Genomic DNA, 111,751 nt, shown 5'->3' with positions numbered 1-111,751 from the left:
CATCATCCTCGACCTGGGCCTGCCCAAGGTGGACGGCGTCTCGGTGCTGGAACGCTGGCGGCGGGAGAGCATGGCGACGCCCGTGCTGATCCTCACCGCCCGTGGCGCCTGGAGCGAGAAGGTGGCCGGCTTCGACGCCGGGGCCGACGACTACCTGACCAAGCCGTTCCACACCGAGGAGCTGCTGGCCCGCCTGCGCGCCCTGCTGCGCCGCTCGGCCGGCCACGCCACCCCGAACCTGTCCTGCGGCGGCCTTCGGCTCGATCCGCGCGCGGCCCGCGCCAGCGTCAACGGCGAGCCGCTGCGGCTCACCTCTCTGGAGTACCGGCTGCTGCACTACCTGATGATGCACCAGGGCCGGGTGATCAGCCGCACCGAGCTGGTCGAGCACCTCTACGACCAGGACTTCGACCGCGACTCCAACACCATCGAGGTGTTCATCGGCCGGGTGCGCAAGAAGATCGGCGCCGACCGGATCGAGACCGTCCGCGGCCTCGGCTACCGCCTGACCTGCCCCGAGGAAGAGGCGGGCCAGGCCGCCAACCCGTGACGCCGCGCCCGTGAAGCTGCTGGGGGCGCTCGGCCGGCCGTCGCTTGCGCGCCGGCTCGTGCTCCTGGCGGTCGGCTGGAGCCTGGCGGCCCTGGTGGTCTCGGCCGCCGTCCTGGCGCTGCTCTTCCAGCAGGCGGCCCTGCAGCGGGTCGACCAGACACTCGGCGAGCTGATCGACAACCTGCTGTCCAACTCCACGGTCGACCGCGGCCAGGTGTTCGCCCCGGCGCTCACCGATGAGCGCGCCCTGCGCGCCTTCTCCGGCCGCTACTGGACCATCGCCGCGCCCACCGCTGACGGGAAGGTCCGGCCGCTGGTGCGCTCCTACTCCCTGTTCGACTCCGTCCTGCCGACGCCGCCGGACCTCGTCGCCCACTTCAAGGCCAATCCGGGCAAGCCCGTCGCCTACGACACCCGCGGACCGCTGGACGAGCCGCTCAGGGCCCGGGCGGTCTACGCCGAGCTGCAGGGCGTGCCGGTGATCTTCCTCGCCGCCGAGGAGCGCTCGACCATCAACCGGGCGGTGCGCAACTTCATCGCCTGGACCGCCGGCGCCTTCGCCCTGCTGGGCGCGGGCCTGGTGGCGGCGATCATCATCCAGGTGCGGGTGGGGCTGCGGCCCGTCTACGACCTGCAGCGGGAGGTGGCGGCCGTGCGTCGGGGCAAGGCCGAGCGCCTGCAGGAGGCCTATCCCACCGAACTCACCCCGCTCGCCGACGAACTCAATGCGCTGCTGGCCCACAACCAGGAGGTCGTGGAGCGCCAGCGCACCCACGTGGGCAACCTGGCGCATGCGCTGAAGACCCCGATCTCGGTCATGCTCACCGAGGCGGGCCAGCGGCCCGGCCCGCTCGCCGAGGTGGTCAGCCGCCAGGCCGAGACCATGCGCCAGCAGGTGGACCACCACCTGCGCCGGGCCCGCGCCGCGGCGCGCACTCAGGGGCAGGGGGAGCGCACCTCCGTGGCCGAGATCCTCGACGAGCTGGCCCGCACGCTCGAGCGCATCTTCCGCGACAAGGGCATCGAGATCGACTGGGACGCGGCCGACGACCTGTTCTTCCTTGGGGAGCGCCAGGACCTGCTTGAGATCGCCGGCAACGCCATGGAGAACGCCTGCAAATGGGGCAAGAGCCGGGTGCGGGTGCGCGCCGCCGCCACGGCGCCCGACCGCTTCCGCCTCACCGTCGAGGACGACGGGCCCGGCCTGCCGCCGGACCGTCGGGACGAGGTGGTGCGCCGCGGCGCGCGCCTGGACGAGAACGCCCCGGGCTCGGGGCTGGGGCTTTCCATCATCGACGAGCTGGCCCGAGCCTACGGCGGGGCCCTGAAGCTCGACGACTCCGCGCTCGGCGGACTGCGCCTGGAGATCGACCTGCCGCAGGCGGCCGCCTGAATTCCCTAACCTTTGGAAAACCTTAACCCGCGGTTGGGCAAGTTGCGGACCGTGCGGGCCTGCGCCCGCCCGTGGAGTTTCGCATGCCCGCTCTTTCGGAGCGCAAGATCCAGATCGTGAAGGCGCTCGTCGCGGCCGCCCCCGACAAGGTCGTGGGCGGGCTGCAGGCGGCCCTGGCCGAGGCCCAGGGCGACTCCGCCCTGGCCAGCGTCCGGCGGCTGGTGGAGGCCGAGGCCGGCGAGCGTCGCCTGCGCAACATCATCCTGCAGCCGATCGCCCCCATGTGCGTGGGCGACGGCCGCGACCCGCACAGCCTGGTGTTTCCCTCCTTCGCCCTGGGCTACCTCTGGAAGGGGCTGAAGGCGCTGGATCCGCAGGGGATCAAGGCCGCGTCCCTGGCGCTCTACGACTATCGCCCCGGCGAGAGCTCGCCGGCCCCGTTCGACGCCCTGGTCAAGCGCGCCGCCGACGCGGTGCGCGCCGGCGAGCCGCGCGAGTTCGCCACCGTGACCATGCTGTGCGAGCAGGCGCGTCCCGGCGGCGGGGCGGCCTTCCAGCTGTGCCTGGACCTGGCTCCCATCGTCCGGCGCGCCGCCTACCGCCTGCCGGAATGGACCGCCCACTTCGGCGACGACACCACGGCGGCCGCGCGACTGGTCTACCGCGACGCCTGTTCGGTCGCCGACGACGCCGGGCCGACCTTCTTCGAGATGATCGCCGCCCAGCTGCCGCACCCCTGGATGGTCCTGCGGATCATCTCGGCGGTGATGGACAAGCCCAGCGAGCGCTACCTGCGGGATTCCGAACTCGGCGGCTTCGCCGAGCGGGTGATGGACGACATCGACGCGGCCCTGAAGTCGATCCAGACGCTGGACGTGGACGGCGGCGAGGAGACCGCGCGCGCCGCCGCCAAGCTCGTGGAGCTGGTCACCCTGCAGGTGGCCGAGATCGAGGCCTGCATCGCGCTCGAGCGCGAGCACAGCTGGGGTCACCGGCTGCTGAAGCAGAAGAACGCCCTGGCCAGCGTCGTGGAGGGCCGCATCCGCGAGGCGGAGAAGTACGCCAACCTGGCCCTGCCCATGCAGCCGGCCAGGCTGCGCCGCATCCGCCGGATGATCCCGCGCCACACCCTGCCGCCGGACCCCCGCGCCGTGCGCCGCGCGCTGACCCTGTTCCACTTCGCCCGCGAGATCCGCTCCAGCGCCAACTACGGCGGCTTCGCCTCGGCGCGCTCCAAGATGCTGGAGAAGGTCGGCGACATGCTCGACCACTACGTCGAGGAGACCCTCGACCTGATCAAGACCGGCGACTGCGAGAATGAGCCCGTGGCGCGCGAGCATCTGGCGGTGGTCGTGGAGTTCAGTCGGCTGGTGCGCGACGAGAAGGCCGCCGACCTCGTGCGCCGCCGCGCCGCCGCCTGCAGGGCCGAGCCGCCGCCGATGGCCGCAGGCGCCTGAGCGCCCCCTCGCGCTGACCCGCGCTTTCGGCTAAACGGCCGCCCATGATCGTGTTCTGGGCGGTCGCCGGCGTCCTTTCCGCCGCAGCGGCCGGCCTCATCCTTTTCCGGGCCGCACAGGCCGCCTCGCAGGGCGAGGCGCCGGACCCGACGCCCATCCTCTATCGCCGGCAGCTGTCCGAGATCGACGACCTGGCCGAACGCGGCCTGATCGGCGAGAGCGAGCGCCGGGTGGCCCATGCCGAGGCCGCGCGGCGCCTGCTGGCCGCCACCGAGAAGCCGGGCGAGGCCTGGCGCGCCGACCGCGGGGCCCGGATGCCGGTGCTGGCCGCGGTGGTGCTCGCCCCCATGCTGGCGCTCGGCCTCTACCTGGGGATCGGCGCGCCGGGCATGCCCGACCAGCCCTTCGCGCAGCGGCTGGAGACCTGGCGGACCAGCGACCTGGCCACCCTGCAGCCGGCTGAGATCGCCGCGGTGCTGAACCGCCTGACGCGCGAGCGGAAGGACGATCCCGAGCTCTACCGCTTCCTTGCCATGGCGGAGGCCAGCGCCAACAACCCCACCGCCGCCGTGCGCGCCCTGCGCCGCGCCGTGGCGCTGGCGCCGGAGCGGGCGGACCTCTGGACCCTGCTCGGCGAGGCCTACGCCAGCCAGGCGGGCGAGGTGGACGACGCCGCCCAGGAGGCCTTCCGCGAGGCGCTGAAGCGCGATCCGAAGGCCGTCGAGCCGCGCTTCTACCTCGGCCGCCAGCGCATCCTGTCGGGCGACCGGGCCGGCGGCGTTTCGGACTGGCGCGCCCTGCTGGCCGAGCTGCCGCCCGGCGATCCGCGGGCCGAGGTGGTCCGCCGCGCCATCGCCGAGGCCGAGTCCATGCCGACCCAGCCGGGCTTCAGCGGCGACCAGATGGCCGCCATCCGCGGCATGGTCGAGGGGCTGGCCGCCCGGCTGAAGACCAATCCCGACGATCCGGAGGGCTGGGTGCGCCTGGTCCGCGCCTACGCCGTCCTGGGCGAGACGGCCCAGCGGGATGCGGCGCTGGCCACCGCCCGCGGCCGCTACGCCGGCAAGCCCGAGATCCTGAACCAGCTCGCGCAGGCCGCGCGGGCGGAGCCGATGCGATGAGTTTCCTGCCGAAATCCCCCAAGGCGCGCCGCCGCCTGACCCTGATCCTCGCCATCGCGCCGGTCCTGGCGCTGGCGGCGGGCCTGACCCTCTGGGGCCTCAGGGATTCGATCTCGTTCTTCTACACGCCGTCCCAGGCCGACGCGGCCAAGCCGCCGCCCGGGCGCTCCATCCAGCTCGGCGGCCTGGTCGCCGAGGGCTCGGTGGTCAAGCATCCCGACGGCCGGGTGGAGTTCACCGTCCAGGACCAGACGGCGACGGACAAGGTGGTCTTCTCCGGCGACCTGCCGGACCTGTTCCGCGAAGGGCAGGGGATCGTGGCCGTGGGCTCGTTCCGCGACGACGGAGTCTTCGAGGCCAAGCGCGTGCTCGCCAAGCACGACGAGCGCTACATGCCCCGCGAGGTGTCCAAGGCGCTGAAGGAGCAGGGGGAATGGTACGGCGAGGGCGGCAAGCCCATGCGTGAGGCCGAACCGGCCGGCCCGAAGAGCAGCGCCCTGTGATCGCAGAGGTCGGCTCCTTCGCCCTGATCCTGGCGCTCGCCGTCTCGGTCGCGCAGATCGGCCTGTCGGCGATGGCGCGCGTGCGCCGCTCGTCCGTGCTGGCCGCGGGCGGGGAGGGGGCGGCGCTCGTCGCCTTCCTCGGCGTGCTGGTGGCCTTCGCGGCCCTGATGCACGCCTTCGTGGTGTCCGACTTCTCGGTGGCCAACGTCGCGGCCAACTCGCACAGCGACAAGCCGCTGCTCTACCGCGTCGCCGGGACCTGGGGCAGCCACGAGGGGTCCATGCTGCTCTGGTGCCTGGCCCTGACCGGCTACGGGGCCATGGCCGCGCTCGCCGGCCGCGGGCTTCCGCGCGGGCTGAAGGCGCTCACCGTCGCGGTCCAGGGCGTGCTGGGCGTGGTCTTCCTGGCCTACACCGTCTTCGCCTCCAACCCGCTGGCCAGGCTGGATCCCGCGCCGGTCGAGGGGCGCTCGCTGAACCCCCTGCTGCAGGACCCGGCGCTCGCCTTCCACCCGCCGTTCCTCTACGCCGGCTACGTCGGCCTCTCCGTGGTCTTTTCGCTGGCCGTGGCGGCCCTGATCGAGGGCAGGGTGGAGGCCGCCTGGGCGCGCTGGGTGCGCCCCTGGACGCTGGCCGCCTGGAGCATGCTGACCATCGGCATCACGCTCGGCGCCTTCTGGGCCTACTACGAACTCGGCTGGGGCGGCTGGTGGTTCTGGGACCCGGTGGAGAACGCCTCCTTCATGCCCTGGCTGGTGGCCGCGGCCCTGCTGCACTCGGCGATCGTCACCGAGAAGCGCGGCGCGCTCTCCGGCTGGACCGTCTTCCTGGCTCTGGCGGCCTTCTCCTTCTCCATGCTGGGCGCCTTCCTGGTGCGCTCGGGCGTGCTTACCTCGGTGCACGCCTTCGCGGTGGACCCGACCCGCGGCGTGCTGCTGCTGATCATCCTGGGCGTCACCGCCGGCGCCGGCTTCGGCCTCTTCGCCTGGCGCGCGCCCGGTCTCGCCCAGGGCGGGGTCTTCGCGCCCGTGAGCCGCGAGAGCGCGCTGGTGCTCAACAACATCCTGCTGGCCGCGGCCACCGCCACCGTCCTCCTGGGCACGCTCTTCCCGCTGATCCGCGAGGCGGCGACGGGCGAGGCGATCTCGGTGGGGCCGCCCTACTTCAACCTGACCTTCACGCCGCTGATGGCCGCCCTGCTGATCCTGCTGCCGGCCGGGCCGCTGCTCGCCTGGAAGCGCGGCGACGCGCGCGGCGTGCTGCAGCGGCTGTGGGCGGCCGCCCTGATCTCGGTGGCCGTGGGCTTCGCCACCCTGCTGCTGGTCAGCCCGCGCCACGGCTGGGGCGCGGCGGGCGTGGCGCTGGGCGCCTGGCTGATCGTGGGAGCCCTGGCCGAGATCCTGGAGCGGGTCCGCGCCTTCCGCGCGCCGGCCGCGGAGAGCTGGCGGCGCCTCACGCGCCTGCCGCGCGGCGCCTGGGGCATGACGCTCGCCCACCTGGGCCTCGGCGTCTTCGTCCTCGGCGCGGTGTTCGAGACCAGCTGGAAGGTGGAGGCCGCCGAGGCTCTGCCGATCGGCGGCGCGCTCGACGCGGGCGCCTATCACGTGGTGCTGCAGGACGTGGTCGGGGTGGAAGGCCCCAACTACGACGCCGAGCGGGCGCAGCTCTCCGTCACCCGCAACGGCCGGCCGATCTGCGCGCCGAGCCCTGAGCGGCGCTTCTACCCGGCCGGCGGCCAGAGCACGTCCGAAGTGGGCATCTGCTACCAGGGCCTGAGCCACGTCTATGTCGTGCTGGGCGAGCGCCGCGGCGGCGGCGAGGCGCCCGTCTGGCTGGTCCGCGCCTACTGGAACCCCTGGGCGACCCTGATCTTCCTGGGCCCTGCGATCATGGCCCTGGGCGGCCTCGTCTCCCTCTCCGACCGTCGCCTGCGGCTCGGCGTCGCCCGCCGCAAGGAGCAGCCGGCATGAGGCTCCGCGCCGTCCTCGCCGCCGTCGCCGCCGTGTTCTGCATGGCCGCCGCGTCGGATCCCGCCGAGCGCCTGCCGGACCCGGCCCAGGAAGCCCGCGCCCGGGAGATATTCCGCGATGTCCGCTGCCTGGTCTGCCAGAACGAGTCCATCGACGACTCCGAGGCCGAGCTCGCCCAGGACCTGCGCAAGCTGGTCCGCGAGCAGGTCTCCGCCGGCCGCTCGGACGCCCAGATCAAGGCCTACCTGACCGAGCGCTACGGCGAGTTCGTACTGCTCACCCCCTCGTTTTCCGCCGGCAACCTGGCGCTCTGGATCGGCCCGTTCATCGTGGTCGTGCTGGGCGCGGGCCTGCTGTTCCTGCGGCTCAGGAACCGATCGCCGGAGGCGGAGCTTTCGCAGGAGGAGAGCGAGCGGCTCAGGCGGCTGTCGGAGGGCGACGCCCCCTGACAAGATGGCGCCCAACAATGGACGCGAAGCCGCGCGTAGGGTGACCTGAATGTAACTTGAGAGCCGTTGCACTCTCGTGCATCGAACCTAGGTTTTTCGGGCGGACAGCGGATCTCGCGGACCGCCTACAGGGAACAGAAGGCTGATGACCTCGAAGAAGACCGGTTACCTCCTGGGCGCCGTCGCCGGCGCCGGTGTCATGGCCGCGGCGGTTGCGGGCGCGGGCATGCGGCTTCCCATGGCCCATGCCGAGCAGCCCCAGCTGATCCGCGCCTCGACCGCGCCGATCTTCGCCCCGCCGCCGGGCGCGCCGATGTCCTACGCCGACATCTTCGAGCGCGTGTCCCCGGCCGTCGTGTCGATCAACGTCACCAGCCGCATGGACGCCAACGCGCTGCGCCGGGCGATCCCGGGCCTGCCGTTCCTGCTGCCGCAGCCCGAGGAGGAGGGGGAAGATCCCACCGCCCCGCCGCAGGGCGGCCAGACCGAGCGCGGCCAGCCCCGGCTGCCCAGCCAGCAGTCCTCCGGCTCCGGCTTCTTCATCTCGGCCGACGGCTACATCGTCACCAACAACCACGTGGTCGAGAACGCCGAGAAGATCACGGTGGTCATGAAGGACGAGACCGAACTCGAGGCCGAGATCGTCGGCCGCGACGAGGGCACCGATCTCGCCGTCCTGAAGGTGAAGGGCCGCAGCGGCCCGTTCCCGTTCGTCAACTTCGAGGATTCCGCCAAGCCGCGCGTCGGCGACTGGGTCATCGCGGTGGGCAACCCCTTCGGCCTGGGCGGCACCGCCACGGCCGGGATCATCTCCGCCTACGGCCGCGACATCGGCGAGACCTTCGTCGACTACATCCAGATCGACGCGCCCATCAACCGGGGCAACTCGGGCGGCCCGACCTTCGACATCTACGGCCGGGTGATCGGCGTGAACACGGCGATCTTCTCGCCGTCCGGCGGCTCGGTGGGCATCGGGTTCGCCATCCCCGCCGAGGTGGCCGACACCGTGACCAAGCAGCTGATCCGCGGCGGCAAGATCGAGCGCGGCTACATCGGCGCCTCGATCCAGAACTTCACCAGCGAGATGGCCGAGGCCCAGGGCATGGGCGACCAGCGCGGCGCGATCGTCGCCGACCTCGTCGCCGGCGGTCCCTCCGCCCGCGCCGGCCTGGTGGTCGGCGACGTGGTGGTGGCGATCAACGGCCAGTCGGTGAAGAACTCGTCCGAACTCACCCGCCGGGTGGCCCAGGCGCGTCCGGGCGACGCCCTGCGGCTCGACATCATCCGCAACGGCCGCCGCCAGCAGGTGACGGTCCGCTCCGGCACCCGGCCCTCCGAGCGCGAGCTCGCCGCCAACGACAACACGCCGGGCGGCCGCGCGCCGGGCGCGCCTGCGCCGCCGACCCAGGCGCCGCCGGTGATCGGCCTGGCGCTGGCGCCGCTCGACGACGCCTCCCGCCGGCAGCTCAACGTCCCCGCGGACGTGCGCGGCGCCCTGGTGACCAGCGTGGACCAGTCCTCCGACGCCGCCGAGAAGGGCCTGCGCCGGGGCGACCTGATCACCCGCGCCGGCGACCGGGCGGTGACCACCGCGGCCGATCTCGCCGCGGTGGTGGACGCCGCCAAGCGGGCCAACCGCACCAGCGTGCTGGTGGGCGTCTACCGCAACGGCCGCACCTCCTTCCTGCCACTGAACATTTCAGGCTAGGCTTGGCTCTGCGGGGGGCGGAATCATGCGGATCCTGATCGTCGAAGACGACCTTGAGGCGGCCGAGGCCATGGAGCGTGGCCTCACCGAGGCCGGACACGCCTGCGTGCGGGCGGCCGACGGCGAGGAGGGCCTCGCCGCCGCCCGGGGCGGCGAGTTCGACGTGATGATCGTCGACCGGATGATGCCGAAGATGGACGGCGTCACCCTGATCACCACGCTCCGCCGCGAGGGCGACCAGACGCCTGTCCTGTTCCTCTCGGCCCTGGGCGAGGTGGGCGACCGGGTCGCGGGCCTGCAGGCCGGCGGCGACGACTATCTCGTGAAGCCCTACGCCTTCGCCGAGCTCACCGCCCGGGTGGACGCGCTCGCCCGCCGTCGCGAGACGGGCTCGGTGCAGACCCTGCTGCGCGTCGGCGACCTGGAGATGGACCTGATCGCCCGCACCGTGCACCGCCAGGGCAAGGAGATCGACCTGCAGCCCCGGGAGTTCCAGCTCCTGGAGTTCATGATGCGCCACGCCGGCCAGTCCGTGACCCGCACCATGCTGCTGGAGAAGGTCTGGGAGTACCACTTCGACCCGCAGACCAACGTGATCGACGTCCACATCTCGCGGCTGCGCTCGAAGATCGACAAGGGCTTTGACCGCCCGATGCTGCAGACCGTCCGCGGGGCGGGCTACCGCCTGGACGCCTAAGAAGAGGCGGCGGAACCCATGCGCCTGCCGCGCATCTTCCGCACCACGCCGTTCCGGCTGACGCTGCTGTTCCTGGCGCTGTTCGCCAGCGCCGCCTCGGCCTTCCTGGCCTACATCTACGTGGCCACAGCCGGCGAGGCGACGCGCCGGACCGACCAGGAGATCACCCGCGAGATGCGCTCGCTGGTGGCCGCCTACGACCGGGCCGGCGTGGCGGCGGTCAACCAGTCCCTGATCGAGCGGGCGGCCAGCGAGCGGCCCTTCCTCTACCTGCTCATGGACCAGGACGGGGACACCATCTCCGGCTCCATCGAGGAGAGCCCGGTCGACGAGTTCAACGGCGGCCCCACCTGGACCAGCTTCCAGGTCACCGACGAGACGCAGGGGCGCACCGTGCGCCGCCCAGCCCGCGGCCTGCAGGAGCGGCTGTCCGGCGGGGAGATCCTGTTCGTCGGCGCCGACGTGGGCGAGGACGAGGCCTATGTCCTGAAGATCATCAACGCCCTGTGGGGCGCCGGCGCCCTGGTGGTGATCCTGGGGCTGGCGGGCGGCGTGCTGGTCAGCCGCAACGTCAGCCGCAGCATGGCCGGGCTGACCTCCGTGGTCGACGCCGTGCGCAACGGGGACCTCGGCGCTCGGGCCCATGTCCGCGGCGCCCGGGACGAGTTCGACGAACTGGCCCAGGGCCTCAACGAGATGCTGGACCGGCTGGAGCGGTCCATGGCCGGCCACAAGCACGCCGGCGACGCCATCGCCCACGACCTGCGCTCGCCGCTCACCCGCCTGCGCGCCCGGCTGGAGGCCGCCTACCTCGACGTCGAGGCCGGCAAGGGCGACCCGCAGGAGGCGCTGGCCCAGGCGCTGACCGACACCGACGGGGTGCTCAAGACCTTCGGCGCGGTGCTCTCCATCGCCCGGCTGCAGGCCGCCGGGACCGCGCCCGACCCGGTCGTCTTCGATCCCGCCGAACTCGCGGCCGACATCGCCGAGCTCTACGAGCCGCTCTGCGAGGACAAGGGCATCGACTTCGCCGCCGAGTTCGCCAAGGACCTGCAGGTGCGCGGCAACCGCGAGTTCCTGGCCCAGGCGCTGGCCAACATCCTCGACAACGCCATCAAGTACACGCCCGCGGGCGGGGCCATCATGCTGCGCGTCCGCCGGCGCTCCTCCGGCGAGGTGGAGTTCTCGGTGACCGACACCGGCCCGGGCGTGCCCGAGCAGGACCGCGCCCGGGTGGTCGAGCGCTTCGTGCGCCTGGAGAACAGCCGCAACGAGCCCGGCGCGGGCCTGGGTCTCTCCCTGGTCGCCGCCGTCGCCGAGGCCCACGGCGGCCGCCTGGACCTGGCCGAAGGCCCTGGAAAGGTCGGCGAGATGGGGCCGGGCCTGCGGGTCGCCCTGGTCCTGCCGCGCGCCTAGAGCCGGCGGGCGAAGCCGCGGTCCTCGCGGAACAGCAGCCGGTCGAGCGCGAAGGCCCCCGGTCCGCGCGTCGCCAGGTAGAGTCCGATCAGCACCAGGCACATGGACCCGAACGAGCCCCGCCAGCCGGCGTGATGGTCCACCATGGCGATGGCGACGAGGAAATTCACCGCGCAGAGCAGCCCGGCCCAGCGGGTCATCAGGCCCAGGACGAAGGCCAGGCCGATCGCGAACTGGACCCACACGTCGAAGGGCGCGAGAAGGTGCGGATAGGGGAAGCCGAACCGCGCCAGGAAACTCACGAACTCCGCCATGTGCTCTGCGCTCGTCACATTGTCCCAGACACCGAAGACCAGGAACGATCCGACCCCCACACGCAGGGCGAGCAGGGCGGCGTCCGCGCCGCGCTCGAGCGGCGAGAGGGTGAGCAGGGTCCTGGCGCGCGTCATCGGATGTCCCCCATCGGTCGCGCGGCATGGTGCGCGCGTCCGAACCGGCGCGGCCAGTTAAATGGGCGTAATCGCGGAGCGGCTCGCGCCGTGCGGCCCGGTCGTCGACGCCAAGGCGGCGGAGCGGGCGCGCGAGATCATCGCCGACACCTGGGCCGGGCCGGCGCTGGATCAGGCCTGGCCGGCGCTGGCGCCGGTGTTCGGGGCTTCCGGCTACCTGGCCAGCCTGGCGCGCCGCGACCCGCGGATGCTGGGCCGCATCCTGGAGTCGGACCCCGACCAGCGCCTGGCCGACGTGCTCGCCCGCACCGCCGCGGCCGCGGCCCTCGACACCGAGGCCGCCACCGTCGAGCTCCGCAAGCTGAAGGCCGAGCTGCACCTGCTCACCGCGCTCGCCGACCTCGGCGGGGTCTGGGATCTCGACCAGGTGACCGGCGCGCTCACCCGCTTCGCCGATGCGGCGGTCGCCTCCGCCCTGACGGTCGCGGCCCGCGGGGAGGTGGAGGCCGGCCGCCTGGTGCGGCTGGGCGGGGGTGCGGAGGGCCCGGTCCCCGGCTGGTTCTGCATCGCCATGGGCAAGCAGGGCGCCTACGAACTCAACTATTCCAGCGACATCGACGTCTCGGTCTTCTTCGATCCCGACAGGATGCCGCTCGCCGAGGGCGTCGAGCCGCAGGCCTTCGCCGTGCGCCTCACCCACCGCCTCTCGGACCTGATGCAGGCCAAGACCAGCGACGGCTACGTCTTCCGAATGGACCTTCGCCTTCGTCCCGATCCATCGTCCACCCAGGCGGCGGTGCCCGTGCCCGCGGCCCTCGACTACTACGAGAGCGTCGGCCAGAACTGGGAGCGGGCGGCCTTCATCAAGGCCCGCCCCTGCGCCGGCGACATCCCCGCGGCGCAGGCCTTCCTCGGCGAGCTGCAGCCCTTCGTCTGGCGGCGCAACCTCGACTTCGCCGCCATCGCCGACATCCATTCCATCAAGCGCCAGATCCACGCCCACAAGGTGGACGAGCGGGTCTCGGCCAAGGGCGTGGACCTCAAGCTCGGCCGCGGCGGCATCCGCGAGATCGAATTCTACGTCCAGACCCAGCAGCTCATCCTCGGCGGCCGCAATCCGGAGCTGCGCAGCAACCGCACGCTCGACGCGCTCGCCGCCCTGCGCGACGCCGGCCACGTTGAGCCGGACACCTGCGCCGAGCTCACCGACGCCTACCGGGTCCTGAGGGCGGTCGAGCACCGCATCCAGATGCTGGCCGACGAGCAGACCCACCGCCTGCCGGAATCGGACGCCGACCGGCGGCGCGTGGCGGCGCTCTGGGGCTACGACCGGCTGCGCAGCTTCGACGCCGCCATCACCCGCATCCTGAAGCTGGTCAACGGCCGCTACGCCGAGCTCTTCCCGGAGGAGGAGCCGCTGTCCTCGCGCTTCGGCAGCCTGGTGTTCACCGGCGTGGACGACGACCCCGAGACGCTGGCGACCCTCACCCGCATGGGGTTCTCGAACCCGGCGCGCGTCTCCCAGACCATCCGCAGCTGGCACCACGGCCACATCCCCGCCACCCGCACCGAGCGCGGCCGCGAGCTGTTCACGAGGCTCGCGCCGCGCATGCTCGACGCCTTCCAGGCCACGGGCGCGGCGGACGTGGCGTTCAACCGCTTCTCCGACTTCTTCGCCCGGCTGTCGTCCGGGGTGCAGCTGCAGTCGCTGTTCCTGGCCCAGCCGAAGCTGTTCGAGCTGGTGGTGCAGGTGATGGCCTATGCGCCCAGGCTCGCCGCCACCCTGGCGCGCCGGCCCGCGGCCATCGACGCCATGCTCGACGGGGATTTCTTCCAGCCGATCGACATCGCCGAGGACCGGGCGATGATGGCCGCCGCCGTGGCCCGCGCCGACGGCTTCGAGGCGGCCATGGACGTGGTCCGCCGCGTCCACCGCGAGCAGGCCTTCCGGGTCGGCGTGCAGGTGATGAGCGGGGCGGCCACGGCCGAGGTCGCCGGCAAGGCGTTCGCCGACCTCGCCGACGTGGTGATCGGGGCGCTCGGCCCGGTGGCGCTGGCCGAGACCGTGCGGCTCGGCGGCGGGTTCGAGGGCGACGTGGCCGTGGTGGCGCTGGGCAAGTGCGGCTCGCGCGAGATGAGCGCCGGCTCCGACCTCGACCTGATGACCCTCTACCGGGCCGCCGACCCGACCGCCGTCTCGACGGTGAAGGGCTGGGACGCCTCCACCTTCTACGGCCGCTTCACCCAGCGGCTGATCGCGGCGCTCTCCAGCCAGACGGCGGAGGGCGGCCTCTACGAGGTGGACATGCAGCTGCGCCCGTCCGGCACCAAGGGGCCGGTGGCGGTGAGCGCGACCGCCTTCGACGCCTACTACCAGGGCGAGGCCGAGACCTGGGAGCTCCTGGCGCTGACCCGCGCCCGGGTGGTCTGGGCGACCTCCGACGACTTCGCCCGGGCGGCCGGGGAGGCCATCGAGACGGCGCTGCGGCGCCCGCGCGACCGCGCCCGCACCGCCGCCGACGTCCGCGACATGCGCCAGCTCCTGGAGGACGAGCGGCCGCCGAAGGGCGACTGGGACCTCAAGCTCTCGCCGGGCGGCCTGGTGGACATCGAGTTCGCCGCCCAGTTCCTGCAGCTCGCCCACGCCGCCGACGGCGGGCCCCTGAACCCCAACACCGCCCGGGCGCTGGCCGCCTTCCGGGAGGCGGGGCTGGCGCCGCCCGCCCCGCTGGCCGACCTCGAGAAGGCCTGGCGGCTGCAGCAGGACCTCACCCAGCTTCTGAAGGTCGCGCTGGAGGACAACCCAGATCCCGCGGCCGAGCCCAAGGCGTTCCGCGCGCTGCTGGCCCGGGCCGGCGGGGCCCGCGACCTCAAGGGACTTTACGCCAAACTTGTGGCGGCCCGCGTCGCGGCCCGGAAAGCTTACGAAATCGTCGTGCAACCCTGAGCGGCTGTGCTGTAGGCGGCGACGTTCGGACGGGAGCGCCTGCCAGACCTGTGCATCCCGAAGGAAACCCGATGAAACGTCTTCTCCTCTCCGCCGCGGCGCTCGCCGCGCTCGCTGGCGCGGCCATCGCCCAGCCGCAGGGCCAGCCCCAGCAACGCCCGAGCCCCGACGCCAACGCCGACGGCCGCGTCACCCTCTCCGAGTTCCAGGCCATGCACGCCCAGCGGGGCGCGCGCATGTTCGAGCGCCTGGACGCCGACAAGGACGGCCGGATCACCACCGCCGAGATGCAGGCGGCCCGCCCGCAGAAGCCGGAGGGCGAGCGTGGGCGCCGCGGCGCCGGCGGCCACGCCGGCGGCGGGCGGATGGTGGCAATGATGGACGCCGACAAGGACGGCGCCGTCACCCGCGCCGAGATGGACGCCGCGGCCCGCAGCCGCTTCGAGGCCGCCGACGCGAACAAGGACGGCGCGCTGTCCGGCGACGAGCTGCAGAAGATGAAGCGCGGCCGCGGTCCCCACGGCCATCACGGCGGCCACGGCGAGCACAAGCCCGCCTAGGCGACATCCCTCCCCTTCGGGGGAGGGATCCTCACGCCATCGCCGGCTGGCCCCGCGCCGGCTCCGGCTGGGTCTGGCGCACCGGCAGCAGGAAGCTCGCCTCGGTGCCCTGGCCGGGGGCGCTCTGGAGGTCGAGCAGGCCGCCGTGCATCTCCACCAGGGCCTTGGTCAGCGCCAGCCCGAGCCCCGTCCCCTGCTGGGTCTTGGAGTGCTGGCTCTCGATCTGCTCGAACGGCCGGGCGAGGCGGGTGAGGTCCTCGCGCGCGATGCCGATGCCGGTGTCGTGCACGCTCACCCGCACCCGCTCGCCCAGGTGCTCGGCGCGCAGCTCCGCGCGGATCGTGACCTTCCCGCCCCGCGGCGTGAACTTGATGGCGTTGGAGAGCAGGTTCAGCAGCACCTGCTTCACCGCGCGGTAGTCGGCCTCGACCTCGGGCAGGTTCGGGAATTCCACCGTCAGCGTCAGGCCCGCGCTTTCTGCCCTGTTGCGCACCAGCCGGGCGGCGTCCTCGGCCACCTCCTCCAGCGACACCGGCTCGAAGCGCAGGCTCATCTTGCCGGCCTCGATCTTCGACATGTCGAGGATGTCGTTGATCAGCGCCAGCAGGTGCTGGCCGGAATGCAGGATGTCGCGGCAGTAGTCCTTGTAGCGCCGGTCGCCGAGCGGCCCGTACATCTCGCCCAGCATGATCTCGGAGAAGCCGTTGATGGCGTTCAGCGGCGTCCTGAGCTCGTGGGACATGTTGGCCAGGAACTCGCTCTTGGCCTGGTTGGCGCTCTCGGCGCGGACCTTCTCGGCCTCGTACTTGCGGGCGAGGTCGGAGAGCTCGGTCTGGCTGGCCTCGAGGTTGGCCACCGCCTTGCGCAGGGCCTCCTCGTTGCGCCGCCGGGCCTCCTCCTGGGCCTTCAGGGCCGTGATGTCGGCGGCGGTGACGACGAGGCCGCCCTCGGCCGTGGCGCGCTCGGAGATCTGCACCCAGCGCCCGTCCACCAGCTCGGCCTCGCGCACCCCGCGCGCGCCGCCCTGGGTGGGCAGCTCCTGGCGCACCGCCAGCTGGGCGAAGCGGTCCACCTGCTCGCGCTGCACGCCCGGCTTCAGGAGCTGCGGGTCGAGCCGGAAGAAGCTGCGGTAGTTCTTGTTGCACATCAGGAGCCGGCCGTGCCGGTCCCACAGCACGAAGGCCTCCGAGACGCTCTCGATGGCGTCGCGCAGGCGGGTCTCGGCGGTCTGGGCGCGGGCCTGCGCCAGCCGCTCCTCCGTGACGTCCAGCGCCACCCCGATGATCCGCGCGTAGCCGCCCTCCGCCGCGTGGCCGAAGCCCTGGCCGCGGGCGTCGATCCACACCGGCCGGCCGCCGATCGGCGACGGCACCTGGAAGGAGACGTCGAAGCCGCCGTAGATGGCGGCGTTGGCCAGCGCGTCGCGCAGGCCGTCGCGGTGTCCGGGCGAGACGCGGTCCAGCACCTGCTGGCCGTCGACCACCCCGCCGCGCCAGCCGAACAGGGCGCCGGTGACGTCGGACATGAAGATCCGGTCGGTGGTGAGGTCCCACTCCCAGATGCCGCAGCGCGCGGCCTCCACGGCCAGGCGGAAGCGGTGCTCGGAATCCGAATAGGCCGCGTGCGCCCGCTCCACCCGCCGCCACTCCAGCAGGAGGATCAGGCCGAGTCCGAAGGCGGCGGCCAGCGGCGCCGTCAGCCAGACGATTTGCTCCTGCGGCGCGGGCGATCCGGCCTGCAGGCGGGCCACCGCCACCGCGGCGTAGACCGCCATGAGCAGCAGGGCGGCGAGGATGGCGATGCGGCCGAACCGGTAGGACGGCGGGCCGGGCACGGCGGGGCGATCGGACGGCCGATCCTGCCGCGCCGCGTCAGCCACGTCATCGCCGCCGCGCCTGGCCAACGCCTGCCGCCCCCCTCCGAGCCGAGTCACCCACTCGGAGCCCGAGTCTACGGTGCGTCGCGGAATCCGTCACCGGTCCGCGGCGCGGCGTTTCAGCCGCCGCCGTCCTCGCCCAGCGCCCGGCTGGTCAGCTCGTAGACGTTCTTCGACAGGCCCTGGGTCGCCAGGATCCGCTGCAGCTCGGCCTTCATCAGCGCGCCCAGCTCCGGCGTGTAGCGCCGCCAGCCGCCGAGCGGGTCGACGAGCCGGGCGGCGATCATCGGATTGAAGCCGTCCACCGCCAGGATCTGGTCGGCCAGGAAGCGGTAGCCCGCCCCGCTGGGCTCGTGGAAGCGCACGGGGTTGAAGTTGGCGAAGCTGGAGACCAGCGCCCGCAGCCGGTTCGGGTTCTTGGCGTCGAAGGCGGGGTGGGCGGTGAGGCCCATGACCCGGCCGAGCGCCGTCTCCGATGGGTCGCGCGCCTGAATGGCGAACCACTTGTCGATGACCAGGGGCTCGCCCTTCCAGCGTTCGTAGAAGTCCTCGAGCGCCGCCTCGTAGGCCTGGCCGCCGATCAGCATCAGGGCGGCGAGCCCGCCCATGGCGTCGGTCATGTTGGCGGCCGCGCGATAGTGACCCTCGGCGATGTCGGCGATGTCGCTGCGCGGGTTGGCGGCCATCAGCTCCAGGGCGGCGTTGCGCAGCGCCCGGCGGCCCGCGCCGGCGGCGTCCGGCGAGAACTCGCCCAGATCCTGCAGGCCCGTGTGCAGATGCCGCAGCTCCCCGTTCAGGTGCAGGGCGAGCCGCAGCCGAAGGGCCTCGCGGGCCTCGTGCAGGGCCGCGGGGTCGGCCGGCTTCATGGCCAGGGCCAGGTCGGACTCCGACGGCAGGGTCAGCAGCAGGGCCTTGAACGCCGGATCGGCGGCCTGGTCCGCCAGCGCCCGGCCCACGGCCTCGGCGTAGCGCTCCTCGTTGACCTCGTCGGGCCGCCCGCCGGCCCGCGACAGGATCAGCGCCCGGGCCAGGTCCTGGCCGGCCTCCCACCGGTTGAACAGGTCAGGGTCGCTGGCCAGCTGGACGTAGCGGTCCTTGGAGGGCGCATCGGTCTCCAGCAGCACGGGCGCCGAGAAGCCCCGGAGCGCCGAGACCACCGGGCGGGAGTCCACGCCGGTCAGCGTCACCTTCGCCCGGGCGGCGTCCAGCACGACCACCGTCTCGTCCACCGCCCGGCCGTCGCGCTCGAAGGCCAGGGTGCGGCCGTCGTGGTCCAGCAGGCCCACGGTCACCGGGATCGGCAGCGGCTTCTTGGTGGGCTGCCCCGGCGTCGGCGGGGTCTCCTGGGCCAGCTCCAGGTCGAGGGTGCGGGCGTCCTCGTCGTAGCGGCTCTTCAGCGTCACCCTGGGCGTGCCCGCCTGCTCGTACCAGGCGAAGAAGTCGGAGAGGTCGCGGCCCGACGCCTCCTCGAAGCAGGCGATGAACGCCTCGACCGTGGTGGCCTGGCCGTCCCATCGCTCGAAGTAGGTGTCCATCCCCTGCCGGAACGCCTCCGGCCCGATCAGGGTCTTGAGCATCCGGATGACCTCGGAGCCCTTCTCGTAGATGGTCGCGGTGTAGAAGTTGTCGATCTTCAGATAGCTGTTCGGCCGCACCGGGTGGGCCAGCGGCCCCTGGTCCTCGGCGAACTGGCGGGCGCGCAGCGCCTTCACGTCCTTGATCCGCTGCACGGCGTGGCCGCGCATGTCGCCGGAGAAGCTCTGGTCGCGGAAGACCGTCAGGCCCTCCTTGAGGCAGAGCTGGAACCAGTCGCGGCAGGTGATCCGGTCGCCGGTCCAGTTGTGGAAGTACTCGTGGGCGACGACGCTCTCGATGCGCTCGTAGTCCATGTCGGTGGCCGTCGCCGGGTCGGCCAGCAGGAGCGAGGAGTTGAAGATGTTCAGCCCCTTGTTCTCCATGGCCCCGAAGTTGAAGTCGCGGACCGCGACGATCATGAACAGGTCGAGGTCGTACTCGCGGCCGAAGGCCTCCTCGTCCCACTTCATCGAGCGCTTCAGGGCGTCCATGGCGTAGGCGGCGCGCGGCGCCATGCCGGGGTCGACGAAGATCTTCAGCTCCACCGTCCGGCCGCTCATGGTGACGAGCCGGTCCTCAAGCACGTCGAGCTCGCCGGCCACCAGCGCGAACAGGTAGCAGGGCTTGGGGAAGGGGTCGTTCCAGACCGCGTAGTGGCGCCCGCCCGGCAGCTCGCCGGTCTCCATCAGGTTGCCGTTGGAGAGCAGGTGCTGGAACTTCCGGTCGGCCTCGATCCGCACCGTGAAGCGCGAGAGCACGTCCGGCCGGTCGGGCCAGAAGGTGATCTTGCGGAAGCCCTCCGCCTCGCACTGGGTGCAGAACCGGCCCCCGGACATGTAGAGGCCTTCGAGCGCCTTGTTGTTCTCCGGGTCGATCTCGACCTCGGTCTCCAGCACGAACTGGGCGGGGACGTCCGGGATGGTCAGGAACTCGTCGTCGATGGTCCGTTCGGCCTCGGCCAGGACGCGGCCGTCGATAGCCACCGAGACGGGTTTCAGCCGCTCCCCGTTGAATCTCAGCGGCTCGGCGTGGTCGCCGTTGCGGCGGACCTGCAGGCGGGCCGTCACGCGCGTGGCGTTGGGCTGCAGGTCGAAGGCCAGATGGACCTCGTCCACGAGGTACGCAGGCGGACGGTAGTCGGAGAGCCGGATCGGCTGGGGGGTCTCTGTGCGCATCCCAGGGATTTAGACGCACCGGGCGCGGCTCGCCACCCGCCACGGGCCGATCCGGCGTCCTGAAGCAAACTAAGGATTGAGCCCGATCAAGGCGACGCTTGCGCCCCGGGCGCAGTTACGCGCCGCGGCTCAGCCGCCAAAGAAGGGGATAGCCATGAACACCATCCGTCTCGCGCTGGCCGCGGGCGCAGCGCTCGCTTTCGCGGGCGCCGCCCAGGCCCAGGACTTCCAGCCCAAGCAGGCCGGCACGATCATGCTGAACGTCCGCGTGACCGACGTCGCGCCCGACGCCGGCGACCCGATCACCACCCTGGCCGGCGCGCCTACGGGCCTGAAGGCCGACGTGGGCGACAGCATCATGCCGACCATCGGCCTCAGCTACTTCGTGACCGACAACGTGGCCGTCGAGGTGATCGCCGGCTCCACCAAGCACACCGTGCGCGCCAAGGGCACGGGCGTCGACGTGAAGTTGAAGGAGACCTGGGTGCTGCCGCCGACGGTCAGCGTCCAGTACCACTTCGCCCCGGCCGCGAAGGTCAGCCCCTACGTGGGCGCGGGCGTGAACTACATGCTGTTCTACGCCGACAAGGACTACAACGGCTTCGGCCTCGACATCGACAATGGCTTCGGCCTGGCCCTGCAGGCCGGCGCCGACGTGGCCATCCAGGGCCCCTGGAGCGCCAATGTCGACGTGAAGAAGATCTTCTTCGAGACCGACGCCACGGACCGCTACAACGGCGTGAAGTCCAAGGTGAACCTCGACCCGTGGGTCGTCTCCGCGGGTGTGGGCTACAAGTTCTAGCCCCGGCGGCCGGGGCTCTCCCTCAGCCCTGGCTCTCCGCCCTCGGCGGGGAAGGGCGGCGGCGTTCCTCCCCGCCGCCGTCCTTCTCCCGGAGGCGCGCGCAGCGGTCGATCGCAAGCGTGATCGCCCCTGCGGAAGCCTGACGCGAGGTCACGCTTTTCAGCCCGCCGCCCCGGCGTATGGTGCCTCGGAGGAAAGACTCCGGGGCCGGCCAACGGCGGGAAGCAGGGCATGAATTTCGACTTCTCAGACGACCAGAAGTTCCTGAAATCGGAGGCGCGCAAGTTCCTGGAGGCCAACAGCTCCACGGCCCAGGTGCGCAAGGTGCTGGACGAGGACGCCAGGTCCCATGACGAGGCCCTCTGGAAGGCCGTGGCCGCCCAGGGCTGGCTCGGCGCGGCGATCCCCGAGGAATACGGCGGCCTGGGCCTCGGCCACCTCGAGCTCTGCGTGATCGCCGAGGAGCTGGGCCGCGCGGTCGCGCCCATTCCGTTCGCCTCCACGGTCTACATGCTGGCCGAGGCGATCATGCTGGCCGGTGACGAGGCGCAGAAGGCCGAGCTGCTGCCGAAGATCGCGGCGGGCGAGGTGATCGGCGCACTGGCCACCTCCGAGGGCCCCGGCCCGGTCAGCCCCGGCTCGATCCAGGCCACCGTCACCGGCGGCAAGCTCACCGGGACCAAGCTGCCCGTGACCGATGGCGACGTCGCCACGCTCGCCCTGGTGCTCGCCAAGGAGAACGGGCAGGCCGGGCTCTACCTCGTGGACCTCGCGGCTGAGGGCGTGGCGCGCGAGGCGCTGCAGACCCTCGATCCCACCCGTGACGCGGCCAAGCTGTCCTTCAACGGCGCGGCCGCCCGGCGGCTCGGCGGAGCCGGTGAGGGGTTCAGCCTGCTCGAACAGGTGCTCGACCGCGCCGCTGTGCTGCTGGCCTTCGAGCAGGTGGGCGGCGCCGACCGCTGCCTGGAGATGGCCAAGGCCTATGCGCTCGAGCGCTACGCCTTCGGCCGGGTGATCGCCTCCTACCAGGCGATCAAGCACAAGCTGGCCGACATGTACGTGAAGAACGAGCTGGCCCGCTCCAACGCCTACTACGGGGCCTGGGCGCTCAACACGGGCGCCGCCGAGCTGCCGGTAGCGGCCAGCGCCGCGCGGATCTCGGGGTCGGAGGCCTACTGGTTCGCCGCCAAGGAGAACATCCAGACCCACGGCGGCATCGGCTTCACCTGGGAGATGGACTGCCACCTGTTCTACCGGCGCTCGCGCCAGCTGGCCCTGGTGGCCGGCGCCCCGCGCGTCTGGAAGGAACGGCTGGTGAGCCAGCTCGAGCGTCGCAACGCGGCCTGAGGATCAGATCATGGACTTCAACGACTCCCCCGAAGAAGCCGCCTACCGCGCGGAGGTCCGCGCCTGGCTGGAGGCCAACGCCCCGAAGAAGCCGGTCAGCGGCAACGACCTCGAAGGCGGCGGCGACACCATGCCGGCGTCCAAGGCCTGGCAGGCGAAGAAGGCCGCCGCCGGCTATGCGCAGATCACCTGGCCCAGGGAGTGGGGCGGCCCCGGCGGCACGCCGATCCAGCAGGTGATCTTCAACCAGGAAGAGGCGAAGTATCCGATCCCGCCGAACCCCTTCCAGATCGGCCTGGGCATGTGCGTGCCCACGGTGATGACCTTCGGCGACGAGGAGACCAAGAAGCGGTTCGTGGGTCCCGCCCTGCGTGGCGAGGAGATCTGGTGCCAGCTGTTCTCCGAGCCCTCCGGCGGCTCCGACGTCGCCGCGTCCCGGACCCGCGCCGTCCGCGAGGGCGACGAGTGGGTGATCAACGGGCAGAAGGTGTGGACGACCGGGGCCCAGTTCTCCGACTTCGGGATCGTCATCACGCGGACGAATCCCGACGCGCCCAAGCACAAGGGCCTCACCATGTTCTGGGTCGACATGAAGGATCCAGGAATCGAGGTGCGGCCGATTCACCAGATGTCGGGCGGCTCGGGCTTCAACGAGGTGTTCTTCACCAACGTCCGGGTGAAGGACAGCCAGCGGCTGGGCGCGGTAGACGACGGCTGGCGGGTCGGCCTGGTCACCCTGATGAACGAGCGGCTGGCCGTGGGCGGGCCCTCGGGGGCGGGCCCCTCGGAGTTCATGGAGGCGGCGCGGCATATCCCGGGCCTCGACGGCGGCCCGGCCCTGAAGGACCAGGCGCTGCGCGAGAAGATCGCCGACTGGTACGTCGCGACGGAGGGGCTGAAGCACACCCGCAACCGGACGCTGACGGCCCTGTCCCGCGGCCAGACGCCGGGACCGGAGAGCTCGATCGGCAAGGTGGTCTCGGCCCTGCAGATGCAGGACCTGGCCAACACCGCGGTGGAGATGCTGGACCAGTACGGGATCATCAACGACCCGGCGCTGGCGCCCCTGCGCGGCGGCTTCCACGGCTCGCTCATGGGCGCGGCCGGCCTGCGCATCGCCGGCGGCACCGACGAGATCCTCAAGAACATCATCGCCGAGCGCGTGCTGGGCCTGCCCGGCGACATCCGCGTCGACAAGGACGTGCCCTTCAAGGACATGCCCACGGGGCGGTAGGCGCAGCCCTCTCCCGCTTGCGGGAGAGGGTTGGGTGAGGGCGGGTCCGATCAGGCGGCTGATCAAGCGGTGGACCCGGGTCCCACCGGAGCGGACGTGCTCTTCCTCCTCCGCCGCCCTCACCCTGACCCTCTCCCCCGCGTAGCGCGGGAGAGGGAGGCTCAGGCGCTGAGCGCCAGCGGGCTCCTGCGGGTGTTGGTCCCGAGCAGCTGGGCGTAGAGGCGGGTGAGGCCCTCGAAGGTGGTGTCCCAGCCGTGGCGGGTTTCGGCGCGGCGGCGGGCGGCGGCCTTCAGGGCGTCGAGGTCGCGGGCGAACAGGGCCTCGATGGCCTCGGCCAGGCCCGCGGGCTCGACGTTGCGGGCGCGCTGGCCGACGGTCTCGTCGATCAGCTCGGCCACGCCGCCCTTGCCGGCGCCGACCACCGGCAGGCCGGCGGCCATGGCCTCCAGCACCACCAGGCCGAAGATCTCGTTCTCGTTGGCGTGCAGGCAGGCGTCGCAGGAGGCGATCATGCCGGCCAGCTTCACCGGGTCGCGTTCGTAGCCGAGGCAGATGACGTTGGGCGAATAGCCCACGTCCTTGCCGGCCCCGATCAGCAGCAGCTTGTAGGGCGCGCCCAGCCGCTCCACCGCCGCCACCATGGAATCGATGTTCTTCTCCCGCGCCGGGCGGCCGGCGAACACCAGCAGGCGGGTGTCGGCGGCAAGCCCCAGCCGCTTCAGCAGCTTGCCGCGGTCGCCGCGGGCGGGGTGGAACAGGTCGGTGTCGACGCCGAGCTGCTGGACGGTCAGGCGTTCCACGCCGGCCTCGCGCAGGCGGTTGGCCATGTGCTGGCTGGGGGCCACCACGTGGTCGAAGCGCTGGTAGGCCTGGGCCCAGAAGTTGAAGGTCGGCGCCTCGGCCCATTCGCCGAAGTGCAGGGCCGCGAGCGTCGCGGCGTCAGTGTGGCAGAAGCCCACCACCGGCACGCCCAGCGCCTCGCCGGCCTCGAGCGCGGCGTGGCCCGGCACGAAGACGTCGCCGGCCTCGACGATGTCCGGCTCGAGCATCCGGATCACCGTCTCCCACTTGGTCAGGCTGGCCGGCATCCGGTAGCCGTCGCCGAACGGCAGACGCGTGGCGGCGATGGTCACCAGGCCGTCGCCGTCGGCCTGGGTGCGGGCGCCCGGCACCACCAGGGTGTGGCGCACGTCCGGCCGCCGCTTCTCCAGCCAGGCGCGCTTGGCCATCAGGTAGCGTTTCACGCCGCCCGACTTGGGCGCGTACATCATGGTCGTGTCGATGAGATGGAAGCCCTGGGCGTCGCCCGGGAAGGCAGGCGCTTCGGCGGGGTCCAGCCGGATGAGGTTCTCGTGCTCCGGCGCGACGACGTCGAACATTCGGCGTGCCCTCGGTCTCTCGATGATGCTCGTTGAAGCGGCAACGAACAGCGCGGCCGAACGATCCCGGCCGCGCTGCTTCAACGCCCGCAGCTTAGACGTGGCGGTTCGGCTCGCTGATCTCTTCCAGAGTCTGGCCAGTGGTCTTGTCCTTCGCCTGCCTTGCGATGTCGCCCAGCGCGACGATCCCGACCAGGCGCTTGTCCCGGTCGACGACCGCGAGCCGGCGGACCTGGAGCTCGGCCATCCGGTCGGCGGCCTCGCCGATGTCGTCGTCTTCGTAGCAGCACTCGACGTCGGGCGTCATCACCTCGGAAACCGGGGTCTGGAAGCTGCGGCCCTCGCTGACCGCGCGCACGACGATGTCCCGGTCGGTGACCATGCCCTGCAGGCGGTCGCCGTCGCACACCGGCATGACCCCCGCGTCGATCTCGACCATACGCCGGGCGACGTCCTGGATGGTGTCCTGCGGTCGCGCGACCTTCACGTCACGCGACATGATCTCGCTGATCCTCATGGGAAGCTCCGTTCGATGGGGAGGGGCCGGCGGCCCCGGCGCCCCATGAACCCCCGGCGGGCGAACGAGGTTGCACGACGTCCCACCTTCCGCGGGGCCTCCCATCTCACGTTCCGCGGCGAGCTGCGCGCCACGCTGAAGCTTCGCTCCCAGATTGGGGCGGAAGGCGGGCCCGACAAGGGCCTCAGCGGGGATCGTATGCCCGCGCCACGTCCGGCCGCGCATTGACCGAAGGCAAGAACTCCGGCGGCCGGCGGGCCTCGGTGGCCAGCTCGAAGGCGTGGCCGAGCGACAGCAGCCGGGCCTCGGACCAGGCCGGCCCGATGAAGGAGATCCCCACCGGCAGGCCGCGGACATAGCCCATGGGCACGGTCAGGTGCGGATAGCCCGAGACCGCCGGCAGGCTGGACGGCGAGCCGAAGAAGCGGCTGCCGTTCACCGGGTCGACGATGGAGGGCGGGCCGCCGCTGGGCGAGACCAGGACGTCCACCTTGGCCTCGCGCATCAGCCGGTCGAGCGTGTCCGTGGCGAGCTTCTTGGCGTCCGCGCGCTTCTTCTTGTAGCCGGGGTCGGTCAGCGCCGGGGCCTTGGCCGACTGCTCGAAGATCTCCTGGCCGAACAGCGGCGTCTCGCGCGGCTCGGCGGCGTTGAAGGCGATCAGGGCGTCCAGGCTGCGGGTCCTCACCGCCGGCGGCGTCGAGGCGAGGTAGGCGTCCAGCGCCGCCCTGAACTCCGCCCGCAGGGTGTCGCCCTCGGCGGAGCCCACCTGGGCGAGCACGGAGTCCTCCGGGCCCTTCACGTCCACCAGCACCGCACCGGCCTCGCGCAGGGCGTCCAGGGCCTTCTCATAGACCTCGTCGGTCTCGGGATGACGGCCGGCCAGGTTGCGCAGCACGCCGATGCGCGCGCCCTTCAGCGACCGGGCGTCCAGAGCGGCCACATAGTCGGTGCGCCGCCGGTCCGCCTCGGCGGTGGCCGGATCGGCGGGGTCGCTCCCGGCGATGACGGTGAGCACGGCGGCGGCGTCGGCGACGGTGCGGGTCATGGGACCTGCGGTGTCCTGCTCCGGCGAGATCGGCACGATGAAGGTCCGCGAGACCAGCCCGACGGTGGGCTTCAGGCCCACCACCCCGTTCATCGCCGCCGGGCAGGTGACCGAGCCGTCGGTCTCGGTGCCGATGGCGATCGCCGCCAGCCCCGCCGCCACCGCCACGCCCGATCCGGAGGATGAGCCGCAGGCGGTGCGGTCCAGTGAGTAGGGGTTGCGCACCAGCCCGCCCACCGCGCTCCAGCCGCTGATCGAGCGGGTGGACCGGAAGTTGGCCCATTCCGACAGGTTGGTCTTGCCGAGGATCACCGCCCCGGCGTCGGTCAGCCGCCGCACGATCGGGGCCTCGCGTTCCGGGACGTTGTCGAGCAGGGCCAGGGAGCCGGCGGTGGTCGCCGTCCCGTCCCGGCTCTCGATATTGTCCTTCAGGAGCACCGGCACGCCGTGCAGCGGCCCGCGCACCCGGCCGGCCCGGCGCTCCTCGTCCGCCCGGCGGGCGTCGGCCATGGCGCGCGGGTTGATCGTCAGCACGCTGTTGAGCCTCGGCCCCGCCTTGTCGATCCGGGCGATCCGGTCGAGCGAGAGCCGCACCAGTTCCTCGGAGGTCACGGCGCCGGTCCGCATGGCCTGCTGCTGCGCCACGGCCGAGGAATAGGGCGTCACCGGCTGCGCGTGCGCCGCGCCGGCGAGCGCCGCGGCGGCGGCGAAGGTTGCGAACTTCAGCATGCGGAGAGCCCCCAAAGACTGTCCAGCCCAGCCTAGCGGGAGAGGGCCCCGCCGCGCCAGCGCTCAGGGCTCCTCTTCGGCCCTCAGGCGGTAGCCCACGCCGGGCTCGGTGAGCACCAGCCTGGGCGCCGACGGCTCGGCCTCCAGCTTCTGGCGGAGCTGGCCGATCAGCACCCGGACGAACTGGGCGTCGACCTGGGCGCTGGCGCCCCAGACCGCGGTGATCACCTGGCGGTGGGTGCACACCCGGCCGGCGTGGCGGGCCAGGATGCGCAGCAGGTCGTACTCCCGCGGCGTCAGCTTGACCTCCTCGTCCTGCACCCGGACGCGGCGCAGGGCGAAGTCGATCTGCAGGTCGCCGGACCGGAACCGCGCCTGGGAGGCGAAGCGGCGCTCCCGCCCGCGCAGCGAGGCGCGCACCCGCGCCAGCAGCTCGCCCACCCCCACGGGCTTGTTGACGAAGTCGTCGGCGCCCAGGTCGAGGGCGGCGATCTTCTCCGCCTCCAGGTCGCGGGCCGAGAGCACGATGATCGGGGCGTCGGTCCACTCGCGCAGCCGCTCGATCACCGCCTTGCCGTCCATGTCGGGCAGGCCGAGGTCGAGGATCACCACGTCGCAGGGCTCCGCCGCCATTCGCATGAGCGCCGTCTCCCCGTCCTCCGCCGTCTCCACGACGTAGCCGGCGGCGGCCAGGGCGGGCGTGAGCGCGCGCACGATCTGCGGCTCGTCGTCGACCAGCAGGAGGCGTCCGGCGGCGGGGGTCATGCGGCCGCCGGCAGGGTCATGGTCACCGCGAGGCCCGCCACGCCGTCGGCGCGGTTGCGGGCCGACACGGCCCCGCCCATGCCCTCCATCAGGCCGCGGGTGATCGAAAGACCCAGGCCCGCGCCCGGCCGGCGGGCGGCCTCGGGGGCGCGGAAGAACTTCTCGAAGATGCGCTCCAGGTTCTGCTCGGCCACGCCGGCGCCCTCGTCGCGGACCTCCACCTCCAGCCGATCGGCCGCGGCGCGGGCGGAGATCTCCACCGCCGCGCCCTGGGCGGCGTAGCGCAGGGCGTTCTCCACCACGTTGCCCAGCGCCTGCTCGAACAGCATCGGGTCGCCCAGCGCCTCCGGCAGGTCGCCGGGCACGCGCACCGACACCCGGGCCGGCGTCGCGCCGTGGCGGGCGAGGATCCGCTCCACCACCTCCGGCACGCTGAAGGGAATCCGCTGGGCGGCGAGGGCGCCGGCCTCCAGACGGGTCATGTTGAGCAGGTTTGCGACGAAGGCGTCGAGCCGCACGGCCTCCTCCTGGATGGTGGCGGCGAGGTCGTTGCGCACGGCCGGCGTGAAGGTCTCGCCGAACTCCTGCAGGCTGCTGGCCGAGGCCATGATCGCCGCAAGCGGCGTGCGCAGGTCGTGGGAGACGGAGGAGAGCAGGGCGTTGCGTAGCGCTTCGGTGCGGGCCCGCGTCTCGGCGTCGGCCTTGGCGGCCGCCAGGCGCGCGCGGGCGATGGCGGCCGCGGCGGTGTCCACCAGGATGTCCAGCAGGGCGTGCTCGTCGGGGCCCAGCGACTGGTCGGCGTCGCTGCGCCAGGCCGCGACGCCCTGCGGCGCGCCGTCGGCCCACAGCGGGCGCAGCGCCCAGCCTTCGGCCCGGGTGGTGGCGAGCGCGCCGGCGCGGGCCAGGGCGAAGGCCTCCATCACCGCCGCCTGTCCGGGGCCCTCGTCGCCGGGCAGGGTCTCCGGGTCGCGGACCACCGCCTCGCCCTTGGCCGCCTCGCCCAGGCGGCGGGCCAGCCGCTCGCGGACCACGGCCTCGTCGTCGCTCGCCGAGAAGTCGCGCGTGGCGTCGAGCAGCACCTGGGTGGTCCGCGCCCGGGCCTTGGCCCGCTTGGCCTCGTCGCGGATCCGGCCGGTGAGGTGGCCGGTCAGCATGGCCACGGCCAGGAAGATGGCCAGGGTGGCCGCGTCCTCCGCCTCGAAGGAGAAGGTGAACCGCGGCTCCACCAGGTAGAAGTTGTAGACCAGGAAGGCGGCGCCGGCGGCGAAGTAGGCCGGGCCGGAGCCGAACAGGAAGGCGGTCACCAGCACCCCGGCCAGGAAGACCATGGACAGCCGGGTGTTCTCCGTCACGCGGTAGAGGACCTCGGCGGCGGCCGCCGACACCGCCACGATCGCGAGGGCCGCGGGGTATCTCCAGAGGCTGGTCGAGGTCGAGGTCGGGGGCGTTAGCGGCATGTCGCCTTCTGGGAAGGGGTGCGCCGGCGAGCATAGCGCCGTTGGGACCGGGCGGTGCGCATCGCCGGCGCGGATCCGCAGGGGGAGCGGACCGGCCCCACAGTGGGCAACTGGGCGGGCAGGTCAATTATGGGGCCCTTATGGCCACCTAAGTCACTGAACTTATAAATTTCTTATGCTTGGCTCTGCAGCCGCGCGGCCGCATCAGTCGGGCGACCCCGGGCGTGGCGCCGGAGCACATCCGGCCCGAAGGCCGGAGGACCGCGTCCGGGGCGTTGGAGACGCCGATGTCCGCCGCCCCGCTGATCACCTTCGCCACTCTCGCCGCCGCGGCCTGCGCCTGGCTGGTCTGGCGAACCGGCGTCGGCCTGGCCGGCCTGCTTCGCCGGGCCCTGCGGCCGTGAGCCGGTTCCGCGTCGGCGAGCCCGCGCCCTGGTTCACGGCGCCGACCCCGTCCAATCCGCGCTTCCACTTCTCCAGCGTCGCGGGCCGCTACATCCTGCTGGGGTTCCTGCCGGCCGGGGGCGAGGCGCAGGCGGCGGCGCTGACGGCGCTGCACGCCAGGCGGGCGCTGCTGGACGACGACACGGTCTCGGCCTTCGTGGTGCTGCGCGACCCCCACGCCATCGGCCGGGCCCGCGACGGGCGCGGACTGCGCTGGTTCCTCGACGCGGACGGCGCGATCTCGCGGCTGTGGGGCGCGCTCGACGAGGCCGGCGCCGAGCGGCCCATGTGGGTCCTGCTCGACCCGGCCCTTCGGGTGCTGGCCCTCGCGCCGCTTGAGGCCACGGACGCCATGCTGGCGCGGCTGGCGACGCTCCCCAGGGTCGAGGACCACGCCGGGGTCACGCTGCACGCCCCGGTGCTGGTCGTGCCGCGGGTGCTGGAACCCGAGCTCTGCCGGAGGCTGATCGACCTCTACGAGGCGGAGGGCGGCCAGCCGTCCGGCGTCATGCGCGAGGTCGACGGCCGCACGGTGGGCGTGCTCGACGACTTCAAGAAGCGGCGCGACGTCTTCATCCGCGATCCGGCCCTGCAGGCGGAGTTGCGGACCCGCCTCGGCCGCCGGCTGCTGCCGGAGATCGCCAAGGCCTTCCAGTTCGAGGCCACCCGCATCGAGCGCTACATCGTCGCCAGCTACGACGCCGAGGAGGGCGGCTATTTCCGCCCGCACCGCGACAACACCACCAAGGGCACCGCGCACCGCAAGTTCGCGGTCTCCATCAACCTGAACGCCGAGGAGTTCGAGGGCGGCGACCTGCGCTTCCCGGAATTCGGGCCGCGCACCTACCGCCCGCCGACCGGCGGGGCGGTGGTGTTCTCCTGCACCCTGCTACACGAGGCGACGCCGGTGACCCGGGGCCGCCGCTACGCCTACCTGCCGTTCCTCTACGACGAGGCCGGCGCCCGCATCCGGGCCGAGAACCAGCCGTTCCTGCAGCCCGAACCCGCCGCCACCGACGACGCGCCGGCCTAGCGGGCGCCCAGCACTTTCTTCAGGAACACCACCTCGGTGGCCCGGACGGCTTCCTGGTTGGCCTTCTTCTGGATGCCGTGGCCCTCGTCCTTGGCGACCACGTACCAGACCTCGGTGCCCTGGGCGCGCAGCTTCGCGACCATCTGGTCGGACTCGCTCTTCGGCACCCGCGGGTCGTTGGCCCCCTGGAAGACCATCATCGGCTTCTTCATCCGGTCGCTCATCCGGATCGGCGCGATGCGGTCGAAGACGGCGCGCATCTTCGGGATCCGCTCGTCGCCGTACTCGGCCCGGCGCAGGTCGCGGCGGTAGCCCTCGGTGTTCTGCAGGAAGGTGACCCAGTCGGAGATGCCGTAGAGGTCGATCGCGCCGGCGATGCGGTCGTTGTAGTGCCCGGCGACCGCCAGGACCATGTAGCCGCCGTACGACTGGCCGACGACGGCGACGCGGGAGGCGTCGAGGTCAGGCTGCTTGGCCACCCAGTCCAGCAGGGCGCCGATGTCCTTCACCGAGTCCTCGCGCTTCTCGGCGTTGTCGAGGTTGATGTAGGTCTTGCCGTAGCCCGACGAGCCGCGGACGTTGGGGATGATCACCGCGGCGCCGAGTTCGTTGACCCAGGACTGCCGGCGCGGATTGAAGTTCGGCTGCTCCTGGCCCTCCGGCCCGCCGTGGATCTGGATCACCACCGGCAGCTTACCGGTCGCGCCTCCAGCCCGGTTGTTTGGCGGCCGGTAGATGAAGGCGGGGATCGAGCGGCCGTCGAAGCTCGGGTAGCGGAACAGCGTCGGCTCCACGAGCTTCGCCGGATCCAGCCCGCCCAGCTCGCTCTCCGTCCAGCGGGTGAGCGCCCCGCTCCCGGAGTCCCAGCTCCAGACGTCGCCCGAGGCCGTGGAGGTGGAGAGGCTGAAGCCCAGCTTCTTGCCATCCGGCGAGAAGCCCATGCCAGTCAGCACGCCCATGGGCAGCTTCGGGCCCGGCAGCTCGCGGCCGCTCTCGAGGTCGCGCAGCACGATCCGGGAATAGCCCTCCTCGTTCACCGCATAGGCCAGGGTGCGGCCGTCCGGCGCCACGTCGAGGGCCTCGGCGCCCCACTTCGCGCCCGGCTCCAGGTCGCGCATGCGGCCCGAGGCGAGGTCGAAGACCACCGGCCGGGCGAACTCCGCCCCGTCGTCGGACAGCGCCACCACGGCCGCGCCGCCCAGGGCGAAGGCGGCGTCCGCATAGCCGATCTTCCGCTTCGTGGGCCCCACCGGCGTCAGGGCGCCGGAGGCCACGTCCAGCACGAACAGCTCCACGTGCGGCTGGGCGTTGTAGCGCTGGACGAGGATGCGCCGGCCGTCGGGCGAGATGTCGAGCGGCGACATGGCGCCCTCGCCCTCGTGCACCACCCGGCGCCCGGCCGGGTTGGCGGGATCGGCCAGCACGATGTCGTAGTTGGGGTCGCCCGGCGTCACCTGGCTCCAGGCCACCAGCCGGCCGTCCTTGGAGAACTTGAAGCCCTGGTTGCGGGTGTTGGGCGCGGTGAGCTGGACCTCGTTTCCGGCCAGGTCGCGCAGGTAGGCCTGGTAGTATTCCGCCCCGCCCACGTCCCGCGGATAGAGGAAGCGCGAGGTCCCGGGCTGCGCCTGGGCGGTGTTCACCGGCTCGTCGAAGAAGGTGAGCTGGGTGCGCGCGGCGCCCGGCTGGGCGACGCGGTGGATCTGGTTGACGTTGCCGAACCGGGTGGCGATCAGCAGGGAGCCGTCCGGCAGCCAGTCCTCGAACACCGCCGAGCGGGCGTTGTAGTAGGGCGCGAGCGCCGCCTGCAGCTCGGCGGGAGTCGCCGGGACGCCGTCGTAGACGATGGCGCCCACCTCGCGGACCTGCGCGGGCGCTGCGGCCTGCGGCGCCTGGGCGGCGGTGGCGGTGACGACGGAAAGCGCCAGGGCGGACCCCAGCAGGACGGCGCGCGACAGCATCGGAAGAAGGCCCCTGAACAGCTCGAGGGCGTGACCGAAGCGCGGGCGGCGCGCGGCGTCAACGCATGGCGGTCGAACGCCGGTCGGCGGGGCGGCCGGCAAGCTCGGCTGTAAGGTTCCATCGCGGCCCGAGCGGGTGCAGGATGGCGGCAAAAGTCGGGGGGAACGACGATGTCGAAGACGGAACGGCCGCGCCGGGGCGCGGGCGGCTGGGCGGCGCTCGTGGGCGCGCTCTTCGTGGCGCTGATCGGCGCGGCGCTGACCGCGGGGGGCGTGCAGCTCGTCCTGCTGAAGGGCTCGCCCTACTACCTGCTGGCGGGGCTCGGCGTGCTGGGCGCAGGCGTGCTGCTGGCCCTGCGCCGGCCGGCAGGCGGGACGGTCTATGGCGCGGTGCTGCTGGCGACGCTCGTCTGGGCGCTGTGGGAGGCGGGCTTCGTCTTCTGGCCGCTGATGCCCCGGCTGTTCGCCCCGGCGGTGCTGGGCCTGCTCGTGCTGCTGATCCTGCTCGCCGCCCCGAAGGACCGGCGCCGGCTGCCCATGGGCCTCACGGCCGCGGGCGTGGTCCTGGCGCTCGGCGTCCTGGCCGCGGCCCTGCCGGCGACCTTCCGCCAGGGGCAGGCGACGTCCGCCGCGCCGGTGACGGCGGAGGCCGGGCCGGCGACCGGCGACTGGCGGTTCTACGGCCGCGATCCCGGCGGCCAGCGGTTCGCGCCGTTCGACCAGATCAGCGCGGCGAACGTCGGCAAGCTGGAGGTCGCCTGGACCTTCCGCACCGGGCATCCGGACCTGCGCGGCTCGGAGGACCAGAACACCCCGCTGCAGGTGGGCGACGCCCTCTATGTCTGCACGCCCACCAACGTGGTCATCGCGGTGGACGCCGACACGGGGAAGGAGCGCTGGCGTCATGATCCGAAGGTGAAGCCGCACTTCTGGAACCGCTGCCGGGGCGTCGGCTACTGGGCCCGGCCGCAGCCGACGGGCCAGCCCTGCGACCAGCGGATCGTCACCAGCACCATCAACGCCCAGCTCCTGGCGCTCGACGCCGTCACCGGCCGCCGCTGCCCGGGCTTCGGCCGGGACGGCGCGGTGGAGCTCACCCAGGGCATCGGGCCGGTGAAGCCCGGCTACTACTTCCAGACCTCGACGCCGACGGTGGCCGGCGACCGGATCATCCTGGGCGGCTGGGTGGTGGACAACCAGGAGCTGGGCGAGCCCTCCGGCGTGGTCCGCGCCTTCTCGGCCGAGACCGGCGAGCTGGTCTGGGCCTGGGACCTGGGCGACCCTGCGATCACCCGCCTGCCGCCGGAGGGCCGGACCTACACCCGCGGCACGCCCAACGTCTGGTCGACCCCGGCCTTCGACCCGGCGCTGGGGCTCGTCTACCTGCCCACCGGCAACGCCACGCCGGACTACTGGGGCTCGCACCGCTCGCAGGCCTCGGAGCGCTACGCCTCCTCGGTGGTCGCCCTCGATATCGCCACGGGGCGGGAGCGCTGGCGCTTCCAGACCGTTCACCACGACCTCTGGGACTACGACGTGCCCTCGCAGCCGATGCTGGTCGACGTGCCCGTGCCCGGCGGGACGGCGCCGGCGCTGGTCCAGCTCACCAAGCGCGGCGAGATCTTCGCGCTCGACCGGCGGACCGGCGTTCCGATCGTGCCGGTGACCGAACGGCCCGTGCCGCAGGGCGCGGCCAAGGGCGAATGGACCAGCCCGACCCAGCCCTATTCGGCCATGCCGCGCATCGGCCCGGCGCGGCTGACCGAATCCATGATGTGGGGCGCGACGCCGCTGGACCAGCTCGCCTGCCGGATCAGCTTCCGCAAGATGCGCTACGAGGGCGACTTCACTCCGCCGGGGCCGGACGGGCGACCCAGCCTGCAGAACCCCGGCAACGGCGGCGGCATGAACTGGGGCTCGGGCGCCTACGACCGGCGGCGCAACCTGCTGATCGTGACGGACATCCGCATGCCGCAGGGGGTGCAGCTCAAGCCGGTGAAGAAGCCCATCGGGACGCCGGCCGCCGACCGTCCGGCGCAGAGCCGCGGCGCGGTGCTCTACGAGGCCGACAACGTCTGGCTGCTGGGGCCGCTGTTCACCCCCTGCGTCCAGCCGCCCAACGCCACCATGACGGCGGTGGACATGGCGAGCCGCCGGATCGTCTGGCAGGTGCCGCTGGGCACGGCGGAGGCGAGCGGGCCGCTCGGCATCGGGTCCGGCCTGCCGATCCCTCTGGGGACCTTCGGCCTGGGCGGGCCGGTGACCACGGCCGGCGGCGTCACCTTCCATGCCGCCACCACCGACCCCTACCTGCGGGCCTACGACAACGGCACGGGCCGGATGCTGTGGCAGGCGAAGCTGCCGGCGGGCGTCGGCGGCACGCCGATGACCTATGTCTCGCCCAGGACCGGGCGCCAGTACGTGGTGGTCTCGGCGGGCGGCGCCCGGCTCGCCCGCAAGAAGGGCGACTACGTGATCGCCTACGCCCTGCCGGCGGCGCGGTAGCCCCGACGCGACGAGGGCCGCGCCAGCGCGGCGCGGCCCTCGGCCTCGATACGGCGGCGCCCGCAGGGGGGATTGGCGGTCCGTTGGGGACGCTCGTCCTCCGCTCGGGGATGCGGGCCCCGCGTCGAGCTCGGCAGTCCTAGTGCTTCAGGATGTCCCGGGCGGCTTCCTTCACATTGCCGACCGCCTTCTGGCCCTTGCCGGCCACCTTGTCGGCGGTCCCTTCGGCTTCCAGGCGCTCGTCGCCGGTCGCGCGGCCGACGGACTCCTTCACCGAACCCTTGGCGTCCTTCGCGGCGCCCTTCATCTCGTCCTTGTGCATGGTCGTGGTCCTTTCGCGTGTTCGCGTCGGGACCTGTACGCGGAAGGACGGCGGATGTTCCGCTAGGCGGCGCCCTTCTCGGCCCGCTCGAGCAGGGCGTGGAAGGCGGCGCGCGCCGAGCGGCGGGCGTCGGGGTCGCCCATCAGCCGGCGGGCCTCGGAGTGGCCCAGCACGAAGCTCTTCATCTGGAAGTAGCCGGACTGCGCCTCGGGTTCGCTGAGCGGCGGGTCGCGCATGGCCATGAACTCGCGCACCAGGGTGCGCCGCCACTGCATCATCCCCTTCTGCAGCTGGTCGCGCAGCGGGCCGGGCTGGTCGTCCAGCTCCACCGACAGCGAGACGATCGGGCAGCCATGCTCGGACCACTCGCTCTCCGACCAGTCCAGCCAGCGGTCGAACACCGCCTCCAGCCGCGGGCGGCCGTGCGGCAGGTCGAGGGTCGGCGTCCAGATGAAGTCGGTGAAGCGCTGCTGCACCTGCTCGACGACGGCGAGCTGCATCGCCTCCTTGGAGTCGAAGTGCTTGAAGAGGCCGCTCTTGGACAGGCCCACGGCCACGGCCACGTCGCCCAGGCTGGCGGCCGTCAGCCCGCGGGCGGCCACCTGGCGGGCCGCCTCGTCGAGGATTCGGGCGCGCGTCACGTCGCCTTTGCGCAAAGGCCAAGCCTCCCTGCTTGACAATAAGTGACCGATCGTGCTCTTTCCGGCGTTAGCGACCGGTCGTGCTCTTTTCCCTAACGGAAGGATCACGAAAATGCAAAACCTCAGTGTGTTCGGGGCGATCGCCGCAGCCGCGGTGTTCGTCTCCGGGGCGGCTTACGCCCAGGGCTACTCCAGCGAGGCCAAGCTGGCCCAGCCCGCCGCCGCCCCGCAGGCGGCCACCATCGCCGGCGTCGCCTGGCGCTGCGAGGGCGACGCCTGCAAGGGCGCGGCCGAGCGGAAGGCCAACGTCGACGGGCTCGTGCGCGAGTGCCGCAAGGTGGTGGCCGTCATCGGGCCCGTCTCCTCCTACCGCAGCCAGGGCCGCGAGCTCTCGGCCGGCCAGGTCCGCGCCTGCAACAAGGGCGCGATCCAGATCCAGACCGCGAGGAACTGAGCCCGACTCTTTCCCTCCCCCGATGCGCAACGCGTCGGGGGAGAGGAGGGGGAACGTTGCGCCCCCGGCCCCGCGCCGCTATCTGCTCGCCCGACTTCCCCATTCCCATCGAAGCGAGCGCGGACGCCCCATGGCGCAGCAGTACATTTTCCAGATGCAGGGCCTGACCAAGGGCTATCCTGGGAACCCCAAGAAGACCTTCGAGAACATCTGGCTCTCCTTCTATCCGGACGCGAAGATCGGCGTCGTCGGGGTCAACGGCTCCGGTAAGTCGACGCTCCTGAAGATCATGGCCGGGCTCGACAAGGAGTTCACCGGCGAGGCCTTCGCGGCCGAGGGCGTGAAGCGCGGCTACCTCGAGCAGGAGCCGCAGCTCGACGAGCAGCTCGACGTGTGGGGCAACGTCATCGCCTGGTGCGAGGAAAAGCGGATCTTCGACCGCTACAACGCCGTCGCCGCCCAGATGGGCGAGGAATACACCGACGAGCTGATGGAGGAGATGACCACCCTCCAGGAGCAGCTCGACGCCCACGACCTGTGGGACATCGACAGCCGCATCGAGATGGCGATGGACGCCCTCCGCTGCCCGCCGAACGACTGGCCCGTGGACAAGCTGTCGGGCGGCGAGAAGCGCCGCGTGGCGCTGGCCCGCCTGCTGCTCTCCAAGCCCGACATGCTGCTGCTCGACGAGCCCACCAACCACCTCGACGCCGAGAGCGTGGCGTGGCTGCAGCACCACCTGGAGGCCTTCCCGGGCTGCGTGATCCTGGTCACCCACGACCGCTACTTCCTGGACCAGGTCACCAAGTGGACGCTCGAGCTCGACCGCGGCAAGGGCCTGCCGCACGAGGGCAACTACTCGTCCTGGCTGGAGGCCAAGACCAAGCGCCTGGCCCAGGAAGAGCGCGAGGAGGCCGGCAAGAAGCGCACGATCGAGCGCGAGCTGGCCTGGGTCCGCTCCTCGCCCTCGGCCCGCCGCACCAAGTCCAAGGCCCGCCTGGCCGCCTTCGACCAGCTGCAGGCCGCCGCCGACAACGCCAAGCAGACCTTCGCCCAGATCCAGATCCCGCCGGGCCCCCGCCTGGGCCAGGTGGTCATCGAGGTGGAGGGCCTGGAGAAGGAGTACGGCGATAAGCTGCTGTTCAAGGACCTCTCGTTCAAGCTGCCGCCGGGCGGCATCGTCGGCGTCATCGGCCCGAACGGGGCCGGCAAGTCGACGCTGTTCAAGATCATCACCGGCCAGGAGACCCCCGACGCCGGGACCGTGCGCCTCGGCGAGACGGTGAAGCTCTCCTACGTCGACCAGAGCCGCGACACGCTGGATCCCAACAAGAACGTCTGGGAGGAGATCTCCGGCGGCCTCGACATCATGAAGGTGGGCGGTCGCGAGATCCCCAGCCGCGCCTACGTCGGCTCCTTCAACTTCAAGGGCGCCGACCAGCAGAAGAAGGTCGGCCTGCTCTCGGGCGGTGAGCGCAACCGGGTCCACCTGGCCAAGACGCTCGCCAACGGCGGCAACGTCCTGATGCTCGACGAACCGACCAACGACCTCGATGTGGAGACCCTGGGCGCCCTGGAAAGCGCGCTGGAGGATTTCCCGGGCTGCGCCGTGGTCATCAGCCACGACCGCTTCTTCCTGGACCGGCTGGCCACCCACATCCTGGCCTTCGAGGGCGACAGCAAGGTCGAGTGGTTCGAGGGCAACTTCGAGGCCTACGAGGAGGACAAGATGCGCCGCCTCGGCTCCGACAGCATCATCCCCCACCGCATCAAGTTCCAGAAGTTCACCCGCTAGCCGGCGGACCCTCGGCGACTCCCTGGGTTGCGGCGCCGCCGAGCTTCGCCATAAGGTAGCCCCTCGCGAAGCTGGGGGGCGCGTGGTGTACGGAAGATCGTGGGCAGGTAGTCGGCGGCCGTCCCGCCCCGCGGCGCTGCGGACGTGAGCGACGTCGTCGGGACGAGCGGCCCGGACACCCTGGCCGGCTCCGCGGCGGCCGAGAGCCTCTCCGGCCTGGCCGGCGACGACCTCATCCGGCCCGGCGGCGGAAACGACACCGTCGACGGCGGCGCGGGCGTCGACGTCATCTCCTATGACAACGCTACCGGCGGCGTCGCCGTCTCGCTGTTCCCCTCGCCAGGCGGACCGCAGATCTCCAACGCCGAGCATCTGTCCGGCGGTTCGTTCGGCGACACCCTCACCGGCGCGGCGGGCGACAACAGCCTCCGGGGCGGGGCGGGTGCGGACAGCCTGGATGGCGGCTTCGGCGCCGACACCCTGGTGGGCGGCGCGGGTGCGGACACCCTGCGCGGCGGCGAGGGGGCGGACCGGTTCGTCGTCGACGGGAGCGACTCCGCGGTGGAGGCGCCCGACGTCATCCTCGACTGGTCGAGCGACGACCGTCTCGCCCTGATCCTGAGCGGCGCCTACCAGGAGGCTTCGGCGCCCGACGCCGGCCGCGCCTACGCCGAAAGGCTGATCGCCGGCGGCGCACAGGTCGTCGCCATGGAGACGCCGGCCGGGGTCATCGTCTACTTCGATTCCGCCTATGACGGCGGCGGCGCGGAGAGCGCGATGCTGCTCGCGGGGCGCACGCTCGCCGACATCGACGGGGCCAACGTGGGCGCGCTCACCGTCCTGCCGACCATGCCCATGGGTCCGGCCGAGCCGACGCCCCCGCCCCCGCCGCCGCCGCCGCCCTCGGCGACCGCCGGCTCCGACACCCTGGCGGGGGGCGACGCCGCCGACGTCGTGGACGGGCTGGGCGGCGCGGATTCGCTGAGCGGCGGCGCGGGCGAGGACACCCTCAACGGCGGCGACGGGGACGACACCCTCGACGGCGGCGCAGGCGCTGACCGGCTGGCGGGAGGCGCCGGGGCGGACCGCTTCGTGGTCGGCGTCGGCCAGTCGGCGCCGGTCGCAGGCGAGTTCGACACCATCGCCGACATCGGGAGCAGCGACCGGCTCGTGTTCGCGGGCGGGCGGCTGACCGGCAGCCTGGTCGCCGGCCTGGACGCCAGGGACTTCGCGGAGGCGTTGACCCGCGCCAACACCTACATCGGGACCGGCCAGGCCAACTTCGTCTTCGTTCGGGTGTCCAGCAACGAGGCCTACATCTTCGTCGACAGCCGCAACGACGATGGCCAGGCCGACGACGTCGTGCGGACCGCGAGTCTCGAAGAGAGCGCCTTGCGGTCTCTCCTCGTCGGGGCGCTGGCGGTCGTGGACCCGGAGCGACCCGCCATTCCCGGTCCGGGCGCGCTGAATACGCGGACGACGGTCATCGGCAACATGGACGCCGCGCACCTGTCGGGCCTGCTCGAGGCGATCATCCTGCAGGCGGACGCCAACGCCTTCGTCGCCGACGACGGCGCCGGCCACCGGATCAGGATCGACGGTCTCGGGCTCGACTACGAGGGGCCGGAGCTCATCTCCGGCCAGATGACCGGCCTGCACTTCCGGACGCCCGGGTTCGAGTTCGACGTCCGGATGACCACGCCCGTCTCGCCGGCGCCGCTGGGCGGCTGGCTCCTGTACGACGCCGTGGGCGAGGCCTTCGCGACCCTGCTGCGCGGCGCCGACGGCATCGCCGCGGGGCTCGGCGCCGATCTGGTGCGCGGTTTCGACGGCGCGGACTACATCGAAGGCCGAGGCGGCTCCGACACCATCTTCGGCGGAGCCGGGAACGACCGCATCTTCGCCACCGCCGGCCTCGTCAGCCCGCAGGTGAACTCCGGCGGCTCCACCTATCTGCGCGGCGACGACGGCGCCGACACCATCTTCGGCGCGGCCGGCTTCGACGACATCAACGGCAACGCCGGCCACGACGTGGCGGTGGGCGGCGACGGCGACGACTGGGTCGTCGGCGGCAAGGACAACGACAGCCTGTTCGGCGACGCCGGCGCCGACCTCGTCTACGGGAACCTCGGCGACGACACCGGCGTCGGCGGCGACGGCAACGACATCGTCCGCGGCGGCCAGGGCGCGGACCGGCTCTACGGCGGCGCGGGGGCCGACTGGGTCTCGGGCGACCGGGGCGACGACACGGTCGCCGGCGGCGCGGGCGCCGACATCTTCCACGGCTCCCAGGACGCGGGCATCGACCGGGTGCTGGATTTCTCCGTCTCGCAGGGCGACCGGGTCCAGCTCGATCCCGGCACCACCTATACGCTGCGGGAGGTGGGATCCGACACGATCATCGACATGGGCGCCGGCCACCAGATGATCCTGCTGAACGTCGAGCTCGCGTCCCTGCCACCCGGCTGGATCTTCGGGGCCTGATCCCGGCCGGCGGGCGCGGAAGTCGAGCGACTACAGGGGCTTAAGGCGACGCTTCGCCGTCATTCGGCCACGGTCCTCGGAGACACGCGAGGTTTGCCCGCCGTGCAGCGACCGATCGCCTGCGCGCGGCTTCACGCGAGCTGAGTGACACCATGGCCGAGTTTGTGGGCACGCCCGAGAGCGACACCCTGACCGGGGGCGCGGAAGACGACGTCCTGCGCGGCCTGGGGGCCGGCGACCGGCTGCTGGGCGGCGCCGGCGCCGACACCCTGGAGGGCGGCGAGGGCGGCGACTTCCTGGTCGGCGGCGCAGGCGACGACCGCTACGACGGCGGCGCCGGCGTGGCCGAAGACCGGCAGTGGAACCCGCAGAACGCCTTCGACACCTGGAACGACCCGTTCAACGCCAGCGACGCCGTGAGCTTCGAGGGCGCTACGACCGCGATCGTGGCCTCGCTGATGATCACCGGGCCGCAGTCCACGGGGGAGGGCCTCGACACCTTCGTGGGCGTGGAGCAGCTCTGGGGCTCGCCGTTCGGCGACATCCTGGCCGGCGACAACGGCCGCAACCGCCTCTACGGCTTCGACGGGAACGACACGCTCTCGGGCATGGGCGGCGACGACGTCCTGGCCGCCCAGGCGGGCGACGACGTGCTGGACGGCGGCGACGGCCACGACTGGCTGTTCGGCGGCTTCCTCAGCGACGTCACCCGCGAAGGGGCCGGCGACAACACCCTGCGGGGCGGGACCGGCGACGACAGCCTGATCGGCGGCGACGGCGCGGACCGGCTCGAGGGCGGGGCCGGCAATGACATGCTGCACGACTACGGCGGCATGCGGCAGTACGCCAACTTCGTCGCGCCGCCGGACCGCTTCCTGGGCGGCGAGGGCGCCGACACCATCAGCGCCGACGTGTTCGACGCCGAGGTGGACGGCGGCGACGGCGCGGACCGGATATCGATCTCCACCATGCCCGAGCTCCTGCAGGAGCCGAAGGTGCTGCGCTCGGTGACCGGCGGGGCGGGCGACGACTTCATCTCGCTCAACGTGCCCGGCATCGGCGACCGGTTCACGGTCGACGGCGGGGCCGGATCCGACACCCTGGAGATCTGGGGCTGGGATATCTCCGACGTCTACCTGAACCAGGCCCACGCCGGCGCGGGCGTGGTCGCCCTGGGCGTCGAGACGGTGACCTCCGACCAGGCCTGGCTGCGGGTCCACGGCGGCGAGGTGGCCGAGCGGATCCTGAACCACAACGGCAACGACTGGACCGACGGCGGTGGCGGCGGCGACGTCATCCTGGGCGACAGCGAGTTCGTCTCGGTGATCCCGATGGCGGGCCGTGACACCCTGTTCGGCGGGGCCGGCGACGACACCGTCCAGGGCATGGGCGAGGCGGACTACCTGCGCGGCGGCGCGGGGAACGACTCGGTCTCCGGCGGCGCGGCCTTCGACGACGCCCACGGCAACGAGGGCGACGACACCGTGGCCGGCGGCGACGGCGACGACTGGGTCGTGGGCGGCAAGGACCAGGACCTGCTGTCGGGCGACGCCGGCGGCGACATCGTCTACGGCAACCTCGGCGACGACACCCTGGATGGCGGCGAGGGCGCCGACATCGTCCGCGGCGGCCAGGGCGACGACCTGGTGCGGGCCGGCGCCGGCGACGACTGGATATCCGGCGACCGCGGAAGCGACACCCTCACGGGCGGCGCGGGCGCGGACATCTTCCACGGCTTCGCGGAGGCCGGGCTCGACCGGGTGACCGACTTCAACGCCGCCGAGGGCGACCGCGTCCAGCTCCTGCCGGGCGCGACCTATACGGCCAGCCAGGTGGGCGCCGACGTGGTGGTGGAGACCGGGCCGGGGGCCCAGCTCGTGCTCGTGGGCGTCACACTGTCGTCGCTTCCGAGCGGCTGGATCTTCGGGGCTTAGGGAGAGCGGATCATGGCGACGCGCACGGGCACGGCCGGCAACGACACCATCTTCGGCAACGACGAGAACGACCTCATCGACGCGCTGGGCGGCAACGACACGCTCGGCGGCGGCGGCGGCGACGACACCATCCAGGCCGGGCTCGGCGTGGACATCGTCTGGGGCGGCGCGGGCAGCGACGTGATCTACGGCGGGGCCGCCAACGACTCGATCCGCGCCGGCGACCGCGATTTCGACGACACCACCTCCGGGTCCGACGCCATGTACGGCGAGGGCGGCGACGACTGGATCTGGGGCCACAACGGCGTCGACACCCTGGTGGGCGGCGACGGCCATGACGTGCTGCAGGGCGGCCGCGGCGCCGACCGCTACGAGGGCGGGGCCGGCGACGACAGCCTGAACCTGACGCTCGGCGTGGCCTATGCCGACGGCGGCGACGGGCGCGACGTCATCACCATCGCGCGCGTGCAGCCGGGCGACACGCGGCAGCTGCACTCGGTCACCGGCGGGGCGGGGAACGACTGGATCATCACCGACGCCCTGCACGAGACCCGCTTCGTGGTCGACGGCGGGACGGGCGTGGACTGGCTGGAGCTGAACGACTGGCCCTATCCGGCCGCCGGCGCGCCGCCCTACCAGATCTGGCTGAACCAGGACGCCGCCGGCGAGGTGATCATCGCCCGCGACATCGAGAAGCTGATCCTGCGCACCCACGCCGGCGAGGTCCACGGCTCGGACCTGGCCGAGACGATCACCGCCTCTGACGGCGCCGACACCGTCCTGGGCGGCGGCGGGGGCGACCGGATCTGGGGCGACTGGAGCTATGCCGAGCAGTCGAACGACCTGCCGAGCTATGCGACCGGCGGGAACGACACCCTGATGGGCGGGGCGGGCGACGACACCCTCACCGAGATCGCCGGGTCCAACCTCGTCCGCGGCGAGGAGGGCAACGACGTCCTGCGGGGCGGCCTCGGCTTCGACGACCTGCACGGCAACATGGGCGACGACACCGTCTCCGGCGGGGCCGGCGACGACTGGGTGGTCGGCGGCAAGGACCAGGACGTGCTGTCCGGCCAGGCCGGCGGCGACATCGTCTACGGCAACCTCGGCGACGACACCCTCGACGGCGGCGAGGGGGCGGACATCGTCCGCGGCGGCCAGGGTCAGGACTCGGTGGTCGGCGGCGCGGGCGCCGACTGGATCTCCGGCGACCTGGGGCTGGACACCCTGACCGGCGGCGCGGGCGCGGACACCTTCCACATCTTCGCCGAGGCGGGCTGGGACCGGGTCACCGACTTCAACGCCGCCGAGGGCGACCGCGTCCAGCTCCTGCCGGGCGCATCCTATACGGTCAGCCAGATGGGCGCCGACGTGCTGGTGGAGGTCGGGCCCGGGCAGCTCCTGCTGGTCGGCGTGCAGCTCTCCGCCCTGCCCAGCGGCTGGATCTTCGGGGCCTGAGGCTTGCGCGGGGGCCCGGCCGGGCTAAGGGGGGACATGCTGATCCGTCCTGCCCGCGCCGAAGACGCCGCCGCCATCTGGTCGATCATCGGGCCGACCATCCGGGCCGGGGAAACCTATGCGCTCGACCCGGACATGAGCGAAGGCGAGGCGCTGGCCTACTGGCTCGCGCCGGAGAAGGAGACCTTCGTGGCCGAGGACGACGAGGGCCGGATCGTTGGGACCTACTTCATGCGGCCCAACCATGCCGGCGGGGGCGCCCACGTCTGCAACTGCGGCTACATGACCGGCGCCGCGGCCACCGGGCGCGGCGTCGCGCGCACCATGTGCGAGCATTCGCTTCGGCACGGCCGGGCCCGCGGCTACCGCGCCATGCAGTTCAACTTCGTGGTGAGCACCAACACGCGCGCGGTGCGCCTCTGGCAGTCGCTCGGGTTCGACATCGCCGGGCGGCTACCACTTGCCTTCAGACACCCGACGCAAGGCTATGTGGATGTGCTGGTGATGTTCCAGCCGCTCTGAGCGTCCGGCGTCGTCACAGCCGCACGATTGACGAGCCGGCGCCTTTTCCCCTCAACTGACGGTTGGGGGGCTATCCATGACGACCATCACCTTTCTGCGGCCGTTGCCGTTCAACGGCGACCCGGCCGCGCCAACTGGCGACTGGCTGCGCGCCATCCTGGGTGGCGCCGGACGCTACACCGTCACCTCCGTCACGCCCGAGAAGGTGATCCTGACCGGCGCCGCGGAATCCGGCATGGCCGGCTGGCGGATCGAGCTGACCCCGGTCGGCGCCTTCGCGCCGGGCCCGGCCGGCGGCGAGCCGTTCACCGGGGCCATCGCCGAGGTGGAGCTCTACGACGCGGCCGGCGCCCTGGTCAGCGTCATCACCGAGCTGCCGGCGACGGTCACCCTCGCGGCCATGGCCGCCGGTTTCCCGGGTCTGGTGGTGGAGTTCGTGGGCGCCTCGGGCGCCGACACCCTGACCGGTTTCGCGGGTGAGACCGTCATCGACGGCGGCGCGGGCGATGACGTGCTGCATGGCGGTCCCGGCGTGGCCGCCGACCTGCTGATCGGGGGGGCGGGCGCCGACACCCTGTCCGGCGGAGCCGGCAACGACCTGTTTCTGGCGGGCGACGGCGTCGACCGCATCGACGGCGGGGAGGGGGAGGACCTGGCCTTCCTCAACGAGGTCGAGCGCTTCGTCGAGGTCTGGATGGACCAGCCGGCGCCGGCCGGCGACCTGCGGCTCGACGGCGTCGAGCTGGTCGTTGTGGGCGAGCAGGGCTCGCGGATCCACGGCGGCGACCGCGCCGAGACCATGCTGGGGGGCGACGGCGTCGACCAGATGGCGGGGAACGGCGGCGATGACCTGATCGGCGGCCTTGCCGGCAACGACGTGCTGACCGGCGGCGCCGGCGACGACGTGCTGGAGGGCGGCTATGGGGCGGATCTGCTCGACGGCGGCGAAGGCTTCGACCTGGCCGACTATTACTTCTTCGCGGACGGCGGCCTGACCATCGACCTGCGGCTGACGACGGCCCAGCAGACCGGCCTCGGCCTCGACACCCTGCTGAACATCGAGGCGCTGTGGGGCTCGGACCACGGCGACAGCCTGACCGGCTCGGCCGTGGCCAATGTGCTGTACGGCGAGGGCGGCGACGACCGGATCGAGGGGCTGGAGGGCGACGACGAGCTCTGGGGCGACGCTGGCGCGGACCGGATCATGGGGGGCGACGGGAACGACCTCATCCTGGACACCTCCGGGGCCAACTTCCTGCGCGGCGGCGCGGGGAACGACTCCATCGCCGGCGGCTCGGGCTTCGACGACGCGCACGGCAACGAGGGGGACGACACCGTCCGCGGCGGGGCCGGCGACGACTGGGTGGTGGGCGGCAAGGACCGCGACGAGCTCCTCGGCGAGGCCGGCGCCGACATTGTCTACGGCAACCTCGGCGACGACTTCGTCCAGGGCGGGGACGGCGCCGACGTCGTGCGCGGCGGCCAGGGCCATGACATCGTCACCGGCGGGGCCGGCGACGACTGGCTCTCCGGCGACCGCGGCGACGACACGATCACGGGCGGGGCGGGGAACGACATCTTCCACGGCTCGCAGGACGCCGGCATCGACCGGGTCACCGACTTCCAGGCCGGCGACCGGGTGCAGCTCGATCCGGGCGCCACCTACGCCGTGCGCCAGGAGGGGCTGGACACCGTCATCGACATGGGCGGCGGGCACCAGATGGTGCTCGTGGGCGTCACCCTCAGCGGGCTGCCGGCCGGCTGGATCTTCGGGGCGTGAGGGGGCAAAGGTGGCTGGGGGACTAGGGGTGGCAAGCAGCGTGTTCGGAACAGCCAACGGCCCGTTCGCCGCGCCCGGCGAGACCACCGCCGGCGGCGCGGGCGCCGACACGATCACGGGGACTGGAGACGACGACTCGATCCAGGGCCGCGATGGCGACGACCTGCTGTCGGGCGGCGGCGGGGCCGACAGGCTGGAAGGCGGCAATGGGGCCGACACCCTCGCAGGCGGCGCGGGAGCCGATCAGGCCTATGGCGGAGACGGCGCCGACCTGTTCAGCGTCTCCCGGGGCGACGCGCCTCTCGATGGAGCCCGGAACTACATTCTCGACTGGAGCGCGGACGACCGGCTGCGCTTCGCCGGTCCGTCGGCGACCCTCGGCGACTATGTCGAGGGCGCTGCCGCCTCGGTCGACGAAGCTTACGCGCTTGCCAACCGCCTGATCGCCACCGGCGGCGTCAACTATGTCGCCGTGGCCGTGCAGTCCTCGGCCTGGGTGCTGGTGTTCGCCGACAGCGGCGATGACGACGGCGTTGCGGATGACGTCGTGATCCTTCCCTTCAGGACCCTGGCGGACATTCACTACGCGATGATCGTCTCCGGCGGCGCGACCCCGGTCGCCCGCCCCGGACAGGGCGCGCCGACGGCGGCGACGGGCCTGGCCACCCTGGCGGCGGACGCGCTGGCGGGTTCGGGCGGCGCAGATTCCCTCGACGGTCTGAGCGGCGACGACGTGATCCTCGGGGCGGCCGGCGCGGACACCCTTCTGGGCGGAGCCGGCTCCGATGTGCTGGCGGGCGGGGCCGGCGACGATCAGCTCGACGGCGGCTTCGACGGCGGCGACCTCGCGAGCTACGCGGATGCGACCGGCGGAGTGGTGGTGGACCTGCGCCTCACCACCTTCCAGGCGGTCGGCGGTGGCCTGGGTGTGGACCGCCTGGTCAGCGTTGAAGGGCTGGCGGGGGGCGCCTTCGCCGACACCCTGACGGGCAATGCGTTCGGGAACCTGCTGGACGGAGGCGATGGAGACGACCGCCTGGTGGGGGAGGAAGGCAATGACGACCTGCGCGGCGGAGCAGGGGCCGACACCCTGTCGGCGGGCGATGGCGACGACACTGTGTCGGGCGGCGACGGCGACGATTCCCTCGACGGCGGCGCCGGGGTGGATGTGCTCAGTTTCCGCCTCGCCGTCGAAGGCGTCAGGGTGGACCTCGAAAGCGGGCACGGGCGGGCCAGTCGTGTGGACGGAACCGACCGTTTCACCGGGTTTGAAAACCTCGAAGGCTCCGCCCATGGGGACACGCTCACCGGCGATGCGTTCGGCAACCTGGTCTCGGGCCTGGGGGGCGGCGACAGCCTCGATGGCGGCGGCGGCGGCGACACCCTTGACGGCGGCGATGGCGGCGACGTCCTGGCCGGCGCGGCGGGCGACGACCGGCTGATCGGCGGCTCCGGCGCAGACACGCTCAGCGGTGGAGCAGGCTTCGACACCTTCTGGCGCCTTCAGATCGGCCTCGTCCAACCGCCCACCTCGCCCGCCCAGGACGTCGTCCTCGACTGGTCTTCGGACGACCGCCTGGTGTTCGACACTGTCGCTGGCGGCGGCTACCTGGAAGCGACGCAGGCCACCTACGCGGAGGCCTACGCCTGGGCCAACCAGACGATCGCCGCCGGCAGCGCCCGCTATGTCGCCGTGCAGGTGGGTGCGGATGTGGTTGTATTCGCCGACGGCCTCAGCCGAGGAGGCGCCAGCGACGCCGTCATCCTAGCGAACCGCACGCTCTCGGACATCTCGTCGGATAACGTCCAGGGGGTGACCGGCTCGGTCGGCGGCTGGCCCGGCCCCGAGTCGATCTCCCTGGGGTCTGGGCCCGACACCTACAGCGGGGGCGCGGGCGCGGACACCATCCAGGGGCTGGCGGGCGCCGACAGCCTCGCCGGCGACGACGGCGGTGACCGTGTGCTCGGCGGGGCCGGCGACGATGACATCACCGGCGGCGCAGGCCTCGACTACCTGCGGGGCGAGGACGGTCATGACAGCCTCGAAGGCGGAGCGGACTTCGACGACATCCATGGCAACGCCGGCGACGACACCGCGTCGGGTGGCGACGGTGACGACTGGGTCGTGGGCGGCAAGGACCAGGACCGGCTGAATGGCGACGATGGATCTGACCTGGTCTACGGCAACCTCGGCGACGATACGTTGAACGGCGGCGTCGGTGCGGACGTGGTGCGTGGCGGCCAGGGCAATGACGTGCTGTTTGGCGGCGCGGGCGACGACTGGCTTTCCGGGGACCGCGGCGACGACACGATCACCGGCGGCGGCGGGGCGGACATCTTCCACGGCTCGCAGGACGCGGGCGTCGACCGCATCCTCGACTTCAACGCCGCCGAGGGGGACCGCGTGCAGCTGGATCCGGGCACGACCTACGAACTGCGCCAGATCCTCGACGATCTCTGGGTCTACATGGGTGGCAACCACCAGATGATCCTGGTCGGCGTGCAGGGCTCCAGCCTCCCCGCCGGGTGGCTTTTCGGTGTGTGACGCTGCCCGGCCCGAGCGTGTTGGCCACTTGACTTAAAGACATAAAGATATCTTTATATGGCCTATGACGCTCTCGGCGGGCCAGGCTGTTGACGTGCTGCGCGCGGCAGGCGAGCCGACGCGCCTGCGCATCCTGGCCCTGCTCGCCCGCGAGGAGCTGGCGGTGCTCGAGCTCTGCCGCGTCCTCGACCAGAGCCAGCCGCGCGTCTCGCGCCACCTGAAGCTGCTCGCCGAGGCCGGCCTGGTGGAGCGCTTCCCGGACGGGGCCTGGGTCTTCTACCGCCTTACCGGCGGCGGGCAAGCCGGCGAGCTGATCTCCGAGATGCTGGGCCGCATTGATCCGGCCGATCCGGTGCTGGCCCGCGACGCCGAGCGGCTGATCGCCGTGCGCGCCGAGCGCGCCGACGCGGCCTCCGAATACTTCGCCCGCAACGCCGCCCGCTGGGACGAGATCCGCTCGCTCTACGTCTCCGAGACCGCCGTCGAGGCCGCCATCCTGAAGGCCGCCGGCCGGGGCCCGTTCCGCCGGCTGGTGGACCTGGGGACCGGCGCCGGCCGCATGCTGACCCTGCTGGGGCCCCACGCCGAGCACGCGCTCGGCCTCGACCTCTCCCAGCAGATGCTGAACATCGCCCGCAACCAGGTGGCCGAGGCCGGCCTCGAGCGCTGCGAGCTGCGCCACGGCGACATCTTCGGCACCCGCCTGCCGGACGCCAGCGCCGACCTCGTGGTAGTCCACCAGGTGCTGCACTACCTGGCCGACCCCGCCGCGGCGGTCCGCGAGGCCGCCCGCCTCGTGGAGCCGGGCGGCAAGCTGATCATCGTCGACTTCGCGCCGCACAACCTGGAGTACCTGCGGGAGCAACACCAACACCGCAGGTTGGGCTTCTCCGACGCCGAGATGACCCGCTGGCTCGCCGAAAGCTCCCTCGTCCATGTCGACGTCGAAGCCCTCGCTCCCGCCCGCGACGGGGGCCTGACCGTGAAGATCTGGGTCGCCGAACGCGCCCGACAGCCGCAGAGGACTGCTGCATGACCGCCCTGGGTCCCATCGCCCGCGCCGGGGTCGGCGGCCGCCCGCGCCCGAACGTCTCCTTCGAGTTCTCCCCGCCGAAGACGCCCGAGGCCGAGGAGAGCCTGTGGGAGGCGATCCGCAGGCTCGAGCCGCTCGCCCCGTCCTTCGTCTCGGTGACCTACGGCGCCGGCGGCTCCACCCGCGACCGCACGCACCGCACCGTGCTGCGGATGCTGAAGGAGACGACGCTGAAGCCCGCCGCGCACCTGACATGCGTGGAGGCGAGCCGCGCAGAGGTGGACGAGGTGATCCGCGACTACTGGGAGGCCGGCATCCGCCACATCGTGGCGCTGCGCGGCGACCCGCCCGGCCAGATCGGCGGCGCCTACACGCCCCGCGCCGACGGTTACCGCAACGCCACCGAGCTCACCGCCGGCATCAAGGCGGTGGGCGACTTCGAGGTCAGCGTAGGCCTCTATCCGCAGGTCCATCCCGAGAGCAGCGGCATCGACCACGACATCGACGTCCTGAAGGCCAAGGTGGATGCCGGCGCGACCCGAGCGATCACCCAGTTCTTCTTCGATATCGACGGCTTCCTGCGGTTCATGGACCGGGTCAGGAAGGCCGGCGTCACCATTCCGATCTCGCCCGGCATCATGCCGGTGACCAACTACAAGGGCCTGAAGAAGATGGCCGGGCCGATCGGCATCGAGCTGCCGCAGTGGCTGGCCAACCTGTTCGACGGCCTGGACAAGGATCCGGAGACCCGCCGGCTGATCGCCGCCTCCGTGGCCACGGAGATGTGCGCCCGGCTCGCGGAGGAAGGCTTCGCCGACTTCCACTTCTACACCCTCAACCGCGCCGACCTGACCTACGCCATCTGCCGGGTCCTGGGCGTGCGCGAGACCGAACCCGAACCCCAGGAGGCGGCGGCATGACGAGGCAGGAGCGCATTGCGGCGCTGAAGGCCGCGGCCAAGGAACGGATCCTCATCCTCGACGGCTCGTGGGGGGTGATGATCCAGAAGCGCGGCCTCGACGAGGCGGACTACCGCGGCGACCGGTTCGCAGACGCGCCGGGCCAGCTGAAGGGCAACAACGACCTGCTGTGCCTGACGCGCCCGGACATCATCGCCGACCTGCACGACCAGTACTTCGCCGCCGGCGCGGACATCTCCGAGACCAACACCTTCTCGGCCACCTCGATCGGCCAGGCGGAGTACGGCCTGGAAGCCGCGGTCCGGGACATCAACCTGCACGGCGCGCGGATCGCCCGCGAGGCGGCCGACCGCTGGACGGCCAAGGAGCCGGGCAAGCCGCGGTTCGTGGCCGGCTCCATCGGGCCGCTGCCGGTGATGCTGTCCATGAGCTCGGACGTGAACGATCCCGGCGCGCGCAAGGTGACCTTCGAGCAGGTCTACGCCGCCTATTCGGAACAGGTGCGGGCGCTGCACGAGGGCGGCGTGGACCTGTTCCTGGTGGAGACCATCACCGACACCCTGAACTGCAAGGCGGCGATCAAGGCCATCCTCGACCTCGAGGACGAGGGCTACGAGCCGCTGCCGATCTGGATTTCGGGCACCATCACCGACCGCTCCGGCCGCACCCTGTCGGGCCAGACGGTGGAGGCCTTCTGGAATTCGGTCCGTCACGCCAAGCCCTTCGCGGTGGGGCTGAACTGCGCCCTGGGCGCCGAGCTGATGCGGCCGCACATCGCCGAACTGGCGCGGATCGCCGACACGCTTGTGTCGGCCTATCCGAACGCCGGCCTCCCCAACGCCATGGGCGAGTACGACGAGACCCCCGACGAGACCGGCCACGCCCTGCACCAGTGGGCCGAGGACGGGATCGTCAACATCCTGGGCGGCTGCTGCGGGACGACGCCCGACCACATCCGGCACGTCGCCGACGAGGTGCGTGGCCTGAAGCCGCGGCAGGTCCCCGAGCGGCCGACCGCCATGCGGCTGGCGGGCCTCGAGCCGTTCGAGCTCGCCTGATGCGGGCGCCGGACTGGTACGAGGCCTGGTGCGACGAGGCGTTCGACGCCTTCATGGCCAAGCAGAAGCGCGCGACGGAGACCTACCGGCTCGGCGAGTGGGCGCGGTACGACTACGACACCGACGCCGGCGTCCTGACCTTCTCCGACGCGAACGGCCCGCGGGTCGTGGCCGACATCCAGGTGCTCGGCACGACCGCCCCGTCCGACTGGCTCTGGGGCTGGGCCAACTCCATCTGGCCGCCGGCTACGGTGGCCGACGCGGAGCGGGTCCGCGCCTTCGGCGCCGAGCACGGCATCGAGGAGCTGACCACCGAGTCCCTCGTCAGCGACGACCTGGACGGCCTCGGCTGGATGCTGGCGGCGATCGCCACGCGCATCCTCGACGCCGAGGGGGCGTACCGCGCGCCCACCGAAAACGGCGGCCTCTACCTCGTGATGCGTACCCTGAGATCTGTGAGCTGATGCGACCCATCTTCATCAACGTCGGCGAGCGGACCAACGTCACCGGTTCGGCCAAGTTCAGGAAGCTGATCGCGGAGGGGAACTACCCCGAGGCGCTCAGCGTGGCGCGCCAGCAGGTGGAGGCGGGGGCGCAGGTCATCGATGTCAACATGGACGAGGGGCTGCTGGACTCGGTCGGGGCCATGCGGACCTTCCTCAACCTCGTGGCGGCCGAGCCGGACATCGCGCGGACGCCGGTGATGATCGACTCGTCCAAGTGGGAGGTCATCGAGGCCGGGCTGCAGTGCGTGCAGGGCAAGTCGATCGTCAACTCGATCAGCCTGAAGGAAGGCGAGGCCAAGTTCATCGAGCAGGCGAAGAAGTGCCTGCGCTACGGGGCCGCGGTGGTGGTCATGGCCTTCGACGAGGTGGGCCAGGCCGACACGGCGGACCGCAAGGTCGAGATCTGCAAGCGGGCGTACCGTATACTGACAAATGAGGTCGGCTTCCCGGCCGAGGACATCATCTTCGACCCCAACATCTTCGCCGTGGCGACGGGGATCGAGGAGCACGACAACTACGCCGTCGACTTCATCGAGGCGACCCGGCGGATCAAGGCCGAGCTGCCGCACGCGCGGGTCTCGGGCGGCGTCTCGAACGTCAGCTTCTCGTTCCGCGGCAACGAGCCGGTGCGGCGGGCCATCCACTCGGTGTTCCTGTACCACGCGATCGCCGCGGGCATGGACATGGGCATCGTCAACGCCGGCGACCTGCCGGTCTACGACGACATCGAGCCGGAGCTGCGCGAGGCGGTGGAGGACGTGATCCTCAACCGGCCGCAGCGCCACCCGGAGATGAGCAACACCGAGCGGCTGGTGGAGCTGGCGCCGAAGTACAAGGGCCAGAAGGGCGAGGCCAAGGGCCCGTCGCTGGAGTGGCGCAACACCACCGTCGCCGAGCGGCTGAAGCACGCCCTGGTCCACGGCGTCACGGAGTTCATCGAGGCCGACACGGAAGAGGCGCGCCAGCAGGCCGAGCGGCCGCTGCACGTCATCGAGGGCCCCTTGATGGACGGCATGAACGTGGTCGGCGACCTGTTCGGCGCGGGCAAGATGTTCCTGCCGCAGGTGGTCAAGTCGGCCCGGGTGATGAAGCAGGCGGTGGCCTACCTGATGCCGTTCATGGAGGCCGAGAAGGAAGGCAAGCCGCGCGAGCACGCCGGCCGGATCCTGATGGCCACCGTCAAGGGCGACGTCCACGACATCGGCAAGAACATCGTGGGCGTGGTCCTGCAGTGCAACAACTACGAGGTCATCGACCTGGGCGTCATGGTCCCGGCCGACCGGATCCTCGACGAGGCCGAGAAGCAGAAGGTCGACATGGTCGGCCTCTCGGGCCTGATCACGCCCAGCCTCGACGAGATGGCCTTCGTGGCCGGCGAGATGGAGCGGCGGGGCTTCAAGATCCCGCTGCTGATCGGCGGGGCGACGACCTCGAAGACCCACACGGCGGTGAAGATCGCGCCGAAGTACAAGTCCGGCCCGACCACCTATGTGCTGGACGCCAGCCGGGCGGTGGGCGTGGTCTCCAACCTGCTCTCGCCCACCGAGCGCGACCGGGTGATCGCCGAGACCGCGGTCGAGTACCAGAAGGTGCGCGAGCAGTACGCGCGCGGCCAGGGCAACCGGGCGCGGGCCACGCTGAAGGAGGCGCGCGACAACGCCTTCACGCCGGACTGGACGGCCTACGACCCGCCGAAGCCGTCGTTCCTCGGGACCCGGGCGTTCGGGCCCTACGACCTGAACGAGCTGCGCCGGCACATCGACTGGAGCCCGTTCTTCGCCAGCTGGGAGCTGGTCGGCCGGTTCCCGCAGATCCTCGAGGACGACGTGGTCGGCAAGGCCGCCACCGACCTCTACGAGGACGCCCAGCGGATGCTGGACCGGATCATCCAGGAGGGCCTGCTGGAGGCGCGCGGGGTGGTGGGCTTCTGGCCGGCCAACGCCGACGGCGACGACGTGGTGCTCTACGCCGACGAGGACCGGACGACGGAGCTCGCCCGGCTGCACACCCTTCGCCAGCAGATGCTGAAGTCGGGCGACGGGGCCAATGTGGCGCTGGCCGACTTCGTGGCTCCGGTGGGGACCAAGCCCGACTGGGTGGGCGGCTTCGCGGTCACCGCCGGCCATGGTGAGCTGGAGATGGCGGCGGAGTTCCGCGCCAAGGGCGACGACTATTCGGCGATCCTGTCGACGGCGCTGGCCGACCGGCTGGCCGAGGCCTTCGCCGAGGCGCTGCACCGGAAAGTGCGCACCGAACTCTGGGGCTACGCGCCCGACGAGGCCTTCGACCTCGACCTGATGATCGGCGAGAAGTACCGCGGCATCCGGCCGGCCCCGGGCTACCCGGCGCAGCCCGACCATACCGAGAAGACCACCCTGTTCCGCATCCTCGACGCCACGGCCCAGACCGGCCTGGTGCTCACCGAGGGCCTGGCCATGACCCCGCCGGCGGCGGTCTCGGGCCTCTACTTCGCCCACCCGGAGGCGCACTATTTCGGCGTCGGCCGCATCGAGCGCGACCAGGTCGAGGACTACGCCCGCCGCAAGGGCTGGGACCTGGCGACGGCGGAACGCTGGCTCGCCCCGATCCTCAACTACGAGCCGGCGTAGGGCGCTCCTCTCCCGCGAGGCGGGGCCCGGGGGGAGAGGGTAGGGAGAGGGGCGGCTGGGCCGCTGAACCCTTCCCGACTTGGGAGCGAGGACCCTTGGACGGACGCTGGGGCCCGGGCGAAGACCGCGCCGCCCCTCTCCCTACCCTCTCCCCTCCCACTGCGTGTGGGGGGAGAGGAGGTCTGTGCGCGCGGATTGGGTCCATGGCGGACGTTCGCGCCTTTCGCTGCGCCGGGGCGGACTGCTAGACCGTCAGTCTCGCATGTGCAGTAGGGGGCGTTCGATGAGGCGGTATCTTCTGGGGGCGGTGGCGGCGGTGGCGCTGGTCGGCGGGGCGCAGGCGGCGGAGCTGTCGCAGGCCGACCGGGCGCAGATCGTCGCGAGCGTCGACAAGGGCGCGCCCCGGCTGGCGCAGGTGGCCAACGAGATCTGGGGCTACGCCGAGGTCGGCTACCAGGAGCACAAGAGCTCGGCGCTGCTGCAGTCGGATCTGAAGAAGGCGGGCTTCAAGGTCGAGCCGGGCGTCGCCGGCATGCCCACCGCCTTCGTGGCCAGCTTCAAGACCGGCGAGGGGCCGGTGCTGGCGGTGCTGGCCGAGTTCGACGCCCTGCCGGGCCTGGCCCAGGCGGCCGAGCCGGCGCGCAAGCCGATCCCCGGGATCGCCGGCCACGCCTGCGGCCACCATGTGTTCGGCGCCGCCTCCGTGCAGGGCGCCATCGCGCTCAGCCAGTGGATGAAGGCCAATGGCGTGAAGGGCGAGGTGCGGGTGTTCGGCACGCCGGCCGAGGAGGGCGGCTCGGGCAAGGTCTACATGGTCCGCGCCGGCCTGTTCCAGGACGTGGACGCCACCCTGCACTGGCACCCCGGCGACGCCAACGACGCCAGCCAGGGCGTCAGCCTCGCCAACATCAGCGGCAAGTTCCGGTTCACCGGCGCCTCGGCGCACGCGTCGGCCGCGCCCTGGCGCGGGCGCTCGGCGCTGGACGGCGTGGAGGTGATGAACGCCGCGGTGAACATGATGCGCGAGCACGTGCCGGACGGGACGCGGATCCACTATGTCGTCACCGACGGCGGCTCGGCCCCCAACGTCGTGCCGGAGAAGGCCGAGGTCTACTACTACGTCCGCCACCGCGACCCGCAGGTGGTGCGCGACGTGACCGCCCGCCTGCAGAAGGCGGCCGAGGGCGCGGCGCTGGCCACCGAGACCAAGGTGACCTTCGAGCAGACCGGCGGCGTCTACAACATGCTGCCCAACGAGACCCTGGCCAAGGTGATGGACCAGAACCTGCGCCAGGTGGGCGGGGTGGTCTGGAACGCCCAGGAGCGGGCCTTCGCCGAGGCCATGGCCAAGCAGCTGCCGGCCAACAACGCCAAGCTGGAGAGCGCGGCCGAGATCCAGCCGCTGCGCATCGGCGGCGACGGCGGCGGCTCCACCGACGTGGCCGACGTGAGCTGGGTGACGCCGACGGTCGGCATGCGCGCGGCGACCTGGGTGCCCGGCACGCCGGCGCACAGCTGGCAGGCCGTGGCGGCCGGCGGCACCAGCATGGCCGCCAAGGGCGGGGTGGTGGCGGCCAAGACGCTGGCGCTCACCGGCGCGGCCCTGTTCCGCGAGCCTGCGCTGATCGCGACCGCCAAGGCCGAGCTGGAGCAGAAGCGCGGGCCGGGCTTCGCCTACAAGGCCATGGTCGGCGACCGCGCGCCGCCGCTGGACTACCGGGCGAAGGCGGGCGCGGAGGAGTAGGCTTCGTCATCCCCGGGCTTGTCCCGGGGATCCATGCCGCCGGCGCGCGGGGGCTGCCTGCAGGCTCCTGCGATCATGGGTGGCCGGGACAAGCCCGGCCATGACGAGTGGTGTGATTGAGGGGCCGCAGCGCCCCCTCCACCGCAAGCGGGGGACGAGCGGGCCTCCTCTCCCCCGACGCGGGACGCGCGGGGGGAGAGGGTAGGGAGAGGGGTGGCTGGGCCTCTCCGTCTCCACCGCGTCGATCCGAGGATCCTTGCCGGGGCTCTCGGGAGGTGGCGCGGCCGGCGCCGCCCCTCTCCCTACCCTCTCCCCTCCCACTGCGTGTGGGGGGAGAGGAGGGGGTGGCCTCCGCGATTTCAGTGTTGCAGGCTCCGCGCCTCTTCGAGCGGCGGAGGCGGTGATGCGGGTGGTCTGGGGGGTCGTGGCGGCGGTGGCGCTGGGGGCGGGCGCGGTGGCGGCGCAGCAGGCCTTGCTGCCGGCGCCGGTGGTGCAGGCGCAGGACCTGACGCGGGTCTCGCCGCACGTGCAGGTGATCCCCGACCGCGGCCTCTCGGGCCTGCCCAACGTGGGCTTCATCGTCGGAAGCAAGGCCGTGCTGGTGGTCGACACCGGGCTCGGGCCGCCGAACGGCGAGACGGTGGCGGCGACAGCCAGGCGGCTCGCGCCGGGCCGCAAGATCTACCTCGTGGCCACCCACGCCCATCCCGAGCACGACCTGGGCGCCCAGTCGTTTCCGGCGGGCGCGGTGCTGATCCGCTCGTCGGTGCAGGCCGGCGAGGCGGCCGCGGACCTGCGGGTGGCGGCCGCCTTCGCCGAGCGCGGGCCGGACTGGGCGGCGCTGCTGAAGGGGGCGGTGTTCCGGCCGGCGGACCTGACCTTCGCGCGGCGCCACGTGCTGGACCTGGGCGGGGTGAGCGCCGAGATCGAGGCCATGGGCCCGGCGCACACGCCCGGCGACACCATCGTCTGGGTCCCGGCCGACGGGGTGCTGTTCTCCGGCGACCTGGCCATGAAGCTGCAGCCCTCGATGGCGACGCCCACGGCGACGCTGGCCGACTGGCGCCGCGTGCTGGACCGGCAGGCGGAGCTGGAGCCCAGGATCGTCGTGCCGAGCCACGGGCCGGTGGGCGACGCGGGCTTCATCGCAGGCTACCGCGACTACCTGGCCGAGGTGGCGCGGCGGACGGCCGAGGCGAAGCGGGCGGGCCAGGACCCGGCCCAGGCGGTGGAGACCGTCGCCGCCGCCATGGCCGACCGCTACCCCGACCGGGCGCGGCTCGGCGGGGCGGTGCGGATGGCGTGGAAGGACGTGGAGGGGTGAGGGGCGTGAGCGCCCCCTCCTCCTCGATGGAGGAGGGGTAGGGGAGGTGGTGTGGTCGCGGCGGTGAAGGACGTCCCGTCTCGGCGCCGACCTTGAGCTTCGCCCGGGCCCCTGCCCACACCATCCCAACCCTTCCTCCATCGAGGAGGAAGGGCTCGCGTGTTGGCGTCAGCAGGAGGCGCCGACGCGCATCATGGCCTTGTATTCCTCCAGCGTGGTCTTCAGGCCGACGCGGCGGCGGAGCTCGTCGACGCGGGCGGGGTCCTCGAGGGTATAGATCTGCAGCTTGCCGTCCTGACAGGAGGCCTGGCTGCCGTAGCGCTGGGGCCGGCCCTCGAACATCTCCAGGCGGTCGTAGAGCAGGGCGTAGTCCGGGCCGGCGACCTCGTCGCGGCTGACCAGCACCTCCATCCGCTTCAGCACCTGTTTCTGGAAGTCGCGGTCGGAGGAGTGCTGGACGATCAGCCAGGCGTTGCGGGCGGCCTCCTTGCCCTCGCGGCTGTGGCGGAACCAGCCGTCGGCGGGGAGCACGGTCTTCAGCCAGCGGGTGTTGTCCTCGTCGATCGGCGTGAGTTCGCGCCAGACCTCGGCGAGGACGGCCCGCTTCTCGGGCGCGGGCAGGTCGGAGACCATGATCGGCGTCATCGCCCGGCGGCCGGCCTGCTCCAGGGCCACGCGGCGGGCCAGCTCCTCGACCACCCCGGCGGGCAGGGGGAGCGCGGCCTGTTCGGCGCGGACCTTGGCGAACTCGGCCTTCCAGCCGGCGAGGGCCTGCTGGGCGGCGGGGGAGAGGGCCGGGGCCTCGGCCGGGGGCGGCGGCGCGGGCTGGGCCGGGGCCGGTTGGGCGGCGGCGAGGGCGAGGGCGGCGAGGACGGGGACGAGCATCCGGGGCTCCGGGTTGGGCAAGGCGAGGCTAGGCCGGGACGGGGGCGATGGGGAAGGCCCCGCGGCGGTATGCGGCCTTCCCTCTCCCGCTTGCGGGAGAGGGCCGGGTGAGGGCGGCGCGGGAGGCGGGGCATCCCCCGCGTCGGACCCGCGCGCACGGGTCCCCCCGGAGCGACTGACCCGAGCGCCTGCGCCGCCCTCACCCCGACCCTCTCCCCCGCTCCGCGCGGGAGAGGGGGTGGCCTGTCCCGCCGCACGGTCCATGAGGCCACTGGGCTCATGGACTCGGCTCCGCCCGCCATCGCTGCCGCGATGGGGGAGGTGAAGGGCGCGTCATGTATGCTGGGCGAGTCCCGTTTGCTGGAAAGGCGCGTCCCGATGCTGGTCGGCAGCTGTCTGTGCGGTCGTGTGGCCTACGAGGTCGCCGCGGAGGTGGAGGGCGTCGCCCACTGCCACTGCGAGACCTGTCGCAAGGCGCACGGCGCGGCCTTCGCGAGCATCGCGTCCGTGCCGCGCGACCGGTTCCGCTGGACGAGGGGCGAGGAGGCGCTGAGCGCCTTCGAGTCCTCGCCGGGCAAGATCCGGCGCTTCTGTTCGACGTGCGGCTCGCAGCTCGTCGCCGAGCGGACCGGCCAGCCCACCGTCATGCTCCGGATGGGCGGCCTCGACACCCCGGTGACCGCGGAGCGCCAGTGGCACATCTGGCGGTCGGACGGCGCCAGCTGGTACGACCCCGACAAGGTGTGGCCGCAGCTGCCGGAGGGGTTCCCGCGGGGGTGAGGGGCTTCCCTGCTCGCGCTGGCTGGAGAGGTAGCCGATCCGCTCCACTGACAGTGCGGGTGCTCGATGGCATGGTCGCGCGTGGGCAAGGGCCAAACAGGGGCTTTTCACAATGATGGGGGTCCCACCACCGGAGCCGCCGGGGCAGGTCATGACGGTCGAGCAACAGGCCGATCTCGACTGCCTAACGCTTGCAAGGGGACTGGACGGACGGCCGTCGCCTCTCTTTGGGAAGGTCGATCCTGAGCGGATGACGCGCGTGTTCTCGGACCGGCTCCGGCGGAGCGACTCCTCTAGGGACTGGACGTCGCTCGCCGGCGACGGCTCCGCTGTTCGGTTCGGATGGTACCTGGGCCACGTCGACGCTTGTGCAGTGCGCCTGAACCAACCGACCGCACATCCGCGGTTGCGGCCGGAGAGCGTCAGGGCCTCTGTCTGGTTGGACGCCCACGAGGCGCAGTGGCACGCGACCATCGAAGACGCCCCAAAGGGCTACCGGTTCATCGTGGATTGCGTGCGCGGGTGCATCCCACCGATGCGCTACGTGCAGGACATCGGGGATGCGCCGATCAGCCTGTTCAGGCCGTGGGATGGGGACGACCTCGTATACTCCATCTGGGCCGGCGGATCGGCGTACCGGGTCCGGGTCTGGAAGGTGAGCCTGGGGGGCGTGAGCCAGGTTCTCGACGCCTCAAGCCGTGGTCGCCCGGACATCCTCTCTGCGGCCGATGGGACGCCGGTGGTTCGCACATATGAGGCGGAGAGCGGGGTGGGGCCGCGAAGTCCAGTGGCATGGGAATACCGTGGCGGCGTCTTCATCAAGGACCCGCAGGAGAGCCGCTAAGCGACGTGCTCTCGGCGTCCTCGCATCGGGCGCAGTCCTGCGCCGAAGGCCATGGCGGCCAGTCTGCCTGCCGGACCAGGCGTCTCAAGGACCGGCCGCAGGCCGGCCGCGGGGCGGCGGCGCCGGAGGCGCCGTCCTTGACACGCCTGGACCGGCAGGCTCGCGATCAACCATGGACTTAAGGGCGGGAGGGGGCGGGCGGCTCCTCTCCCCCGACCCGGCACCCGCGGGGGGAGAGGGTAGGGAGAGGGGCGGCGCAGGAGGGGCGGCGCGACGGATGGCAGGCGAGGGCCCTCGACCCGGCATCGGGCGACGGCGGCAGCGGCCGCGCCGCCCCTCTCCCTACCCTCTCCCCTCCCACTGCGTGTGGGGGGAGAGGAGTCTCCATGTTCCCTGTTTGTTCTTGACATTCCGGGGGGGCTGAGGCAGGGTTAGGGCTGGGCGCGGTGCGGGCCGCGGCCGGGATCTGAACAGCAGGATCGGGCGATGGCGGACGGGGCGGGCGGCAGTCCGGCGCGGCCGGGCGCGGCTGCGCCGGGCATGAGCGTCTATACGGAAGCGCTGGGGCAGGCGATCTGCCGGCGGGTGCTGGCGGGGGAGAGCCTGCGGGCGATCTGTGCGGAGCCGGGGGCGCCGCACCGCACGACCCTGCGCGGTTGGATGGCGCGGCATCCGGAGTTCGCCCAGGGATTGGTGGCCTCGCAGCAGGCCGCACGGTTGGCCTGGCGGCGGCGGGACCGGGCCTGCTTCGCGCACCTGGCGGCGCGGCCGAAGCCGCCGCGCGGGGGCAAGCCCTCGACCTACACCCCGGCCATGGGCGAGGCGATCTGCGCGCGGCTGATGGAGGGCGAGAGCCTGACCGCCATCGCCCGCGACCCGGCCATGCCGGCCTATGCGACGATCCTCGGCTGGGTGCGGCGCCATCCCGAGTTCGAGGACATGTACGCCCAGGCCCGGCAGGTGCAGGCCGACTACTTCTGCGACGAGGCGCGCGACGTGGCGCTGGCCGCCACGCCGGAGACCGTGTGGGTGGCGCGGCTGTGCTTCTCGGTGATCCGCTGGCAGGCGGCGCGGCTGGCGCCGCGCAAGTACGTCGAGCGCCTGGCGGTGATGGAGGCGAACGAGGCCCGGCGGCGGGCCGAGGCCGAAGCCGCGGCCCAGCGGCCCGACCGGCTGATCTGCGTCACCCGTTTCGAGCGTTCGCCGGACGGCAAGACGATCCTGGCCGTTCCGCCGCGCAACGCCGAGGAGGAGGCGCGCTGGGAGGCCGCCCACGGCAAGCCCTACGACGGGCCGCTGTACCAGGTGGTGGACCGCTGGGCGGCGCGGTAGCGGGCGCCGGGGCCGGCGCCTAGATAGTCCCGGCAGGCGGGGATCGGCAGGCAGCTGCGAGGGAACGGGCCGGGTGTTCGAGTGGGTCGTGGGCGTGGTCGTGGGCGCGGGGCTGGTGGGCGTGGCGCTGCTGATGTTCGGCGAGAACCTCGTGCCGCCGATCCCCTCCGAGGTGGTGATGCCGCTGGCGGGGTTCGCGGCGGCCCAGGGGCACCTGAGCTTCCCCGGGGTGGTGGCGGCCGGCACGGCCGGGGCGGTGGCCGGCGCCTCCTTCTGGTACGTCGTGGGACGGCGGATCCCGGAGGCGCGGCTGAGGGCGTGGGTGGAGCGGCACGGCCGCTGGCTGACCATCGACACCGAGGAACTGGATCGGGCGCAACGGGCCTTCGCGCGGCGCGGCGGCTGGGCGGTCTTCCTGGGGCGGCTGATCCCCGGGGTGCGGACCTTCGTCTCGGTCCCGGCGGGCGTGGTGCGGATGGCCTGGTGGCGGTTCCTGGGCTGGACGGCGCTGGGCACGGCGGTCTGGACCCTGTTCCTGGCCGGCGCGGGCTACCTGCTGGCGGCGGAATACCACCTCGTGGAGCGCTGGATGGACCCGGTGAGCGAGGTGGTGCTGGCCGGCGTGGTGGTCCTCTACGTCTGGCGGGTGGCGCGGCGGCGCAAGCCGGGCTGAGCCAGGCGGCGCCCCTTGGGTTGTGTGGCAGGAAAGGCGGGAAATACGTCATTTCGGCCAAGCGGCGCGGGGCCTAGCTTCGGTCGCCTGACAAGGAGGCGCCCATGTCCCTCATCCGGATCGCGATCTTCCTGGCCGGCCTCGCCGCCGGGCTGATCCAAGCCGGCGTGGCCGCGGCCCGGCCGCTGGTGGTGATCCTGGCCGATGCGCGCGGGACGGTGGCCACCGACCTGCTCGCGCCCTACGCCATCCTCGCGGAAAGCGGGGCGGTGGAGGTGAAGGTGGTCGCCGCGAGCCGGGCGCCGGCCAGGCTGACGCCCGGCTGGGCCTGGGTCGAGCCGCAGATGACCCTGGCGGAGCTGGATCGCCGGCGGCCGGACGTGGTGATCGTGCCGGCCCTGGAGGTGGAGGCGGACGCGGCGCGCGCGGCCTGGCTCCGGGCGCAGATGCGGCGGGGCGCGCGGATCATGTCGATCTGCAACGGCGCCCGCGTGCTGGCCGGGGCGGGACTGCTCGACGGGCGGCAGGCGACGGTCCACTGGTACAGCCGCCGCGACATGGCCAGGGCCCATCCGGAGGTCCGCTGGCGCTACGACCGGCGCTGGGTGAGCGACGGGCCGGTGACGACCACGGCGGGGATCAGCGCCGGGGAGCCGGCGACGCTGGCCCTGCTGGGCGAGCTGGCCGGCGAGGCGGTGATGCGCGACACCGCGCGCCGGCTGGCCCTGCCGCTGCCCGACGTGCGGCACGACGGCGACGACTACCGGCTGACCGCGACGGGCATGCGGACGGGGGCGCGCAACCGGCTGGCCTTCTGGACGCACGAGGACGTGGCCCTGCCGATCGGCCCCGGCTTCGACGAGCTGGCGTTCGGCACGGCGCTGGACGCCTGGTCGCGGACCTGGCGCTCCACCGCCTGGGCGACGGGGCCGGCGGCGGTGCGCTCGCGCCACGGGCTGGTGGTCCGCCGGGCGGCGACCCCGCCGGAGCGTTTCGACCGGACGGTGGGGCTGCCGGGGCCGGACGTGATGCGGCGGACCTTCGCCCAGATCGGCGCGGCCTACGGCGAACCCACCGCCCGCTTCGTGGCCCTGCAGTTCGAGCACCCCTGGGGCGCGGTCAGCCGCTGGTGAGGGCCGGGGCGGGCCGCGCGGCGTCCAGCCCGTGGTCGGCGAGGCGGGTCTTCAGCGCCGGGGCCATCCAGTCGAGGAAGGCGCGGACCTTCTGCGGCAGGCGGCCCTGGCCGGTGTAGACCAGGTGGACGGGGCGCGGGGCGATCTCGAAGGCGTCGAGCACGGTGACGAGGGCGCCCTCGCGGAGCGCGCGGACGGCCTGGTAGTCGAGCGCGCGGGTGACGCCGAGGCCGGCGCTCGCCGCCCCGATGGCGGCGGCGGCGGAGTTGAGCGTGACCCGGCTGCGGGGCTCGACGGTGAGCGTCACGCCGTCGCGGACGTAGCGCCACTGGAATGCCGCGAAGCCGCTGAAGCTGACGCCGTCGTGGGCGGCGAGGTCCTCGGGGGCCTGCGGCGCGCCGCGGCGGCGCAGGTAGTCGGGGCTGGCGCAGGTGAGCGGGCGCGCCGCGCCGACGCGGCGGGCCATCAGGCCGGAGTCGGCCAGCTCGCCCACGCGCACGGCGACATGGACGTGCTCCTCGGCGAGGTTCACCGGCGCGTCGGTGAGCGACAGGCGCAGGTCGATGCGCGGATGGGCGGCGAGGAACGCCGCGGCCAGGGGCAGGACGTGGAGCTCGCCCAGCAGGGTGGGGGCGGTGACGCTGAGCGCGCCGCGGGGCTCGTGGTATTCGCCGGCGGCGGTCTGCTCGGCCTCCTCGAGCTGGTCGAGGATGTGGCGGGCGGCGGCGGCGTAGGCGCGGCCGGCGTCGGTCGGCTCCGCCCGGCGGCTGGTGCGCACCAGGAGCTGGGCGCCCAGGTGGCGCTCGAGGTCGGCGACCTTGCGGCTGACCGTGGGAAGCGGGACCTCGAGCCGGCGGCCTGCGGCGGACAGGCTGCCGGTGTCGACCACCGCCAGGAAGGTCGCCATGGCGTCGAGACGGTCCATGCGGTGTCGTAGCACGGCCGTACGACCGCCGCACGACGGCGCCGGTGCGCCGGCGGGACGGACGCCCGCCGGCGCCTGGAAACCGGGCGTCAGGCCGTCTCGAGCGCCGCCTCGGCCGGCCGGGCCGCGGCGTCGTCCCCGCGGATGAAGGCCAGCAGGTCGGCGTTGATCACCTCGGCGTGGGTCGAGGCCATGCCGTGCGGCAGGCCGGGGTAGACCTTTAGCGTCCCCTTCTGCAGCAGCCGGATGGCCTTGAGCGCGGAGTCGGCCACCGGGACCACCTGGTCGTCCTCGCCGTGCATCAGGAAGACGGGGATGTCGATGCGCTTCAGGTCCTCGGTGAAGTCCGTCTCGGAGAACACCCGGATGCAGTCGTACTGGGCCTTGGAGCCGCCCAGCATGGCCTGCAGCCACCACCTGTCGATCAGGCCCTGGCTGACCTTCGCGCCCGGCCGGTTGAAGCCGTAGAACGGGCCCGCGGGGATGTCGCGGTAGAGCTGCGGGCGATCGGCCAGGTAGGCGGCGCGGTAGCCGTCGAACACCTCGACCGGCAGGCCCTCGGGATTGCTCTCCTTCCTGACCATCACCGGGGGGATGGCGCCGATCAGCACGGCCCTGGACGCCCGGTCGGTCCCGTGGCGGCCCAGGTAGCGGGCGACCTCGCCGCCGCCGGTGGAGTGGCCGACGTGGATGGCGTCCTTCAGGTCCAGCGCCAGGACCAGGGCGCGCAGGTCGTCGGCGTAGGTGTCCATGTCGTTGCCGTCCCAGGTCTGGTCGGAACGGCCGTGGCCGCGGCGGTCGTGGGCGATCACCCGGTAGCCGCGCTCGCCGAAGAACAGCATCTGGGCGTCCCAGTCGTCGGCGCTCAGCGGCCAGCCGTGGGAGAAGACGATCGGCTGCCCGGCGCCCCAGTCCTTGTAGAAGATCCGGACGCCGTCCTTGGTCGTGATGAAACCGGTGCTGTTGGTGCGGGCTTCCATGCCAGGTCTCCTTCGAAGGGCGCCGACGGGGGAGGTCGGCGGAGCGGAGCATGGCGCCGCCGGGCGGCGCGAAGCAGGGCCGTGGTGCGGAAGCGCGCCTCTCGCCGGGCGAGAGGGCGGCTCGACAGGGACGGCGCGTCGGGGCTCATCTGGCGGCCCAGTGTTGCGGAGGCCTGCGATGACCCACGAACCCCAGGACGCCGACCCGGACGCCGTCACCGTCACCGAGACGGGGGTGGGCCGCTTCCAGGTGGAGGTGCTGAGCGCGGGCGCGAGCTTCCTGGCCGACGAGCCGGCGGAGCTCGGCGGGCTGGGCTCGGGGCCGAACCCCTACGACCTGCTGGCCGCGGCCCTGGGGGCCTGCACGACCATGACGGTGCGGCTCTACGCCGAGCGCAAGGGCTGGCCGCTGAGCCGGGCGACCGTGCGGGTGCTGCACAGCCGGCCCAGCCCGCAGGGCCGCGACCGCTTCGCGCGCGAGGTGACGCTCGAGGGGCCGCTGGACGACGGCCAGCGGGCGCGGCTGCTGGAGATCGCCGGCAAGTGCCCGGTGCACCGGACGCTGGAGGCCGGCGCGGACATGGTCACGGTGCTCGCCCAGCCGCGTGGCCTGGAGGCGCCGCACGGCGGCGGCGGCGGCCACCTGCGCGACATGGAGGCGGCCTGCCGCGACTAGGGGGCCGCGTCGGCGTCGGTGACCGGGAAGGGCACGCCGGGCAGGTAGAGGCGGATCGGGCGGACCTCGTAGACGGCGGTGGGGTTGGCGGCCTGCAGGTCGCGGGCGGCCTGCACGGCCTCCTCCTCAGTGGCGCAGTCCAGCACGTAGAAGCCCAGCAGCTGCTCCTTGGTCTCGGCGAAGGGGCCGTCGAGGACGGCCGGCTGGCCGTCGGAGCCGCGCACCGTGCGGGCGTCGAGGGTGCGGCCGAGGCGGGCGGCGGGGCCGAGGCGGCCCTCCGCGGTGAGCCGGCCGTGGACCTTGTGCAGGTCCTCCATCAGGGCGGCGTCCTCGGGCGCGGTCCAGGACTCGACGATGTGTTCCTCGTGGTAGGCGAGGAGGGCGTAGAGCATGCGCGGGTTCCCTCTTTCTCGGGCGTGCAGGCGAAGGACGAACGGCGGCCGTGGGGGCCGACATGGTCCCGCCCGGATCACGGCGGGATGGCGGCGGGAGCGTCGCCTCCCTATCTGCCCTGTTCAAGCTTCACCACGGAGACTTCCCAGATGGCCCTGTCGCTCTACGACGCCGCGATCCCCGGCTACCTGCAGATGCTGAGGACGCTCGCCGCCCTGATGGACAAGGCGCAGGCGCATGCGGAGGCGACGGGGGCGGACCTGCTGGCCTATCTCGACGCCCGGCTCGCGCCGGACATGCATCCCTTCACCCGGCAGGTGCAGCTGGCCAGCGACGCGGCCAAGAGCGGGGCGGCCCGGCTGGCGGGCGTGACGCCGCCGAGCTTCCCGGACGTGGAGACCACCTGGGCCGAGCTGAAGGACCGCATCGCCCGGACCATCGCCTTCGTGGAGAGCGTCGACCGCGAGGCGGTGAACGGCGACGACAGCCGGATCATCGAGCTGCCGGTCCCGGGACGCACCCTGACGTTCACGGCGCGGGACTTCCTGCTGCGCTTCTCGCTGCCGAACTTCCACTTCCACGTGGTCACCGCCTATGGCCTGCTGCGCAGCCAGGGCGTGCCGATCGGCAAGCTCGACTACCTGGCGGGCGCGGTCGCGGCATAGCGCCGATATGTCGGGCATCCGACGTAACTCATTGTCACATAAAAGTTTCTAGCGTAACCAGGTGACATGATCCGCTAACCGTGTACCGTCGGCGCCTGCCACCATGGGGAGTGGGCGTTGAGGCCGAAGAGCCAGGGAAACGTGTTGCGTGCGGGCGCCCTGGCGCTCGGCCTGGCGGCGCCGGCCGCGGCCCTGGCGGCCACCCCCAGTCTCACCTGGTCGGGCGCGGAAGAGGTGGTCGTCCACTGCACCGTCCAGGCCCCCGGCCGCGACCCCGTGGCCCTGTCGCGGGCGCTCTGCGAACGGGTGCGGACCCTGGCGGCGCAGGGCGCGCCGATGCCGGTGCGCGCCGGCGTGAGCGGCTCGCCGATGCTGGAGCCCGCGACCGCCGTCAGCCTCATCGTCCATGCCGGCCTCCACCCCGCGCCCGGCGCGGCGGGCGAGGTGCTGGCCTTCACCATCCGGCCGTTCCGACGCGGGACGGAGGACACCCATCTGCTCGGCACGGTCCCCCGGATCGCGCCGGTCAGCGGCGGGGGCCTTGGGAGCCCCGCCGCCGACGCCGCCCTCGAGGCGGCGCTGGACGAAACCCTGCCTTGGCGCACGGCCGGAGGGCCGCGAGGACGCTGATCAACACCTAACCCTGACGGGGCTTCAAGAATGAGCGAGATCCTTCCGCACGATCCGGACCTCTTCGTCGACGACGATGACGCAACCCTGGATGGCCAGTCCGGAACATTCAACGGAAAGACGATCTGGACGCCGGAGGAGGCGGCCGAGTACCTGAACCGCAGCGGCACGGCCTGGGGCGTGACCGGCGTGCCGCGCGACGGCGACGCCACGGTCATCACCTACGGCTTCTTCTCTAGCCAGGAGGAGCTGGAGACCAACGGCTACGTCTACGAGCTGAACGGGTCCTACTACGGGCTCAACGAGTACTTCGGCTTCGGCGCCTTCACCGAGGCCCAGCGGGCCGCCGCGCGCGAGGCGATCCAGTACTGGGACGACGTGGTGGCGATCTCGTTCCAGGAAGCCCCGGTGGGCGAGGGCGACATCAACTTCGGCAACGTCATGAACCGGCCGGGCACCCAGGCCTACGCCCGCCTGCCCGCCGACCTGGTCAGCTCCAACGCCCATGTGAACGCCCAGGCCTACAACATCGTGGGCGACGTCTGGGTCACCGGCACCACGGCCTCGAACTTCCAGCTGGACGAGGGCCTCTATGGCCTGAACACCCTGGTGCACGAGATCGGCCACGGCCTCGGCCTGTCGCACCCGGGCAACTACAACTTCGCCCCAGGCTTCGCGGTGACCTACGCCAACGGTGCGGAATACGCCCAGGACATCCGCAACTACACCATCATGTCCTACTGGAACCCGCGCGAGGTGGGCATCCAGGACCACGACTACCTGCGCGGCACCATCGCCTACGGGGCGACGCCCATGGTGCACGACATCCTGGCGATCCAGATGATGTACGGCGCGGACATGACCACGCGGACCGGCGACACCACCTACGGCTTCAACTCCAACGCCGGGCGCGACGCCTTCGACTTCGTGAAGACCCCGGCGCCGGTGATGGCCATCTGGGACGCCGGCGGCATCGATACCCTGGACGCCTCGGGCTACGCGACCAACCAGATCATCGACCTGCGCCCCGGCCACCTGTCGAGCATCGGCGGGGTCACCCAGGCCAATGCGCCGAGCCTCGCGGCGGTGAACGCCACGCGGGCGGCGGACGGCTACGCGCCCCTCCCGCAGGCGGCCTACGACACCCGCATGGCCAACCTGGCGGCGGACCCCAACGCCGGGCGGCTGGTGGACAACGTCGGCATCGCCTACGGCACGACCATCGAGAACGCCATCGGCGGCTCGGGCAACGACCTGATCCAGGGCAACAGCGCCCAGAACAGGCTGGTCGGCAACGCGGGTAATGACGACCTCTACGGGGACGCCGGGATCGACACGCTCGACGGCGGCGCGGGCAATGACGTGCTGCGCGGCTCCGACGGGGTGGACATCCTGATCGGCGGGACGGGGGCCGACCGGTTCGTGGCCGAGGTGGCGTCCGACCCGATCGACCTGAAGAAGACCCAGGTCTCGGTGGACGTGATCTTCGACTTCAGCCGGACGCAGGGGGACAAGCTCGACTTCTCGGGCCTGGACGCCGACCTCGAAGCGGCGGGCCGGCAGGGCTTCCGACTGGTCAACGGCTGGCTGAAGGACGCGGGCGACATCACCGTCATGACCTTCGGCAACGTCAACGCCGCGGCCCGCGCGCTGGGCGTCGACCTGGACGGCCTGGCCGGCGCGGGCTCGGGCCACGTCAGCGTGGTGCTGGGCAACCTCGACGACGACCGCGACCCCGAGTTCGCCTTCGTCCTGATGGGAACCAAGAGCGTGGCCGCGGGCGACTTCCTGTTCTAGGCGGCTCGGCCTGCGGGGCGGGGCTCCCGCTCCGCAGGCCATCTCCGGCGCCGCTCGTCGCGCAGGGAACGCCGTTCGTCGAATGCCGCCCGCCAAGCGTAACCGCAGGTGACTAGGGTGACATCCAGACACGATCCCGGAGGACCCATGATCTCGGCAATCCTGGCGGCGGCCCTGCTGGCCGCGGCGGACCCATCCGTCGACCCGGCCAAGCCCGCCGCCGTGGAGACCGCGCCCGTCGCGGTTTCGGACACCGCGACGCCCACCAAGGCCAAGAAGGGCGGCAACAGCGACGAGCGGTTCTGCCGCAACGAGGCCCCCATGGGGACCCGCATCCCCAAGAAGCGCTGCTACAACAAGCAGGAACTCCAGATGCGGCAGCTCGAGGAGCGGCGCGCGCTGGAGAAGATCCAGAACGACGCGCGCGCGCCGGTGAGCGGCTAGGATCGCGCTGGACTGACGTAACGGCGGGCGCCCGAGCCTCGCGGACCGAAGGTTTCCGCGAGGCTTCGCCATGGCTTACGAGACCCTGCTCTACGAGCGCGACGGGCCGATCCTGACGATCACCCTGAACCGGCCGGACAAGCTGAACGCCTACACCGCCGCCATGGGCGCGGAGCTGGAGGACGCCTTCCGGCGGGCCGACGCCGACGACGCGGTGCGGGTGGTGATCGTCACCGGGGCCGGCCGCGGGTTCTGCGCCGGGGCCGACATCTCCGGCGGGGCGGGCGCGTTCGATGCGAGCGCCGAGGGCTCGGTGGCCTTCGCCGCGCCCGACCGGCCGCGAGGCTCGGGGGCGGGCTTCGTGGGCGCCATCTGGAACTGCCGCAAGCCCTCGATCGCGGCGGTCAACGGCGCGGCGGTGGGGGTGGGGGCGACGCTCACCCTGCCCATGGACATCCGCATCTGCGCCGAGGGCGCGCGCTACGGCTTCGTCTTCGCGAGGCGCGGCCTCGTGCCGGAGGCGGGCTCGGCCTGGTTCCTGCCGAGGCTGGTGGGCCTGCCGCAGGCCCTGCGCTGGTGCCTGTCGGGGCGGCTCGTGCCGGCGCAGGAGGCGCTGGCCGGCGGCCTGGTGAGCGAGGTCACGGCCCCCGAGGCCCTGCTGGCCCGGGCCCGGGAGATCGCGCTCGAGATCGCCGAGAACACCGCCCCGGTGTCGATCGCGCTCACCCGCCAGATGCTGTGGCGCTACGCCGGCGCGCCCGACCCGTTCGGCCTGCTGGCCGTGGACGGGGCGATGTCCATGGAGCTGGGCGCGGGCCTCGACGTGCGCGAGGGCGTGGCGGCGTTCCTGGAGAAGCGTCGGCCGGAGTTCCCGGGCAAGGTCTCCACGGACATGCCGAGCCAGTATCCGTGGTGGGAGGGGTAGGGGGCGCCTCCGGAGGCCTACCTCCCCCACGACAGCCCCGTTGCAGAACGCTCAACGTCCGCTTCCGACCCTTGGCGGATGTTCGGCGTTGCGGCGCAGCTCGACTACCTTTTAGGTTCAGCCAGTAAATGGCGGGGAGGTATACTTGAAGCGGGCCTTAGCGCTTACTTTGCTCGGAACCTTGGTCGCCGGACTTTTCGTTTTGTTGCTCGGCCCCTTCTTCGTCTACCCCACTGTCGTACCGGCTATCGGTCCGGTCTTGCCTCGTCCGAAATACGTCCCCGCAGACGCCGCAGCCACATACAATTGGAAGGCTAGCGGCATGCATTGGAGGTGGCGCAGACCGTTGGCGCACGGATCCGCGAAATGGTCGGCGACCAACGACTACGCTGACGTTACGCTGTCGCTGGAGGGGAATGCGATGAACTACTTCACCTCTAACGACTATCTCGTCTTCGATACAGGGACCCCCATAGTTGGCCGGCCAATGCCGGACAGCGGGGGGGAGCCTTGTCCCTTCAGCCTGTCCCCCGCCGACCTCGCGTTCTTTCGACAACTCGTCGTGGAAGCGCTTGGGCAGGCAAAGACGAAGGGCGAAGCCGCAGTCCTACGCAGGATGGCCAATCGGCTGGCTGTCGTGGACGGCAACGCCCTGACAAGCAATACGGATGGATACGGCTGTGCGGACTTGAAGTTGGAGGATTGGAAGCGGCGACGTACCCGTTTCGATCCTTTGGCGAACGTCCGCTAGCCACCCGTCGCTGACGTCGGTCGCATCCGCTTTCGGGCCTGTGGCGGCGGCTCCTCTCCCAGGCGCGCAGCGCCGTGGGAGAGGGTGGGTGAGGGCGGCGGAGGGGGATGGACGGGGCGCTCCGGTGGACCCGTGCGCGCGGGTCCCACGGTGGCGGGGATCCTTCCGCCGCGCCGCCCTCACCCTAGCCCTCTCCCGCCTTGCGGGAGAGGGGACGCGAGCGGAGCGGACGGCGGAGGCGGTCCTGCGCTCAAGGCCATGGCGGCCCGGCAGGCTCGCGATCTACCGTGGACCTATGGGCGGGAGGGGCGATGTCGCCGCCTTCGGCGAGCGGACGTCGGGATGGTCAGCAACGGGTGGGAAGCGGACATTGCTGTGGTAACGCTTGGAGGTGGGTTGGTGGACACGCCTCTTTCGCGCCTGCTCGCCGCAAGAGCGAGCCGACAGGCTGATGACGCGCGGCCTTGCCTTAGTGGAGCAAGGCAAGACGGCCGAGGCACTGGCCGCTGCTGAGGAACTGCGTTCCATTCGTTACTCAGGAGCCTTTGAGATCGAGGCTCAAGCGCTGGCTCGCGAAGGCTCAAAAGAAGAGGCGATAGCAGTCTTGCGGAAAGGCTTGGAAGCCGCACCCACAAGCTGGCTGAATGGCAATCTCCTCGGCAATTATCTGTCGGATCTCGGTCGCTATGAGGAAGCCTTCGCTGCCTACGAACAGGCGCTGAGGGAACCCTCCGCTGACCGCGTTCTGATTGAAGCTAACTACGCCTTGGCGCTGTTGCGGGCGGGGCGCGACGCGGACGCACGAGCACGGATCGCCACAGTGCCCGCGCACGACCTTTCGAAGGCGGAGCCTGACACGCGGGTGTTCTTCGAATCTGTGCTCGCCGACCTTCCTTCCTAGGGTCCGCAACGGGTCGACAGCAGACATCAGCCCTGCCCTCGGAAGCAGACACTCCGGAGTCGTGCGAGACAGCGGCCTCCCAGAACGTCCGCCATGGGTTGGCGGAGGTTGACGCGCTGCCGCGGCCGCAGGGGCGGAACGGCGGGCAAGCTTGGCCGTTCTACGCCGCAGGCGGGCGGGGCCTCCACGCTGCGCCTGAGCTTCAGGGGAGGGTGACGCATGACGCCTGCCACGCTGAACGTGATCTTCGGGCCCTGCGCGGCCGGGAAGACCACCTACGCCCACGCCCTGGCCCGCCGCGAGGGGGCGGTCGCCTTCGTCCTCGACGAGTGGGGAGCGCGGCTGTTCGGCCCCGACGTCCAGGGCGCCATCGATTTCGGGTGGATGCTGGAGCGCCTCGCCCGCTGCAACGCGCTGATCTGGTCCACCGCCGAGGCCGTGCTGGCCGCCGGGACGCCGGTGGTCCTCGACACCGGCGCCATGCGGCGGGCCGACCGGGAGCGCATCCGCCAGATGGCCGAGGCGAAGGGCCTGCCGCTGCAGTGGCACTTCGTCGATGCGCCGCAGGAGGTCCGCCGCGCCCGCGTCGCCGACCGGAACACCGCCAAGGGGGAGACCTTCGTCATGGAGGTGACGCCGGAGATGTTCGGCATGCTGGAGGCCATCTACGAGCCGCCCGCGCCGGCCGAGCTCGAGGGCGCGGTGCTGAGCGTGACCGGCGCCGGCCAGATCGCCGCGCCGGGGGCGGAGCTGCCCGAGGCGGTGCGCTAGACGGGCGGTGTGCGTGCCGCCCATGGCCGACGTCCCGTCGGGCCGGTGAAAGAAAAAGCCTGGGTCCCCGCTTTCGCGGGGATGAGCGGAGGGGACGCGGGCTCAGTACCGGCGCCAGGCCCAGGGGGGCGGGGCGGGGCGGTAGGGTTCGGGTTCGGGCTCCCAGGCGCGGCGGCGCTCGGCTTCCTCGAAGGCCTGGCGCTGGGCCTCGTAGGCGGCCTGCTGGCGGCGCGCGTCCTCCAGCTCGCGGCGGCGTTCGGCCTCGTCGACCAGGCGCTGGCGTTCGGCCTCGGCGGCCTGGGCCTGGGCGCGGGCGGCCTGCAGCTCGGCCTCGGCGACGGCGCGGCGGTGGGCCTCGTCGGCGGCGCGCTGGGCCTCGGCGGCCTGGGCCGCCTGCCGGGCGCGGGCGCGCGAGGCGGCCTGGGCGCCGCAGGTTTTCAGGTCGTTGACGCCCTGTTCGGAGCCGGAGAGCGAGGCGCCCACCGGCTCGGCGGCGAGCCAGGCGATGTCGAGGGAGGCGCCCTTGCGCAAGGCCGCCTCGGTCTCGGGGCTCAGCGTCATCTCGCCCACGGCCGGATCGGCGGTGCGGGTCATCAGGTTCGAGAACCGCTTCTGGTCGATGCGGACGGCGAGGAAGGCCTGTTCCGGCAGGTTGTCGCGGGCGAAGCGCAGGCTGAGCCGCTCGCCGTCGGAGACCAGCTGGACGGGGGAGACGGCGCCCGAGCGGCCGGCCAGCTCCAGGTCGGTGCGGCAGACGCCCTCGGCGGGGCTGATCACCCAGGCGATGGAGGGAAGGCCGGCCGACGCCGGGGCCAGGGGCGCGGCCATGGCCTGGCCGGCAAGCGCGCCGAGCACGGCGAGGCCCGCCGCTCCCGGAAGGATAGGCTTGAACACTTCAGCTCCGATCTGACACGCCGGAGGATCGTACGACGGCGCCGCGGACCTGACCAGCGACAGGCGGTCGCGGGGGCGCGGCGAACGCCGTTCGCGGGCGCTCGCGGCGGGCGGGGGGGAAGTGCTACGGTCCCGCTTCGAAAAGACGAGAGGGAGGCGCTCCATGACGCGCAATCGACTGGCCCCGATCCTGGCTGCCCTGGCGCTGGGCGTCGCGGGCGCCGCGGCCGCCCAGGTCCCGGCCAACATCACGACGGCGCTGGGCGACACGAGCCGCCCGGCGGCGGACACCGCCCGCGACGCGGCGCGCAAGCCCGGCGAGCTGCTGGCCTTCGCGGGCGTGAAGCCGGGCGACAAGGCGGCCGACCTGATCATGGGCGGCGGCTACTTCACCCGCATCCTGGCCGCGGCGGTGGGGCCGAACGGCCACGTCTACGCCTACCAGCCGGCCGAATTCATCCAGTTCCAGGCGAGCTACGGCGAGAGCCTGAAGACGGTGGCCGGCGCCTACAAGAACGTGACGCCGCTGAACGCCAGCCTGCAGGCGCTGGATCTGCCCGACGGCCTGGACCTGGTGTTCACCAGCCAGAACTACCACGACCTGCACCTGAAGCCGTTCCCCAAGGACACGGCGAGCAAGGTCAACGCCGAGATCTTCAAGTCGCTGAAGCCGGGCGGCGTCTACCTGATCGTCGACCACACGGCGGCCGCGGGCTCGGGGCTCGAGGCCGCCGACAGCCTGCACCGCATCGACCCGGCGATCGTGCGCAAGGAGGTGGAGGCCGCGGGCTTCCGCTTCGAGGGCGAGAGCCCGCTCCTGAAGAGCACGGCCGACAAGATCGGGACCAACGTCTTCGACCCCTCGGTGCGCGGCAAGACCGACCAGTTCGTAATGAAGTTCCGCAAGCCGTAGGGCCTGCCTCCCCCATCGCTGCCGCGATGGGGGAGGTGTGTCTTCAAAGCGTTGCAGATTTCGTCTAGTCTGGAAGTATGGAAACGAAATCGGCCGTGGGGGTGCTGGGCGCCCTGGCGCATGAGGGGCGGCTCGGCGTGTTCCGGCTGCTGGTGCAGGCGGGCGGCGAGGGGCTGGCCGCCGGCGAGATCGCCCGGCGGCTGGAGGTCCTGCCCAACACGCTCTCGGCCAGCCTCAACGTGCTGGCCCACGCCGGCCTGGTCTCGTCTCGGCGGGACGGGCGCTCGATCATCTACACGGCCAACTACGGGGCCATGCGCGAGCTGCTCGCCTTCCTGATGGAGGACTGCTGCGCCGGCGCGCCGGAGATCTGCGCCCCGCTGGCGGCGCTGGCCGGCCAGGGTTGCGCCGCCGAAGCCGCTTCCGCCTGAAGGAGACCGCCGTGGCCGAGACGCCGACGGGCAAGACGTACAATGTGCTGTTCCTGTGCACCGGCAATTCCGCGCGCTCGGTGATCGCCGAGGCGCTGCTGAACCGGGAGGGCCGGGGCCGGTTCCGGGCCTATTCGGCGGGCTCGTTCCCCAAGGGGCAGGTCAATCCGCACGCCGTCCCGATCCTGGAGAGCCTGGGCTTTCGGGCCGAGGACTTCCGCTCCAAGTCCTGGGACGAGTTCGCCGCGCCGGGGGCGCCCGAACTCGACCTGATCATCACCGTCTGCGACGACGCGGCGGGCGAGATCTGCCCCGTGTGGCCGGGCCAGCCGGTGACGGCGCACTGGGGCATCCCCGATCCCGCGGCGGCGACCGGCTCGGAGGCCGAGATCGGCGTGGCGTTCGGGGAGGCCACCCGGCAGCTGCGCAACCGCATCAACCTGCTGCTGGCGCTGCCGATGGAGTCCATCGACCGGCTGGCGCTGCAGACGAAGCTGAAGGCCATCCACCAGGCCGCCGACGCAGAGACTTCCGTCCCATGAGCATCGAACCGCCGGCGCCCGCCGAGGGGCCCAAGGCCATGTCGCGGTTCGAGCGCTTCCTGACGCTGTGGGTCGCGCTGTGCATCGTGGCCGGCGTGGGCCTCGGCCACCTGTTCCCCGGCGTCTTCCAGGCGATCGGCGGGGCCGAGGTCGCCCGCGTCAACCTGCCGGTGGCGGGGCTGATCTGGCTGATGATCATTCCCATGCTGATGAAGGTCGACTTCGGCGCCATGCGCGAGGTGGGCCGGCACTGGCGCGGCATCGGGGTGACCCTGTTCGTCAACTGGGCGGTGAAGCCGTTCTCGATGGCGGCGCTGGGGGCGGTGTTCGTCGGCTGGCTGTTCCGGCCCTACCTGCCGGCGGGCGAGATCAACAGCTACATCGCCGGCCTGATCATCCTGGCGGCGGCGCCCTGCACGGCGATGGTCTTCGTGTGGAGCAACCTGACCCGCGGCGAGCCGCACTTCACGCTGAGCCAGGTGGCGGTGAACGACGCCATCATGGTGGTGGCCTTCGCGCCGATCGTGGGGCTGCTGCTGGGGCTCTCGGCGATCACCGTGCCCTGGGAGACCCTGCTGCTCTCGGTGGGGCTCTACATCGTGGTCCCGGTGGCCCTGGCGCAGGTCTTCCGGACGCTCCTGCTCCGGCGGGGCGGCGAGGCGGCGCTGCAGGGCGTGCTGGGGCGGATCGGGCCGGTGTCGCTGACGGCGCTGCTGGCGACGCTGGTCCTGCTGTTCGGCTTCCAGGGGGAGCAGATCATCGCCCAGCCGCTGATCATCGCCATGCTGGCCGTGCCGATCACCATCCAGGTCTATTTCAACTCGGGCCTGGCCTATCTGCTGAACCGCTGGAGCGGGGAGGCGCACTGCGTGGCCGGCCCCTCGGCGCTGATCGGGGCGTCCAACTTCTTCGAGCTGGCGGTGGCCGCGGCGATCAGCCTGTTCGGCTTCTCCTCGGGCGCGGCGCTCGCGACGGTGGTCGGCGTGCTGATCGAGGTGCCGGTGATGCTGTCGGTGGTGGCGATCGTGAACCGGTCGAAGGGCTGGTACGAGCGGGGCGGGGCCGTCCAGCGCGTCGCCGCGCGCTGCGCCCCGCCCATCACCCGCTAGCAGCAGGCCGGCGCGGGCTCGGCCTTGGCGGGCGCGCCGCAGCAGGCCGCGGCGGCCGGTTCGGCCGCCACCGCCGGGACGTCGTCCTCGCCGTAGGCGGTGGCCTCGCCGAAGGTGAAGAAGGTCTCCCAGCGCAGGCCGGCGGGATCGGCCACCCAGCTCTTGTCGGAGCGGGCGTAGCAGCAGGTCGCGGCCTCCTGGTCGAAGGTCTGGGCCCCGGCCGCCTTCAGGCGGCCGGCGAGCTCGGCCAGCTCCTCGCGGCTGTCCACCTGGACGCCCACGTGGTCGAGGCCGGCGGCGCGCTCGCGCTGCGAGATGGCGAAGTTCACGCGCGGATCCTCGAGCATCCACTTGGCGTAGTCGTCCTTCACGACCGTGGGCTTGGCGCCGAACAGGGTCTCGTAGAAGGCGATGGACTGGGAAAGGTCGGGCACGCTGACGTGCAGGTGGAGGCGCTTCATGGCCGGTCTCCGTTGTCGATGACGAATCTATATTTCGAGAAATATGGAATCGTCAAGCCTGCCCCGGAATCGGCCCGAATCCCGGGGCAGTGGGGAGCGCGGCGCGGCTTGGCCGTTGACATCCAAGGCGCAGCTTCGTCGAATCCGGACCCACCAGAGGGCGCAGCCATGTTCGATCCCATCCTCCGCGCGCTCACCAGCCCGGTGGCCGGCCCCACCGCCACCGGCGTCGCCGCCGTGCTGGCGGTGCTGCTCGGCCTGAGCTGGTCGTCCGCCGCCCACACCCGCGCCGAGCTCGAGGGCCGCATCGCCCGGCTCGACGGGCAGCTCAACGCCGCCGCCGTCTACTGGCAGGCGCCGCTGGCCCCGGGCGCGGCCCAGCCGGCGCTCGCCGACGCTCCGCCCGCGCCGGGCGACGCGAGCGCCGAGAAGATCGCCGAGCGGCTGGTGAACGAGGCGCCGGCCGGCTTCGACACCTGCGCGCGCATGGAGAGCGCCGACCAGGCCGTCCTGAACAGCCTGAAATGAGCCTGGCCGCCGCGCGACGCTCCCGCTCCGTCCTGCTGGCCCTCGCGATCGGCGTGAGCGGCTGCGCGAGCCTGCCCGGCCGGTCCGCGCCGCCGGTCGCCGCGCCTGTCCCCGTCGTCGAGGCCCCGCCCGCGCCGCCTCCCGCCGCGCCGGCGGGCGTGGAGCGGAAGGCGCGGGCGAGCTGCGTGCCCCGCAACCTGCCGCCGCCGCCCCGCTATCCGGACACCGACGCCCGGCTGCGCGCGGCGGGCGAGGCGGCGGACCGCTACCAGCTGCTGGCCGCCGGCCGGCTGCTGCGGATGCGCAGGCTCGCCGAGCTGGAGCGGATCGTCGAGGCCTGCCGCAAGGCCGGCTAGGCGCGGCGCCTCACGTTGCGGCGCCGTTGCGGAAGGGCCAGCGGCGCTCTACCTCAGTCGGCGCCGCCCCGAGGAGAGCCCCGCCACATGCCGTCGTCCGTCGAAGCCCTGTTCCAGCCGATCACCTTCCAGCACGGGCCGGAGTGGAAGAACCGCTTCATGCTGGCCCCGCTGACCAACCAGCAGAGCCATCCGAACGGCCTGCTCTCGGAGGCGGAGTACCGGTGGCTGACCATGCGGGCGCAGGGCGGCTTCGGCCTGACGATGACCTGCGCGGCGCACGTGGCCGCCCAGGGCCAGGGCTTCCCAGGGCAGCTCGGGATCTTCGCCGACGACCACATCCCCGGCCTCAGCCGGCTCGCCGCCGAGATCCGGGCGAACGGCAGCGTCTCGTCGGTGCAGCTGCACCACGCCGGCAACCGCAGCCCGAAGGACCTGGTGGGCGAGCCGCTCTGCCCCTCCGACGACCCGGAGACCGGCGCGCGGGCGTTCACCGGGGCCGAGGTCGAGGGGCTGGTGGAGTCCTTCGCCGCGGCGGCCGTGCGGGCGGAGAAGGCCGGCTTCGACGGCGTCGAGATCCACGGGGCGCACGGCTATGTCGTCGCCCAGTTCCTGTCGCCGGAGCTGAACCGGCGCACGGACGCCTACGGCGGCTCGGTGGAGAACCGCGCGCGGCTGCTGTTCGAGATCATCGACGCGATCCGCGGCCGCACGCGGCCGGACTTCCAGCTCGGCCTGCGGCTGTCGCCCGAGCGGTTCGGCCTGAGGCTGGCCGAGATCGTCGAGGTGACCCAGGAGGTGCTGCGCCAGGGCCGGATCGACTTCCTCGACATGTCGCTGTGGGACGTGGCCAAGGAGCCGGTGGAGGACGAGTTCAAGGGCCGCAAGCTCGCGGCCTATTTCGCCGAGCTGGACCGCGGGCCCGTGCGGCTGGGCGCGGCCGGCAAGATCATGACCGGGGCGCAGGCCGCCGAGCTGCTGGCCGACGGCTACGACTATGCGGTGATCGGCCGGGCGGCGATCCTGCACCACGACTTCCCCGAGCGCGTGCGGCGCGACCCCGGCTTCGAGCCGGTCGCCCGGCCGGTGTCCCGCGGCCACCTGGAGGCCGAGGGCCTGTCGCCGGCCTTCGTGGACTACATGGGCAACTGGCCGGGCTTCGTGGAAGCCGCCTGAGCGTCAGCAACCGCCGCGGCGCGGCCTGCGTTGCTGCGGCGGATGAACCAGGTCGCAGCCCCCACCACGTCGCCCCCCGAGGCGCTCGCGCGCCCGCAGGTCCGCCTGCACGGCACGGTGGACGACGAGATGCTGCGGGCCTTCAAGGAGGCCTTCGCGGCGGCCGAGGCGGGACCGGACCCGGTCGTGCTGGAGCTCACCACCACGGGCGGCGACGCCGACGTGGGCCGGCGGATCGCCACCGACATCCGGCTGTTCCGCGAGCGCACCGGCCGGCGGCCGCTGTTCTTCGGCAAGGCGGTGGTCTACTCGGCGGGCGTGACGGCGATGTCCGGCTTCCCGCGGGAGGACCGCTGGCTGTCGCGGGGGACCTGCCTGCTGATCCACTGCCGCAGCCTCGCCCAGACCGTCGACCTGAACGGGCCGCTGGCGCAGGCCCGCAAGCGGGTGGAAGCCCTGCTCAACCAGATCGACGTGGGCCTCGACCTGGAGCGGGAGGGGTTCGAGGACCTGATCGCCGGCAGCCGGGTGGCGATGGACGACCTCCTCGAGCGGGCGCAGTCCAACTGGTACGTCTCGGCCGACGAGGCGCTGTCACTGGGGCTGATCGCCGGCGTCGTGTGACGGCCGTTACACATGAACGCCATGTAATGATCTCCATGAACGCGCCGTAATATTGTTAAATCGGCGTCATTACCTCGTATTCACGGGACCTTCAGGAAACACCCAAGTATTCATCTCTCATCGCCGGCGAATGAACGCCGACGCCCAACCGAGGGATTGAACATGACGAACTTCGCGTCCCGTATCGCCGGCGTCGCCACCCTGGCCCTCGCCGCCCTGCCGCTGGCCGCCATCGCCACCACGGCCGACGCCCGCCCGGTGAGCGTGCAGGTGAGCGACATCGACCTGAACAGCGCCCACGGCCTGGCCGCCTTCGAGCAGCGCGCCAAGCACGCGGCCCGCGAGTTCTGCCGCGACTCCCGCGGCCCGGAGAGCCCGCTGGTCCGCGCCAACTGCCGCTCGGCGGTGATGAGCGAACTGCACGAGAAGCTGCCGGCCGCCCAGCTGGCGCAGATCCGCGGCGCCACCTACGCCGCCCGCTAGTCCCCCACGCGAGCGGGACTCTCCCCCCGGACCTGGCCGGGCCCGCTCCGTCGAAGCCCCTCCCACCCCAACGGGAGGGGCTTTTTCGTGGGCGGCCGGCGCTGCTAACACTCGTCCATGAAGTTCAACATGGGCTGCGGCCAGAACAAGCAGCCGGGCTACGTCAACGTCGACGCGGCCGCGGCGAGCGAACCGGACGAGGTGGTGGACCTGGAGGTCACGCCCTGGCCGTGGCCCGACGGCTGCGCCGAGGAGATCCTCTTCAACCACTCGCTGGAGCACATGGGGGCCGACCCCAAGGTGTTCCTGGCGATCATGCGCGAGGTCTACCGGATCGCCGCGCCGGGCGGGGTGGTGCGGATCCACGTGCCGCATCCGCGGCACGACAACTTCCTGAACGACCCGACGCACGTGCGGCCGATCACGCCCCAGATGATGGAGCTGTTCGATCGGCCGAAGAACCAGAGCTGGCGCAACGCCGGGACCGCCAACACGCCGCTCGCGCTCTACCTCGACGTGGATTTCGAGCTCGTCCGCCGCGACGTGATGCTCGACGAGCCCTACCGGGGCCGGCTGAACAGCGGGGCTATGACCACCGACGAGGCGCAGGAGCTCCTGAAGACCCGCAACAACATCGCCGCGGAGTTCCGCATCGAGCTGGTGGCCCACAAGCCGCCGCGGACGGCGGCCGCTACGCCCTGACGGCGGTCCCGCCGTCGAGCAGGCCCGCCACCTGGTCGGCGAGCTCGCGGGGATTGAACGGCTTGGGGAACATCACCGCGCCGTCGACGCCGAAGCGGTCGAGGTGGGCGGCGTGGCCGGTGATGTAGACGACCTTCAGCTCGGGCCTGAGCTGGCGCGCCCGGCGGGCGACGTCGAAGCCGGTGGTGCCGGCGCCGAGATTGATGTCGGCCACCAGGACGTCGATGACGGGGGCCTGCTGTTCCAGGAGCTGGTAGGCGCGCGTGTCGGTGTCGGCCGAGCGGACCTCGAACCCGCGGTCGGCGAAGGCGTCCTCGATCAGCTCGCGGACATCCGCCTCATCTTCGACAAGCAGAACTGTCGTCATGCATCCTCTATCCTGACGGTCGCCTAGCCGACACGATGCGGGAGGTCCACCTGCTTTCATTGACTTTTTCGCGAGCCGCGACGATTTCCGCGCCAACGCCGCGCTTGATCGCGGGCCCGGCCCATGCGAGGGGGCGGCCATGAGCGACACCCCTCCCGACCGCCTCTCCACCGATCCCGACAGCCCCTACTACGACGCCGAGGTCCTCGCGCGGAACGTGGGCATCCGGTTCAAGGGCGAGGAGAAGACCAACGTAGACGAGTATTGCGTCTCCGAAGGGTGGGTGCGGGTGGTCGCCGGCAACGCCAAGGACCGCCGCGGCAAGCCCCTGACCCTGAAGCTGCAGGGCGAGGTCGAGCCCTATTTCCGCGAGGGCTGAGGCCCGCCCCGCGACCTGGCTGCGGCGCCCTGCCGCACCGCCTGCGACCGGCTGACACGACGCAACCCTCGCGAGAGGGTGGGATAACCTCGTCATCTGGGCGGGACGGTGACATGTTCGATCTGACGGTGGTGGCCCACGGCGGCCGATGGCTGCTGGTGGACGACGAAGAGGGCGAGCTGGGCAGCTACGCCACCCAGGCCGAGGCCCTGGAGGCGGCCGGCGCCTACGCCCGCGTCGACGCCGAGCCGCGCCACGTGCTGATCCAGGAGATCCCCGGCGAGTGGGACGAGGCGGTGGTGGAGCCGCCGACCTGCCATTGAGGCAGGGCGCCCGCCTCTCCCCCGACACGAAGTGCGAGGGGAGAGGGTAGGGAGAGGGGCGGCTCGGCCGCGCCCACGTCCCCACACTTCCGATCCAGGGCCCTCGACCGGCCGCCCTGCGTCAGCGCCTCGGCGCCACCCCTCTCCCTACCCTCTCCCCTCTCGGCTTCGCCGGGGGGAGAGGAGGGGCGTCCTAAGCCGCGTCGACCAGCACCACCTCGGCGTCTTCCAGGGCGGTGATCCGCAGGACGTCCTCGTTCGCGATGGCGGCGCCGTCGCGGGCGTCCAGGCGGACGCCGTTGACCTCCACCGCGCCGGCCGCCGGCACCAGATAGGCGTGGCGTCCGGCGCCCAGAGCGTATTCGGCCGTCTCGCCGGCCCGGATGGTGGCGCCGGAGACGCGGGCGTCGGTGCGGATCGGCAGGGCGTCCTCGTCGCCGGGCAGGCCGGAGGCGAGGGTGACGAAACGGCCGGCGCGGTCGCCCTTCGGGAAGGGCTTGGCGCCCCAGGCGGGCGGGCCGCCGCGGCTCTTGGGCTCGATCCAGATCTGGAAGATCCGCGTGGTCTCAGGCTCCATATTGTACTCCGCATGCCGGATGCCGGTCCCGGCGCTCATCACCTGGACGTCGCCGGCCTCGGTGCGGCCCTGGTTGCCCAGGCTGTCCTGGTGGGTGATCGCGCCCTCGCGGACATAGGTGATGATCTCCATGTCGGCGTGCGGGTGGGGCGGGAAGCCGGAGCGCGGGGCGATCTCGTCGTCGTTCCAGACGCGGATCGGACCCCAGCCCATCTTCTGCGGGTCGTAGTAGCTGGCGAAGGAGAAGTGGTGGCGGGCCTTCAGCCAGCCGTGGTCGGCGCCGCCGAGGCGGTCGAACGGTCTGCGCTCGATCATCTTGGATCTCCTGGGGGCTTCTGGGGGCGCCGCCGGGCGCCCGCTTTCGACGGCTAAGATAGGCTTGCCGGAGGCGACATAAACCAGTGCTCGCGCAGAAGATTGTTTCCGGACTGGAGATGATCCGTGCGCCAACGAACCGGCCCGTGCGGTCCGCGTTGAGCGTGGCGGCAAGAACCCCAGAGGGAATGGAAACCCCATGAACCACACGATCAAGTCGCTCGCGATCGCCAGCCTCGCCCTGCCGTTCGCCGCCGCCTGCGCCACCGACGGGAACAACGGCCCCAGCGCCGCGGCGGGGACCGGCACCACCACCGCCGCCGCGCCGGCCAGCGGCGGCGCCTCCGGGACCGGCGGCAGCTCCACCGGCGCCTCCACCACCGCGCAGACCGGCACGGGGACGAACGCGGGCACGACGACGGGGACGAGCGTCCCGCGGCCGTCGACCAGCAGCATCCCGAGCCTGGTGAACGTCAACCTGCAGGACGTGCTGAACGACCTGTCGGTGCGGCTGCAGATCGACCGGGCCAATGTGCCGATCAACATCCAGCTGCCGGTCCAGCTGGCGGCGAACGTCTGCGGCGTGAGCGTCAACGTGCTGGCGGTCTCCACCGGCGGCCAGGCCCAGTGCAAGGCGACCAGCGCCCCGCAGGAACTGGCCCAGGTGGTGCAGCAGCAGATGGCGGCCGGCGGGTCGGTGGGCGGCGGCGCCCAGGGCGGCTCGACGGCGGCGACCGGCGCCTCGACGCCGGCGGCCGGAACGGCCACGAGCGGCGCCACCGGCACCTCGGCGAACTCCACCGGCACGACCGAGACCACCACCCAGCGGCGGTGAGCGCGGAGGGCGGCGGCCGCCTGAACGGCCGCCGCCCTTCCCGGGGTTTGAAGCCGCCGCCTGAACGGCCGCTTCCCTTCTCGTGGGTTTGAAGCGGCCGCCTGAACGGCCGCTTCCGGGCGCCTTCATCGGCGGTTCAGCCGAGCTTGGCCATGAAGGGCGCCGAGGCTTGAGGAGCTGGACATGACCAAGACGACCCTGATCTGCGCGGGCCTGGCGGCCCTGGCGCTGGCCGGCGCGGCGGAGGCGCAGCCGCGCGGCGGCGGCGGGCGCGGCCCGACGGCGACCCTTTACGAGGGCGCGAACTTCGCCGGCCGCAGCGTGACCATCTCGGGCGACGTGTCCAACCTCTCCAACTACGCCTTCAACGACCGCGCCCACAGCCTGCGCCTGACCGGCCGCTGGCGGCTGTGCGAGCACGCGAACTTCGAGGGCCGCTGCGTCGAGCTGACCGGCGAGGTGCCGGACCTGAACACCATGGCGCTCGCCGAGCGGATCACCTCGCTGGAGCCGGTCGGCCGCGGCGACGGGGGCGGCCGGCCGGACTGGGACGACGACGACGGCCGGCCCGGCGGCGGCTGGGGCCCGGGTGGCGGCCGGCCCGACACGCGCGGCGTGGAAGGCGCGCGCAGCGTGTTCTTCGCCCGCCCGACGGTGCGCGGCATGGACCTGGCGGCCGGCGCCAACGGGGCGAACAGCTTCTGCCGCCGTCAGGGCCTGGGGGCCGCGGTCTACTTCGACTCCAGCGAGCGGGCCCCGCGGGCGCTCGGTCCCGAGGGCCAGATCGTCGGCCGCACGCCGGTGCTGCGCGACGTGCTCTGCCGGAAGTACTGAGGGCCTCCCCCTCTCCCTCGAGCGGGAGCGGGCAGGGGTGCGGGCGGCGGAGGCCGTCGAGCCAAGGCGCTCCGGCGGGGCCTGCGGGTTCGGGTCCCACGGTGGTTCAGGACGTGACGCCGGCGCCGCCCTCACCCTACCCTCTCTCGCAAACGGAGAGGGGGAGATTCGATGAGGAGAGCCTTACTCGCCGCCGCCGCCGTGCTGCTCGCCGCCCAGGCCCCGCCGCCTGCGGACTGGCGGCCGCTGGCGGCGGAGAACACCCTGGTGGTGGACACCTCCAAGGGGCGGATCGTGGTCGAGATGCGGCCGGAGTTCGCGCCGCTTGCGGTGCAGCGGGTGAAGCTGCTGGCGCGGGAGGGGGTCTACGACGGCCTCCTGTTCCACCGCGTGATCGACGGCTTCGTCGACCAGACGGGCAACCCGAACAACCGGGACGGCGGGACCTCGGCCCATCCGGACCTGCCGCCGGAGTTCACCTTCAAGCTGACGCCGGGCGGCCCCCAGGCGGTGGTCGCGCGCCGCAGCGACGGCGTGGCCGGCTTCGTGGGCGCGACGCCGTTCGAGGCGGTCTCGGAGGCGGAGGCCGCGCGGGCCCCGGACCGGCTGATGCGCGCCTGGGGCGCCTACTGCGCCGGCGTGGTGGGGATGGGGCGGCAGGCCGATCCGGGCACGGCCAACTCGGAGATCTTCTTCATGCGCGCCCCGGCCCGCCGGCTGGACAGGGACTATGCGGTCTGGGGCCGGGTGGTGCAGGGTCTGGACGTGGTGCGGGCGATCCGGGTCGGCGAGCCGCCGTCCGAACCCGACCGGATGATCCGCGTGCGGGTGGCCGCCGACCTGCCGCCCGGCGAGCGCCCGGCGCTCGAGGTGCTGAACGAGCGCGGGCCGGCGTTCGCGCGCCGGGTGGGCGAGCTGAAGGCGAGGAAGGGCGCGGACTTCAGCGTCTGCGACGTCGAGGTCCCGGTACGCGCATCGCGATAGTTATCGGCTGCGACAACCGGTAGCAGGCGCCCGCCCTGCGCGCAGTTGGTGTGTTAACCCGAAGCCGCCTATCGCACGTGGTGGAGTACCGAGGGGCGTTTTCGATGAAGTTCGAGGTGATCGAACAGGCCGGGGCGTGGATCGTCCAGCAACAGGGCCAGGAGGTCGCGCGGTTCGACCGGCAGGTCCTGGCGCTGGACGAAGTGGCGCGCCGGCTGCGTGACGCCGACGTGGGCGATGCCGGCGCAGGGCTCTCCGTGCGCTACCAGGCGAGAGCCGGCTAAGTCTCCGCTCGCCGACCGGCCTGTGGATATCAGCAATTGTTAAGGCTGGCTGCTATGGCGGGTACCTGACTTAGTGTCGGCGGCCGCGGGAATATTCGCGAGGACCTGAAAAGGGCTTGGGTTCCGCCTCGATGAGGCGCACAATGCCTTCATCGCTGGCTGTGGCGTCTGGCCGCCGGCGACCGAGAGACAGATCCCGTCACAAGGGACAGCTCCCGCCAGCATCGAGGGAGTTCGTCATGCCTTATCTCTGCTACGTACACCGATCCTCGGGCGGCGTTCCCCACTTCGAGGTCCTGCCCGAACTGACCCGCGACGAGGCGATCCAGCGCGCCGGCGAACTGCTGGCCCAGCGGCCGGACGGGCTGCGCGCGGAACTCTGGGAGGAGGACCTGCTGGTCTTCACCCTGCCGCGCGCCAGCGCGCCCGCCGCTCAGGTGTGCGAAGCCCTGGCGGGCTAGACCCGCATCTCGAAGTAGGCCTTGTCGCTGCCGGTGGTGTGGCCGAGCATGACCAGCCGGAACGTCGCACCGTTCTCCAGCGTCAGCACGCCCTCACCCTCGCGGAACGCGTCGGCGGCGATCTCGGGCGTCGTGATGATGGAGCCGCGCAGCCGCGCGGGGCCGAACCTCAGGCTGGCCGGCTCGCCCAGGATCTCATAGTCGACCTGGCCCTTGAATCCCCGATAGCGGAGCTCACCGGCGCCGGGGAAGATGGGAAGCTGCTTACGGGCGTGCGCCATCGGCTCTCCTTTGTGGGTGAGCTTAGGTAACGGCCGAGCGGCCGGTTCGATCCCGCCACGGCTTGCTTTATGTTGTGACGGCGGCCGTTTCAGGCGGCGGCGAACGGCCGCCGGCGCAGGCGCAGGATGCACAGCGGCCCGTCCCAGACCTCGACGGCATGGTGCTCGCGCAGCCGCGCCTCGGCCAAGGCGCGGGCGTTGGCCCGGTCAGCCGCCTGCAGCTGTTCGGCGAAGGCGGTCTCGCCCGCCTCGTCCAGCGCGTAAAGGAGCAGTTCGCCCACGTCTTCTTCCCCGTCCGCAGGAAGAGATAGCCGGTTGAATCGGGGGCGTCTGCACAACTTCCGACATAGGGTCTCAGGCCAATTCGTCGCGGGGGCCGGTGGCCGTCCGGCGGGCTTCCTCGGCGCAGCGCAGGAGGCGATGGGCGGATTCCTCGGCGGAGGCCGGCGTCAGGGACACGCCAATCGCGTCGGGGCCAAGCACCACGACCTCCCCCTCCACGGTGGTGACGGTCATGGGTTCGGAGAAGGGTCCACTCACGGGTCAACTCGTCTCGTCAGGAACAGATACAGTCTACTGAACAACCCACGATCGCCCCTGTTCCTTGGCCCGGCCGGGCGTGAACCCCACAGCCCCGGTTCTGCGTTGTGAAGACCATGGCCCTGAGGAACCACTTCCTGGACAGTCTGGAACCGCGGGATATCGCCGGCCTGCGCCCGCACCTGAGCGAGGTGGCGCTCCAGCGCAACGAGCTGCTGGACGAGGCTGGCCAGACCATCGTCGACGTCTACCTGCCCATCGACTGCATCCTGTCGATCGTGACGGTGATGCGCGACGGCGCCCAGGTGGAGAGCCGGACCATCGGGCGGGAGAGCGGCTATGGGCTGCTGCACGCCCTGGGCTCGCCGATCTCCTACGAGCGGATGATCGTGCAGGTGAGCGGGCAGGCCTGGCGGCTGCCGCTGGAACGGCTGCGGGCGGCGGCGGAGGACAGCGCCCAGCTCACCCGCTGCATCGTCCACCACGCCCAGGCGACGATCATCCAGTCGGCCCAGTCGACGGCCTGCAACAGCCTGCACTCGGCCGAGCAGCGGCTGGCCCGCTGGCTGCTGCTGACCCAGGACCGGCTGAACTCGGACCTGCTGCCGCTCACCCAGGAGCACCTGTCGATCATGCTGGGCGTGCAGCGGACCACGGTCACCGCGATCGCCTCGGAGCTGCAGGCGCGCGGCCTCATCTCCTATGTGCGCGGCAAGATCACGGTGGAGGACCGCCGGGCGCTCGAGCGCACCTCCTGCGAGTGCTACGAGGCCATCCAGCGCGGCACGGAAGCCATGCTCCACCCGCACCGCCGGCGCTAAGCCTTTCAAAAGCCAAGGCTGGAACATTCGGGCGGCGCGGCCGCTTGGGCCCTCGTCGGGGGATCGACGGGAGCCATTCATGACCGCCGCTGACACTTACAGCGAAACCGGGACCGCGCCGGGACGGGCGCGCCCGGACATCACCTCCAGACACGCGGAGCGCCGGAGCTTCGGCGCGCCCTCGCCCATGAACCTGCCGATCGGCCAGCATCGCGCCAGCCTGTTCGCCGACCGGGTGCGCGCCAAGCCGGCCGTGACGCCGCAGCTCTCCTACATGATCGGCCAGACGGCCATCGGCCTGGGCCTCTGGGGGCTCCTCTTCCCGAAGAGCGTGAAGCGGACGCTCGGCGTGGAATCCTCGGCCCCGGTCGTGCAGGCGCTGTTCGGCGCGCGCGAGCTGTGGACCGGCTTCACCCTGGCGGGCGACCCGACGAAGTCCGAGATGCTGTGGGCCCGGGTGGCCGGCGACATCTGCGACATCGCCGTGCTGGCCTCGCTGGACAAGCCGGAGAACCCCAAGCGCGGGAACGCCAAGGCGGCGCTGGGCTTCGTGCTCGCCGTCACCGCCCTCGACCTGGTCACCGCGGTGCGCATGAGCACCGTCAAGCGCAACTGCGAGTAGGGAGCGAAAGCCATGAAAGCGATCTGCTGGCAGGGCAAGAAGGACCTGCGCTGCGAGGAAGTCCCGGACCCGATCATCGAGGACCCGAAGGACGCCATCATCAAGATCACCTCCACCTGCATCTGCGGCTCGGACCTGCACCTGATGAACGGCTTCGTGCCGACCATGTGCGTGGGCGACGTCCTGGGGCACGAGCCGATGGGCGAGGTGGTCGAGGTGGGCGCCGAGGCCAAGGCCCGCGGCCTGAACGTGGGCGACCGGGTGGTGGTCCCGTTCCAGATGACCTGCGGCGAGTGCGAGCAGTGCCTGAAGCAGAACTTCTCGGCGTGCCAGACGACCAACCGCAACAACGACCTGGCCAAGGCCTTCTTCGGCGACAGCGTGGCCGGGCTGTTCGGCTATTCGCACATCACCGGCGGCTACGCCGGCGGCCAGGCCGAGTACCTGCGGGTGCCCTATGCGGCCACCACCTGCATCAAGGTCCCGAAGGCCGGCGAGGACGAGAAGTACCTGTTCCTGTCCGACATCCTGCCCACCGGCTGGCAGGCGGCCGAGCAGGTGAACGTCGGGCCCGAGGACACGGTGGCGGTCTGGGGCCTGGGCCCGGTCGGCCAGATGACGGTGCTGTCGGCCAAGGTGATGGGCGCCAAGCGGATCATCGCCATCGACGACGTGCCGGAGCGGCTGGAGATGGCCGCGCGCCTCGGCGCCGAGCCGCTGGACCGGCGCGGGATCAACGTCATCCAGACCCTGAAGGAGATGACCGACGGCCACGGGCCTGACGTGGTCATCGACGCCGTGGGCATCGAGGCGCACGGGCCGACGGCGATCCTGGAGCTGATGGACCGGGTGCAGACCGCCTTCAAGCTCGAGACCGAACGGCCGGTGGCGCTGCGCGAGGCGATCATGGCCTGCAAGGCGGCGGGCCGAGTGTCCGTGCCCGGCGTCTACGGCGGCATGAGCAACGCCATCCCCGTCGGCGCCCTGATGAACAAGGGCCTGACGCTGCGCACCGGCCAGACCCATGTGCGCAAGTACGCCGACGACCTGCTCAGGCGGATCGACGAGGGCGAGATCGACCCCACCTTCGTGGTCACCCACGTGGCCCCGCTCGGCAAGGGGCCGGAGCTCTACAAGATCTTCCGCGACAAGCAGGACCGCTGCATCAAGGTGGTGCTGAAGCCGTAGGCAGGCGCCTCCCCCGGACGCCGCGCGAACGGGGGAGGAGCCGCTGGCGCCGCCCCCATCGCCGCTCTAGGTTGCGCGCTTGGCTGTTGGGGGACGTCCACACATGCTGCGATCGTTGAGCGTGCGGGTGCTGATCGCGCTCGTGGCGGGGCTGGGGCTGGGCGCGGCCGCGGCGGCGTACGGCGGCGAGGGCCTGCGCGGGCTGATCGAGGGCGTGGAGTCGATCGGCACCCTGTGGCTCAACGGCCTGCGGATGACGGTGGTGCCGCTGCTGTTCTCGGTGCTCGTCGTGGGCATCGCCAGCGTCGCCGACGCGGCGGCCACCGGCCGGCTGGCGGTCCGGGCGCTGGCCTGGTTCCTGGGCTTCCTGCTGGTGGGCTGCGCCTGGACCATCCTGTTCGGCAACGGCCTCTATGCGATCTGGCCGGTGAGCGAGGCGGGCGCGGCGGCGCTGACCGCCGGCGCCCCGCCGCCGCCCGCCGAGGTGCAGGCGACCCCCAGCTTCGGCGAGTTCGTGAAGGCGCTGGCCCCGACCAATCCGGTGAAGGCCGCGGCCGAGGACTCGATCCTGCCGCTGGTGGTGTTCGCGGGCTTCTTCGCCTTCGCCGTCACGCGGCTGCCGGAGCCCCGGCGGGTGGCCCTGACCGAGTTCTTCGATTCCATCGCCGCGGCGATGGTGGAGATCGTCCGCTGGGTGCTGTGGGCCGCGCCGGTGGGCGTGTTCGCCCTGTGCCTGGGGGTGGGGCTCAGGGCCGGCGTCGGGGCGGCGGGGATCATCGGCCACTACATCGCCGCCGTGGTGCTGGCCCAGGTGGGGATCATCCTCGTGGCGCTGACCGCGGCGGTGGTCGTCGGGCGCGTGCCGCTGGGGCTGTGGCTCAGGGCGCTGGGCCCGGTGCAGGTCACCGCCTTCGCCACCCAGTCCTCGATCGCCTGCCTGCCGGCGATGATCGAGCAGAGCCGCGACCAGCTGCGCGTGCCCGACCGGATCACGGGCCTGGTGCTGCCGCTGGCGGTCTCGGTGTTCAAGCTGACCAGCCCGGTGGCCAACCTCGGCGTGGCGATCTTCGTGGCCCAGGTCTACGGGATCGAGCCCACGCCGGTGCAGTACCTGGGCGCGGTGATCATCGCCCTGGCGGTCAGCGTCGCCTCGGTGGGCCTGCCGGGCCAGGTGTCGTTCTTCATGTCGACGGGGCCGATCTGCCTGGTCCTGGGCCTGCCGCTGGACCTGCTGCCGATCCTGATCGCGGTGGAGGTGATCCCGGACATCTTCCGCACGGTCGGCAACGTCACCGGCGACATGGCGGTGACCGCCATCCTGGCCCGCGGCGAGGAACCCGACCCGGCGGTGGACTCCGACGCGGAGCCGGCGCTGGGGTAGGGGCTTGGTGACGGCGCGGAACGTGGGGCATGGTCCCGCGCCATGCAGAACGAACCTTTCTTTCGAATCGACGGGGACCATTACGTCCCCACCCCCGCCAGCCGCGGGCCGTGGAACCCGAACTCCCTGCACGGGCGGGTGATCATCGGGCTCCTGGGCCACGAGATCGAGCGGCTGTACGGCGGGCCGGACTACATCCCGGGCCGGCTGACGGTGGACATGTACCGGCTGCCGGACCTGTCGCCCGTGGAGGTGACCACGCGCGTCGTGCGCGACGGCTACCGGATCAAGGTGATCGACGCGGAGTTCGTCTCCGGCGGGGTCTCGGCCGGGCGGGCCACCTGCCAGCTCCTGCGGCGCACGGAGCCCACGACCGGCAACGTCTGGAAGCCCGACAACTGGGACGCGCCGAAGCCGGCCGACATCCCGGTCCCGCAGGACCCGCGCATGGGCATGGGCGGCATGTGGGCGATGCGGCCGATCACCGGCGCCTTCGGGACCGTCGGGCCGCGGAAGACCTGGATGAGCGAGGTGCGCGAGCTGGTGGAGGGGCGGGCCCTGACGCCGTTCACCCGGGTGGCGGTGGCCGCCGACTTCGCCAGCCCCTTCGCCAACGCCGGCGACAAGGGGCTGGAGTACATCAACACCGACATCACCGTGTACCTGCACCGGGAGCCCACGACCGAGTGGGTGGGCTTCGAGGTGATCAACCACGGCTCCACCGACGGCGTCGGGATCGGCGAGTGCCTGCTCTACGACGAGGCCGGCCCGATCGGCTCGGCCGCCTGCTGCGCGCTGGCGCAGAAGCGGGCGGCGGGGTAGCAGCCCCATATGCACCCGCCCGTCGCGCGTCCCGAGGTCCTCGCCCTTCGATCGTCCCAGATCCGGGACGTGGCCAATGCGGCGCTCGGGCGGCCCGACGTGCTGCCGTTCTGGTTCGGCGAGGGCGACCTGCCGACGCCGGAGCCGGTCCGGCGCGCGGCGGCCGAGGCCCTGATGTCGGGGCGGACCTACTACACCCACAATCTCGGCCGGCCCGAGCTGCGCGAGGCGCTGTCGGCCTATCTCGGCCGGCTGCACGGCCGGCCGGTGGGCGCCGAGCGGCTGGCGGTCACCTCGGCCGGGGTCAGCGGCCTGATGATCGCCGCCCAGGCGGTGGTGTCGCCCGGCGACCGCGTGGTGGTGACCGGGCCGGTCTGGCCCAATGTGGCGGAGATCCCCCGCATCATGTCGGGCCAGGTGGAGACGCTGGCCGTGCAGGCGGCCCAGGGGCGCTGGCGGCTCGACCTCGACCGGCTGATGGACGCGCTGACGCCCGACACCTGCGCCCTGTTCCTGAACTCGCCGAACAACCCCACCGGCTGGACCCTTCCGGCCGAGGACCGCGCTGCGGTGCTGGAGCGGTGCCGCAAGTACGGGATCTGGCTGATCGCCGACGACGTCTACGAGCGGCTGACCTTCGGCCGCGACCACGCCGCCTCCTTCCTGGAGCTCGCCGAACCCGAGGACCGGGTGATCAGCGTCAACTCCTTCTCCAAGGCCTGGCGGATGACCGGCTGGCGGCTGGGCTGGATGGTGCTGCCGCCGGCGCTGGTGGAGCCGGTGGGCGTGCTGCTGGAGTACAACACCTCCTGCGCGCCCGACTTCGTGCAGCACGCGGCGCTGACGGCCCTGGAGGAAGGGGAGCCGTGGATCGCCGAGCTGCGCGCTGAGCTCTCGGCGGCCAAGGACCAGGTGCTGGGCGGCCTGCGGGCGATCCCGGGGATCGAGGCGCCGGAGCCGGACGGCGGCATGTACGCCTTCTTCCGCATCGAGGGCTGCGAGAATTCGGTGGACCTGGCCCGCACCCTGATCGCCGAGGCGAAGCTGGGCCTCGCGCCGGGCTCGGCCTTCGGGACGGAGGGGGAGGGGTGGCTGCGCTGGTGCTTCGCCGCCCGGCCGGAGAAGAACGCCGAGGGGCTGGCGCGCCTCGCCGCCTACATGAGCCGGTAGGCCACCCAGCCGCAGACGGCCACGAGCTGGACGAAGACGATCAGGCCGAGCCAGGTGCGGAACGGCTCCTTCTTCGTCTTGTGGCGCAGAAGCCGCTGGGCGGCGATGGCTCCCGGAGAGCCGCCGAGGGCGGCCAGCGCCAGGAGGTGGCGCTCGCGGAACCGGCGCTTGCGGCTGCGGGCGTTGCGCTTGTCGGCCGCGAACACGGCCAGCGCGGCCGCATTGATGCCCGCCACGTACGCAAGAACGAACGCCAACATAGGATAAGGCGTAGCGGGCCAGCGCTTAACGAAACGCGACTGAACGGCGTTCAGTATACTGAGATTAGGAAAGAAACCGCCCCGCGCCCCTCCTCTCCCGCTTCGCGGGAAAGGAAGGTCAGTTTGCGGGGGTCTCGGCGGCCGCGGGCGCGGGCGCCTCGGCCGGCGCTTCCTCCTCCAGCGCGTTGACCTTGAAGGCCGTGCCCATGAGCTTGGCGCGGTTCTCGAGGCTGGCGGCGACGGTCTCGCACTTCGCCGGCAGGGCCCAGCTCATCCACATCTGGGCGACGGTGGACTTCTTCACCTCGGGGCCGGCGTTCCAGATGGAGCGGCCCTGGCGCACGGCGGCGGCGCCCTGCTGGTTGATCGGGCGCAGGCTGGCCTTCTCGGCGGCGGTGAGCGCGGCCTGGAAGTCCTTGAGCTTGCCCTGGCCGTACTTCTGCTGGTCGGCGTAGACCTTCATGTCCTCGGCGAGGGTGCGGTTCGGCGGCCGGTAGGCGGACTCGATGCGCCGGACCTCGGGCAGCATCTGGTCGTGCAGGTCGAGGTAGCCGCGCAGCGCGCCATAGCACCAGGCGACGAAGGGATAGTCCTCCTTCGGCGCGCCGGTCGGGTGGGTGTCCGCGGGCGCCTCGGCCGCCGGAGCGGGGGCCGTGGTCACGGTGGCGGCGGCGGGGTCCTGGGCCATCAGGGCCAGAGCAAGAGCAAGCGCGGTCATACCGTCAGTCATCATCCTGAAATTCAGCGATTTTCGGGCGCCGCGCGACCGAACCCTCCGCCCCCCGCGGTTTCGATCTCGATGGCGTCCCCTGGCTTCACTGTAACGGAGAAGCAGCCAGGAAGTTCAGTAACCTCGCCCGAGGCCGCGAGCAAACGCTGCCGGCCGGGCAGGGCGGGCGCGCCGCCGGCCAGGCCCTGGGGGGCGTGCTCACGGCGCGAGGAGAGCAGGGCCGCCTCCATGGGGGCCAGGAAGCGGATGCGGCGCACCGCCCCGTCGCCGCCCCGGTGCGCGCCCGCCCCGCCCGAGCCGTGGCGGATGGCGAAGGCCTCCACGCGGACCGGGAAGCGGCGCTCCAGGATCTCCGGGTCCGTCAGGCGCGAGTTGGTCATGTGGGTGTGGACGGCGCTGGTCCCGTCCGCATCCGCCGTCGCGCCCGCCCCGCCGCAGATGGTCTCGTAGTACTGGCGGGCCTCGTCGCCGAAGGTGAAGTTGTTCATCGAGCCCTGGGCGTTGGCCATGACGCCGAGGGCGGCATAGAGGGCGTCGACCACGTGCTGGCTGGTCTCGACGTTGCCCGCGACCACGGCGGCCGGCGGGTGGGGGGCCAGCATCGAGCCGTCGCGGGTGAGGATCCGGAGCGGCTTCAGGCAGCCGGCGTTCAGCGGGATGTCGTCGTCCACCAGGGTGCGGAAGACGTAGAGCGCCGCGGCGTCGACGATCGCCGAGGGGGCGTTGAAGTTGGAGGGGAGCTGGTCGGCGGAGGCGGTGAAGTCGAGCACCGCCTCGCCGGCGGCCGCGTCCACCGTGGTGCGGACCACGATCTCGCCGCCGCCGTCCATGGGGACACGGGCCCCGCCGTCCGAGAGCCGACCTAGCGCGCGGCGGACCGACTGGGCGGCGTTCTCCTGCACGAAGGTCATGTAGCGCGCCACGGCTTCGGAGCCGTGGGTGCGGATCATCTGGGCGACGGCGGAGGCGCCCGCCTGGCAGGCGGCGATCTGGGCCTTCAGGTCGGCGAGGTTGCGGTCCGGCGCTCGGGCCGGGAAGCGGCCGGCCAGCAGGGCCGCGCGGGTCTCGGCCTCCAGGAAGCGGCCGCCCTGCATGATCGGCAGGGCGTCGAGCAGGACGCCCTCCTCCTCGATGGACCTGGAGAACGGCGGCATGGAGCCGGGCTGGACCCCGCCCACGTCGGCATGGTGGCCGCGGGCGGCGACGTAGAAGGCGGGCCGGGCGTCCGCCTCCGCCATGAACACCGGCATGACGACGGTGATGTCGGGCAGGTGGGTGCCGCCGGCGTAGGGGTTGTTGAGCGCATAGGCCTCGCCGGGCTTCAGCACCGGGTGGCGGTCGCGGACGGCGCGGACGGAGGCGCCCATGGAGCCCAGGTGCACCGGCATGTGCGGGGCGTTGGCCACCAGGCCGCCGTCGGCGTCGAACAGGGCGCAGGAGAAGTCGAGCCGCTCCTTGATGTTCACCGAATGCGCCGTGCGCTCCAGGGCCGCGCCCATGGCCTCGGCCACGCCCATGAAGCGGCGGTTGAACAGCTCCAGGGTGACGGGGTCGGGCCGGTCGAGGGCGATCTGCTGCGCCTGGGCGGTGCGCGTGCGGGTGAGGCGGACGAGGCCGTCGGCGTCGGCGGTGGCGCGCCAGCCGGGCAGGATGGCGATCTGGGTGTCGGGGCGCACGACCAGGGCGGGGCCGTCGATGGCGGTGAGGGTGTCGGCCGGAACGACCGGGGCCTCGTGCCACTGGCCCGCTGCGAACATCTTCACCCGCTCATCCCCGCGGAAGCGGGGACCCAGGTGTTTTGATTGTCGCGGAGCTTCAGGCGGCGCGGATTGGCCCAGCTGTCCCGAACGGAAGAAGCCTGGGTCCCCGCTTTCGCGGGGATGAGCGGTAGAGGTGGCCTCGGCCTCCACGGCGGCGATGAGGATGGGGCGGTCGGGTTCGGTGAAGCCGAAGAGGCGGTGGTGGGCCTGTTCGAACTGGGCTTTGGCGGACCCGAGGTCGCCGGCCTCGACCGGCAGCTCGGCGTCGGCGCCGTCGTAGCGCAGGCGCAGCGTCCGGCGGACCGAACCGGCCTCAGCGCCCTGCTCGGCGAGCGCCCGGCGGGCCTCGGCCTCGGTCTCGTCGAGGAGGGCGGTGGCGGCGGCGAGGCCCTCGGCCGCGAGCGGCCGGTCGAGCCCGGCCTGGCGCAGGGCGGTGACCTCGGCCTGGCCGATGCCCCAGGCGGAGAGCACCGAGCCGTACTTCGGGCACAGCACCTGGGTGACGCCGAGCGCCTCGGCGGTCTGGCAGGCCACCTGGCCGGCGGCGCCGCCGAAGGCGGTGAGCGCGTGCTCGCGCGGGTCGAAGCCGCGCTCGGTGGAGATCCGGCGCACGGCCTGGGCCATCTGCTCGACGCCGACGGCGACGAAGCCCTCGGCGGCGGCCTCGACGCTTTCGGCGCCCATGGCCTGCGCCAGCTCGGCGAGGCGGGCGCGGGCGGCGTCGGGATCGAGCGGCGCGTCGCCGGCGGGGCCGAACACCTTCGGGAAGAACTGCGGGTCGAGGCGGCCCAGCACCAGGTTGGCGTCGGTGACGGCCGGTGGGCCGCCGCGGCCGTAGCAGGCGGGGCCGGGCTGGGCGCCGGCGCTGGCCGGGCCGGCGCGGGCGCGCATGCCGTCGAAGGTCAGCACCGAGCCGCCGCCGGCCGCCACCGTCTCCACGTCCAGCATGGGCGTGCGCAGGCGCGCGCCGGCCACCCGGGCGGTGTCGCGCCGCTCCAGCCGGCCGGCGTAGCGGCAGACGTCGGTGGAGGTGCCGCCCATGTCGAAGCCGAGCACGGCGTCGCAGCCCGCCTGCGCGGCGGTGCGGGCGACGCCCACCACGCCCCCGGCGGGCCCGGAGAGCACCGCGTCGCGGCCGCGGAAGGCCTCGGCGCGCACAAGCCCCCCCGCCGAGGTCATGAAGTAGAGCGGCGCGCCGGCCACGGCGTCGGCCACCCGGCGGACATAGGCCTGCAGGATCGGGGTGAGGTAGGCGTCGGCGACGGTGGTCTCGGCGCGGGGGACGAAGCGGGGCAGGGGCGAGACCTCGTGGCTCAGCGCCACGAAGGGAAAGCCCGCCTCGCGCGCCAGCTCGCCAGCGGCGATCTCGTGGCCGGGGTCGAGGTCGGAATGCAGGAAGGCGACCGCGCAGGACGTGTAGCCCTCGGCGACCGCGGCGCGGAGCTTGCCGCCCAGGGCCTCGCGGTCCAGGGGGCGGACGACGGCGCCGTCGGCGGCCAGGCGCTCGCCGGCCTCGACCACGCCCGAGTAGAGCGGCTCGGGCCGGCGGATGACCAGGGCGAAGAGCTCGGGGCGGGACTGGTCGCCGATCATCAGGGCGTCGGCGAAGCCCTCGGTGGTGACCAGGAGGGTCTTGGCGCCGGCCCGCTCGAGCAGGGCGTTGGTGGCCACCGTGGTGCCCATCTTGATGGCGTCGACCCGGGCGGCGGGGAAGGGCTCGCCGGGGGCCACCTCCAGGAGGCGGCGCATCCCTTCCACCGCCGCGTCCGTATAGGCGGGGGAGGCGGAGAGGAGCTTGGCGGAGATCTCGAGACCATCGGAGGCCCGGCCGATCACGTCGGTGAAGGTGCCGCCGCGATCGATCCAGAAACTCCACCGCCTGTCCAAAACTTAACGTCCCGATGAATTGTCATGGCGGCGCCATGGTCTTAAGGCTGGACTTACTCCGATGAGCTTCTGGCGTAAAATCGCGGGGCTGGCGGTCCGCAACCTCGACGAGGCGGAATGCGCCGAATGCCCGCCCGGCCTGCCCGGCGAGGACCCGGCCTTCTCCACGGCCGTGACGGCGCTTGGGGCCAAGCTCGCCAAGGCCGACGGCGACGCGCACGCCGACGAATATTCCGCCTTCGCCCAGGTGTTCCAGCCGGAGGACGGCAGCCAGGGCAATGTGCGCCGGCTCTACCAGCTGGCCCGCCAGACCACCCGCGGCTTCGAGAGCTACGCGCGGCGGCTCGCCAAGCGCTACCGCCACTGCCCGCAGATCCTCGAGGACGTGCTGGACGGCCTGTTCTACGTGGCGACGTCCGACGGGGCGGTGACGGCCGACGAGCTCACCTACCTGGAGCGGGTGTCGGAGCTGTTCGGCCAGAGCCCGCTCACCTTCCGGCGGATCAAGGCGGTCCACCTGGGCGCGGAGAAGGACGATCCCTACGCCGTGCTGGGCATCGCCCACGACGCCACCGACGAGGCGGTGCGGTCCGCCTGGCGGGCGCAGCTCTCCGAGGCCCACCCGGACCGGGCCCGCGGCCGCGGCCTGCCCAGCGAGTTCATCGAGGTCGCCGAGGCCAAGGCCGCGGCGATCAACGCCGCCTTCGACGCCATCATGCGCGAGCGCCGCGCCTGGGCGCTCGAGGGCGTCGCATGATGCCCAATTCGGGGCCTTAACCCTCATAGATTGTTGACGAGGGGGACCCGCGGGCCGACATAGTTGGTTCAAGCCCTGCCCGAGGGCCCGACCCGAGGGCGCAAGTGAGGACGCCATGGTGAAAGACTTCGCCGCCCGGCACGGATCCGCCCTCCGCAGCTTCGCTGTGCTGGGCGCCAGCCTCGCCACCGCCGCCGCGGTGGTCGTCGGCGTCGTGCTCGCGGTGTTCTTCGCCGCCACCGTGGTGGTGATCGCGCTGATGGCCTCGGCGCTGCTCGCCTTCGCCGGCCTCGCCATGCGCGCCCGCCGCACCGCCCGCGCCCGCCAGCGCGCCGACGGCGTCATCGAAGCCCGCCACCTCGGCGGCCACCACTGGGTCGCCTACGGCTGGAACGAGCGCAGCTAGCCTAAGTTCTCGCATTGTTCTCATCAACGGCAAGGCGTAGCCTGCCGTCTGGATGAACCACGAAAGTCACGAAAGACACGAAAAGCTCCTCTATCCCGACGAGGTGTTCGGGATCCAAGGCGCTGTCTTCGCCGTGTACGCCACGCTGGGCGCGGGCTTCCTGGAAGGTGTCTATCAGGAGTGCCTGGCGATCGAGTTCGAGGCGCGCGGCATTCCCTTCGCTGCGCTGCACTCCTTGCCGCTGAGCTATCGCGGACGGCCGCTGCGCCACAGCTACGTTGCAGACTTCGTGTGCTTTGACCGGATCATCCTGGAGCTCAAGGCCGTGCGCGAGATCGCGCCCGAGCATCGGGCGCAGACACTCAACTACCTGAAGGCCAGTGGGCTCAGGCTGGGCCTCCTGGTGAACTTCGGCGCCCTTCCGAAGGTGAAGATCGAGCGCTTCGCGCTCTGAGCTTTCGTGCCTTTCGTGCCTTTCGTGGTTCCCTTCCCTAGGGACGCGCTTGCCGCTGCGGGGCGGGGCCACTACCGTCGCGGCTTCAAACAAACGTTGGGAGGACGGCATGACCATCGGGGTGATCGCGACGCTGAAGATCCAGGACGGCAAGGCGCAGGAGTTCGAAGCCTTCTTCGGGGAGCTGCAGCAGCAGGTCCGGGCCAACGAGCCGGGCAACCTCGCCTACCAGCTGACCAAGAGCCGGACCGAGCCCAACACCTACAAGGTGCTCGAGCTCTACGCGGACGAGGACGCCCTGAAGCACCACGGCGGCACCCCCTACTTCAAGGCCGCCGGCCCGAAGTTCATGGGCGTGCTGGCGGGCGCGCCGAACGTCGAATACCTCGACGGCGTGGGGTGATGGACCATGGCCATGGACCTCGAATTCACCGCTGAGGACCTCGCGTTCCGGGACGAGGTCCGGGCCTTCATCGCCGAGGCCTTCGACGACGACATGCGCGCGCGCATGGCCCAGTCGAAGAACGGCCACATCAACAAGGACGGCCAGGTCCGCTGGCTGAAGCGGCTGCACGAGAAGGGCTGGATCGCGCCCGACTGGCCGGTGGAGTACGGCGGCACCGGCTGGAGCCTCGGCAAGAAGTACGTCTTCGACATGGAGATGGCGCTGGCCGGCGCGCCCTCGACCTCGAACATGGGCCTGCGCATGTGCGCGCCCGTGGTGATGGCCTTCGGCACGCCGGAGCAGAAGGCCCAGCACCTGCCGAAGATCCTCTCCACCGACGTCTGGTGGTGCCAGGGCTATTCCGAGCCCGGCTCGGGCTCGGACCTCGCCTCCCTGGCCCTGAAGGCCGAGCGGGACGGGGACCACTATGTCCTCAACGGCTCGAAGACCTGGACCACCTACGCCCAGTGGGCCGACTGGATGTTCTGCCTGGTCCGGACCTCCAACGAGGCGATCCGGCAGCAGGGCATCTCCTTCCTGCTGCTCGACATGAAGACGCCGGGCATCCAGATCGTGCCGATCCCGACCCTGGACGGCCCGCCGGAGGGCGACCAGGAGATCAACCAGGTCTTCTTCGACAACGTCCGCGTGCCCGTGGCCAACCGGATCGGCGAGGAAGGCCAGGGCTGGACCTACGCCAAGTACCTGCTGCAGTTCGAGCGCGGCAACGCCTATGCGCCGGGCCTCTCCAACATGCTCAACAAGGTCAAGAAGATCGCCTCGGTCGAGCAGAACGGGCGCGGCGGGCGGATGCTGGACGACCCGGACTTCCGGCGGAAGCTGGCCGAGATCGAGATCAAGATGGGCACGCTGAACGCCACGGAGCTGCGGGTGTTCGCCGGCCGGGCCAACGGCGAGGCCATGGGGGCGGTGTCCTCGATGCTGAAGCTGGAAGGCAGCCAGATGCAGCAGGCGATGACCGAGCTCGCGCTGGAGGCGGCGGGGATCTACGCCCAGCCGTTCGTGCGCGACACCTGGGCCGAGCTCGACGGGCGGACCAACGAAGCCCGCGCCGGCCCCGACTATGCGGCCACCGTGGCGCCCATGTACTTCAACTACCGCAAGACCTCGATCTACGCCGGGTCCAACGAGATCCAGCACAACATCATGGCCAAGATGGTGCTGGGCCTCTGAGGCGACGCGACGCCGGGCCTCACCCGCTTGGGGAAGGTTCTGGAAAGGAATTCGGATAGGGTAGGGCCGTTTCCACCGCGGGGGCGGCCTTGCCTATCACGACGCAGCAGATCATCTCGTCCCTCGTCGAACCCGGCGAATGGGTCGGCTCGACGATCACCTTCAGCATCCCGGGCCTGGCCAGCCTCTGGCCGGGCTACTCGGCGGGCGAAGAGCAGGACAACGCCGGCTACGGCGCGCTGAACGCGCTCCAGGCGCAGGCCTTCCGCACCGCCATCGCCGCCTGGGACCGCCTGATCGCCCCAGGCTTCGCCGAGACGAACGACCAGCAGTCACCGGGGCAGATCCGGGTCGCCTTCACCGACGTGGACGACTTCACCGAGGGCGCGGTGGCCTATGCCTATGGCGCGCCCACCGTCGGCACGGGACCGACCTGGGCGGGCGACATCTGGCTGGACGATTCCACCAAGCCGAGCGCCTTTTCGCCGACCACGGACGATTTCCACACGCTGATCCACGAGCTCGGCCACGCCCTGGGCCTGAAGCACCCGTTCGAAGGGGCCACCACCCTCCCGGCGGAGTACGACAACCAGCGCTACACGATCATGTCGTACGACGACGCCGGCGACGCCTACCTCAAGACCGTCTCGGCGACGGCCGGCGGCATCGAGTGGCGAGGGGCGCTGGTCATGCCGTCGACGCCCATGCTGTTCGACATCATCGCCATCCAGGCCAAGTACGGCGCCGACCTGGCCGCAGCGCCGGGCGACAGCGTCTACAGCTGGTCGCAGGCCAACGCGATCTTCGAGACGGTCTACGACACCGGCGGGATCGACACCTTCGACCTGTCGGCGCACAGCCGCGCCTCGATCGTCAACCTGACGCCGGGCGAGTTCTCCAGCATCGCCTACTGGTCCGGCCAGGCGCAGGCGGCCTACTGGACCGGCGTCTACGGGGCGGGATACGCGAGCTTCCTCAACCAGGCCTTCGGGGCGGCGGACACCTACACCTGGAGCCGCAACGTGGCGATCGCGACCACCACGGTGATCGAGAACGTCATCGCCGGGTCGGGCTCGGACACCATCACCGGCAACAGCGCGGCCAACAGCGTGTTCGGACGGCTCGGGAACGATTCCATCGGCGGCGGCGACGGGCAGGACTTCCTGCGCGGCGACGAGGGGAACGACAGCCTCACCGGCGGCGGAGCCTTCGACGACATCCACGGCAACATGGGCGACGACGCGGCCTGGGGCGGCGACGGCGACGACTGGGTCGTGGGCGGCAAGGACAACGACCGGCTGTTCGGCGAGACCGGCGGCGACATCGTCTACGGCAATCTGGGGAATGACACCCTGGACGGCGGCGAGGGCGCGGACGTGGTGCGCGGCGGCCAGGGCGACGACACCCTGACGGGCGGGGCCTCGGACGACTGGATGGCCGGGGACCGCGGGAACGACACCCTGAGCGGCGGCGCGGGCGCGGACATCTTCCACAGCCACGCCGACGCCGGGATCGACCGGATCCTCGACTTCAGCCGCGCCGAGGGCGACCGCATCAACCTCCTGCCCGGCACCACCTACAGCGTGGCCCAGAGTGGCGCCGACGTGGTGGTGACCATGGGCGGCGCCGGCCAGGTGGTGCTGGTGGGCGTCCAGCTCTCCTCCCTGACCGGCGACTGGCTGTTCGGGGCCTGAGGCTCCCTAGCCGCGCAGCGGCTTCAGGATGATCTCCACCCGGCGGTTCTGGGCGCGGCCGGCGTCGGTGTCGTTGGAGGCCTTGGGCTGGCTCTCGCCGCGGCCGGCGATGTACAGCCGCTCGCGCATCACGCCGCGGTCGGTCAGGTAGGTGGCGACCGAGGAGGCCCGGCGCTCCGAGAGGCCCTGGTTGTATTCGTCGGACCCGGTGGAGTCGGCGTGGCCGATCACGTCCACGGTGGTGGAGGGATAGTCGCGCAGGGTGCGGGCGATGCGCTCGAGCGGATCGCGCATCTCCGGCCGGATGTCGGCCCGGTCGTAGGCGAAGGTGATGTCGCCCGGCACGTTCAGGACGATGTCGTCGCCCTGGCGGGTGACGTCGACGCCGGAGCCGCGGAGCTGCTCGCGCAGCTGGGCCTGCTGGCGGTCCATGTAGTGGCCGACGGCCGCGCCGCCGAGGGCGCCGACGCCGGCCCCGATCAGGGCGTTCTGGCGGCCTTCCTCGCTCTTGTTGGTGTTGGTCGCGTAGCCGAGGCCGGCGCCCGCGAGCGCCCCCAGGATGGCGCCGGTGGCGCGGTTGTCGCGCACGCGCTCGCCCGTGTAGGGGTCGGTGGTGGTGCAGGCCGCGAGCGCCGCCGCGGCGCCGAACAGCACGAGTTTCTTCAGCATCTTACCTCTCCGGTTCCGGAAGACCGCCCCCAGTCGTTCCGGCGCAAACGTGCGCCCGCGGCGCGGGGTTGCCATTGTGGGAAATCAAGCGGCGCCATTGTGGCGCCGCCCGATCACGCCCGGAGGGGCTATTTCGAGAGCTGGCCGCGCACCGCGCCGGGCGGGAACTCGGCGTTGTGGACGTTGACGTAGTAGCCGGCCGGGTTCTGCAGGATGTCCTTCACGACGTCCGCCGAGGCGGTGGCGCAGCCGGAGCTCTTGCCGTCGGCGCCGGGGGCGGTCAGCGGCACCACGGGCGGGCCGGCGGCGTCGGGGCCGGCCTTGTGGATGTGGGCGGCGGTGGCCGCGCCGATCTTCTCGACCATCAGCTCCCAGCAGACCTGCGACTGGCCGACGTTGACGCGGAAGGTGGCGTGGCCGGAGCCGTCGGGGTCGCCGGGGTTCGGCTTCTCGGCCGCGCCGGTCATGTGGGCGCTGAGCGGGCGGCCGCCGTCCTGCGCCTGGGCGGGCAGGGCGACGAGGGCGAGGGCCAAGGCGGCGGCGCCGAGTGGGGCGTAGGTCATGGTGTGTCTCCTCCGGTCCCCCGACCTGAGCGGTGCGACTGAAACCCTGCCGGGCGACTGCGTCAATTGCGCGTCGGGATCACCACGGGCAGGCGCTCGTAGCCCTTCACGAAAGAGGAGAGGACCCGGCGCGGCGGACCCACCACCTCGATCTTCGGGAAGCGGGCGAGGATCTCCTCCCAGATGATCTTCAGCTGCAGCTCGGCCAGCCGGTTGCCCACGCAGCGGTGGATGCCGAAGCCGAAGGAGAGGTGCTGGCGCACCCTGGGGCGCTCGATCCAGTAGTCGTTGGGCCGCTCGATGACCTCCTCGTCGCGGTTGCCCGAGACGTACCACATGGCGACCTTGTCGCCCTGGCGGATGGTCTTGCCGCCGAGCTCGAAGTCGCGCAGCGCGGTGCGGCGCATGTAGGCGAGCGGCGTCTGCCAGCGGATGGTCTCGGAGACCATGGACGGGATCAGGCTGTGGTCCTCGCGCAGGCGGCGGTCCTGGTCCGGGTTCTGGTGCAGGGCCAGCACCGAGCCGGTGATGGTGTTGCGGGTGGTGTCATTGCCGCCGACGATCAGCAGGATCAGGTTCCCGAGATACTCCATGCGGTCCATGTTCCGCGTGGACTCGCCGTGGGCGAGCATGGAGATCAGGTCGGGCTTCGGCTCGGCGTTCACCCGCTCGTTCCACAGCCGCATGAAGTAGTCGACGCACTCGAACAGCTCGGCGCGGCGCTCCTGCTCGGCGATGTCGGGATCGGTGGAGCTGAACAGGCCGGAGTCCGGCGAGGCGGTGGCCACGTCCGACCAGCGGGTGAGCTTGCGCCGGTCCTCCCAGGGAAAGTCGAACAGGGTGGCGAGCGTCATGGTGGTGAGCTCGATGGAGACCTTGTCCACCCAGTCGAACTCCTCGCCGATCGGGCAGTCGTCGAGGATCTTCGCCGCCCGCTCGCGGATGATCGGCTCCAGCCGGGCGAGGTTCGGGCCGGCGACGATCGGGCTCACGGTCTTCCGCTGCACGTCGTGCTTGGGCGGGTCCATGGCGATGAACATCGGCAGGGTGAAGTCCTCCGCCGGGTCCGGGAGGACGATGGTGGGCTCCGACGAGAAGACCTCGTGGTTGGTGTCCACCGCCATGATGTCGTTGTACTTGGTGACCGACCAGTAGGGGCCGACGTCCTCGAAACCGGACTCCGCCCAGTGGACCGGGTCCTCCTTCCGCAGCCGCTCGAAGTAGGGCCACATGGTGTCGGTGCGGAAGAGCTCCGGGTCGGCCGGATTGATCTGGTCGAGCGGCATCGAATAGGCCGCTTCCCGCGCCGCGCGCTTCACGTCGATGGAGCCGTCGTCCATGGCTGGTCCTCCCCGTGGCGGTCCGTTGGGTGACCGCCGTTCACCTAAGTCTTGCGCGGAAACGGCGCGAAGGGGAAGGGGCTGGACAGCGAAGCTGGGCTTCGGCAGGTTCGCGCGTCCGGAACAAACGGGGATCGGAATGCGGGATCTCACCGGCGGCTGCGCGTGCGGGGCGGTGCGCTACCGCCTGACGAGCGGGCCGATGTTCGTGCACTGCTGCCACTGCTCGGACTGCCAGCGCCAGGTGGGCAGCGCCTTCGTGATCAACGCCCTGATCGAGACCGACCGCATCGAGGTGCAGTCGGGCGAGATCGCGCCCACGCGCCTGCCCACCGACAGCGGCCGCCCGCACCTGGTCTACCGCTGCACGGGCTGCGGCACGACGCTGTGGAGCGACTACGGCGACCGCAAGGTGATGAGCTTCCTGCGCGCCACGACCCTGGACGATCGGGCCGCGCTTCCGCCCGACGTGCACATCTTCACCCGCTCCAAGCTGCCCTGGGTTCGGCTCCCGGACGACGCGCGGGTCTTCGAGGTCTACTACGACATGCAGACGGAGTGGCCGCCGGAGAGCCTGGCGCGGCGGCGCGCGATCCTCGGAGACCGCTAGGTCCGCCCGGGCGGGTTCAGGGCGGCCCTGAGCTTGGCGGCCAGGTCGCGCTCCACATAGGGCTTGCGCAGGATGCCGTCCTCGCCCGCCTCTTCCAGGGCCGCGGTGTCGGCGTAGCCGGTGACGAACAGGATCGGCACGTCGGGACGCCGCGCGCGCGCCTCACGGGCGACCTCTGCGCCGTTCATCCCGGGCATGGCGAAGTCGAGCAGCACCAGGTCCACGTCCGGCTCCCGGTCCAGCACGTCCAGCGCGGCCCCGCCGCTGCCGGCCTCGATGACGCCATAGCCGAGGTCGCCCAGGATGCCGGCCGTCACCTCGCGCACGGCGCTGTCGTCGTCGACGACCAGGACGCGGAGGTTCTCCGGGGCGACGTGGGGCTCGGCCGGAGGGGCGGCGACCGGCCCCGACCGCTCGACCGTGGCGCGGGGGAGGTAGATCCTCACCGCCGTCCCTTCGCCGGGCAGGGTCTCGATGCGGACGCCGCCGCCGGACTGCTTGGCGAAGCCGTAGACCTGGGCGAGGCCGAGGCCCGAGCCCTTGCCGACCTCCTTGGTGGTGAAGAACGGCTCGAACACCTTGCCGCGCACCTCCTCGGTCATGCCCGAGCCGGTGTCGGTGACGGAGACCGCGACGAACTCGCCGGCGGGCGGATCCTCCGGCCGCTGCGGCGGCCCGACGGTGGCGTTGGCGGTTTCCACGCGGAGATCGCCGCCCACCTCCATCGCGTCGCGGGCGTTGATCGCGAGGTTGAGGATCGCCAGCTCGATCTGGGTGGGATCGGTCAGCGAGGGCCAGAGGTCCGGCTGCAGGCGGGTCTCGATCCGCACGCTGCCGCCCATGGTCGACTGCAGGAGGTCGTGCATGGCGCGCACCGTCTCGTTGAGGTCGACGACCCGCGGCTCCAGCTTCTGGCGGCGGGAGAAGGCCAGCATCTGGGCGGTGAGCTGGGCCCCCCGCTCGGCGGCCTGGACGATCATCTCCAGCCGCCGGGCGCGGACCGGGTCGGCCTCGGTCTTCTGCATCTGGCGGATGTTGCCGAGCACGACCATCAGCAGGTTGTTGAAGTCGTGGGCGACGCCGGAGGTGAGCTGGCCCACGGCCTCCAGCCGCTGGGACTGGCGCAGCGCGGACTCCATGCGCTCGCGCTCGGCGATCTGGCCGGCCAGCTGGCGGTTGGCGGAAGCGAGTTCGGCGGTGCGCTCCTCCACCCGACGCTCCAGCAGCTCCTCGGCCTCGCGGATGGCCTGAAGGCGGTCGCGCGCCTCGTACTGCCGCCGACGACCGCGCAGCGCCGTCTCCACCACGCTGACCAGGGTGGTCGGGTGGAAGGGCCGCTCCAGGAAGGTGACGTTGCCCAGGGCGCCGGAGAGCCGCCGGGCGGCCGGGTTGCGCTCCAGCCCGCCGCCCCGCGGCGCGAGCACCACGATCGGCAGGTCCGACCAGGGCGGCTGGCTCTCGATCCAGTGGCCGAGGGCCGGGAAATCGGCGCCCTGCAGGGCCTCCTCCACGACGAGCGCCGCGCCGACGCCATGGTCCAGCTCGGCGACGAGACCCGCCAGGCCGTCGCAGACGGTGGCGGTCAGGCCGGCCTCGCCCAGGATCGCCCGGGCGATGGCCGCGTCGCGGCCGAGGGGGGCGAGGACCAGCACACGCCCGGAGCCGGACGTGGCGGTCGTCATGCCGAGGGCTCGCCCATGAGGCCCGTGCCGTGGCCGACGAAGTTCGGCACGCCGCGCAGCACGCCCTGGAACTCGACGAGCGGCGGCCCGACCACGAGGCCCTCGGCGCCGATCTCGTATTCACGGATGGTCTTCTCGTGCTGGCCGGAGCGCTTCTTGATCACCGACATCGCCCGGCGCACCTGGCCGACGGCCTCGAAGTAGCGGAGCAGCAGCACCGTGTCGGCCAGGTAGGTGACGTCCACCGGCGCCTTCATGTCGCCGACCAGGCCGTGCTGGGCGACGGTGAGGAAGGTCGAGGCGCCCTGGCGGTTCAGGTACTGCAGCAGCTCGTGGATGTGCAGGACGAGGAACTGCTCCTCGGGCATGGCCGCCTGGTAGCCGTTGAGGCTGTCGACCACGACGGTCTTGATGCCGCTCGTGTCGACGCAGTGGCGCACGCGCGCGGTGAACTCGCCCGGCGACAGCTCGGCGGCGTCCACCTGCTGGACGAGGAGCTGCTCCGTCTCCACCAGCGGCTGCAGGTCGATCCCCAGGGAGCGCGCCCGGTTGAACAGCAGGCCGAGCTCCTCGTCGAAGATGAACAGCGCCGCGCGCTCGCCGCGATGGATGGCCGCCAGGGCGAAGTGCAGGGTGACGAGCGACTTGCCCGTGCCCGCGGGCCCCAGGATCAGGCAGCTGGAGCCGCGCTCGATCCCGCCGCCGAGCAGCTCGTCCAGCCCGACCACTCCGCTGGGCAGCGGGTCGCGGGAGAACCGGGTCTTGTGCTCGGAGGAGATCAGCCGGGGATAGACCTCCAGGCCGCCGGTCTTGATGGTGAAGTCGTGGTAGCCGCCGCGGAACTTGCGGCCGCGATACTTCACGACGCGGACGCGCCGCCGCTCCGCGCCGTATTCCGGCGCCAGCTCCTCCAGGCGCACGACGCCGTGGGCGACGCTGTGGACGGTCTTGTCCAGGGTGTCGGTGGTCAGGTCGTCGAGCAGCAGCACGGTCGCGCCGCGGCGGGCGAAGTAGTGCTTCAGGGCCAGCACCTGGCGGCGGTAGCGCAGGGAGCTCTGGGCCAGGAGGCGGATCTCCGAGAGGCTGTCGATCACCACCCGGCTCGGCCGGATGCGCTCGACGGCCTCGAAGATCATCCGCGTGGTCTCGCCGAGCTCCAGGTCGGAGGAATAGAGCAGGCTCTGCTGCTGCTGCTCGTCGAGCAGGCTCTCGGGCGGGACGAGCTCGAACACCTCCACGCCGTCGAGGTCCCAGCCGTGGGAACGGGCGGTGTCGCGCAGCTCCTCCTCGGTTTCCGACAGGGTAATGTAGAGGGCGCGCTCACCCCGCCGGGCGCCTTCCCGCAGGAAGCTCATGGCAGCCGTGGTCTTGCCGGTGCCGGGGCTGCCTTCGAGGAGGTAGACGCGGTCGCGGGCGAAGCCGCCGGCCAGGATGTCGTCCAGTCCGCCGACGCCGGTGGAGGCCTGGTCGGTCGTCGCAGGCCTCGCGGTGTCCATGTCTCGCCGTCTCACAGGTTCGCTGGCGGCCCTACCGCCAAGGTCCGTCCTTCACGGTCCGAAGCGTCCCAGCCGCGGGAACGTTCCCGTCAGGGCCGGGCTGTGAGGGGGCTCAGGCGTTGAAGTTCAGCTTCAGGCCGGGCCTGGGCCAGCGGACCTTGTAGAGCTTGCCGGTGGAGGAGGCGGTGATCCAGGCGTCCATCATGTCGGCGCCGCCGAAGCAGATGTTGGTGGTGACGAGGTCCGGGATCGGGACGTGCTCGGTGGTCCCGTCGGGGTCGAAGGCGGTGATCCCGCCGTTGATGATGGTCGCCACGCAGACCTTGCCGGAGGCCTCCACGGCCAGGCTGTCGAGGAGCTGGTAGCCGGGCAGGTTGCAGACCACGCGGCCGGGCGCGAAGCCGGCGGGCGGGGCGAGCACGCCCGGCTCGGCCACGTCGAAGGCCCACAGCCGGCCGAGCTGGGTGTCGGCGACGTAGACCACGCTCTCGTCCGGCGACAGGCCGACGCCGTTGGGCGAGATGATGTGGTCGCGCTGGCGGCTGATGTGGGAGCCGTCGGTCTTCGCATAGTAGAGCGCGCCGAACTTGCGGCCCTCCGGCGTCGAGCAGCCGTGGTCGGTGAACCAGAAGCCGCCCGCGCGGTCGAAGACGATGTCGTTGGGGCCGATCAGCCGGCGGCCGTCGCAGGCCTCGTAGACCGTGGTGAGCTCGCCGGTGCGCAGGTCGAAACGCTGGATCATGCCGCCCTGGTGCTCGGGCGGGGTGGGGCCGGGGATGGTCAGGCCCTGGTTGTCGAGCCACTGGAACGAGCCGCCGTTGTTGGTGATCCAGATGGCGCCGTCCGGGCCGATGGCCGCGCCGTTCGGCCCGCCGCCGGTCTCCACGACAGTCTCCTTCGAGCCGTCCGGCCGCACGCGGGTGAGCCGCTGCCCCTTGATCTCGGTGAGGATCACCGACCCGTCGGCCATGGCGATCGGCCCTTCGGGGAACTCGAAGCCCTCGGCGACCAGCTCGTAATCCATGCGTGTCCCTCCTTGTCGTCTGGCCGGACTATAGGCGCTCCAGCACGCGGAAGACGAAGGGGAACTGGTCGGTTTCTGACGCAGGGTAAGCTTCGCGGCGGACCTCCCGCCAGCGGCTCTCGTCGATGGGCGACAGGCGGACGTCGCCCTCCACCTCGGCGTCGACGTCGGTGAGGTAGAGGCGCCGGGCCCGGGTCAGCGCCAGCTCGAACAGCGAGGCGCCGCCGATCACGCAGACCTCCTCGGCGCCGTCCTCCTCGGCCTGCTCGCGGGCGATCTGGAGGGCTTCCGAGAAGTCCTCGCAGACGATGGCGTTGGGGGTCTCGAAGGAACCGTCGCGGGTGAGCACGATGTTGGTGCGGCCGGGCAGGGGCTTCCTGGGCAGGCTGTCCCAGGTCTTGCGGCCCATGATCACCGGCTTGCCCATGGTGACCGCCTTGAAGATCGCCATGTCGGACTTCAGTCGCCAGGGCAGGGTCCCGTCCTTGCCGATGACGCCGTTGCGGTCGCGGGCGATGGGGCCGGCGGAGAGGATGATCTGGGACATGGGGTCGATGTAGCCCATCCGCTCATCCCGGCGGAAGCCGGGACCCAAGCGGCGTCGGGAGCCGCGTCGCGCGAGCTAGTCCACGGACTCAGTTTGGGCCCCGGCTTCCGACGGGGTGAGCGGCGGGGGCTCCAG

General features: G+C 72.0%; 109 protein-coding genes (2 of these 109 cut by a window edge). 76 read left to right on the top strand and 33 right to left on the bottom strand.

All coding sequences use genetic code 11. From position 1 onward, the window contains the following. The 10 genes from VM685_RS19945 to VM685_RS19900 all read left to right on the top strand — a co-directional run. Positions 1-550 carry the 3' portion of a response regulator transcription factor gene (locus VM685_RS19945; RefSeq protein WP_325461928.1) on the top strand. 140 nt of this gene lie to the left of the window's left edge, so the window shows 550 of its 690 coding nt (coding positions 141-690); its start codon lies beyond the left edge, outside the window; the stop codon is at positions 548-550. Positions 551-560: 10 nt separating this feature from the next. After that, positions 561-1,943 (top strand): sensor histidine kinase, encoded by a 1,383-nt coding sequence (locus tag VM685_RS19940; RefSeq protein WP_325461927.1) that lies wholly within the window; start codon positions 561-563, stop codon positions 1,941-1,943. An 83-nt stretch (positions 1,944-2,026) separates the two neighbouring features. Continuing rightward, positions 2,027-3,400 carry a hypothetical protein gene (locus VM685_RS19935; protein ID WP_325461926.1) on the top strand — a complete coding sequence of 458 codons (1,374 nt, stop codon included), beginning with the start codon at positions 2,027-2,029 and terminating at the stop codon, positions 3,398-3,400. A gap of 44 nt (positions 3,401-3,444) precedes the next feature. Further along, entirely contained in the window at positions 3,445-4,521 is a 1,077-nt protein-coding gene (ccmI, locus tag VM685_RS19930) for a c-type cytochrome biogenesis protein CcmI (RefSeq protein WP_325461925.1), read from the top strand. Further along, complete coding sequence (ccmE, locus tag VM685_RS19925) at positions 4,518-5,024, top strand: cytochrome c maturation protein CcmE (protein WP_325461924.1); 507 nt, start codon at positions 4,518-4,520, stop codon at positions 5,022-5,024. Before ccmI ends, ccmE begins: the two co-directional genes overlap by 4 nt. After that, on the top strand, positions 5,021-6,994 hold the full coding sequence (locus VM685_RS19920; RefSeq protein ID WP_325461923.1) for a heme lyase CcmF/NrfE family subunit: 1,974 nt from the start codon (positions 5,021-5,023) through the stop codon (positions 6,992-6,994). Before ccmE ends, VM685_RS19920 begins: the two co-directional genes overlap by 4 nt. Next, complete coding sequence (locus tag VM685_RS19915; protein WP_325461922.1) at positions 6,991-7,443, top strand: cytochrome c-type biogenesis protein; 453 nt, start codon at positions 6,991-6,993, stop codon at positions 7,441-7,443. Before VM685_RS19920 ends, VM685_RS19915 begins: the two co-directional genes overlap by 4 nt. A 145-nt stretch (positions 7,444-7,588) precedes the next feature. Beyond that, positions 7,589-9,151, top strand: coding sequence for a Do family serine endopeptidase (locus tag VM685_RS19910; protein ID WP_325461921.1), 1,563 nt, complete (start codon positions 7,589-7,591; stop codon positions 9,149-9,151). 25 nt (positions 9,152-9,176) lie between these two features. Continuing rightward, positions 9,177-9,848, top strand: a complete 672-nt coding sequence (locus VM685_RS19905; protein WP_325461920.1) for a response regulator transcription factor — start codon at positions 9,177-9,179, stop codon at positions 9,846-9,848. Between the two features lie 18 nt (positions 9,849-9,866). Continuing rightward, positions 9,867-11,264 (top strand): HAMP domain-containing sensor histidine kinase, encoded by a 1,398-nt coding sequence (locus VM685_RS19900; RefSeq protein WP_325461919.1) that lies wholly within the window; start codon positions 9,867-9,869, stop codon positions 11,262-11,264. Here the strand turns inward: VM685_RS19900 and VM685_RS19895 are convergent. Continuing rightward, complete coding sequence (locus VM685_RS19895; RefSeq protein WP_325461918.1) at positions 11,261-11,713, bottom strand: DoxX family protein; 453 nt, start codon at positions 11,711-11,713, stop codon at positions 11,261-11,263. The genes VM685_RS19900 and VM685_RS19895 overlap by 4 nt on opposite strands. A 61-nt stretch (positions 11,714-11,774) precedes the next feature. Here VM685_RS19895 and VM685_RS19890 point away from each other — a divergent pair, with 61 nt between their 5' ends. Further along, complete coding sequence (locus VM685_RS19890) at positions 11,775-14,660, top strand: bifunctional [glutamine synthetase] adenylyltransferase/[glutamine synthetase]-adenylyl-L-tyrosine phosphorylase (protein ID WP_325461917.1); 2,886 nt, start codon at positions 11,775-11,777, stop codon at positions 14,658-14,660. 71 nt (positions 14,661-14,731) lie between these two features. Continuing rightward, positions 14,732-15,220 carry an EF-hand domain-containing protein gene (locus tag VM685_RS19885; protein WP_325461916.1) on the top strand — a complete coding sequence of 163 codons (489 nt, stop codon included), beginning with the start codon at positions 14,732-14,734 and terminating at the stop codon, positions 15,218-15,220. 31 nt (positions 15,221-15,251) lie between these two features. Here the strand turns inward: VM685_RS19885 and VM685_RS19880 are convergent, their stop codons facing one another. Both VM685_RS19880 and pepN read right to left on the bottom strand, forming a co-directional pair. Continuing rightward, a complete protein-coding gene (locus VM685_RS19880; RefSeq protein ID WP_325461915.1) occupies positions 15,252-17,054 on the bottom strand; it encodes a PAS domain-containing sensor histidine kinase in 1,803 nt (600 codons plus the stop codon). Positions 17,055-17,215: 161 nt separating this feature from the next. Then, on the bottom strand, positions 17,216-19,846 hold the full coding sequence (gene pepN / locus VM685_RS19875; RefSeq protein ID WP_325461914.1) for an aminopeptidase N: 2,631 nt from the start codon (positions 19,844-19,846) through the stop codon (positions 17,216-17,218). Positions 19,847-20,000: 154 nt separating this feature from the next. Between pepN and VM685_RS19870 the strand changes: the two genes are divergently transcribed. The 3 genes from VM685_RS19870 to VM685_RS19860 all read left to right on the top strand — a co-directional run bounded on the left by VM685_RS19870 (position 20,001) and on the right by VM685_RS19860 (position 23,229). Then, entirely contained in the window at positions 20,001-20,648 is a 648-nt protein-coding gene (locus VM685_RS19870) for an OmpW/AlkL family protein (protein ID WP_325461913.1), read from the top strand. A 231-nt stretch (positions 20,649-20,879) separates the two neighbouring features. After that, the gene (locus VM685_RS19865; RefSeq protein ID WP_325461912.1) at positions 20,880-21,995 is read left to right on the top strand and encodes an acyl-CoA dehydrogenase family protein; all 1,116 of its coding nucleotides are present in this window, start codon (positions 20,880-20,882) and stop codon (positions 21,993-21,995) included. 10 nt (positions 21,996-22,005) lie between these two features. Beyond that, entirely contained in the window at positions 22,006-23,229 is a 1,224-nt protein-coding gene (locus VM685_RS19860; protein WP_325461911.1) for an acyl-CoA dehydrogenase family protein, read from the top strand. Between the two features lie 161 nt (positions 23,230-23,390). Here VM685_RS19860 and VM685_RS19855 read toward each other — a convergent pair whose 3' ends face one another. The 5 genes from VM685_RS19855 to VM685_RS19835 all read right to left on the bottom strand — a co-directional run bounded on the left by VM685_RS19855 (position 23,391) and on the right by VM685_RS19835 (position 29,121). After that, complete coding sequence (locus VM685_RS19855; RefSeq protein WP_325461910.1) at positions 23,391-24,608, bottom strand: glycosyltransferase; 1,218 nt, start codon at positions 24,606-24,608, stop codon at positions 23,391-23,393. Positions 24,609-24,702: 94 nt separating this feature from the next. Beyond that, positions 24,703-25,125, bottom strand: a complete 423-nt coding sequence (locus VM685_RS19850) for a CBS domain-containing protein (RefSeq protein ID WP_325461909.1) — start codon at positions 25,123-25,125, stop codon at positions 24,703-24,705. A 184-nt stretch (positions 25,126-25,309) separates the two neighbouring features. Further along, a complete protein-coding gene (locus VM685_RS19845; protein ID WP_325461908.1) occupies positions 25,310-26,899 on the bottom strand; it encodes an amidase in 1,590 nt (529 codons plus the stop codon). 63 nt (positions 26,900-26,962) lie between these two features. After that, positions 26,963-27,664 (bottom strand): response regulator transcription factor, encoded by a 702-nt coding sequence (locus VM685_RS19840; protein ID WP_325461907.1) that lies wholly within the window; start codon positions 27,662-27,664, stop codon positions 26,963-26,965. Further along, positions 27,661-29,121 (bottom strand): sensor histidine kinase, encoded by a 1,461-nt coding sequence (locus VM685_RS19835; protein WP_325461906.1) that lies wholly within the window; start codon positions 29,119-29,121, stop codon positions 27,661-27,663. The genes VM685_RS19840 and VM685_RS19835 overlap by 4 nt, the downstream gene beginning before the upstream one ends. 400 nt (positions 29,122-29,521) lie before the next feature. On the opposite strand from VM685_RS19835, the gene VM685_RS19830 reads away from it, so the two are divergent. Beyond that, positions 29,522-30,598 (top strand): 2OG-Fe(II) oxygenase, encoded by a 1,077-nt coding sequence (locus VM685_RS19830; RefSeq protein ID WP_325461905.1) that lies wholly within the window; start codon positions 29,522-29,524, stop codon positions 30,596-30,598. Here the strand turns inward: VM685_RS19830 and VM685_RS19825 are convergent. Then, a complete protein-coding gene (locus VM685_RS19825) occupies positions 30,595-32,556 on the bottom strand; it encodes a S9 family peptidase (protein ID WP_325461904.1) in 1,962 nt (653 codons plus the stop codon). The two genes, VM685_RS19830 and VM685_RS19825, sit on opposite strands and share 4 nt — an antisense overlap. A 171-nt stretch (positions 32,557-32,727) precedes the next feature. On the opposite strand from VM685_RS19825, the gene VM685_RS19820 reads away from it, so the two are divergent. Continuing rightward, positions 32,728-35,061, top strand: coding sequence for a membrane-bound PQQ-dependent dehydrogenase, glucose/quinate/shikimate family (locus VM685_RS19820; RefSeq protein ID WP_325461903.1), 2,334 nt, complete (start codon positions 32,728-32,730; stop codon positions 35,059-35,061). A 139-nt stretch (positions 35,062-35,200) separates the two neighbouring features. On the opposite strand, the gene VM685_RS19815 is transcribed toward VM685_RS19820, so the two are convergent. Then, positions 35,201-35,383 (bottom strand): CsbD family protein, encoded by a 183-nt coding sequence (locus tag VM685_RS19815; RefSeq protein WP_325461902.1) that lies wholly within the window; start codon positions 35,381-35,383, stop codon positions 35,201-35,203. Between the two features lie 62 nt (positions 35,384-35,445). Next, positions 35,446-36,024, bottom strand: coding sequence for a TetR/AcrR family transcriptional regulator (locus VM685_RS19810; protein WP_325461901.1), 579 nt, complete (start codon positions 36,022-36,024; stop codon positions 35,446-35,448). Positions 36,025-36,136: 112 nt separating this feature from the next. On the opposite strand from VM685_RS19810, the gene VM685_RS19805 reads away from it, so the two are divergent. The 15 genes from VM685_RS19805 (at position 36,137) to VM685_RS19735 (ending at position 58,190) form a co-directional block, all read left to right on the top strand. Then, a complete protein-coding gene (locus tag VM685_RS19805) occupies positions 36,137-36,478 on the top strand; it encodes a CC_3452 family protein (RefSeq protein ID WP_325461900.1) in 342 nt (113 codons plus the stop codon). A gap of 130 nt (positions 36,479-36,608) precedes the next feature. Continuing rightward, positions 36,609-38,273, top strand: a complete 1,665-nt coding sequence (gene ettA, locus VM685_RS19800) for an energy-dependent translational throttle protein EttA (RefSeq protein ID WP_325461899.1) — start codon at positions 36,609-36,611, stop codon at positions 38,271-38,273. Positions 38,274-38,417: 144 nt separating this feature from the next. After that, entirely contained in the window at positions 38,418-40,757 is a 2,340-nt protein-coding gene (locus VM685_RS19795) for a hypothetical protein (protein WP_325461898.1), read from the top strand. 152 nt (positions 40,758-40,909) lie between these two features. Then, positions 40,910-42,691 carry a calcium-binding protein gene (locus VM685_RS19790; protein WP_325461897.1) on the top strand — a complete coding sequence of 594 codons (1,782 nt, stop codon included), beginning with the start codon at positions 40,910-40,912 and terminating at the stop codon, positions 42,689-42,691. 12 nt (positions 42,692-42,703) lie between these two features. Then, positions 42,704-44,149, top strand: a complete 1,446-nt coding sequence (locus VM685_RS19785) for a calcium-binding protein (RefSeq protein WP_325461896.1) — start codon at positions 42,704-42,706, stop codon at positions 44,147-44,149. A gap of 36 nt (positions 44,150-44,185) precedes the next feature. Continuing rightward, positions 44,186-44,671 carry a GNAT family N-acetyltransferase gene (locus VM685_RS19780; RefSeq protein WP_325461895.1) on the top strand — a complete coding sequence of 162 codons (486 nt, stop codon included), beginning with the start codon at positions 44,186-44,188 and terminating at the stop codon, positions 44,669-44,671. A 76-nt stretch (positions 44,672-44,747) separates the two neighbouring features. Beyond that, positions 44,748-46,451 carry a calcium-binding protein gene (locus VM685_RS19775; RefSeq protein ID WP_325461894.1) on the top strand — a complete coding sequence of 568 codons (1,704 nt, stop codon included), beginning with the start codon at positions 44,748-44,750 and terminating at the stop codon, positions 46,449-46,451. Between the two features lie 28 nt (positions 46,452-46,479). Next, on the top strand, positions 46,480-48,996 hold the full coding sequence (locus VM685_RS19770) for a hypothetical protein (protein WP_325461893.1): 2,517 nt from the start codon (positions 46,480-46,482) through the stop codon (positions 48,994-48,996). A gap of 64 nt (positions 48,997-49,060) precedes the next feature. Beyond that, positions 49,061-50,032, top strand: coding sequence for a metalloregulator ArsR/SmtB family transcription factor (locus tag VM685_RS19765; protein ID WP_325461892.1), 972 nt, complete (start codon positions 49,061-49,063; stop codon positions 50,030-50,032). Then, positions 50,029-50,949 (top strand): methylenetetrahydrofolate reductase [NAD(P)H], encoded by a 921-nt coding sequence (metF, locus tag VM685_RS19760; RefSeq protein ID WP_325461891.1) that lies wholly within the window; start codon positions 50,029-50,031, stop codon positions 50,947-50,949. The genes VM685_RS19765 and metF overlap by 4 nt, the downstream gene beginning before the upstream one ends. Next, entirely contained in the window at positions 50,946-52,007 is a 1,062-nt protein-coding gene (locus VM685_RS19755) for a homocysteine S-methyltransferase family protein (RefSeq protein ID WP_325461890.1), read from the top strand. The genes metF and VM685_RS19755 overlap by 4 nt, the downstream gene beginning before the upstream one ends. After that, entirely contained in the window at positions 52,007-52,471 is a 465-nt protein-coding gene (locus VM685_RS19750; protein ID WP_325461889.1) for a DUF6882 domain-containing protein, read from the top strand. Before VM685_RS19755 ends, VM685_RS19750 begins: the two co-directional genes overlap by 1 nt. Next, positions 52,471-55,122 (top strand): methionine synthase, encoded by a 2,652-nt coding sequence (gene metH, locus VM685_RS19745; protein WP_414693394.1) that lies wholly within the window; start codon positions 52,471-52,473, stop codon positions 55,120-55,122. Before VM685_RS19750 ends, metH begins: the two co-directional genes overlap by 1 nt. 283 nt (positions 55,123-55,405) lie before the next feature. Beyond that, positions 55,406-56,866: an amidohydrolase gene (locus VM685_RS19740; protein ID WP_325461888.1), complete on the top strand. Its 1,461-nt coding sequence runs from the start codon at positions 55,406-55,408 to the stop codon at positions 56,864-56,866. Between the two features lie 403 nt (positions 56,867-57,269). Then, the gene (locus VM685_RS19735; protein ID WP_325461887.1) at positions 57,270-58,190 is read left to right on the top strand and encodes an MBL fold metallo-hydrolase; all 921 of its coding nucleotides are present in this window, start codon (positions 57,270-57,272) and stop codon (positions 58,188-58,190) included. A 168-nt stretch (positions 58,191-58,358) separates the two neighbouring features. Here the strand turns inward: VM685_RS19735 and VM685_RS19730 are convergent, their stop codons facing one another. Next, positions 58,359-59,075 carry a DUF6624 domain-containing protein gene (locus VM685_RS19730; protein ID WP_325461886.1) on the bottom strand — a complete coding sequence of 239 codons (717 nt, stop codon included), beginning with the start codon at positions 59,073-59,075 and terminating at the stop codon, positions 58,359-58,361. A gap of 378 nt (positions 59,076-59,453) precedes the next feature. Here VM685_RS19730 and VM685_RS19725 point away from each other — a divergent pair, with 378 nt between their 5' ends. From VM685_RS19725 to VM685_RS19705, 5 genes are all read left to right on the top strand, one after another. Beyond that, positions 59,454-59,855 (top strand): GFA family protein, encoded by a 402-nt coding sequence (locus tag VM685_RS19725; RefSeq protein ID WP_325461885.1) that lies wholly within the window; start codon positions 59,454-59,456, stop codon positions 59,853-59,855. A gap of 151 nt (positions 59,856-60,006) precedes the next feature. Beyond that, positions 60,007-60,699, top strand: a complete 693-nt coding sequence (locus tag VM685_RS19720; protein ID WP_325461884.1) for a hypothetical protein — start codon at positions 60,007-60,009, stop codon at positions 60,697-60,699. A gap of 486 nt (positions 60,700-61,185) precedes the next feature. Beyond that, positions 61,186-62,031: a hypothetical protein gene (locus VM685_RS19715; protein WP_325461883.1), complete on the top strand. Its 846-nt coding sequence runs from the start codon at positions 61,186-61,188 to the stop codon at positions 62,029-62,031. Positions 62,032-62,104: 73 nt separating this feature from the next. Then, positions 62,105-62,704 carry a DedA family protein gene (locus VM685_RS19710; RefSeq protein WP_325461882.1) on the top strand — a complete coding sequence of 200 codons (600 nt, stop codon included), beginning with the start codon at positions 62,105-62,107 and terminating at the stop codon, positions 62,702-62,704. Positions 62,705-62,808: 104 nt separating this feature from the next. Beyond that, positions 62,809-63,837, top strand: coding sequence for a DJ-1/PfpI family protein (locus VM685_RS19705; protein ID WP_325461881.1), 1,029 nt, complete (start codon positions 62,809-62,811; stop codon positions 63,835-63,837). On the opposite strand, the gene VM685_RS19700 is transcribed toward VM685_RS19705, so the two are convergent. Both VM685_RS19700 and VM685_RS19695 read right to left on the bottom strand, forming a co-directional pair. Continuing rightward, positions 63,824-64,762 (bottom strand): LysR family transcriptional regulator, encoded by a 939-nt coding sequence (locus VM685_RS19700; RefSeq protein WP_325461880.1) that lies wholly within the window; start codon positions 64,760-64,762, stop codon positions 63,824-63,826. The genes VM685_RS19705 and VM685_RS19700 overlap by 14 nt on opposite strands. Positions 64,763-64,851: 89 nt before the next feature. Then, entirely contained in the window at positions 64,852-65,742 is an 891-nt protein-coding gene (locus VM685_RS19695) for an alpha/beta hydrolase (RefSeq protein WP_325461879.1), read from the bottom strand. Between the two features lie 178 nt (positions 65,743-65,920). Here VM685_RS19695 and VM685_RS19690 point away from each other — a divergent pair, with 178 nt between their 5' ends. Next, the gene (locus tag VM685_RS19690; RefSeq protein WP_325461878.1) at positions 65,921-66,418 is read left to right on the top strand and encodes an OsmC family protein; all 498 of its coding nucleotides are present in this window, start codon (positions 65,921-65,923) and stop codon (positions 66,416-66,418) included. On the opposite strand, the gene VM685_RS19685 is transcribed toward VM685_RS19690, so the two are convergent. Then, positions 66,415-66,810 carry a YciI family protein gene (locus VM685_RS19685; RefSeq protein ID WP_325461877.1) on the bottom strand — a complete coding sequence of 132 codons (396 nt, stop codon included), beginning with the start codon at positions 66,808-66,810 and terminating at the stop codon, positions 66,415-66,417. The genes VM685_RS19690 and VM685_RS19685 overlap by 4 nt on opposite strands. Before the next feature lie 150 nt (positions 66,811-66,960). Between VM685_RS19685 and VM685_RS19680 the strand changes: the two genes are divergently transcribed. The 8 genes from VM685_RS19680 to VM685_RS19645 all read left to right on the top strand — a co-directional run bounded on the left by VM685_RS19680 (position 66,961) and on the right by VM685_RS19645 (position 73,695). Next, the gene (locus VM685_RS19680; protein ID WP_325461876.1) at positions 66,961-67,476 is read left to right on the top strand and encodes a DUF1993 domain-containing protein; all 516 of its coding nucleotides are present in this window, start codon (positions 66,961-66,963) and stop codon (positions 67,474-67,476) included. A gap of 144 nt (positions 67,477-67,620) precedes the next feature. Then, positions 67,621-68,106 carry a hypothetical protein gene (locus VM685_RS19675; RefSeq protein WP_325461875.1) on the top strand — a complete coding sequence of 162 codons (486 nt, stop codon included), beginning with the start codon at positions 67,621-67,623 and terminating at the stop codon, positions 68,104-68,106. A gap of 30 nt (positions 68,107-68,136) precedes the next feature. Beyond that, entirely contained in the window at positions 68,137-69,903 is a 1,767-nt protein-coding gene (locus tag VM685_RS19670) for a M10 family metallopeptidase C-terminal domain-containing protein (RefSeq protein ID WP_325461874.1), read from the top strand. Between the two features lie 147 nt (positions 69,904-70,050). Further along, on the top strand, positions 70,051-70,347 hold the full coding sequence (locus VM685_RS19665) for a hypothetical protein (RefSeq protein ID WP_325461873.1): 297 nt from the start codon (positions 70,051-70,053) through the stop codon (positions 70,345-70,347). A gap of 70 nt (positions 70,348-70,417) precedes the next feature. Beyond that, the gene (locus tag VM685_RS19660; RefSeq protein ID WP_325461872.1) at positions 70,418-71,272 is read left to right on the top strand and encodes an enoyl-CoA hydratase-related protein; all 855 of its coding nucleotides are present in this window, start codon (positions 70,418-70,420) and stop codon (positions 71,270-71,272) included. Positions 71,273-71,693: 421 nt separating this feature from the next. After that, the gene (locus tag VM685_RS19655) at positions 71,694-72,023 is read left to right on the top strand and encodes a hypothetical protein (RefSeq protein ID WP_325461871.1); all 330 of its coding nucleotides are present in this window, start codon (positions 71,694-71,696) and stop codon (positions 72,021-72,023) included. A 451-nt stretch (positions 72,024-72,474) separates the two neighbouring features. Continuing rightward, positions 72,475-72,924 (top strand): tetratricopeptide repeat protein, encoded by a 450-nt coding sequence (locus tag VM685_RS19650; protein ID WP_325461870.1) that lies wholly within the window; start codon positions 72,475-72,477, stop codon positions 72,922-72,924. Between the two features lie 219 nt (positions 72,925-73,143). Then, positions 73,144-73,695 (top strand): ATP-binding protein, encoded by a 552-nt coding sequence (locus VM685_RS19645; RefSeq protein WP_325461869.1) that lies wholly within the window; start codon positions 73,144-73,146, stop codon positions 73,693-73,695. A 102-nt stretch (positions 73,696-73,797) separates the two neighbouring features. On the opposite strand, the gene VM685_RS19640 is transcribed toward VM685_RS19645, so the two are convergent. Further along, on the bottom strand, positions 73,798-74,589 hold the full coding sequence (locus tag VM685_RS19640; protein WP_325461868.1) for a hypothetical protein: 792 nt from the start codon (positions 74,587-74,589) through the stop codon (positions 73,798-73,800). Between the two features lie 163 nt (positions 74,590-74,752). Between VM685_RS19640 and VM685_RS19635 the strand changes: the two genes are divergently transcribed. From VM685_RS19635 to arsB, 4 genes are all read left to right on the top strand, one after another. Next, complete coding sequence (locus VM685_RS19635) at positions 74,753-75,502, top strand: class I SAM-dependent methyltransferase (protein ID WP_325461867.1); 750 nt, start codon at positions 74,753-74,755, stop codon at positions 75,500-75,502. Positions 75,503-75,579: 77 nt separating this feature from the next. Next, positions 75,580-75,933: a metalloregulator ArsR/SmtB family transcription factor gene (locus VM685_RS19630; RefSeq protein WP_325461866.1), complete on the top strand. Its 354-nt coding sequence runs from the start codon at positions 75,580-75,582 to the stop codon at positions 75,931-75,933. Between the two features lie 11 nt (positions 75,934-75,944). Next, on the top strand, positions 75,945-76,475 hold the full coding sequence (locus tag VM685_RS19625; protein WP_325461865.1) for an arsenate reductase ArsC: 531 nt from the start codon (positions 75,945-75,947) through the stop codon (positions 76,473-76,475). Next, positions 76,472-77,584 (top strand): ACR3 family arsenite efflux transporter, encoded by a 1,113-nt coding sequence (gene arsB, locus VM685_RS19620; RefSeq protein WP_414693393.1) that lies wholly within the window; start codon positions 76,472-76,474, stop codon positions 77,582-77,584. Before VM685_RS19625 ends, arsB begins: the two co-directional genes overlap by 4 nt. On the opposite strand, the gene VM685_RS19615 is transcribed toward arsB, so the two are convergent. Beyond that, a complete protein-coding gene (locus VM685_RS19615) occupies positions 77,581-78,045 on the bottom strand; it encodes an ArsI/CadI family heavy metal resistance metalloenzyme (protein WP_325461864.1) in 465 nt (154 codons plus the stop codon). The two genes, arsB and VM685_RS19615, sit on opposite strands and share 4 nt — an antisense overlap. Positions 78,046-78,213: 168 nt before the next feature. On the opposite strand from VM685_RS19615, the gene VM685_RS19610 reads away from it, so the two are divergent. The 6 genes from VM685_RS19610 to VM685_RS19585 all read left to right on the top strand — a co-directional run bounded on the left by VM685_RS19610 (position 78,214) and on the right by VM685_RS19585 (position 81,914). Beyond that, positions 78,214-78,573: a hypothetical protein gene (locus VM685_RS19610; RefSeq protein ID WP_325461863.1), complete on the top strand. Its 360-nt coding sequence runs from the start codon at positions 78,214-78,216 to the stop codon at positions 78,571-78,573. Then, entirely contained in the window at positions 78,570-78,929 is a 360-nt protein-coding gene (locus VM685_RS19605) for a hypothetical protein (RefSeq protein ID WP_325461862.1), read from the top strand. The genes VM685_RS19610 and VM685_RS19605 overlap by 4 nt, the downstream gene beginning before the upstream one ends. 87 nt (positions 78,930-79,016) lie before the next feature. Then, positions 79,017-80,105, top strand: coding sequence for an NADH:flavin oxidoreductase (locus VM685_RS19600; RefSeq protein ID WP_325461861.1), 1,089 nt, complete (start codon positions 79,017-79,019; stop codon positions 80,103-80,105). A 42-nt stretch (positions 80,106-80,147) separates the two neighbouring features. Continuing rightward, on the top strand, positions 80,148-80,729 hold the full coding sequence (locus tag VM685_RS19595) for a peptidase S14 (RefSeq protein WP_325461860.1): 582 nt from the start codon (positions 80,148-80,150) through the stop codon (positions 80,727-80,729). Positions 80,730-80,891: 162 nt separating this feature from the next. After that, positions 80,892-81,212, top strand: coding sequence for a UrcA family protein (locus VM685_RS19590; RefSeq protein WP_325461859.1), 321 nt, complete (start codon positions 80,892-80,894; stop codon positions 81,210-81,212). 117 nt (positions 81,213-81,329) lie between these two features. Beyond that, positions 81,330-81,914 carry a hypothetical protein gene (locus VM685_RS19585; RefSeq protein WP_325461858.1) on the top strand — a complete coding sequence of 195 codons (585 nt, stop codon included), beginning with the start codon at positions 81,330-81,332 and terminating at the stop codon, positions 81,912-81,914. On the opposite strand, the gene VM685_RS19580 is transcribed toward VM685_RS19585, so the two are convergent. Next, positions 81,904-82,281 carry a response regulator gene (locus tag VM685_RS19580; protein ID WP_325461857.1) on the bottom strand — a complete coding sequence of 126 codons (378 nt, stop codon included), beginning with the start codon at positions 82,279-82,281 and terminating at the stop codon, positions 81,904-81,906. The genes VM685_RS19585 and VM685_RS19580 overlap by 11 nt on opposite strands. Before the next feature lie 139 nt (positions 82,282-82,420). On the opposite strand from VM685_RS19580, the gene VM685_RS19575 reads away from it, so the two are divergent. Together VM685_RS19575 and VM685_RS19570 are read left to right on the top strand one after the other, a co-directional pair. After that, positions 82,421-82,660, top strand: coding sequence for a DUF3297 family protein (locus tag VM685_RS19575; protein WP_325461856.1), 240 nt, complete (start codon positions 82,421-82,423; stop codon positions 82,658-82,660). Positions 82,661-82,773: 113 nt separating this feature from the next. Then, positions 82,774-82,983, top strand: coding sequence for a hypothetical protein (locus tag VM685_RS19570; RefSeq protein ID WP_325461855.1), 210 nt, complete (start codon positions 82,774-82,776; stop codon positions 82,981-82,983). Positions 82,984-83,176: 193 nt separating this feature from the next. Here the strand turns inward: VM685_RS19570 and VM685_RS19565 are convergent, their stop codons facing one another. After that, complete coding sequence (locus tag VM685_RS19565) at positions 83,177-83,875, bottom strand: pirin family protein (protein WP_325461854.1); 699 nt, start codon at positions 83,873-83,875, stop codon at positions 83,177-83,179. Between the two features lie 199 nt (positions 83,876-84,074). On the opposite strand from VM685_RS19565, the gene VM685_RS19560 reads away from it, so the two are divergent. The 5 genes from VM685_RS19560 to VM685_RS19540 all read left to right on the top strand — a co-directional run bounded on the left by VM685_RS19560 (position 84,075) and on the right by VM685_RS19540 (position 87,273). After that, complete coding sequence (locus tag VM685_RS19560; protein WP_325461853.1) at positions 84,075-84,710, top strand: hypothetical protein; 636 nt, start codon at positions 84,075-84,077, stop codon at positions 84,708-84,710. A 183-nt stretch (positions 84,711-84,893) separates the two neighbouring features. After that, entirely contained in the window at positions 84,894-85,544 is a 651-nt protein-coding gene (locus VM685_RS19555) for a beta/gamma crystallin-related protein (RefSeq protein WP_325461852.1), read from the top strand. Between the two features lie 171 nt (positions 85,545-85,715). Then, a complete protein-coding gene (locus VM685_RS19550; protein WP_325461851.1) occupies positions 85,716-86,528 on the top strand; it encodes a peptidylprolyl isomerase in 813 nt (270 codons plus the stop codon). A gap of 104 nt (positions 86,529-86,632) precedes the next feature. Further along, positions 86,633-86,812, top strand: coding sequence for a hypothetical protein (locus VM685_RS19545; RefSeq protein ID WP_325461850.1), 180 nt, complete (start codon positions 86,633-86,635; stop codon positions 86,810-86,812). 239 nt (positions 86,813-87,051) lie between these two features. Further along, positions 87,052-87,273, top strand: a complete 222-nt coding sequence (locus VM685_RS19540; RefSeq protein ID WP_325461849.1) for a hypothetical protein — start codon at positions 87,052-87,054, stop codon at positions 87,271-87,273. Here the strand turns inward: VM685_RS19540 and VM685_RS19535 are convergent. The 3 genes from VM685_RS19535 to VM685_RS19525 all read right to left on the bottom strand — a co-directional run bounded on the left by VM685_RS19535 (position 87,270) and on the right by VM685_RS19525 (position 88,070). Further along, on the bottom strand, positions 87,270-87,554 hold the full coding sequence (locus VM685_RS19535; RefSeq protein ID WP_325461848.1) for a hypothetical protein: 285 nt from the start codon (positions 87,552-87,554) through the stop codon (positions 87,270-87,272). The two genes, VM685_RS19540 and VM685_RS19535, sit on opposite strands and share 4 nt — an antisense overlap. Positions 87,555-87,643: 89 nt before the next feature. Then, on the bottom strand, positions 87,644-87,835 hold the full coding sequence (locus tag VM685_RS19530; protein WP_325461847.1) for a hypothetical protein: 192 nt from the start codon (positions 87,833-87,835) through the stop codon (positions 87,644-87,646). A gap of 73 nt (positions 87,836-87,908) precedes the next feature. Then, entirely contained in the window at positions 87,909-88,070 is a 162-nt protein-coding gene (locus VM685_RS19525) for a hypothetical protein (protein ID WP_325461846.1), read from the bottom strand. A 140-nt stretch (positions 88,071-88,210) separates the two neighbouring features. Between VM685_RS19525 and VM685_RS19520 the strand changes: the two genes are divergently transcribed. The 6 genes from VM685_RS19520 to VM685_RS19495 all read left to right on the top strand — a co-directional run bounded on the left by VM685_RS19520 (position 88,211) and on the right by VM685_RS19495 (position 94,098). Beyond that, on the top strand, positions 88,211-88,915 hold the full coding sequence (locus tag VM685_RS19520) for a Crp/Fnr family transcriptional regulator (RefSeq protein WP_325461845.1): 705 nt from the start codon (positions 88,211-88,213) through the stop codon (positions 88,913-88,915). A gap of 79 nt (positions 88,916-88,994) precedes the next feature. Next, positions 88,995-89,537 (top strand): hypothetical protein, encoded by a 543-nt coding sequence (locus VM685_RS19515; protein WP_325461844.1) that lies wholly within the window; start codon positions 88,995-88,997, stop codon positions 89,535-89,537. A 12-nt stretch (positions 89,538-89,549) separates the two neighbouring features. Next, entirely contained in the window at positions 89,550-90,725 is a 1,176-nt protein-coding gene (locus tag VM685_RS19510; RefSeq protein WP_325461843.1) for a zinc-dependent alcohol dehydrogenase, read from the top strand. A 103-nt stretch (positions 90,726-90,828) separates the two neighbouring features. Beyond that, positions 90,829-92,106 (top strand): dicarboxylate/amino acid:cation symporter, encoded by a 1,278-nt coding sequence (locus tag VM685_RS19505; RefSeq protein WP_325461842.1) that lies wholly within the window; start codon positions 90,829-90,831, stop codon positions 92,104-92,106. Positions 92,107-92,148: 42 nt separating this feature from the next. Continuing rightward, positions 92,149-92,928, top strand: coding sequence for an acyl-CoA thioesterase domain-containing protein (locus VM685_RS19500; protein ID WP_325461841.1), 780 nt, complete (start codon positions 92,149-92,151; stop codon positions 92,926-92,928). Between the two features lie 9 nt (positions 92,929-92,937). Then, positions 92,938-94,098, top strand: coding sequence for a pyridoxal phosphate-dependent aminotransferase (locus tag VM685_RS19495; RefSeq protein WP_325461840.1), 1,161 nt, complete (start codon positions 92,938-92,940; stop codon positions 94,096-94,098). Here the strand turns inward: VM685_RS19495 and VM685_RS19490 are convergent. The 3 genes from VM685_RS19490 to VM685_RS19480 all read right to left on the bottom strand — a co-directional run bounded on the left by VM685_RS19490 (position 94,083) and on the right by VM685_RS19480 (position 98,735). After that, positions 94,083-94,334, bottom strand: a complete 252-nt coding sequence (locus VM685_RS19490; protein WP_325461839.1) for a DUF1294 domain-containing protein — start codon at positions 94,332-94,334, stop codon at positions 94,083-94,085. The two genes, VM685_RS19495 and VM685_RS19490, sit on opposite strands and share 16 nt — an antisense overlap. Positions 94,335-94,476: 142 nt before the next feature. Further along, a complete protein-coding gene (locus VM685_RS19485; protein ID WP_325461838.1) occupies positions 94,477-95,076 on the bottom strand; it encodes a hypothetical protein in 600 nt (199 codons plus the stop codon). Positions 95,077-95,099: 23 nt separating this feature from the next. Continuing rightward, a complete protein-coding gene (locus VM685_RS19480; RefSeq protein ID WP_325461837.1) occupies positions 95,100-98,735 on the bottom strand; it encodes a hydantoinase B/oxoprolinase family protein in 3,636 nt (1,211 codons plus the stop codon). A 61-nt stretch (positions 98,736-98,796) separates the two neighbouring features. Between VM685_RS19480 and VM685_RS19475 the strand changes: the two genes are divergently transcribed. From VM685_RS19475 to VM685_RS19450, 6 genes are all read left to right on the top strand, one after another. Next, positions 98,797-99,492 carry a TerB family tellurite resistance protein gene (locus VM685_RS19475; RefSeq protein WP_325461836.1) on the top strand — a complete coding sequence of 232 codons (696 nt, stop codon included), beginning with the start codon at positions 98,797-98,799 and terminating at the stop codon, positions 99,490-99,492. Between the two features lie 115 nt (positions 99,493-99,607). Beyond that, on the top strand, positions 99,608-99,898 hold the full coding sequence (locus VM685_RS19470) for a hypothetical protein (RefSeq protein ID WP_325461835.1): 291 nt from the start codon (positions 99,608-99,610) through the stop codon (positions 99,896-99,898). A 52-nt stretch (positions 99,899-99,950) separates the two neighbouring features. Next, positions 99,951-100,352 (top strand): GxxExxY protein, encoded by a 402-nt coding sequence (locus VM685_RS19465; RefSeq protein ID WP_325461834.1) that lies wholly within the window; start codon positions 99,951-99,953, stop codon positions 100,350-100,352. 109 nt (positions 100,353-100,461) lie between these two features. Then, on the top strand, positions 100,462-100,755 hold the full coding sequence (locus tag VM685_RS19460) for a putative quinol monooxygenase (RefSeq protein WP_325461833.1): 294 nt from the start codon (positions 100,462-100,464) through the stop codon (positions 100,753-100,755). 12 nt (positions 100,756-100,767) lie between these two features. Then, positions 100,768-101,991 (top strand): acyl-CoA dehydrogenase family protein, encoded by a 1,224-nt coding sequence (locus tag VM685_RS19455; protein ID WP_325462049.1) that lies wholly within the window; start codon positions 100,768-100,770, stop codon positions 101,989-101,991. A gap of 89 nt (positions 101,992-102,080) precedes the next feature. After that, on the top strand, positions 102,081-103,685 hold the full coding sequence (locus VM685_RS19450; RefSeq protein WP_325461832.1) for a M10 family metallopeptidase: 1,605 nt from the start codon (positions 102,081-102,083) through the stop codon (positions 103,683-103,685). Positions 103,686-103,691: 6 nt separating this feature from the next. On the opposite strand, the gene VM685_RS19445 is transcribed toward VM685_RS19450, so the two are convergent. The 3 genes from VM685_RS19445 to VM685_RS19435 all read right to left on the bottom strand — a co-directional run bounded on the left by VM685_RS19445 (position 103,692) and on the right by VM685_RS19435 (position 106,257). Continuing rightward, positions 103,692-104,354, bottom strand: a complete 663-nt coding sequence (locus VM685_RS19445) for an OmpA family protein (protein WP_325461831.1) — start codon at positions 104,352-104,354, stop codon at positions 103,692-103,694. A 128-nt stretch (positions 104,355-104,482) separates the two neighbouring features. After that, positions 104,483-104,917, bottom strand: a complete 435-nt coding sequence (locus VM685_RS19440; protein ID WP_325461830.1) for a CHRD domain-containing protein — start codon at positions 104,915-104,917, stop codon at positions 104,483-104,485. Between the two features lie 62 nt (positions 104,918-104,979). After that, positions 104,980-106,257: a cytochrome P450 gene (locus VM685_RS19435; RefSeq protein ID WP_325461829.1), complete on the bottom strand. Its 1,278-nt coding sequence runs from the start codon at positions 106,255-106,257 to the stop codon at positions 104,980-104,982. Positions 106,258-106,396: 139 nt separating this feature from the next. Here VM685_RS19435 and VM685_RS19430 point away from each other — a divergent pair, with 139 nt between their 5' ends. After that, entirely contained in the window at positions 106,397-106,867 is a 471-nt protein-coding gene (locus tag VM685_RS19430; protein ID WP_325461828.1) for a GFA family protein, read from the top strand. On the opposite strand, the gene VM685_RS19425 is transcribed toward VM685_RS19430, so the two are convergent. The 5 genes from VM685_RS19425 to VM685_RS19405 all read right to left on the bottom strand — a co-directional run. Then, complete coding sequence (locus tag VM685_RS19425) at positions 106,864-108,549, bottom strand: response regulator (RefSeq protein WP_325461827.1); 1,686 nt, start codon at positions 108,547-108,549, stop codon at positions 106,864-106,866. The two genes, VM685_RS19430 and VM685_RS19425, sit on opposite strands and share 4 nt — an antisense overlap. Then, a complete protein-coding gene (locus VM685_RS19420) occupies positions 108,546-110,045 on the bottom strand; it encodes an ATPase domain-containing protein (protein ID WP_325461826.1) in 1,500 nt (499 codons plus the stop codon). The genes VM685_RS19425 and VM685_RS19420 overlap by 4 nt, the downstream gene beginning before the upstream one ends. A 112-nt stretch (positions 110,046-110,157) precedes the next feature. Continuing rightward, positions 110,158-111,069, bottom strand: coding sequence for an SMP-30/gluconolactonase/LRE family protein (locus tag VM685_RS19415; RefSeq protein WP_325461825.1), 912 nt, complete (start codon positions 111,067-111,069; stop codon positions 110,158-110,160). Between the two features lie 28 nt (positions 111,070-111,097). After that, the gene (locus VM685_RS19410) at positions 111,098-111,616 is read right to left on the bottom strand and encodes a dihydrofolate reductase (protein ID WP_325461824.1); all 519 of its coding nucleotides are present in this window, start codon (positions 111,614-111,616) and stop codon (positions 111,098-111,100) included. Positions 111,617-111,691: 75 nt separating this feature from the next. Beyond that, positions 111,692-111,751 carry the 3' portion of a phosphoribosyl-ATP pyrophosphohydrolase gene (locus tag VM685_RS19405; RefSeq protein ID WP_325461823.1) on the bottom strand. Its footprint extends 282 nt past the window's final position, so only the last 60 of its 342 coding nucleotides appear in the window; its start codon lies beyond the right edge, outside the window; the stop codon is at positions 111,692-111,694.

The organism is Phenylobacterium sp. (genome assembly GCF_035539035.1).
Classification (GTDB): domain Bacteria; phylum Pseudomonadota; class Alphaproteobacteria; order Caulobacterales; family Caulobacteraceae; genus Phenylobacterium.
This window is presented reverse-complemented; position numbering and strand designations above follow the sequence as displayed.

Bases quoted from the DNA above. Each gene is read 5' to 3' on its own strand.
- VM685_RS19935 (WP_325461926.1), top strand. From the start codon at position 2,027: ATGCCCGCTCTTTCGGAGCGCAAGATCCAGATCGTGAAGGCGCTCGTC.
- ccmI (WP_325461925.1), top strand. From the start codon at position 3,445: ATGATCGTGTTCTGGGCGGTCGCCGGCGTCCTTTCCGCCGCAGCGGCC.
- ccmE (WP_325461924.1), top strand. From the start codon at position 4,518: ATGAGTTTCCTGCCGAAATCCCCCAAGGCGCGCCGCCGCCTGACCCTG.
- VM685_RS19915 (WP_325461922.1), top strand. From the start codon at position 6,991: ATGAGGCTCCGCGCCGTCCTCGCCGCCGTCGCCGCCGTGTTCTGCATG.
- VM685_RS19910 (WP_325461921.1), top strand. From the start codon at position 7,589: ATGACCTCGAAGAAGACCGGTTACCTCCTGGGCGCCGTCGCCGGCGCC.
- VM685_RS19905 (WP_325461920.1), top strand. From the start codon at position 9,177: ATGCGGATCCTGATCGTCGAAGACGACCTTGAGGCGGCCGAGGCCATG.
- VM685_RS19900 (WP_325461919.1), top strand. From the start codon at position 9,867: ATGCGCCTGCCGCGCATCTTCCGCACCACGCCGTTCCGGCTGACGCTG.
- VM685_RS19895 (WP_325461918.1), bottom strand. From the start codon at position 11,713: ATGACGCGCGCCAGGACCCTGCTCACCCTCTCGCCGCTCGAGCGCGGC.
- VM685_RS19890 (WP_325461917.1), top strand. From the start codon at position 11,775: ATGGGCGTAATCGCGGAGCGGCTCGCGCCGTGCGGCCCGGTCGTCGAC.
- VM685_RS19885 (WP_325461916.1), top strand. From the start codon at position 14,732: ATGAAACGTCTTCTCCTCTCCGCCGCGGCGCTCGCCGCGCTCGCTGGC.
- pepN (WP_325461914.1), bottom strand. From the start codon at position 19,846: ATGCGCACAGAGACCCCCCAGCCGATCCGGCTCTCCGACTACCGTCCG.
- VM685_RS19870 (WP_325461913.1), top strand. From the start codon at position 20,001: ATGAACACCATCCGTCTCGCGCTGGCCGCGGGCGCAGCGCTCGCTTTC.
- VM685_RS19865 (WP_325461912.1), top strand. From the start codon at position 20,880: ATGAATTTCGACTTCTCAGACGACCAGAAGTTCCTGAAATCGGAGGCG.
- VM685_RS19860 (WP_325461911.1), top strand. From the start codon at position 22,006: ATGGACTTCAACGACTCCCCCGAAGAAGCCGCCTACCGCGCGGAGGTC.
- VM685_RS19855 (WP_325461910.1), bottom strand. From the start codon at position 24,608: ATGTTCGACGTCGTCGCGCCGGAGCACGAGAACCTCATCCGGCTGGAC.
- VM685_RS19850 (WP_325461909.1), bottom strand. From the start codon at position 25,125: ATGAGGATCAGCGAGATCATGTCGCGTGACGTGAAGGTCGCGCGACCG.
- VM685_RS19845 (WP_325461908.1), bottom strand. From the start codon at position 26,899: ATGCTGAAGTTCGCAACCTTCGCCGCCGCCGCGGCGCTCGCCGGCGCG.
- VM685_RS19840 (WP_325461907.1), bottom strand. From the start codon at position 27,664: ATGACCCCCGCCGCCGGACGCCTCCTGCTGGTCGACGACGAGCCGCAG.
- VM685_RS19835 (WP_325461906.1), bottom strand. From the start codon at position 29,121: ATGCCGCTAACGCCCCCGACCTCGACCTCGACCAGCCTCTGGAGATAC.
- VM685_RS19825 (WP_325461904.1), bottom strand. From the start codon at position 32,556: ATGCTGTCGCGCGCCGTCCTGCTGGGGTCCGCCCTGGCGCTTTCCGTC.
- VM685_RS19820 (WP_325461903.1), top strand. From the start codon at position 32,728: ATGTCGAAGACGGAACGGCCGCGCCGGGGCGCGGGCGGCTGGGCGGCG.
- VM685_RS19815 (WP_325461902.1), bottom strand. From the start codon at position 35,383: ATGCACAAGGACGAGATGAAGGGCGCCGCGAAGGACGCCAAGGGTTCG.
- VM685_RS19805 (WP_325461900.1), top strand. From the start codon at position 36,137: ATGCAAAACCTCAGTGTGTTCGGGGCGATCGCCGCAGCCGCGGTGTTC.
- ettA (WP_325461899.1), top strand. From the start codon at position 36,609: ATGGCGCAGCAGTACATTTTCCAGATGCAGGGCCTGACCAAGGGCTAT.
- VM685_RS19790 (WP_325461897.1), top strand. From the start codon at position 40,910: ATGGCCGAGTTTGTGGGCACGCCCGAGAGCGACACCCTGACCGGGGGC.
- VM685_RS19785 (WP_325461896.1), top strand. From the start codon at position 42,704: ATGGCGACGCGCACGGGCACGGCCGGCAACGACACCATCTTCGGCAAC.
- VM685_RS19780 (WP_325461895.1), top strand. From the start codon at position 44,186: ATGCTGATCCGTCCTGCCCGCGCCGAAGACGCCGCCGCCATCTGGTCG.
- VM685_RS19775 (WP_325461894.1), top strand. From the start codon at position 44,748: ATGACGACCATCACCTTTCTGCGGCCGTTGCCGTTCAACGGCGACCCG.
- VM685_RS19765 (WP_325461892.1), top strand. From the start codon at position 49,061: ATGACGCTCTCGGCGGGCCAGGCTGTTGACGTGCTGCGCGCGGCAGGC.
- metF (WP_325461891.1), top strand. From the start codon at position 50,029: ATGACCGCCCTGGGTCCCATCGCCCGCGCCGGGGTCGGCGGCCGCCCG.
- VM685_RS19755 (WP_325461890.1), top strand. From the start codon at position 50,946: ATGACGAGGCAGGAGCGCATTGCGGCGCTGAAGGCCGCGGCCAAGGAA.
- VM685_RS19750 (WP_325461889.1), top strand. From the start codon at position 52,007: ATGCGGGCGCCGGACTGGTACGAGGCCTGGTGCGACGAGGCGTTCGAC.
- metH (WP_414693394.1), top strand. From the start codon at position 52,471: ATGCGACCCATCTTCATCAACGTCGGCGAGCGGACCAACGTCACCGGT.
- VM685_RS19740 (WP_325461888.1), top strand. From the start codon at position 55,406: ATGAGGCGGTATCTTCTGGGGGCGGTGGCGGCGGTGGCGCTGGTCGGC.
- VM685_RS19735 (WP_325461887.1), top strand. From the start codon at position 57,270: ATGCGGGTGGTCTGGGGGGTCGTGGCGGCGGTGGCGCTGGGGGCGGGC.
- VM685_RS19730 (WP_325461886.1), bottom strand. From the start codon at position 59,075: ATGCTCGTCCCCGTCCTCGCCGCCCTCGCCCTCGCCGCCGCCCAACCG.
- VM685_RS19725 (WP_325461885.1), top strand. From the start codon at position 59,454: ATGCTGGTCGGCAGCTGTCTGTGCGGTCGTGTGGCCTACGAGGTCGCC.
- VM685_RS19720 (WP_325461884.1), top strand. From the start codon at position 60,007: ATGACGGTCGAGCAACAGGCCGATCTCGACTGCCTAACGCTTGCAAGG.
- VM685_RS19715 (WP_325461883.1), top strand. From the start codon at position 61,186: ATGGCGGACGGGGCGGGCGGCAGTCCGGCGCGGCCGGGCGCGGCTGCG.
- VM685_RS19705 (WP_325461881.1), top strand. From the start codon at position 62,809: ATGTCCCTCATCCGGATCGCGATCTTCCTGGCCGGCCTCGCCGCCGGG.
- VM685_RS19700 (WP_325461880.1), bottom strand. From the start codon at position 64,762: ATGGACCGTCTCGACGCCATGGCGACCTTCCTGGCGGTGGTCGACACC.
- VM685_RS19695 (WP_325461879.1), bottom strand. From the start codon at position 65,742: ATGGAAGCCCGCACCAACAGCACCGGTTTCATCACGACCAAGGACGGC.
- VM685_RS19690 (WP_325461878.1), top strand. From the start codon at position 65,921: ATGACCCACGAACCCCAGGACGCCGACCCGGACGCCGTCACCGTCACC.
- VM685_RS19685 (WP_325461877.1), bottom strand. From the start codon at position 66,810: ATGCTCTACGCCCTCCTCGCCTACCACGAGGAACACATCGTCGAGTCC.
- VM685_RS19680 (WP_325461876.1), top strand. From the start codon at position 66,961: ATGGCCCTGTCGCTCTACGACGCCGCGATCCCCGGCTACCTGCAGATG.
- VM685_RS19670 (WP_325461874.1), top strand. From the start codon at position 68,137: ATGAGCGAGATCCTTCCGCACGATCCGGACCTCTTCGTCGACGACGAT.
- VM685_RS19665 (WP_325461873.1), top strand. From the start codon at position 70,051: ATGATCTCGGCAATCCTGGCGGCGGCCCTGCTGGCCGCGGCGGACCCA.
- VM685_RS19660 (WP_325461872.1), top strand. From the start codon at position 70,418: ATGGCTTACGAGACCCTGCTCTACGAGCGCGACGGGCCGATCCTGACG.
- VM685_RS19655 (WP_325461871.1), top strand. From the start codon at position 71,694: ATGAACTACTTCACCTCTAACGACTATCTCGTCTTCGATACAGGGACC.
- VM685_RS19650 (WP_325461870.1), top strand. From the start codon at position 72,475: ATGACGCGCGGCCTTGCCTTAGTGGAGCAAGGCAAGACGGCCGAGGCA.
- VM685_RS19645 (WP_325461869.1), top strand. From the start codon at position 73,144: ATGACGCCTGCCACGCTGAACGTGATCTTCGGGCCCTGCGCGGCCGGG.
- VM685_RS19635 (WP_325461867.1), top strand. From the start codon at position 74,753: ATGACGCGCAATCGACTGGCCCCGATCCTGGCTGCCCTGGCGCTGGGC.
- VM685_RS19630 (WP_325461866.1), top strand. From the start codon at position 75,580: ATGGAAACGAAATCGGCCGTGGGGGTGCTGGGCGCCCTGGCGCATGAG.
- arsB (WP_414693393.1), top strand. From the start codon at position 76,472: ATGAGCATCGAACCGCCGGCGCCCGCCGAGGGGCCCAAGGCCATGTCG.
- VM685_RS19615 (WP_325461864.1), bottom strand. From the start codon at position 78,045: ATGAAGCGCCTCCACCTGCACGTCAGCGTGCCCGACCTTTCCCAGTCC.
- VM685_RS19610 (WP_325461863.1), top strand. From the start codon at position 78,214: ATGTTCGATCCCATCCTCCGCGCGCTCACCAGCCCGGTGGCCGGCCCC.
- VM685_RS19605 (WP_325461862.1), top strand. From the start codon at position 78,570: ATGAGCCTGGCCGCCGCGCGACGCTCCCGCTCCGTCCTGCTGGCCCTC.
- VM685_RS19600 (WP_325461861.1), top strand. From the start codon at position 79,017: ATGCCGTCGTCCGTCGAAGCCCTGTTCCAGCCGATCACCTTCCAGCAC.
- VM685_RS19595 (WP_325461860.1), top strand. From the start codon at position 80,148: ATGAACCAGGTCGCAGCCCCCACCACGTCGCCCCCCGAGGCGCTCGCG.
- VM685_RS19590 (WP_325461859.1), top strand. From the start codon at position 80,892: ATGACGAACTTCGCGTCCCGTATCGCCGGCGTCGCCACCCTGGCCCTC.
- VM685_RS19585 (WP_325461858.1), top strand. From the start codon at position 81,330: ATGAAGTTCAACATGGGCTGCGGCCAGAACAAGCAGCCGGGCTACGTC.
- VM685_RS19580 (WP_325461857.1), bottom strand. From the start codon at position 82,281: ATGACGACAGTTCTGCTTGTCGAAGATGAGGCGGATGTCCGCGAGCTG.
- VM685_RS19575 (WP_325461856.1), top strand. From the start codon at position 82,421: ATGAGCGACACCCCTCCCGACCGCCTCTCCACCGATCCCGACAGCCCC.
- VM685_RS19570 (WP_325461855.1), top strand. From the start codon at position 82,774: ATGTTCGATCTGACGGTGGTGGCCCACGGCGGCCGATGGCTGCTGGTG.
- VM685_RS19565 (WP_325461854.1), bottom strand. From the start codon at position 83,875: ATGATCGAGCGCAGACCGTTCGACCGCCTCGGCGGCGCCGACCACGGC.
- VM685_RS19560 (WP_325461853.1), top strand. From the start codon at position 84,075: ATGAACCACACGATCAAGTCGCTCGCGATCGCCAGCCTCGCCCTGCCG.
- VM685_RS19555 (WP_325461852.1), top strand. From the start codon at position 84,894: ATGACCAAGACGACCCTGATCTGCGCGGGCCTGGCGGCCCTGGCGCTG.
- VM685_RS19550 (WP_325461851.1), top strand. From the start codon at position 85,716: ATGAGGAGAGCCTTACTCGCCGCCGCCGCCGTGCTGCTCGCCGCCCAG.
- VM685_RS19545 (WP_325461850.1), top strand. From the start codon at position 86,633: ATGAAGTTCGAGGTGATCGAACAGGCCGGGGCGTGGATCGTCCAGCAA.
- VM685_RS19540 (WP_325461849.1), top strand. From the start codon at position 87,052: ATGCCTTATCTCTGCTACGTACACCGATCCTCGGGCGGCGTTCCCCAC.
- VM685_RS19535 (WP_325461848.1), bottom strand. From the start codon at position 87,554: ATGGCGCACGCCCGTAAGCAGCTTCCCATCTTCCCCGGCGCCGGTGAG.
- VM685_RS19525 (WP_325461846.1), bottom strand. From the start codon at position 88,070: ATGACCGTCACCACCGTGGAGGGGGAGGTCGTGGTGCTTGGCCCCGAC.
- VM685_RS19520 (WP_325461845.1), top strand. From the start codon at position 88,211: ATGGCCCTGAGGAACCACTTCCTGGACAGTCTGGAACCGCGGGATATC.
- VM685_RS19515 (WP_325461844.1), top strand. From the start codon at position 88,995: ATGACCGCCGCTGACACTTACAGCGAAACCGGGACCGCGCCGGGACGG.
- VM685_RS19510 (WP_325461843.1), top strand. From the start codon at position 89,550: ATGAAAGCGATCTGCTGGCAGGGCAAGAAGGACCTGCGCTGCGAGGAA.
- VM685_RS19505 (WP_325461842.1), top strand. From the start codon at position 90,829: ATGCTGCGATCGTTGAGCGTGCGGGTGCTGATCGCGCTCGTGGCGGGG.
- VM685_RS19500 (WP_325461841.1), top strand. From the start codon at position 92,149: ATGCAGAACGAACCTTTCTTTCGAATCGACGGGGACCATTACGTCCCC.
- VM685_RS19495 (WP_325461840.1), top strand. From the start codon at position 92,938: ATGCACCCGCCCGTCGCGCGTCCCGAGGTCCTCGCCCTTCGATCGTCC.
- VM685_RS19485 (WP_325461838.1), bottom strand. From the start codon at position 95,076: ATGACCGCGCTTGCTCTTGCTCTGGCCCTGATGGCCCAGGACCCCGCC.
- VM685_RS19475 (WP_325461836.1), top strand. From the start codon at position 98,797: ATGAGCTTCTGGCGTAAAATCGCGGGGCTGGCGGTCCGCAACCTCGAC.
- VM685_RS19470 (WP_325461835.1), top strand. From the start codon at position 99,608: ATGGTGAAAGACTTCGCCGCCCGGCACGGATCCGCCCTCCGCAGCTTC.
- VM685_RS19465 (WP_325461834.1), top strand. From the start codon at position 99,951: ATGAACCACGAAAGTCACGAAAGACACGAAAAGCTCCTCTATCCCGAC.
- VM685_RS19460 (WP_325461833.1), top strand. From the start codon at position 100,462: ATGACCATCGGGGTGATCGCGACGCTGAAGATCCAGGACGGCAAGGCG.
- VM685_RS19455 (WP_325462049.1), top strand. From the start codon at position 100,768: ATGGACCTCGAATTCACCGCTGAGGACCTCGCGTTCCGGGACGAGGTC.
- VM685_RS19445 (WP_325461831.1), bottom strand. From the start codon at position 104,354: ATGCTGAAGAAACTCGTGCTGTTCGGCGCCGCGGCGGCGCTCGCGGCC.
- VM685_RS19440 (WP_325461830.1), bottom strand. From the start codon at position 104,917: ATGACCTACGCCCCACTCGGCGCCGCCGCCTTGGCCCTCGCCCTCGTC.
- VM685_RS19435 (WP_325461829.1), bottom strand. From the start codon at position 106,257: ATGGACGACGGCTCCATCGACGTGAAGCGCGCGGCGCGGGAAGCGGCC.
- VM685_RS19430 (WP_325461828.1), top strand. From the start codon at position 106,397: ATGCGGGATCTCACCGGCGGCTGCGCGTGCGGGGCGGTGCGCTACCGC.
- VM685_RS19425 (WP_325461827.1), bottom strand. From the start codon at position 108,549: ATGACGACCGCCACGTCCGGCTCCGGGCGTGTGCTGGTCCTCGCCCCC.
- VM685_RS19420 (WP_325461826.1), bottom strand. From the start codon at position 110,045: ATGGACACCGCGAGGCCTGCGACGACCGACCAGGCCTCCACCGGCGTC.
- VM685_RS19415 (WP_325461825.1), bottom strand. From the start codon at position 111,069: ATGGATTACGAGCTGGTCGCCGAGGGCTTCGAGTTCCCCGAAGGGCCG.
- VM685_RS19410 (WP_325461824.1), bottom strand. From the start codon at position 111,616: ATGTCCCAGATCATCCTCTCCGCCGGCCCCATCGCCCGCGACCGCAAC.